Annotated in this window: 96 protein-coding genes and 2 pseudogenes (2 of these 98 cut by a window edge); 46 read left to right on the top strand and 52 right to left on the bottom strand. The window is 70.2% G+C overall.

All coding sequences use genetic code 11. The features are described from left to right. The 9 genes from OG507_RS36070 to OG507_RS36030 all read right to left on the bottom strand — a co-directional run. Nucleotides 1-3,381: the 5' portion of a ThuA domain-containing protein gene (locus OG507_RS36070; protein WP_327371296.1), read on the bottom strand. 354 nt of this gene lie to the left of the window's left edge; 3,381 of the gene's 3,735 nt are visible here — the first part of the coding sequence; its start codon is at nt 3,379-3,381; the stop codon falls past the left edge of the window. Nucleotides 3,382-3,725: 344 nt separating this feature from the next. Beyond that, nucleotides 3,726-4,730 carry a sugar phosphate isomerase/epimerase family protein gene (locus OG507_RS36065; protein ID WP_327371295.1) on the bottom strand — a complete coding sequence of 335 codons (1,005 nt, stop codon included), beginning with the start codon at nt 4,728-4,730 and terminating at the stop codon, nt 3,726-3,728. Between the two features lie 12 nt (nt 4,731-4,742). Next, on the bottom strand, nt 4,743-5,984 hold the full coding sequence (locus tag OG507_RS36060; RefSeq protein ID WP_327371294.1) for a Gfo/Idh/MocA family protein: 1,242 nt from the start codon (nt 5,982-5,984) through the stop codon (nt 4,743-4,745). 68 nt (nt 5,985-6,052) lie between these two features. Next, complete coding sequence (locus OG507_RS36055; protein ID WP_327371293.1) at nt 6,053-7,090, bottom strand: substrate-binding domain-containing protein; 1,038 nt, start codon at nt 7,088-7,090, stop codon at nt 6,053-6,055. Between the two features lie 100 nt (nt 7,091-7,190). After that, on the bottom strand, nt 7,191-8,240 hold the full coding sequence (locus OG507_RS36050) for an ABC transporter permease (RefSeq protein WP_327371292.1): 1,050 nt from the start codon (nt 8,238-8,240) through the stop codon (nt 7,191-7,193). Further along, a complete protein-coding gene (locus tag OG507_RS36045) occupies nt 8,237-9,763 on the bottom strand; it encodes a sugar ABC transporter ATP-binding protein (protein WP_327371291.1) in 1,527 nt (508 codons plus the stop codon). The genes OG507_RS36050 and OG507_RS36045 overlap by 4 nt, the downstream gene beginning before the upstream one ends. Nucleotides 9,764-9,882: 119 nt before the next feature. After that, nucleotides 9,883-11,064 carry an ROK family transcriptional regulator gene (locus tag OG507_RS36040; RefSeq protein ID WP_327371290.1) on the bottom strand — a complete coding sequence of 394 codons (1,182 nt, stop codon included), beginning with the start codon at nt 11,062-11,064 and terminating at the stop codon, nt 9,883-9,885. Nucleotides 11,065-11,284: 220 nt separating this feature from the next. Next, nucleotides 11,285-11,962, bottom strand: a complete 678-nt coding sequence (locus OG507_RS36035; RefSeq protein WP_327371289.1) for a GntR family transcriptional regulator — start codon at nt 11,960-11,962, stop codon at nt 11,285-11,287. A 64-nt stretch (nt 11,963-12,026) separates the two neighbouring features. Further along, nucleotides 12,027-12,977, bottom strand: coding sequence for a beta-ketoacyl-ACP synthase III (locus tag OG507_RS36030; protein ID WP_327371288.1), 951 nt, complete (start codon nt 12,975-12,977; stop codon nt 12,027-12,029). 155 nt (nt 12,978-13,132) lie between these two features. On the opposite strand from OG507_RS36030, the pseudogene OG507_RS36025 reads away from it, so the two are divergent. Together OG507_RS36025 and fdhD are read left to right on the top strand one after the other, a co-directional pair. Further along, nucleotides 13,133-13,288, top strand: a pseudogene (locus OG507_RS36025) (2Fe-2S iron-sulfur cluster-binding protein); the annotation flags it as partial. Nucleotides 13,289-13,298: 10 nt separating this feature from the next. After that, complete coding sequence (gene fdhD, locus OG507_RS36020) at nt 13,299-14,147, top strand: formate dehydrogenase accessory sulfurtransferase FdhD (protein ID WP_327371287.1); 849 nt, start codon at nt 13,299-13,301, stop codon at nt 14,145-14,147. A gap of 61 nt (nt 14,148-14,208) precedes the next feature. On the opposite strand, the gene OG507_RS36015 is transcribed toward fdhD, so the two are convergent. Next, nucleotides 14,209-15,237, bottom strand: coding sequence for a bile acid:sodium symporter family protein (locus tag OG507_RS36015; RefSeq protein WP_327371286.1), 1,029 nt, complete (start codon nt 15,235-15,237; stop codon nt 14,209-14,211). A 118-nt stretch (nt 15,238-15,355) separates the two neighbouring features. Here OG507_RS36015 and OG507_RS36010 point away from each other — a divergent pair, with 118 nt between their 5' ends. Together OG507_RS36010 and OG507_RS36005 are read left to right on the top strand one after the other, a co-directional pair. Beyond that, the gene (locus OG507_RS36010; protein ID WP_327371285.1) at nt 15,356-16,258 is read left to right on the top strand and encodes a LysR substrate-binding domain-containing protein; all 903 of its coding nucleotides are present in this window, start codon (nt 15,356-15,358) and stop codon (nt 16,256-16,258) included. Between the two features lie 323 nt (nt 16,259-16,581). After that, complete coding sequence (locus OG507_RS36005; RefSeq protein WP_327372218.1) at nt 16,582-18,381, top strand: AMP-dependent synthetase/ligase; 1,800 nt, start codon at nt 16,582-16,584, stop codon at nt 18,379-18,381. A gap of 60 nt (nt 18,382-18,441) precedes the next feature. Here OG507_RS36005 and OG507_RS36000 read toward each other — a convergent pair whose 3' ends face one another. Then, nucleotides 18,442-18,726 carry a hypothetical protein gene (locus OG507_RS36000; protein ID WP_327371284.1) on the bottom strand — a complete coding sequence of 95 codons (285 nt, stop codon included), beginning with the start codon at nt 18,724-18,726 and terminating at the stop codon, nt 18,442-18,444. 232 nt (nt 18,727-18,958) lie between these two features. Here OG507_RS36000 and OG507_RS35995 point away from each other — a divergent pair, with 232 nt between their 5' ends. Both OG507_RS35995 and OG507_RS35990 read left to right on the top strand, forming a co-directional pair. Continuing rightward, the gene (locus OG507_RS35995) at nt 18,959-19,795 is read left to right on the top strand and encodes an aldo/keto reductase (RefSeq protein ID WP_327371283.1); all 837 of its coding nucleotides are present in this window, start codon (nt 18,959-18,961) and stop codon (nt 19,793-19,795) included. 87 nt (nt 19,796-19,882) lie between these two features. After that, nucleotides 19,883-20,365, top strand: coding sequence for an RICIN domain-containing protein (locus tag OG507_RS35990; RefSeq protein ID WP_327371282.1), 483 nt, complete (start codon nt 19,883-19,885; stop codon nt 20,363-20,365). Nucleotides 20,366-20,746: 381 nt separating this feature from the next. On the opposite strand, the gene OG507_RS35985 is transcribed toward OG507_RS35990, so the two are convergent. The 3 genes from OG507_RS35985 to OG507_RS35975 all read right to left on the bottom strand — a co-directional run bounded on the left by OG507_RS35985 (nt 20,747) and on the right by OG507_RS35975 (nt 23,732). After that, complete coding sequence (locus OG507_RS35985) at nt 20,747-21,361, bottom strand: hypothetical protein (RefSeq protein WP_327371281.1); 615 nt, start codon at nt 21,359-21,361, stop codon at nt 20,747-20,749. Between the two features lie 464 nt (nt 21,362-21,825). Next, on the bottom strand, nt 21,826-22,743 hold the full coding sequence (locus OG507_RS35980; protein WP_327371280.1) for a class I SAM-dependent methyltransferase: 918 nt from the start codon (nt 22,741-22,743) through the stop codon (nt 21,826-21,828). A gap of 20 nt (nt 22,744-22,763) precedes the next feature. After that, nucleotides 22,764-23,732, bottom strand: a complete 969-nt coding sequence (locus tag OG507_RS35975; RefSeq protein ID WP_327371279.1) for an AraC family transcriptional regulator — start codon at nt 23,730-23,732, stop codon at nt 22,764-22,766. An 81-nt stretch (nt 23,733-23,813) separates the two neighbouring features. Here OG507_RS35975 and OG507_RS35970 point away from each other — a divergent pair, with 81 nt between their 5' ends. After that, the gene (locus OG507_RS35970) at nt 23,814-24,674 is read left to right on the top strand and encodes an NmrA family transcriptional regulator (protein ID WP_327371278.1); all 861 of its coding nucleotides are present in this window, start codon (nt 23,814-23,816) and stop codon (nt 24,672-24,674) included. A gap of 39 nt (nt 24,675-24,713) precedes the next feature. On the opposite strand, the gene OG507_RS35965 is transcribed toward OG507_RS35970, so the two are convergent. Together OG507_RS35965 and OG507_RS35960 are read right to left on the bottom strand one after the other, a co-directional pair. Next, complete coding sequence (locus tag OG507_RS35965; protein WP_327372217.1) at nt 24,714-25,457, bottom strand: class I SAM-dependent methyltransferase; 744 nt, start codon at nt 25,455-25,457, stop codon at nt 24,714-24,716. Nucleotides 25,458-25,650: 193 nt separating this feature from the next. Further along, nucleotides 25,651-25,956, bottom strand: coding sequence for a 4a-hydroxytetrahydrobiopterin dehydratase (locus OG507_RS35960; protein WP_327371277.1), 306 nt, complete (start codon nt 25,954-25,956; stop codon nt 25,651-25,653). A 63-nt stretch (nt 25,957-26,019) separates the two neighbouring features. On the opposite strand from OG507_RS35960, the gene OG507_RS35955 reads away from it, so the two are divergent. Then, nucleotides 26,020-26,883, top strand: a complete 864-nt coding sequence (locus OG507_RS35955; RefSeq protein WP_327371276.1) for a helix-turn-helix domain-containing protein — start codon at nt 26,020-26,022, stop codon at nt 26,881-26,883. Here the strand turns inward: OG507_RS35955 and OG507_RS35950 are convergent. From OG507_RS35950 to OG507_RS35920, 7 genes are all read right to left on the bottom strand, one after another. After that, entirely contained in the window at nt 26,873-27,571 is a 699-nt protein-coding gene (locus OG507_RS35950; protein WP_442811128.1) for a YoaK family protein, read from the bottom strand. The two genes, OG507_RS35955 and OG507_RS35950, sit on opposite strands and share 11 nt — an antisense overlap. A gap of 185 nt (nt 27,572-27,756) precedes the next feature. Further along, on the bottom strand, nt 27,757-30,060 hold the full coding sequence (gene secD, locus OG507_RS35945; RefSeq protein WP_327371274.1) for a protein translocase subunit SecD: 2,304 nt from the start codon (nt 30,058-30,060) through the stop codon (nt 27,757-27,759). 77 nt (nt 30,061-30,137) lie between these two features. After that, nucleotides 30,138-30,662, bottom strand: a complete 525-nt coding sequence (locus tag OG507_RS35940) for a hypothetical protein (protein ID WP_327371273.1) — start codon at nt 30,660-30,662, stop codon at nt 30,138-30,140. Continuing rightward, nucleotides 30,659-31,468: a rod shape-determining protein MreC gene (locus OG507_RS35935; protein ID WP_327371272.1), complete on the bottom strand. Its 810-nt coding sequence runs from the start codon at nt 31,466-31,468 to the stop codon at nt 30,659-30,661. The genes OG507_RS35940 and OG507_RS35935 overlap by 4 nt, the downstream gene beginning before the upstream one ends. Before the next feature lie 224 nt (nt 31,469-31,692). Further along, nucleotides 31,693-33,810, bottom strand: a complete 2,118-nt coding sequence (gene ligA / locus OG507_RS35930; RefSeq protein WP_327372216.1) for an NAD-dependent DNA ligase LigA — start codon at nt 33,808-33,810, stop codon at nt 31,693-31,695. Nucleotides 33,811-33,857: 47 nt separating this feature from the next. Next, the gene (locus OG507_RS35925; RefSeq protein WP_327371271.1) at nt 33,858-35,960 is read right to left on the bottom strand and encodes a phage holin family protein; all 2,103 of its coding nucleotides are present in this window, start codon (nt 35,958-35,960) and stop codon (nt 33,858-33,860) included. A 101-nt stretch (nt 35,961-36,061) separates the two neighbouring features. After that, on the bottom strand, nt 36,062-36,484 hold the full coding sequence (locus tag OG507_RS35920) for a hypothetical protein (RefSeq protein WP_327371270.1): 423 nt from the start codon (nt 36,482-36,484) through the stop codon (nt 36,062-36,064). A gap of 332 nt (nt 36,485-36,816) precedes the next feature. On the opposite strand from OG507_RS35920, the gene OG507_RS35915 reads away from it, so the two are divergent. Both OG507_RS35915 and OG507_RS35910 read left to right on the top strand, forming a co-directional pair. After that, nucleotides 36,817-37,599, top strand: a complete 783-nt coding sequence (locus OG507_RS35915; protein ID WP_327371269.1) for an MBL fold metallo-hydrolase — start codon at nt 36,817-36,819, stop codon at nt 37,597-37,599. Beyond that, the gene (locus tag OG507_RS35910; RefSeq protein ID WP_327371268.1) at nt 37,596-38,216 is read left to right on the top strand and encodes a DedA family protein; all 621 of its coding nucleotides are present in this window, start codon (nt 37,596-37,598) and stop codon (nt 38,214-38,216) included. The genes OG507_RS35915 and OG507_RS35910 overlap by 4 nt, the downstream gene beginning before the upstream one ends. Nucleotides 38,217-38,258: 42 nt before the next feature. On the opposite strand, the gene OG507_RS35905 is transcribed toward OG507_RS35910, so the two are convergent. The 3 genes from OG507_RS35905 to OG507_RS35895 form a co-directional block, all read right to left on the bottom strand. After that, nucleotides 38,259-39,323, bottom strand: coding sequence for an MBL fold metallo-hydrolase (locus OG507_RS35905; RefSeq protein ID WP_327371266.1), 1,065 nt, complete (start codon nt 39,321-39,323; stop codon nt 38,259-38,261). A gap of 89 nt (nt 39,324-39,412) precedes the next feature. After that, nucleotides 39,413-40,681, bottom strand: coding sequence for a pyridoxal phosphate-dependent aminotransferase (locus tag OG507_RS35900; RefSeq protein ID WP_327371265.1), 1,269 nt, complete (start codon nt 40,679-40,681; stop codon nt 39,413-39,415). Nucleotides 40,682-40,764: 83 nt separating this feature from the next. Then, nucleotides 40,765-41,220 (bottom strand): SMP-30/gluconolactonase/LRE family protein, encoded by a 456-nt coding sequence (locus OG507_RS35895; RefSeq protein WP_327371264.1) that lies wholly within the window; start codon nt 41,218-41,220, stop codon nt 40,765-40,767. 206 nt (nt 41,221-41,426) lie between these two features. On the opposite strand from OG507_RS35895, the gene OG507_RS35890 reads away from it, so the two are divergent. Together OG507_RS35890 and OG507_RS35885 are read left to right on the top strand one after the other, a co-directional pair. Continuing rightward, nucleotides 41,427-42,239 carry a class I SAM-dependent methyltransferase gene (locus OG507_RS35890; protein ID WP_327371263.1) on the top strand — a complete coding sequence of 271 codons (813 nt, stop codon included), beginning with the start codon at nt 41,427-41,429 and terminating at the stop codon, nt 42,237-42,239. 21 nt (nt 42,240-42,260) lie between these two features. After that, entirely contained in the window at nt 42,261-42,614 is a 354-nt protein-coding gene (locus OG507_RS35885) for a VOC family protein (protein ID WP_327371262.1), read from the top strand. Nucleotides 42,615-42,657: 43 nt separating this feature from the next. Here OG507_RS35885 and OG507_RS35880 read toward each other — a convergent pair whose 3' ends face one another. Next, entirely contained in the window at nt 42,658-44,628 is a 1,971-nt protein-coding gene (locus OG507_RS35880) for a DUF5107 domain-containing protein (protein ID WP_327371261.1), read from the bottom strand. 239 nt (nt 44,629-44,867) lie between these two features. Here OG507_RS35880 and OG507_RS35875 point away from each other — a divergent pair, with 239 nt between their 5' ends. Beyond that, on the top strand, nt 44,868-45,221 hold the full coding sequence (locus OG507_RS35875) for a DUF6204 family protein (RefSeq protein WP_327371260.1): 354 nt from the start codon (nt 44,868-44,870) through the stop codon (nt 45,219-45,221). A 323-nt stretch (nt 45,222-45,544) separates the two neighbouring features. Here OG507_RS35875 and OG507_RS35870 read toward each other — a convergent pair whose 3' ends face one another. Together OG507_RS35870 and OG507_RS35865 are read right to left on the bottom strand one after the other, a co-directional pair. Next, complete coding sequence (locus OG507_RS35870) at nt 45,545-46,378, bottom strand: IS3 family transposase (protein ID WP_327371259.1); 834 nt, start codon at nt 46,376-46,378, stop codon at nt 45,545-45,547. A gap of 73 nt (nt 46,379-46,451) precedes the next feature. Then, nucleotides 46,452-46,739, bottom strand: a complete 288-nt coding sequence (locus OG507_RS35865; RefSeq protein WP_327370828.1) for a transposase — start codon at nt 46,737-46,739, stop codon at nt 46,452-46,454. On the opposite strand from OG507_RS35865, the gene OG507_RS35860 reads away from it, so the two are divergent. Continuing rightward, the gene (locus OG507_RS35860; RefSeq protein WP_327371258.1) at nt 46,738-46,977 is read left to right on the top strand and encodes a beta-propeller fold lactonase family protein; all 240 of its coding nucleotides are present in this window, start codon (nt 46,738-46,740) and stop codon (nt 46,975-46,977) included. The two genes, OG507_RS35865 and OG507_RS35860, sit on opposite strands and share 2 nt — an antisense overlap. Before the next feature lies 1 nt (nt 46,978). Continuing rightward, complete coding sequence (locus OG507_RS35855; RefSeq protein ID WP_327372215.1) at nt 46,979-47,128, top strand: hypothetical protein; 150 nt, start codon at nt 46,979-46,981, stop codon at nt 47,126-47,128. A gap of 49 nt (nt 47,129-47,177) precedes the next feature. On the opposite strand, the pseudogene OG507_RS35850 reads toward OG507_RS35855, so the two are convergent. Further along, a pseudogene (locus OG507_RS35850) lies at nt 47,178-47,986 on the bottom strand (universal stress protein). Nucleotides 47,987-48,703: 717 nt separating this feature from the next. Between OG507_RS35850 and OG507_RS35845 the strand changes: the two are divergent. The 3 genes from OG507_RS35845 (at nt 48,704) to OG507_RS35835 (ending at nt 51,269) form a co-directional block, all read left to right on the top strand. Further along, nucleotides 48,704-49,210, top strand: coding sequence for a peptidase inhibitor family I36 protein (locus OG507_RS35845; protein WP_327371257.1), 507 nt, complete (start codon nt 48,704-48,706; stop codon nt 49,208-49,210). A gap of 45 nt (nt 49,211-49,255) precedes the next feature. Next, entirely contained in the window at nt 49,256-50,188 is a 933-nt protein-coding gene (locus tag OG507_RS35840; protein WP_327371256.1) for a hypothetical protein, read from the top strand. 76 nt (nt 50,189-50,264) lie between these two features. After that, the gene (locus tag OG507_RS35835) at nt 50,265-51,269 is read left to right on the top strand and encodes an ArsR/SmtB family transcription factor (RefSeq protein ID WP_327371255.1); all 1,005 of its coding nucleotides are present in this window, start codon (nt 50,265-50,267) and stop codon (nt 51,267-51,269) included. 289 nt (nt 51,270-51,558) lie between these two features. Here OG507_RS35835 and OG507_RS35830 read toward each other — a convergent pair whose 3' ends face one another. After that, a complete protein-coding gene (locus OG507_RS35830) occupies nt 51,559-52,290 on the bottom strand; it encodes a MerR family transcriptional regulator (RefSeq protein WP_327371254.1) in 732 nt (243 codons plus the stop codon). A gap of 54 nt (nt 52,291-52,344) precedes the next feature. Between OG507_RS35830 and OG507_RS35825 the strand changes: the two genes are divergently transcribed. From OG507_RS35825 to kdpA (OG507_RS35790), 8 genes are all read left to right on the top strand, one after another. Further along, nucleotides 52,345-52,632, top strand: a complete 288-nt coding sequence (locus OG507_RS35825) for a hypothetical protein (RefSeq protein WP_327371253.1) — start codon at nt 52,345-52,347, stop codon at nt 52,630-52,632. 295 nt (nt 52,633-52,927) lie between these two features. Next, nucleotides 52,928-53,464, top strand: coding sequence for a universal stress protein (locus tag OG507_RS35820; protein ID WP_327371252.1), 537 nt, complete (start codon nt 52,928-52,930; stop codon nt 53,462-53,464). Between the two features lie 310 nt (nt 53,465-53,774). Beyond that, complete coding sequence (locus tag OG507_RS35815) at nt 53,775-54,191, top strand: SAV_915 family protein (protein WP_327371251.1); 417 nt, start codon at nt 53,775-53,777, stop codon at nt 54,189-54,191. Nucleotides 54,192-54,200: 9 nt separating this feature from the next. Then, on the top strand, nt 54,201-55,601 hold the full coding sequence (lysA, locus tag OG507_RS35810) for a diaminopimelate decarboxylase (protein WP_327371250.1): 1,401 nt from the start codon (nt 54,201-54,203) through the stop codon (nt 55,599-55,601). 132 nt (nt 55,602-55,733) lie between these two features. Then, complete coding sequence (gene kdpF, locus OG507_RS35805; RefSeq protein ID WP_327371249.1) at nt 55,734-55,823, top strand: K(+)-transporting ATPase subunit F; 90 nt, start codon at nt 55,734-55,736, stop codon at nt 55,821-55,823. Next, a complete protein-coding gene (gene kdpB / locus OG507_RS35800; RefSeq protein WP_442811072.1) occupies nt 55,823-57,997 on the top strand; it encodes a potassium-transporting ATPase subunit KdpB in 2,175 nt (724 codons plus the stop codon). The genes kdpF (OG507_RS35805) and kdpB (OG507_RS35800) overlap by 1 nt, the downstream gene beginning before the upstream one ends. Nucleotides 57,998-57,999: 2 nt before the next feature. After that, nucleotides 58,000-58,860 (top strand): potassium-transporting ATPase subunit C, encoded by an 861-nt coding sequence (locus OG507_RS35795; RefSeq protein ID WP_327371248.1) that lies wholly within the window; start codon nt 58,000-58,002, stop codon nt 58,858-58,860. A gap of 2 nt (nt 58,861-58,862) precedes the next feature. Beyond that, on the top strand, nt 58,863-60,512 hold the full coding sequence (gene kdpA, locus OG507_RS35790) for a potassium-transporting ATPase subunit KdpA (RefSeq protein ID WP_327371247.1): 1,650 nt from the start codon (nt 58,863-58,865) through the stop codon (nt 60,510-60,512). 231 nt (nt 60,513-60,743) lie between these two features. Here kdpA (OG507_RS35790) and OG507_RS35785 read toward each other — a convergent pair whose 3' ends face one another. The 7 genes from OG507_RS35785 to OG507_RS35755 all read right to left on the bottom strand — a co-directional run bounded on the left by OG507_RS35785 (nt 60,744) and on the right by OG507_RS35755 (nt 69,069). Further along, entirely contained in the window at nt 60,744-63,290 is a 2,547-nt protein-coding gene (locus OG507_RS35785) for a sensor histidine kinase KdpD (protein WP_327371246.1), read from the bottom strand. An 81-nt stretch (nt 63,291-63,371) separates the two neighbouring features. Further along, nucleotides 63,372-64,055 (bottom strand): response regulator, encoded by a 684-nt coding sequence (locus OG507_RS35780; RefSeq protein ID WP_327371245.1) that lies wholly within the window; start codon nt 64,053-64,055, stop codon nt 63,372-63,374. 124 nt (nt 64,056-64,179) lie between these two features. Further along, nucleotides 64,180-64,848, bottom strand: coding sequence for a potassium-transporting ATPase subunit C (locus OG507_RS35775; RefSeq protein WP_327371243.1), 669 nt, complete (start codon nt 64,846-64,848; stop codon nt 64,180-64,182). A 15-nt stretch (nt 64,849-64,863) separates the two neighbouring features. Continuing rightward, the gene (gene kdpB / locus OG507_RS35770; RefSeq protein ID WP_327370312.1) at nt 64,864-66,996 is read right to left on the bottom strand and encodes a potassium-transporting ATPase subunit KdpB; all 2,133 of its coding nucleotides are present in this window, start codon (nt 66,994-66,996) and stop codon (nt 64,864-64,866) included. Further along, nucleotides 66,993-68,657: a potassium-transporting ATPase subunit KdpA gene (kdpA, locus tag OG507_RS35765; RefSeq protein ID WP_327372156.1), complete on the bottom strand. Its 1,665-nt coding sequence runs from the start codon at nt 68,655-68,657 to the stop codon at nt 66,993-66,995. Before kdpA (OG507_RS35765) ends, kdpB (OG507_RS35770) begins: the two co-directional genes overlap by 4 nt. A gap of 7 nt (nt 68,658-68,664) precedes the next feature. Then, a complete protein-coding gene (gene kdpF, locus OG507_RS35760; protein ID WP_037823947.1) occupies nt 68,665-68,754 on the bottom strand; it encodes a K(+)-transporting ATPase subunit F in 90 nt (29 codons plus the stop codon). A 168-nt stretch (nt 68,755-68,922) separates the two neighbouring features. Further along, a complete protein-coding gene (locus OG507_RS35755; RefSeq protein WP_327371242.1) occupies nt 68,923-69,069 on the bottom strand; it encodes a hypothetical protein in 147 nt (48 codons plus the stop codon). Nucleotides 69,070-69,124: 55 nt separating this feature from the next. On the opposite strand from OG507_RS35755, the gene OG507_RS35750 reads away from it, so the two are divergent. Beyond that, a complete protein-coding gene (locus OG507_RS35750; RefSeq protein WP_327371241.1) occupies nt 69,125-69,682 on the top strand; it encodes a hypothetical protein in 558 nt (185 codons plus the stop codon). A gap of 21 nt (nt 69,683-69,703) precedes the next feature. Here OG507_RS35750 and OG507_RS35745 read toward each other — a convergent pair whose 3' ends face one another. Continuing rightward, a complete protein-coding gene (locus OG507_RS35745) occupies nt 69,704-72,247 on the bottom strand; it encodes a sensor histidine kinase (RefSeq protein ID WP_327371240.1) in 2,544 nt (847 codons plus the stop codon). A 236-nt stretch (nt 72,248-72,483) separates the two neighbouring features. Between OG507_RS35745 and OG507_RS35740 the strand changes: the two genes are divergently transcribed. From OG507_RS35740 to OG507_RS35730, 3 genes are all read left to right on the top strand, one after another. After that, nucleotides 72,484-74,058 (top strand): Na+/H+ antiporter, encoded by a 1,575-nt coding sequence (locus OG507_RS35740; RefSeq protein ID WP_327371239.1) that lies wholly within the window; start codon nt 72,484-72,486, stop codon nt 74,056-74,058. A 391-nt stretch (nt 74,059-74,449) separates the two neighbouring features. Next, nucleotides 74,450-76,603, top strand: a complete 2,154-nt coding sequence (gene kdpB, locus OG507_RS35735) for a potassium-transporting ATPase subunit KdpB (protein ID WP_327371238.1) — start codon at nt 74,450-74,452, stop codon at nt 76,601-76,603. 260 nt (nt 76,604-76,863) lie between these two features. Beyond that, complete coding sequence (locus OG507_RS35730) at nt 76,864-78,819, top strand: amino acid transporter (RefSeq protein WP_327371237.1); 1,956 nt, start codon at nt 76,864-76,866, stop codon at nt 78,817-78,819. 60 nt (nt 78,820-78,879) lie between these two features. Here OG507_RS35730 and asnB read toward each other — a convergent pair whose 3' ends face one another. After that, nucleotides 78,880-80,727: an asparagine synthase (glutamine-hydrolyzing) gene (gene asnB, locus OG507_RS35725; RefSeq protein ID WP_327371236.1), complete on the bottom strand. Its 1,848-nt coding sequence runs from the start codon at nt 80,725-80,727 to the stop codon at nt 78,880-78,882. 522 nt (nt 80,728-81,249) lie between these two features. Between asnB and OG507_RS35720 the strand changes: the two genes are divergently transcribed. Continuing rightward, nucleotides 81,250-81,975 (top strand): carbon-nitrogen hydrolase family protein, encoded by a 726-nt coding sequence (locus tag OG507_RS35720; RefSeq protein ID WP_327371235.1) that lies wholly within the window; start codon nt 81,250-81,252, stop codon nt 81,973-81,975. Here OG507_RS35720 and OG507_RS35715 read toward each other — a convergent pair. The 6 genes from OG507_RS35715 to OG507_RS35690 form a co-directional block, all read right to left on the bottom strand. After that, complete coding sequence (locus OG507_RS35715) at nt 81,972-82,535, bottom strand: GNAT family N-acetyltransferase (RefSeq protein WP_327371234.1); 564 nt, start codon at nt 82,533-82,535, stop codon at nt 81,972-81,974. The genes OG507_RS35720 and OG507_RS35715 overlap by 4 nt on opposite strands. 30 nt (nt 82,536-82,565) lie before the next feature. Continuing rightward, nucleotides 82,566-84,317 (bottom strand): CocE/NonD family hydrolase, encoded by a 1,752-nt coding sequence (locus OG507_RS35710; RefSeq protein WP_327372213.1) that lies wholly within the window; start codon nt 84,315-84,317, stop codon nt 82,566-82,568. A 217-nt stretch (nt 84,318-84,534) separates the two neighbouring features. Further along, nucleotides 84,535-85,479, bottom strand: a complete 945-nt coding sequence (locus OG507_RS35705; protein ID WP_327371233.1) for a S66 peptidase family protein — start codon at nt 85,477-85,479, stop codon at nt 84,535-84,537. Then, entirely contained in the window at nt 85,476-87,464 is a 1,989-nt protein-coding gene (locus OG507_RS35700) for a prolyl oligopeptidase family serine peptidase (RefSeq protein WP_327371232.1), read from the bottom strand. The genes OG507_RS35705 and OG507_RS35700 overlap by 4 nt, the downstream gene beginning before the upstream one ends. A gap of 23 nt (nt 87,465-87,487) precedes the next feature. Then, complete coding sequence (locus OG507_RS35695; protein WP_327371231.1) at nt 87,488-88,831, bottom strand: M20/M25/M40 family metallo-hydrolase; 1,344 nt, start codon at nt 88,829-88,831, stop codon at nt 87,488-87,490. Further along, nucleotides 88,824-89,657, bottom strand: a complete 834-nt coding sequence (locus tag OG507_RS35690) for a M55 family metallopeptidase (RefSeq protein ID WP_327371230.1) — start codon at nt 89,655-89,657, stop codon at nt 88,824-88,826. The genes OG507_RS35695 and OG507_RS35690 overlap by 8 nt, the downstream gene beginning before the upstream one ends. A 217-nt stretch (nt 89,658-89,874) precedes the next feature. On the opposite strand from OG507_RS35690, the gene OG507_RS35685 reads away from it, so the two are divergent. From OG507_RS35685 to OG507_RS35675, 3 genes are read left to right on the top strand one after another with little or no spacing between them, the layout of a single operon-like run. Further along, nucleotides 89,875-90,819: an ABC transporter ATP-binding protein gene (locus OG507_RS35685; RefSeq protein WP_327371229.1), complete on the top strand. Its 945-nt coding sequence runs from the start codon at nt 89,875-89,877 to the stop codon at nt 90,817-90,819. Beyond that, nucleotides 90,816-91,790, top strand: coding sequence for an ABC transporter permease subunit (locus tag OG507_RS35680; protein ID WP_327371228.1), 975 nt, complete (start codon nt 90,816-90,818; stop codon nt 91,788-91,790). The genes OG507_RS35685 and OG507_RS35680 overlap by 4 nt, the downstream gene beginning before the upstream one ends. 55 nt (nt 91,791-91,845) lie before the next feature. Further along, a complete protein-coding gene (locus OG507_RS35675) occupies nt 91,846-92,241 on the top strand; it encodes a GntR family transcriptional regulator (RefSeq protein WP_327371227.1) in 396 nt (131 codons plus the stop codon). 52 nt (nt 92,242-92,293) lie between these two features. Here OG507_RS35675 and OG507_RS35670 read toward each other — a convergent pair whose 3' ends face one another. After that, entirely contained in the window at nt 92,294-93,295 is a 1,002-nt protein-coding gene (locus OG507_RS35670) for an aldo/keto reductase (protein WP_327371226.1), read from the bottom strand. A gap of 120 nt (nt 93,296-93,415) precedes the next feature. On the opposite strand from OG507_RS35670, the gene OG507_RS35665 reads away from it, so the two are divergent. After that, the gene (locus OG507_RS35665) at nt 93,416-94,306 is read left to right on the top strand and encodes a LysR family transcriptional regulator (protein ID WP_327371225.1); all 891 of its coding nucleotides are present in this window, start codon (nt 93,416-93,418) and stop codon (nt 94,304-94,306) included. Between the two features lie 19 nt (nt 94,307-94,325). Here the strand turns inward: OG507_RS35665 and OG507_RS35660 are convergent, their stop codons facing one another. The 4 genes from OG507_RS35660 to OG507_RS35645 form a co-directional block, all read right to left on the bottom strand. Continuing rightward, nucleotides 94,326-95,057: a class I SAM-dependent methyltransferase gene (locus tag OG507_RS35660; RefSeq protein WP_327371224.1), complete on the bottom strand. Its 732-nt coding sequence runs from the start codon at nt 95,055-95,057 to the stop codon at nt 94,326-94,328. A 111-nt stretch (nt 95,058-95,168) separates the two neighbouring features. Continuing rightward, a complete protein-coding gene (locus OG507_RS35655) occupies nt 95,169-97,631 on the bottom strand; it encodes an ATP-binding SpoIIE family protein phosphatase (RefSeq protein WP_327371223.1) in 2,463 nt (820 codons plus the stop codon). Between the two features lie 178 nt (nt 97,632-97,809). Further along, a complete protein-coding gene (locus tag OG507_RS35650) occupies nt 97,810-100,284 on the bottom strand; it encodes an MFS transporter (protein ID WP_327371222.1) in 2,475 nt (824 codons plus the stop codon). Between the two features lie 187 nt (nt 100,285-100,471). Continuing rightward, entirely contained in the window at nt 100,472-100,915 is a 444-nt protein-coding gene (locus tag OG507_RS35645; RefSeq protein WP_327371221.1) for an SRPBCC family protein, read from the bottom strand. 149 nt (nt 100,916-101,064) lie between these two features. Here OG507_RS35645 and OG507_RS35640 point away from each other — a divergent pair, with 149 nt between their 5' ends. The 3 genes from OG507_RS35640 to OG507_RS35630 all read left to right on the top strand — a co-directional run bounded on the left by OG507_RS35640 (nt 101,065) and on the right by OG507_RS35630 (nt 104,500). Next, the gene (locus tag OG507_RS35640; protein ID WP_327371220.1) at nt 101,065-102,105 is read left to right on the top strand and encodes an Rv2578c family radical SAM protein; all 1,041 of its coding nucleotides are present in this window, start codon (nt 101,065-101,067) and stop codon (nt 102,103-102,105) included. A 158-nt stretch (nt 102,106-102,263) separates the two neighbouring features. Beyond that, nucleotides 102,264-103,871 (top strand): alpha/beta hydrolase, encoded by a 1,608-nt coding sequence (locus OG507_RS35635; protein ID WP_327371219.1) that lies wholly within the window; start codon nt 102,264-102,266, stop codon nt 103,869-103,871. A 65-nt stretch (nt 103,872-103,936) separates the two neighbouring features. Next, a complete protein-coding gene (locus OG507_RS35630; RefSeq protein WP_327371218.1) occupies nt 103,937-104,500 on the top strand; it encodes a GNAT family N-acetyltransferase in 564 nt (187 codons plus the stop codon). Here the strand turns inward: OG507_RS35630 and OG507_RS35625 are convergent. Beyond that, nucleotides 104,478-105,050 (bottom strand): adenylosuccinate lyase, encoded by a 573-nt coding sequence (locus OG507_RS35625; RefSeq protein ID WP_327371217.1) that lies wholly within the window; start codon nt 105,048-105,050, stop codon nt 104,478-104,480. The two genes, OG507_RS35630 and OG507_RS35625, sit on opposite strands and share 23 nt — an antisense overlap. A 344-nt stretch (nt 105,051-105,394) precedes the next feature. Here OG507_RS35625 and OG507_RS35620 point away from each other — a divergent pair, with 344 nt between their 5' ends. From OG507_RS35620 to OG507_RS35585, 8 genes are all read left to right on the top strand, one after another. Next, on the top strand, nt 105,395-107,176 hold the full coding sequence (locus OG507_RS35620; protein ID WP_327371216.1) for a 3-hydroxyacyl-CoA dehydrogenase family protein: 1,782 nt from the start codon (nt 105,395-105,397) through the stop codon (nt 107,174-107,176). A gap of 293 nt (nt 107,177-107,469) precedes the next feature. After that, entirely contained in the window at nt 107,470-108,291 is an 822-nt protein-coding gene (locus OG507_RS35615) for a TetR family transcriptional regulator (protein WP_327371215.1), read from the top strand. 111 nt (nt 108,292-108,402) lie between these two features. Beyond that, nucleotides 108,403-109,200, top strand: a complete 798-nt coding sequence (locus tag OG507_RS35610) for a GNAT family N-acetyltransferase (RefSeq protein ID WP_327371214.1) — start codon at nt 108,403-108,405, stop codon at nt 109,198-109,200. A 354-nt stretch (nt 109,201-109,554) separates the two neighbouring features. Then, nucleotides 109,555-110,892 carry a crotonyl-CoA carboxylase/reductase gene (gene ccrA, locus OG507_RS35605; protein ID WP_327371213.1) on the top strand — a complete coding sequence of 446 codons (1,338 nt, stop codon included), beginning with the start codon at nt 109,555-109,557 and terminating at the stop codon, nt 110,890-110,892. Nucleotide 110,893: 1 nt separating this feature from the next. Continuing rightward, the gene (locus OG507_RS35600) at nt 110,894-112,906 is read left to right on the top strand and encodes a protein meaA (protein WP_327371212.1); all 2,013 of its coding nucleotides are present in this window, start codon (nt 110,894-110,896) and stop codon (nt 112,904-112,906) included. Beyond that, nucleotides 112,903-113,877 carry an HpcH/HpaI aldolase/citrate lyase family protein gene (locus OG507_RS35595; RefSeq protein WP_327371211.1) on the top strand — a complete coding sequence of 325 codons (975 nt, stop codon included), beginning with the start codon at nt 112,903-112,905 and terminating at the stop codon, nt 113,875-113,877. Before OG507_RS35600 ends, OG507_RS35595 begins: the two co-directional genes overlap by 4 nt. Before the next feature lie 2 nt (nt 113,878-113,879). Then, the gene (locus tag OG507_RS35590; RefSeq protein WP_327371210.1) at nt 113,880-114,407 is read left to right on the top strand and encodes a MaoC family dehydratase; all 528 of its coding nucleotides are present in this window, start codon (nt 113,880-113,882) and stop codon (nt 114,405-114,407) included. 2 nt (nt 114,408-114,409) lie between these two features. Next, nucleotides 114,410-115,343: the 5' portion of an acyl-CoA dehydrogenase family protein gene (locus OG507_RS35585; RefSeq protein WP_327371209.1), read on the top strand. Its footprint extends 272 nt past the window's final position; the window shows 934 of its 1,206 coding nt (coding positions 1-934); its start codon is at nt 114,410-114,412; its stop codon lies beyond the right edge, outside the window.

Genomic DNA, 115,343 nt, shown 5'->3' with positions numbered 1-115,343 from the left:
GAAGACACCGGAGTTGTCGTCGCCCTGCATCTTCCAGTCGAGCTTGAGCGAGTACGAGCCGAGTTCCTTGGCCTGGTAGGTGAGCAGACCCATGCCGCCCTCGGAGCGCAGTTCACCGTCGACGACGTTGAACTTTCCGGGACCGGCCTGCTTCCAGCCTTCGAGCGTCTCGCCGTTGAAGATCGACCGGTAGCCGGTGGCGGGCTTGCAGTCGGCCTTCACCTGTCCGGCCGCGTACCGCATGCCGCCGAGGAGGAGCTGACGGAAGTCCGGTTCGGCGTACGACTGCTTGGTGTGGCCGAGGCCGGTGTAGAAGGAGCGGCCGCCCTGGTAGGTCTGGCACCAGGTGATCGGGTGGTCGCCCTTCATGGTGCCGCCGGTGTAGGTGGTCTCGTCGAGCGTGGCGAGCACCTTGACCCGATCGCGCGGGTTGGTGCGGTAGTTGTACAGCTCGTCGGTCCGCACCCAGGCGTCGTCGAGGTGCGCGGTCGCCGGGTGCTTGTGGTCCTCGACGCGGACGGTGACGGGCTGGATGGCGGGGTGTCCGGCGAAGTACGCGCCGACGAGTCCGCCGTAGAACGGCCAGTCGTACTCGGTGTCCGCCGCCGCGTGGATGCCCAGGTAGCCTCCGCCGGTGGTCACATAGTTCTCGAACGCCTTCTGCTGGTCTGCGTTGAGCACATCACCGGTCGTCGAGAGGAAGACGACGGCGTCGTACCGTGCCAGGTTGCTGGTCGTGAACTGGCCGGCCTCCTCCGTCGCGTCGACGGTGATGTTGCTGCCCGTGCCGAGTTCCTTCAGTGCGGCGATGCCCTCGGGAATCGCGTCGTGGCGGAAGCCGGCCGTCTTCGAGAAGACGAGGACCCGCTTGGCGGTCCGGTCGGGGGCACTGTTGGAGAGCTCGAAGTCGTCGACGTCGTACAGTGCTCCGTCACCTCCCTTGAAGACGAGGAAGAGTTCGGTGGCCTTCTTGGGAACGCCGCGCAGCGGTACGTCGATGTCCTGGAAGGTCTCCCAGCTGCCGGTCACCGGTACGGGTGCGGAGCCGAGGATCTTCCCGGTGACCGATCCGGACCGTACTTCGAGGAAGCCGCCCGCTCCGCCGGAGGAGATCCGGGCGGTGAGCTTGGTGGTTCCGTCGAGGATGTACGGCTTGAATGAGATCCAGTCGTCGTTGTTGATGTCGCCGACCGTCTTCCCGCCGTGGGCGGCCGCCTTGTCGTACGTCTGGATGCCGGACGACGAGGTGAAGTGCTCGGCCTGACGGTGGCGGGGCTGGAGCTGCGACTGGTCGTGGCCGGACAGTGCGGCCTGGCCGCCGCCTCCGTTGTCGGTGTAGGAGGCGTCGATGACCCCGAAGATGTTGGCATTCGGGTCGTGGCCGCCGTCCACGTCGGTCTTGATGGTGCCGGAGCAGCCGTTGACGGTGGTGATCGGGTGTCCGTGGCTGTCGTGGCCGAGCACGAAGCGGACCTCGACCTTGGCGCAGTCGATCGCGCCGTCCTCGGGATCGGTGACGGTCACCTTGAACGGGATTTCGTCGCCGAAGCTGAACATCCGGCCGTCACCGGGGAGTTCCAGGTTCACCTTGGGTGCGGTGTTGCCCACGGTCACGTGGACGCTCGCCGAACCGGTGCGCCCGGTGGGGTCCTTGGCGGTGACGGTGGCGGTGTAGGTGCCGTTCTTCTTGTACGTGTACGTGGGGTTCGCGGCGGTCGACGTACCGCCGTCGCCGAAGTCCCAGGCGTAGGTGAGCGCGTCGCCGTCGCCGTCCGTGGTGCCCGCGGAGGAGAACTGCACCTTCAGCGGTGCGGTGCCGGATGTCTTGTTGACGGTGGCCTCGGCGATGGGTGAGCGTCCGCCGGTGGCGTTCTCGATGCGGTAGAGCGCGGAGTTCTCGTCCCCGCCGAACCAGGAGAGGCCGTAGTCCAGGACGTAAAGCGCGCCGTCGGGGCCGAAGGCCATGTCCATCACCTGGGTCCCGGACCACGGGATGTCGTTGATGGACTGGACGGTGCCGTTGCCGTCCTGCTCGATGCGCTTGATCCAGCGCCGGCCGAACTCTCCGGCGAAGAAGTCCCCGTCGTACGCCTCGGGGAACTTGACCGGCGAGTCGAGGTCTGCGTCGTAGTGGTAGACCGGGCCGCCCATCGGCGACTCGGAACCGGAACCGAACTCGGGCACGGATCCGCCGTCGTACGGAATCCACGCGGGCTGTGCCGCGGGCAGGTCGACCAGGCCGGTGTTGTGCGGCGAGGTGTTCTTCGGGGCGGCACAGTCGAAGGCGGCGCCGGAGGTCTTCGTCGCGAAGTCGTAGTCGACGAAGGGGTCGTTGTTCCCGGTGCAGAACGGCCAGCCGAAGTTGCCGGCCTCGGTCACCCGGGCGAACTCGACCTGTCCGCCGGGGCCGCGCGTCGGGTCGGCCGCGCCAGCGTCGGGGCCGTAGTCACCGACGTATGCGATGCCGGTGGCCTTGTCGACGCTGAAGCGGAACGGGTTGCGGAAGCCCATCGCGTAGATCTCGGGGCGGGTCTTGTCCGTCCCCGGCGCGAAGAGGTTGCCGTCCGGGATGGTGTACGAGCCGTCGTCGGCGACCTTGATCCGCAGGATCTTGCCGCGCAGGTCGTTGGTGTTGCCCGAGGTGCGCCGGGCGTCGAACGCCGGGTTGCGGTCGGGGCGTTCGTCGATCGGCGTGTAGCCGTCGGAGGCGAAGGGGTTGGAGTCGTCACCGGTCGACAGGTACAGGTTGCCCTGGGCGTCGAAGTCGATGTCGCCGCCGACGTGGCAGCAGATGCCGCGCGACGTCTTGACGTCGAGGACCTTCTTCTCGCTCGCCAGATCGAGGGTGCCGTCCTCCTTGAGGACGAAGCGGGACAGCCGGTTCACTCCGTCGAACTTGGCGAAGTCGGCCGCGGTCCCGGTCTCGGGGGCGTCGCCCGCGGGGGTGTCCAGCGGGGGTGCGTAGTAGAGGTAGATCGCCCGGTTCTCACTGAACTGCGGGTCGATGCCTACACCCTGGAGGCCTTCCTCGTCGTGCGAGTAGACGGGGAGGACGCCGGAGATCCTGGTGTTGCCCGCGCTGTCGGTGATCCGCAGCTCGCCGCTGCGCGAGGTGTGCAGCACGCTGCGGTCGGGGAGCACGGCCAGCGACATGGGCTCGCCGGTCTCTGCCGCTCCCTTGGCGAGGGTGACCTGCTGGAAGTCCTCGGCCGCCGCGTCGGTGGCGGCCGGCGAGGACGGTCCCGCCGCGGCCGCTCCGGGCGAGGCGCCCAGGGCGAGGGTGGCCGCGGCGAGCAGGCCGCCGGTGAGCAGTGCGAGGGATTTGCGGACGCGGAGCTGCGTTCGGCTCCTGTTTCCGCTCCTGCTTCTGGTTCTGTGCACGAGTGTCCTCCGGAAGTGCCGGTTGTACGGGCGGGTGCTGCCGTGCCGTTCTGCGCGGGGACTGCCGCGCGGGTCCTCCGGGGCCTGTGGGGCACCAGTGACCCGGGTTGTGCCGTGTACACGATTTGGACGGTAGACCTGTTCGTCCGGGACGGAAAGCCCTTACGCAGCAGCCTTGTTGAACTTTTTCCTGCGTCAGGACAAAGCGGAGGAAGGGCATGGCTGAGCGCGGGGTGGCGGCGGAATTCCCGCCGCCACTCCTTCCCGAGCCGGGGCTCAGCCGGTTGGGGCCCCTCCGGCGGTCGAAGAGCGGGGAGCCGGGGGCGGCGCCCCCGGCGGGAACCTCAGTCCCCACCCCCGAACGCCGCGTCGAACGAGGCGGACGGCGGCTCGAAGTCGTACCGCTTCAGCGTGGCAAGCGCTTCCGGCGCGCCCGCCAGCCGGTCCATCCCCGCGTCCTCCCACTCGACGGAGATCGGCCCCTCGTACGCGATGGAGCGGAGCATCCGGAAGACGTCCTCCCACGGCACATCACCGTGCCCGCCGGAGACGAAGTCCCAGCCGCGCCGGGGGTCGCCCCACGGGAGGTGCGAGCCGAGCCGGCCGTTGCGTCCGTCGAGGCGTTTGCGCGCCTCCTTGCAGTCGACGTGGTAGATCCGGTCCCGGAAGTCGTACAGGAAGTTGACCGGGTCGAGGTCCTGCCAGACGAAGTGGCTGGGGTCGAAGTTCAGCCCGAACGCGGCCCGGTGGCCCACGGCCTCCAGGGCGCGGTGCGTGGTCCAGTAGTCGTACGCGATCTCGCTGGGGTGCACCTCGTGGGCGAAGCGCACGCCCTCCGCGTCGAAGACGTCCAGGATCGGGTTCCAGCGCTCGGCGAAGTCCTCGTACCCCCGCTCGATCATGTGCGGCGGGACCGGCGGGAACATCGCGACCAGGTGCCAGATCGAGGAGCCGGTGAAGCCGATGACGGTACGCACCCCGAAGGCGGCGGCCGCACGGGCGGTGTTCTTGATCTCCTCGGCGGCCCGGCGGCGTACGCCTTCGGGTTCGCCGTCGCCCCAGATCCGCGCGGGCAGAATTCCCTGGTGGCGTTCGTCGATCGGGTTGTCGCAGACGGCCTGGCCGACGAGGTGGTTGGAGATCGCCCAGCACTTCAGTCCGTACTTGTCGAGCAGCTGCCGCCGCCCGTCCAGATAGCCGGGGTCGCTCAGCGCCTTGTCGACCTCGAAGTGGTCGCCCCAGCAGGCGAGTTCGAGTCCGTCGTAGCCGAAGTCCCGGGCGTGCCGGCAGACCTCCTCCAGCGGCAGGTCGGCCCACTGGCCGGTGAAGAGTGTGAAGGGACGGGGCATGCGCAGGACCTCCTAGAGAACTACGGGGGTGTGTACGGAGTTCTTCTCGGCGCTCTCCTCCACCGCTGCGAGCACCCGCTGCACCTGCAGCCCGTCGGCGAACGACGGTACGGGGGCGGCCCCTTCGGCGATCGCCCGCACCACGTCACGGGCCTGGTGGATGAAGGTGTGCTCGTAGCCGAGGGCGTGGCCCGGCGGCCACCACGCCTCCAGGTAGGGGTGCTGGGGTTCGGTGACGAGGATGCGCCGGAACCCTGCCGTGGTGGCGGGTTCGGTGTGGTCGTGGAAGGACAGCTCGTTGAGCCGTTCCAGATCGAAGGCGAGCGAGCCGCGCTCCCCGTTGATCTCCAGGCGCAGCGCGTTCTTCCGTCCGGCCGCCATCCGGGTCGCCTCGAACGAGGCCAGCGCCCCGGACGCGAGCCGGCCGGTGAACAGGGCCGCGTCGTCGACGGTCACCGCTCCTCGCGCGCCCGAGTCCGCGGTGCCGGAGAGCCCGGCCGACGGTCCGGAGAGCAGTGGCCGCTGCCTCACGAACGTCTCGCTGACCGCCGACACCCCGACCAGCAGTTCCCCCGCCAGGTACTGGGCCAGGTCGACGATGTGCGCCCCTAGGTCGCCGAGCGCTCCCGACCCGGCGCGTTCCCGCTTCAGCCGCCAGGTGAGCGGTGATTCGGGGTCGACGAGCCAGTCCTGGAGGTAGGTGGCGCGGACGTGCCGCAGGGTGCCGATCCGCCCGGCGGCGATCAGCTGCCGGGCGTAGGCGATCGCGGGCACCTTGCGGTAGTTGAAGCCCACCATCGCGACCTGGCCGCGGGCCGCCGCCCGCTCCGCGGCCTCGGTCATGGCCTCGGCCTCGGCGACCGTGTTGGCGAGCGGCTTCTCGCACAGCACGTGCTTGCCCGCCTCCAGGGCGGCGATGGCGATCTCGGCATGGCTGTCGCCGGGGGTGCAGATGTCGACGAGCTGCACATCGTCCCGGGCGATGAGGGCCCGCCAGTCGGTCTCCGCCGCCGCCCAGCCGTGGCGGGCCGCCGCCGCTTCGACCGCTGCCCGGTCGCGTCCGCAGATCGCGGCGAGAGCCGGTTTCATCGGCAGCTCGAAGACGTGTCCGGCGGTGCGCCACCCCTGCGAGTGGGCGGCGCCCATGAACGCGTATCCGACCATGCCGACTCCGAGCGTCGGCGCGCTCGTCGTCGGCCGGTGCGTCGGCGGCGGCGCTGCGGCCTCCTGATCCGTCTCTTCCCTACGGGCCATCCGGGCTTCCTCCTCGTCGGTCGTTCGATGGGTGCGGCAGGAGGGTCAGCACCCTCCTGCGGGGCGGATCAGCTGAAGCCCGTCGGCAGGTACTGGTCGACGTTCTCCTTGGTGACGACGGCGGAGTAGAGCGTGAGGCTGGTCGGGATCTCCAGTTCGGAGAGGCCTGTGATGCCCTTGCCCTGGCCGAGCGCGCGCGCCAGGTCGATGGCGGACGCGGCCATCGTCGGCGGGTAGAGAACGGTGGCCTTCAGCACGCTGTTGTCGGCCTTGATGGCGTCCATCGCGGACTTGGCCCCGGCGCCGCCGACCATCAGGAACTCGTCGCGACCCGCCTGCTGGATGGCGCGCAGCGCGCCCACGCCCTGGTCGTCGTCGTGGTTCCACAGGGCGTCGATCTGCTTCTGCGCCTGAAGGAGCTGGGCCATCTTGGCCTGGCCCGACTCGACGGTGAACTCGGCGGCCTGACGGGCCACCAGCTTGATGTTGGGGTAGTTCTCCAGCGCGTCGGCGAAGCCCTGGCTGCGCTGCTTGGTGAGCTCCAGGTTGTCGATGCCGGCCAGCTCGACGACCTTGGCGCCCGACTTGCCCTTGAGCTGTTCGCCGATGTACGTACCGGCGTTGAGGCCCATGCCGTAGTTGTCGCCGCCGACCCAGCAGCGGTAGGCCTGCGGGGAGGCGAAGATCCGGTCCAGGTTGACGACGGGGATGCCCGCCTTCATCGCCTCCAGGCCCACCTGGGTGAGCGCCTTGCCGTCGGCCGGGAGGATGACGAGGACGTCGACCTTCTTGTTGATGAGGGTCTTGACCTGGCCGATCTGGGCGGCGGTGTCGTTGGAGCCCTCGGTGATCTCCAGGGTCACCTCGGAGTACTTCGCCGCCTGCGACTTGGCGTTCTCGTTGATGGCGTTGAGCCAGCCGTGGTCGGCCTGCGGGCCCGCGAAGCCGATGGTGACGGGCTTGCCGGGCTTGTCGTCGGCGGCGGGTTGGTTGGTCGGCTCGGTCTGCGACTTCTTGGGTTCGTTGCTGGTGCAGGCGGTGAGGAGAGCGCCCGCGGAGACGGCTGCGGTGCCGAAGAGAAGTCGTCTGCGGCTGGTTTCTGGCATGGCTGTCAAACCCTTCATCCGGTGCGTGACATGTCACATGTGGCGAACGGGGCGGTGGGTGGGTTGGAGATGCTGAGCTGCCGGCAGTGCGCCCGCCGGCTCAGGTCTCCCCGTGCGCCGATGTGCGGCGCTGGACCAGGACGGCGGCGACGATGATCGCGCCCTTGGCGATCTGCTGGACATCGCTCTGCAGATTGTTGAGCGCGAAGATGTTGGTGATGGTGGTGAAGACGAGGACGCCGAGTACGGAGCCGACGATGGTGCCGCGTCCGCCGCTGAGCAGGGTGCCGCCGATGATCGCGGCGGCGATGGCGTCGAGCTCGTACAGATCGCCGTTGGTGTTCTGTCCAGAACCGGACAGGATGATCAGCATGAAGGCGGCGATGCCGCAGCACAGCCCGGAGAGCAGATAGAGGTAGAGCCGCTGCCGTCGTACGTCGATGCCCGCCAGCCTGGCCGCTTCCGCGTTGCCGCCGACCGCGACCGTACGCCGGCCGAAGGTCGTACGGTTCAGCACCAGCCAGCCGATGACGGTCACCGCGGCGAACATCATGACCAGCGGCGGGATGCCGAGGACGTAGGCGTCGGGCAGCCCCAGATCGAGGACCGACTTGACGGTGACGATCTGGGTCTTGCCGTCGGTGATCTGCAGGGCGAGCCCACGGGCCGAGGCGAGCATGGCCAGCGTCGCGATGAACGGCACCATCCGCCCGTACGCGATGAGCAGCCCGTTCACCAGCCCGGCACCGAGTCCGACGATCACGGCGGTGAACAGAATGCCCGCGAAGCCGTACTCCTGGGTGGCGAGCGTGGTCGCCCAGACGGAGGCGAGCGCGACCATCGCACCGACCGACAGGTCGATGCCGCCGCTGGTGATGACGAAGGTCATCCCGACGGTGACGACACCGATGACGGACGACTGGGTCAGGATCAGCTGGACGTTCCCGGTGTCCAGGAAGGCGTCGGGCTCGGTGAATCCGCCGACGGCGATCAGTACGGCGAGAACGCCGAGGAGCGAGAGGTTACGGACGTCCGCCCGCAGGCCGAGGGTGCGCGCGGGTCCTTCCTTCTTACGGGGTCCGGCGGCCGGGGCGGGGGCGGCTCCCTTGTCCGGCCCGCCCTGCTGCGCCGAGGAGACGGGCTGCGTCATGACGTCGGGCTCCCTTCCATCACTAGATCGAGTACGCGGTGCTCATCGAGCTCCCGGGCGTCCGCCGTGTGCACGACGCGGCCCTCGCGGAGCACCAGCACCCGGTCGGCGAGGCCCAGCACTTCGGGGACCTCGCTGGAGACGAGCAGTACGGCGAGGCCTTCGTCGGCCAGCCGGCGGATCACGGCGTAGAGCTCGGCGCGGGCGCCGACGTCGACACCGCGGGTCGGTTCGTCGAGGAGCAGCACCCGGCAGCCGCGCAACAGCCAGCGGGCCAGGACGGCCTTCTGCTGGTTGCCGCCGGAGAGCGTACGGACGGGGGCGTCCGGGTTGTCGGGGCGCAGGGAGAGTTCGCGGGTGGCGGCGCGGGCCGCCCGGCGTTCGGCCCCGCGGTCCATCCAGCCCGCCCGGGAGAACCGGGACATCGTGGAGACGGAGACATTGCGGGTGACGGATTCCAGCATCAGCAGGGCCTGTGCCTTGCGTTCCTCGGGGGCGAGGCCGATACCGGCGGCGACGGCCGCCCGGACGCTGCCGGGCCTGAGCTGTCTGCCGGCCACGGTGACCCGACCCGCGCTCGGCCTGCGGGCCCCGTAGACGGTCTCCAGGATCTCGGAGCGCCCCGAGCCCACGAGTCCGGCCAGGCCGACGATCTCGCCGGGCCGCAGCTCCAGGTCGACCGGGTCGAACTCGCCCTTCCTGGCCAGCCCTTCGACCTTCAGCACCGGCTCCGCCCCTGCCGTCACCGCGCTGTCCGCGGTGCGCGGCGGGAAGACGTACTCGACGTTGCGGCCGGTCATCATGGCGACGATGTCCCGTGTGGGGGTGGATTTCGCGGGCAGCCCCACGGCGACGGCCCGGCCGTCCTTGAGCACGGTCACCCGGTCGCCGATCCGGCGGATCTCCTCCAGGCGGTGCGAGATGTAGACGACGGCGACCCCGTCGGCGGTGAGGGCGGCGACGATGCGGAAGAGGTTGTCGACCTCGTCGGGGTCGAGTGCGGCGGACGGCTCGTCCATCACGATGAGCCGTACGTCGTGGGAGAGCGCCCGCGCCATGGAGACGATCTGCTGCTGGGCGGCGGAGAGTTCACCGACCGCCCTCGCCGGGTCGATCTCCGGGTGGCCGAGGCGCTTCAGCAGTGCGGCGGAGGCCGTGCGGCCCTCGCGGGTGCGGACGACGAAGCGGGCGGTGGTGGGTTCATGGCCGAGGAAGACGTTCTCGGCGACCGACAGTCCCTCCACCAGGTCGAGTTCCTGGTAGATCGTGGCGATGCCGAGGCGCATCGCCGCGATCGGCGACTTTAGCGCGGCTGGTTCGCCGCGCCAGGTGATCTCGCCTTCGTCGGGCTGGTGGGCCCCGGCGAGCACCTTGATGAGGGTGGATTTGCCGGCGCCGTTCTGCCCGAGGAGACAGTGGACTTCGCCGGCCTGGACCTCCAGGTCCACGCCGGCGAGGGCGCGCACTCCGGGGAACGATTTGGTGATGCCGGACATGGTGAGCAGGGGTGGTTCTGGTGCCATGACAAATCCCCTCGGCGGGTGCGGCCGGTGAGCGGACAGGGCTGTGCCAGGTGCGGTGGTGCCGGGCTGTGCCAGGTGCGGTGGTGCCGGGCTGTGCCGATGTGCTGCCGGCCCGAGGATCAGGCCGGTGAGAACAGGTGGTCGCTGATGAGCCGGGCGGCGCCGATGACTCCGGCGGTCGGTCCCAGCTCACCGAGAACGATGGGGAGATTGCCGGTGGCCAGCGGCAGTGACTGCCGGTAGACCTGGGTCCGGACGCTGGCGAGGAGCGTGTGGCCGAGGCCGGTCACACCGCCGCCGATCACCACCAGTCCGGGGTTGAAGAAGCTGACGAGTCCCGCGATGACCTGGCCGACCCGGTTGCCGCCTTCGCGGATCAGGTCGAGCGAGGTGGCGTCACCGGCGGCCGCGGCGGCGGCCACATCGGCGGCGGTGAGCCTTCCGGCCGCCTCCAGCCGGGCGGCGAGTTCGCCCGACTGTCCGGCGCGTGCCGCGCCCTCGGCGTCGCGGGCGAGCGCCGCGCCGCTGAAGTGTGCTTCCAGGCAGCCCCGGTTGCCGCAGGCGCAGGCACGCCCTTCGGGCTCGACCTGGATGTGCCCGATGTCGCCCGCGCTGCCCGTCGTACCGCGGTAGACGCCGCCGCCGACGACGATGCCGCAGCCGATGCCCGTACCGATCTTGATGCAGAGGAAGTCGCCCACGGAGCGTGCGACGCCCGCGTGCTGCTCCCCCATCGCCATCAGGTTCACATCGTTGTCGACCATGACGGGGCAGCCCAGTTCCTGGCTGAGCGCCTCGCGGACCGGGAAGCCGTCCCAGCCGGGCATGATCGGCGGTGCGACCGGTACGCCTTCGGGGAAGCGGACCGGACCGGGAACGCCGATGCCCGCGCCGTCGAATCCTTCGGCGAGCCCGGAGGCCCGGAGCTTGGCCGCCATGGACAGCACCTGCTCGAAGACGGCGACGGGCCCTTCGCGTACGTCCATGGGGTGGTTGAGGTGGCCCAGGACCTCCAACTCGGCGTTGGTGACGGCCACATCGACGGATGTGGCACCGATGTCGACGCCGAGGAAGCGCAGTTGCGGGGCGAGCCGGATGTTGTGCGAGCGACGTCCACCGCGGGATGCGGCGAGTCCGTCGGCCACGACGAGTCCGGTCTCCAGCAGTCTGTCGACCTCGACGGCGAGCTTGGAACGGGAGAGATCGACCTGATCCCCCAGCTGTGCCCGTGAGTTGGGCCCGCCGTCGCGCAACAGCCGGAGCAGTCGCGCCTGATGCGCATTCGCGGGTCGTGCCGTCATACGTCTCACGCGCCCCTCCCCGCCACATCGGCCTGTCCGTCGGGCTTTCGAGGGGAACGTAGCAGCGGTTGCCGGGAGTGGGAAGAAGTTGCGCAGGAATCCACTACAACTTTCTCCACACCCAGGACAAAGGCGAGGGACTCCGGTCCAAAAAACCGTCCCCCATCGCCGAACGGGCCGACTGCGGCCCGTTCGGCGATGGGGGACGGCTCCGGCTTCTTCAGCCCTCTTCGCGCTGGTGGTACGTCTTGCGCGTGTGTTCCGTGTGCGCCCGCATGATCTCCGTGGCCCGCGGCTCGTCGCGCGAGGAGATCGCCTCGATGAGCGAGCGGTGCTCGATCCAGGACTGGGTGCCGCGCTGGCGGGCCACCGGGGTGTAGTACCAGCGGACCCGGCGGTCCACCTGGCCGGCGAGTTCGGACAGGACGACATTGCCCGCCAGCTCCATGACCTTGGCATGGAAGGCCGCGTTGGTGGCGACCGCCAGGTCCACGTCGTCGTCGGCGACGGCCTGCTCACCCTTGGCGCAGAGCTCCTCCAGGGCGGCGATGCCCGCGGCGGAGGAATTGGCCGCGGCCAGCCGGGCGGCCTCGGCCTCCAGGAGGGTGCGGACCGAGAGCAGCTGATCCGCCTCGTCCTCCGTGGGCTCATGGACGAAAGCACCCTGGGCGGGCCGGAGATCGACCCAGCCCTCGGTGTTCAGCCGCTGCAACGCCTCGCGCACCGGCTGCCTGGACACCCCGAGGTGTCCGGCCAGTTCGCTCTCGATCAGGTGCTGGCCGGGACGGAGCGCACGTGTCGTGATGAGTTCGAGCAGCGCCTCGTACACACGCTCGCGCAGCGGACCGGGCCGTTCCAACTTCGGCACAGCCCCTTGCGGCAGTCCTGTGGACAACATCTCGGTCCCCCTCCGGCCGACGAACTACTGCTTATCGTCTACAGTCTACCGAGCACAACGCCCCTCAGGGACAGCGGATCACCTGACCCGCGTACGAGAGATTCCCGCCGAAGCCGAACAGCAGCACCGGCGCGCCGCTGCGGACCTCGCCGCGCTCCACCAGCTTGGACAGGGCCATCGGGATGGAGGCCGCGGATGTGTTGCCGGAATCCACGACGTCCCGGGCGATGACTGCGTTGACCGCGCCGATCTTCCTGGCGACCGGTTCGATGATCCGCAGATTGGCCTGATGCAGGACCACCGCGGCCAGATCCTCGGGGGTGACACCGGCCTTCTCGCACACCTTGCGGGCGATGGGCGGCAGCTGGGTGGTGGCCCAGCGGTACACGGACTGCCCTTCCTGCGCGAAACGCGGGGGCGTCCCCTCGATCCGTACCGCGTTCCCCATCTCCGGCACCGAGCCCCACAGGACAGGTCCGATCCCGGGTGGGTCACCGCCGTCCGGGTCCGCGACGACGACCGCCGCACCGGCTCCGTCACCGACCAGTACGCAGGTGGTGCGGTCGGTCCAGTCCGCGATGTCCGCCATCTTGTCCGCGCCGATGACCAGGACCCGCTCGGCCGCGCCCGCCCGGATCGCGTGGTCGGCGGTGGCGAGGGCGTGGGTGAAGCCGGAGCAGACCACATTGATGTCCATCACCGCGGGCGAGCCCATGCCGAGCCGGGCGGCGACCCGCGCCGACATGCTCGGCGAACGGTCGATCGCGGTGGAGGTGGCGACGAGAACCAGATCGATCTCGGCCGACCGCAGCCCCGCCATGGCGAGCGCCTTGGCCGCCGCGTGCGCGGCCAGCTCGTCCACCGGCTCGTCGGGGCCTCCGATGTGGCGGGTCCTGATGCCGACGCGGCTGGTGATCCACTCGTCACTGGTGTCGACCATGGCGGCCAGATCGTCGTTGGTGAGCACCTTGGCGGGCTGATAGTGGCCGAGCGCCACGACACGTGAGCCGGTCATGTACGGATCCCCTCGCTACATATGGCAGGAACCATCCAGTCTTGGTCGCTACCGACCGGTACAGGGGCACGTGATCCCACAGGAATAGCGCCCGGCCGTTGGAGGCTTGACCACAGCCTTGACCGCCCCAAAAGCATACTGTAGACAATATCCTGTCGACTTACTGCGCACAATGCGGCGTGGACCGCAACGTCACAGTCCACGTGCAGGACAATGCAATCGTCGAGGTCACCTCTCCGCACGACAATCCGGTGACCCACGGCAATCTCTGCAACAAGGGCCGGTTCGGCTTCCAACACGTACAGAATCGGGTTAACCGCTATGGGACGGGTCACCGAGCGTCGCCGCACCATCCGCATCCGGGACGGGGCCGTCTCCACGCGCCCCGACACGCTCGTCGCCGAGGAGCCCCTGGAGATCCGGCTGAACGGCAAGCCGCTCGCCATCACGATGCGTACGCCGGGCGACGACTTCGCGCTGGCGGCGGGCTTCCTCGTCAGCGAGGGCGTGATCGGCGACGGCTCCGAGGTGCAGTCGATCGTGTACTGCGCCGGGGCCACGGCGGACGGCGTCAACACGTACAACGTGGTGGATGTGAAGCTCGCCCCCGGTGTCGTTGTCCCCGACATCACGCTCGAACGCAATGTGTACACCACGTCGTCCTGCGGGCTGTGCGGCAAGGCGAGCCTCGACGCGGTGCGCACCACCACGCGGCATCCGATCGCCGACACTCCCCCGGTCCGAGTCGAGCCCGCCCTGCTCGCCGCCCTCCCCGACCGGCTGCGCGCCGCGCAGCGGGTCTTCGACCGGACCGGAGGTCTGCACGCGGCGGCGCTGTTCTCCGAGTCGGGCGAGCTGCTCGACATCCGGGAGGACGTCGGCCGGCACAACGCGGTCGACAAACTGGTCGGCCGGGCCCTGACCGATCACCGGCTGCCGCTGTCCCGGGCGATTCTGCTGGTGTCGGGGCGGGCCTCGTTCGAGCTGGCCCAGAAGGCGGTGATGGCCGGGATCCCGATGCTCGCGGCGGTCTCGGCGCCGTCGTCACTCGCCGTCGACCTGGCGGCCGAGACCGGACTGACCCTGGTCGGCTTTCTGCGGGGTCCGTCCATGAACGTGTACGCGGGTGAGCACCGCCTCGCCCTGGAGGCGACGGTCGGCCAGGGCTGAGGCGCCTGCCCACCCGTCTGCACGGGTCACGAAGCCGGCCTCTCCCGCCCCCTGCACGGCCTCAGCTCACCGTGACGGGCTCCCGTGACACCGTGCTGTTCTCCCGGTTCCCCTCCCGCGGATCGCGCGAGCGGCGCTTGGCGATCACCGCGCACACCATCAGCTGCATCTGGTGGAAGAGCATCAGCGGCAGCACGGCGAGGGAGGCATGCGCCCCGAACAGGACGCTCGCCATCGGCAGCCCGGAGGCCAGGCTCTTCTTCGAGCCGGCGAACTGGATGGCGATCCGGTCCTCCCGGTCGAACCCGAGCCGCCTCGCCCCGTACCAGCTCAGCATGAGCATCAGCGCGAGCAGCACCGCTTCGGCGGCGAGCAGCGCCCCGAGCCTGACCGGGGTGACCTGGTGCCAGATGCCCGCGACCATGCCCTCGCTGAACGCCGTGTAGACGACGAGCAGGATCGAGCCGCGGTCGACGTAGCCGAGGACCTTCTTGTGGCGGGCGATGAAGCCGCCGATCCAGCGGCGCAGCAGTTGCCCGGCGACGAACGGCAGCAGCAGCTGGCCCCCGATCCTGAGCAGCGCGTCCGCCGAGAGGCCGCCGCCGCTGTCGCCCAGCAGCGCGGCGGCGAGCAGCGGAGTGAGGAAGATCCCGGCGATCGAGGAGAACGAGCCCGCGCAGATCGCCGCGGGCACATTGCCGCGGGCGATGGAGGTGAAGGCGATCGACGACTGGATCGTCGAGGGGACGAGGCAGAGGAAGAGGAAGCCGCTGTAGAGCTGCGGCGTCAGGACGTAGGGCACCAGCCCCTCGCCCGCGAGACCGAGCAGCGGGAACGCCACGAAGGTGCAGACCAGGACGGTCAGGTGGAGCCGCCAGTGCTTGAGGCCTTCGAGTGCCTCGGCGGTGGAGAGCCGGACGCCGTACAGGAAGAAGAGAAGGGCGACCGCTCCGGTCGAGGCGCCGCCCGCCACCTCGGCGGCGGCCCCCGACGCGGGCAGTACGGCCGCCAGCACGACCGTACCGATCAGCGCCAGGATGTACGGGTCGATCGGAAGCCAGGACGGCAGCTTCGGAGTGCGGCGGCTCATGTGCTCCACATGTTCTCTTGGTTCTGATCGTGCCCTCTCCATGCTGCTCTTGATCACCGCGATCGGGAACCCGGTATACCGCTCTCACTGTCATCACGGTTCGCGATAGCGTGGAACCATGTACGACCCCGCGCAGCTGCGTACGTTTCTCGCCGTCGCCCAGACCCTGAGCTTCACCCGGGCGGCCCGTCGGCTGGGGCTGCGGCAGTCCACGGTGAGCCAGCATGTGCGGCGCCTGGAGGATGCGACGGGGCGGCAGTTGTTCACCCGGGACACGCACCGGGTCGATCTCACCGTGGACGGTGAGGCGATGCTCGGTTTCGCCCGGACGATTCTTGAGGCGCACGAGCGGGCCGCGACGTTCTTCACCGGCACCCGGCTGCGCGGGCGGCTGCGGTTCGGGGCCTCCGAGGACTTCGTGCTGACCCGGCTGCCGGAGATCCTGGAGACGTTCCGCCGCGACCACCCCGAGGTCGAGCTGGAGCTGACGGTGGAGCTCTCCGGGACGCTGCACCAGCGGCTGGCCGCGGGTCGGCTGGACCTGGTGCTCGCCAAGCGGCGCGCCGGTGACACGCACGGGGAGCTGGTCTGGCAGGACGCGCTGACCTGGATCGGGGCACCGCAGCTGCGGATCGCCCCGGACCGTCCGGTTCCGCTGATCCTCTTTCCGCCGCCGGGCATCACCCGGGCCCGCGCCCTGGAGGTTCTGGAGGAGCACGGCCGGTCCTGGCGGGTCGCCTGTACGAGCACCAGCCTCAGCGGGCTGGTCGCGGCGGCCCATGCGGGCCTGGGCGTGATGGCTCACAGCCGTGGGCTGATCCCGCCGGGGCTGGCGCCCGTGCCGGCCAGGGCCGGCCTGCCGGAGCTGGGCGAGGTGGATTTCGTACTGCTGCACGGCCGCCGCCGGGACGGGGCGCAGGAGGCTGCGCAGGCCCTGGCGGCGGCGATCCTGGCGGGCGGCGACCGGCTGATCCGCGGGGGCGGCGCGATCGGTTCGATCGGCGGCCGGGAGGGCGCATGACCGTACTCCCCGACGGGGAGAAGAAGGGAGGACACCCGCACAGGGAGAGCCGCTCCGAGGGCCGATGCCCCCGCGCCCGTCCGGAACGGGCGTGACAGCGGCGTACAGATTCGGTGGAGATTCCGGCGCGGGCCTCTTACTCCGTGGTCCCAGCCGCGCCCGAGCCTTGCCCATCTGGCCGGATTTCGGCGGCTGACCTGTGCATATGCCACCTTGTCCGCCGTTGCGCGGCCCTCCCGCCCCGCCGCCCGGTGGGGTAGCGTCACGGCGCTGTGCGGAGCGCCACAAGGAGCAAGTCATTGCGCGAGTTCACTGTCCCGCCCATGGCGGCCGCGCCCTTCGTGGGCGGACTGGCCGATGTGGTGTTCGACTACGCCGAGGAAGATCCGCACCGGGTCGCGCTCGGCCGAAAAGACGCGGGCGGACACTGGCAGGACGTCACCGCGGCGACCTTCCGCGACGAGGTGCTGGCGCTCGCCAAGGGGCTGATCGCGCACGGCGTCAGATTCAGCGACCGGGTGGCCGTGATGTCGCGTACGCGCTACGAGTGGACACTCTTCGACTTCGCGCTGTGGACCGTCGGCGCCCAGTCCGTGCCGATCTACCCGACGTCCTCGGCCGAGCAGGTCTTCTGGATGCTGCACGACGCCGAGGTGTCCGCCGTCGTCGTCGAGCACGAGGACCATGCGATGACGGTCGCGTCGGTGATCGACCGGCTGCCGCAGCTCAAGCGGCTCTGGCAGCTGGACGCCGACGCGGTGACCGAGCTCGTCGACGCCGGGACCCATGTCGAGGACGAGGTGGTGCACCGCCACCGGCGCGCGGTGACGCCCGAGTCGGTGGCGACCATCATCTACACCTCGGGAACGACGGGACGGCCCAAGGGCTGTGTGATCACGCACGCCAACTTCATGTTCGAGACGGACACGATGGCAGCGCGCTGGGAGTCGGTCTTCCACTCCAAGCCGGGCGACGAGGCGGCGACTCTGCTCTTCCTGCCGCTGGCGCATGTCTTCGGGCGGATGGTCGAGGTCGCTGCGGTCCGCGGCCGGGTGAAGCTGGGTCACCAGCCGGAGCTGTCGGCGAAGGCCCTGATGCCGGACCTGGTGTCGTTCCGGCCGACGTTCATCCTCGCGGTGCCGTACATCTTCGAGAAGGTCTTCAACGGCGCCCGGCGCAAGGCCGAGGCGGAGGGCCGGGTCGGGCCGTTCGACAAGGCCGTGGACATCGCGGTGAAGTACGCCGAAGCGACGGAGGCGCGGGCGTTCGGGACCGGTCCCGGGCCGTCCGCCGGGCTGCGGATGCAGCACCAGTTCTTCGAGAAGGTCGTGTACAAGAAGGTGCGCGAGGCGATGGGCGGCCGGATCCGCCACGCCATGTCCGGCGGTTCGGGGATGGAGCGGCAGCTCGGGCTGTTCTTCGAGGGCGCGGGCGTCACGGTGTACGAGGGGTACGGGCTGACCGAGTCGACCGCGGCGGCCACCGCCAACCCGCCCGAGCGCACCCGGTACGGCACCGTCGGGCAGCCGATCCCCGGCACCACCGTGCACATCGCCGAGGACGGCGAGGTGTGGGTGCACGGCGGCAATGTCTTCTCGGGCTATCTCGGCGATCCCAAGGCCACCGAGGCGGTGCTGCGCGAGGGCTGGCTGGCCACCGGGGATCTGGGGGCGCTCGACGAGGACGGCTATCTGACGATCACCGGGCGGAAGAAGGAGATCCTGGTGACGTCGAGCGGCAAGAGCGTGTCGCCGGCCGGTCTGGAGGAACGGGTGCGGGCGCATCCGCTGGTCGCGCAGTGCATCGTGGTCGGCAACGACCGTCCGTACATCGCGGCGCTGGTCACGGTCGACCAGGAGTCGATGGACCACTGGCTCGCCATGCAGGGGCGGCCGCCGATGAGGCCGGGGGATCTGGTGCGGGATCCGGACCTGGAGATGGAGGTCCGGCGGGCGGTGGTGGCCGCCAACACAGCCGTGTCGCAGGCCGAGTCGATCCGTACGTTCCGGATTCTGGCCCATCCGTTCAGCGAGGAGCACGGCCTGCTCACGCCGTCGCTGAAGCTGAAGCGCAAGGCGATCGAGACTGCGTACGCGGCGGAGGTCGACGCGCTGTACCGCTGAGCCGGACCCGTGCCCCGGCAATACGGCACGCGCGTCGGGTGATCGGGATCCTCAGGGCGCTCAGTGGATGCCGGCGACGATCCGGTCCGGGGCACCGCCCGCGCCGGACCGGATCCCGGTGGCGACGACGAAATCCGCCAACGGACCTGTGTCCGCCGGGCACTCGGGCTGCTGAGAGGTGGCGCAGGGATACAGCCGGCTGCCGAAGGGCGCCGCCGGGCTGCCGGGATCGCCGTCCGCCGTGGTGGCGGACGCCTTCGGGAGGTGGGAGAGCAGCGGCAGAAGCAGACAGCTGAGACCGGCGAGGACGGCCACGAGACGGCGTGGGGGGCGGTCGGCGTACACGTGAGCTCCGTTCCTGGACGGCGTTAGGAAAGATTCCTAACCATCACTGCATAGGATGCCCCTGGAGGCCGCTCTGTCAATGCTTCGCGCGGGCCCAAATATCGGAACCGGTACGTGAGTTCGCCGGATCCCGGGCAGCACGGGCGCGAACACCGGGCCGGCGGGGAATGGATGGCCCTGTCTGATCGTTGACCTTGAGAACCCCAACCGACGACGTAAGGATCGACCGCTCGTGAGCAAGGTCCCCTCCATCACCCTCAACAATGGCGTCGAGATGCCGCAGCTCGGTTTCGGTGTCTGGCAGGTGCCGGACGACGAGGCCGCGAAGGCGGTCGCGACAGCCATCGAGTCCGGGTACCGGAGCATCGACACCGCCGCGATCTACGGGAACGAGCAGGGCACGGGCAAGGCCGTCGCCGCCTCCGGTGTCGCCCGCGAGGAGCTCTTCGTCACCACGAAGCTGTGGAACGGCGACCAGGGCTACGACTCCGCCCTGCGCGCCTTCGACGCCTCGCTCGACAAGCTGGGCCTGGACTATGTCGATCTGTATCTGATCCACTGGCCGGTACCGGCCAAGGACGCGTACACCGACACGTACAGGGCCTTCGAGAAGATCTACTCCGAAGGCCGTGCGAAGGCCATCGGAGTCTCGAACTTCCTGCCCGAGCACCTGGAGCGGCTGCTCGGCGAGACCTCCGTGGTCCCGGTGATCAACCAGATCGAGCTCCACCCGCAGCTCCAGCAGTCCGAGTCGCGCGCCTTCCACGCCAAGCACGGCATCGCGACCGAGGCCTGGTCGCCGCTCGGCCAGGGCAAGGGCCTCCTGGAGGTCCCGACGGTCGTCGCGATCGCCCGGAAGCACGGCCGCACACCGGCCCAGGTGGTGCTCCGCTGGCACATCCAGACCGGCAATGTGGTGATCCCGAAGTCCGTGACGCCGTCCCGGATCTCGGAGAACCTCGATGTGTTCGGCTTCGAGCTGGACGCCGACGACCTGGCCGCGTTCGCCGCGCTGGACGAGGGCAAGCGTCTGGGCCCCAACCCGGGCGAGTTCAACGTCGGCGCCTGAGCCGCGCCTGCACAGCTCCGAAGCACACAGTCCGCCGCCCGGCCGCCGCGCCGGGCGGCGGTCTGCTCCCCAGGAAGGGACCGGAACATGAGCGGGGACACCGCGCCCGTCGTCGCGGCGGGTCGCTACCGGCTGCGCAATGTGGGCAGCGGGCTGCTACTGGAGGTGTACGGCTCCGCCAAGGGGGGCGGCGCCCCGGTGCAGCAGGGTGAGGAGAGCGGTTCGGCGGCCCAGCACTGGCAGCTCTCACCCGTGCACGAAGGTGCTGCGCTGTACCACCTGGTCAATGTCCACAGCGGCAAGCGGCTGGACGTCGCCAACGCCTCCACGGAGAACGGCGCCGTGATCCAGCAGTGGCGGGCCAACAACTTCGGCGCCCAGGAATGGCTGATCGAGCAGCATCTGGAGGCACCAGGGGTGGTGACCCTGGTCAGCTTCATCAGCGGGCTCGTCCTCGAAGTGGCGGACGGCAGCAAGGAGGCCGGTGCCCGGGTCCAGCAATGGGAGGACACCGACTCTCCCGGCCAGTGGTGGCGGTTGGAGCTGGTGTCCGACACCCATACGGGCTAAGAGGGACCGGCACTCGGGGTCCGGTCCCTCCATGGCTGTTCGGTCTGGTCCGATCTCGGGCCCGGCGGGCGGAGGGGGCACCTGGCCCCGGAGCCGGCCGGGCTCCCGGCGGCCGGGACGTGGGCGGCGTCTGCCGCGCCGGCGCCACGTTCTGCCGCTCCGGCCGCCGGGTCCTGCCAAGGGCTCGAAGGCCGCATACGGCGCGGCTGCTCCGGCCGCGCTGGCAGTGCCTCGCCGTCCGGCTCTAGTATGGCGAGGCAGAGGTAACCAGACCTGAACCCCGGCCCGATTCCGGCGGGCCGGGGTTCTGTGTCAGGCGGGTGAATCGATCACCGGCCTTTGTTGTGATGCTCCCTTACCGGCCGTCGTGACGGCCCTCGGTCACCGGTCGCCGTAGCCGCCGCCGTAGCCGCCGCCACCGCCGCCGCCGAAGTCGCCGCCGCCGTAGCCGCCACCGAAGCCACCGTGGTGGCGCTCGATGACGCGGAAGCTGCCCACGACACCGTTCCAGACCTTCACGCCACCCCGGACACGGCCCGGGTAGACGCCGTCGCTGGAGCTCCAGGGACCGACGGTGGCCAGCGGGGCACCGTTGTCGCAGGTCGCGCCCTTGAACAGCTCGACGGTCCGGTGGCTGTCGTTGCGGATGTTGAGGCTCTTGGAACCGAGCCCGCTGACCACGGTGACGCAGCCGCCCTCGTCGTCCGCGCTGTAGGTGCGCTCGTTGATGTGGATGCGACCCTTGTAGTAGTGGCCGCCGCCGCCCTTGCCGCCGCCACCACCCCGGCCCTCGTTGCCCTTGCCCTCGTTGCCCTTGCCCTGGTCGCCCCCGGACTCGCCGCCGTTGAGCGCCGACACGGGGGCAGCAGCCTGCTGGACGACCGGGGCAGCTTGGGCCGGCTCCGTGGAGGCGGCCGAGGCGTACGTGATACCGGTGGCAGCCAGAGCCGCAGCAGCCGCGAGAGCGGCGGTAACGACAGTGGAACGCGTAACCATGTCACTTCTCCTGTCTCAGAGTGGCCGACTGAGCAGCCGACCCGAGATTGAACGTACTTACGGTCCCGATAGCTGTCATATCGGACACGTGGCGGGGCCGGCCCCGGGACGCCGATCGGGGTACACCAGACACTCGAATGCCATTTACCGATAATCTGACAAACTTCCAATCACCCTTATTTATGGGCGAATTGATCCGGCATTAGCCTGTACGGGCGACTTGCTGATGCTCGGTCACCCCTTGCGGCAGCGTGTCTTCGTTGACACGGGCCGGTTCGGAGTCGTAGGACGCCGCCCTGAGTGCCCGTCATCCGTGACCTCACCTGCCCTGACCTGCAGAAACGCGCCGATGCAGCAGATCGCGGAGCACCGGCGGGATTGCAGAGCGCCCCCTGGCCGCGGAATGAGCGCTCATTCCGCGGCCAGGGGGCGCCGGTGGGTCGGGACGGGACGGGCCGGTACGGTCAGCCCCGTCGGGCCAGGTGCACCGTGCGGACCATCAGCAGGAAGACATCGGGGCGACGGCGGAGGCCCGCCGGGTCCTCGGGGTCGAGCAGCCGGTCCAGTACCGCGATGTCCTCGGGTGTGAGAGCCTCCGTCAGCATCTCGCGCCGACGGGCGAACTCGGCGATGACATGGTCACGGGCCGGTTCGGAGAGCGGTGCCGGAAGGTCGAGCAGGAAACTGCGGGTACCCTGCGGGTGCAGGCCCACCGCGGCGAACAGGGCGCTCCAGTCCTCGATCTCCCGCTTGGCGTCCGGCAGCGCCGCCCGCATGTCCTCGAACCACTCCGCCGTGATCGCGTCGAGCCTGGCCTCCAGGCCGGGCCGCCCCATGCCGATGTCGCGCGGGAGCTGACGGGGCGGCAGCCCGCCCTCGACCAGGGCGACGGTCCCACCGGGGCGCAGCAGCGCGGCGAACCCGGCGAGCACGGCACGCTGGTCCCCCATGTGATGCAGGGCGTTGCCCACCCAGATCAGATCCGCCTCTCCGAGCTCGGCGAGGCCCTCGGGGATGTCGGCCCGGTGGGTGCGGACCCGGTCACCGAGACCGAGCCGCTGCGCGCGGGCCCGGGTGCGTTCCAAAAGCGCCGGGGTGCCGTCGACGGCGACGATTTCCGCCTCGGGAAACACCTCGGCGAGCAGACAGGCGATCACGCCGGGTCCGCTGCCGATGTCGAGGACCCTGCGCACCTTCGGGGCCGTGGGCAGACCGGCGATCCAGCGGGCCGCCTCCTCGTACTGCGAGCGGCTGAGTTCGGCGTTCCGCTCCAGCAGCGGGCCCATGACGTCCCAGTCGAAGTCGATGTCGTCGTGCTGGTGCTGGTGCCGGCGCGGCTGCGCGGTGTTGTGGTGGTGACCGTGGTCGGTGTGCTGACTCATGGGGACAGCCTCACCACGCATCAGCTTCCTGGCGAGATTTCTTGCCGGTCCGGCAAGCCGCCGCTCCGGTACTCCTGGGGGCTGACACCCCGTACGCGCTTGAAGGCGGTGCTGAACGCGAAGGGCCGGCTGTACCCGACCTTCCGTGCCACCGCTTCGACCGTGGCGCCCGTCTCCCGCAGCAGATCGGCGGCGACGGCGAGGCGCCGGCCCGTCAGATACGCCATCGGCGGCTCCCCCACCAACTCCGTGAAACGTCGGGCGAACCCTGCCCTGGAGACCCCGGTCCGCGCGGCCAGACCCGCGACAGTCCAGGGGTGGGCCGGGTCGCGTTGCAGCAGCCGCAGGGCCTGCCCGACGACAGGGTCGCCCATGGCCCGGTACCAGGCGGGGGCCTCGGCCCCGGGCCGGGCGAACCAGGTCCGCAGCACGGCGATCAGCAGCAGATCGAGGAGCCGGTCGAGCACCACGCTCTGGCCGGGCTCGTCCTTGGAGACCTCCTCGCCCAGCAGCGTCAGCAGGGGGCTGCCCCGCCCGTCGGAGGGCAGGTGGAGCAGCGGGGGAAGGGCGTTGAGCAGCCGCCTGCTGATCTCGCCGTCCAGCAGATAGGTGCCGATGAGCATGGTCACCGCGCCACCGGGGGCGTTGCCCCAGGTACGCACTCCCAGGCGCATGGACTCGGAGAGCGGCTCGCCGCGCAGGGTGGTGCAGGTACCGCCGGGCCCGATCACGGCGTGCGGCACGGTGCCTGGGGTGTCGGCGACGGTGTACGGTTCCGGGCCGCGCGCGATGGCGATGTCGCCGGGCCGCAGCAGCACGGGGTCCATGCCCGCGGCCGGGACGGTCCAGGCTTCCCCGTCGGTCACCGACATCAGGCAGAGCGGCGCCCGGTCCTCGATCCGTACGGACCACGGCGGCTCCATCACCATCCGCAGCAGGAAGGCGCCCTTGGCCCTCGGCCCGTCCAGGAGTCCGGCGAGTGCGTCCATGACAGGCAGCGTAGACGTACGCGTATGGAGCTGAGCGGCTCGGGGATGTCGTGGGCGGCACGGCCGGACGAGCCTGGAGTCATGACACGGAACACGGAGAACATGCGGCGGGAAACGGTGTTGGTGACGGGCGGTACGGGCAAGACGGGCCGCCGGGTGGTGGAGCGGCTGGCCGCTCGTGGGGTGCCGGTGCGGGCCGGATCGCGCGGTGGTGAGGTCCGTTTCGACTGGACGGACGAGTCGGGCTGGGCACCGACGCTGCGGGGTGTGGATGCGTCCTATGTGACGTACTACCCGGATCTGGCGGCGCCCGGTGCGCCGGAGGCGATGGCGGCCTTCGGGCGGATCGCGGTGGAGAGCGGGGTGCGGCGGCTGGTGCTGCTGTCCGGGCGGGGCGAGCCGCAGGCCGTGGTGGCGGAGGAGAGCCTGCGCAGGTCGGCGGCGGGGGTGGAGTTCACCGTCGTACGGTCGGCGTTCTTCGCGCAGAACTTCAGCGAGGGGGCGATGCTTGACGGGGTGTTGGGCGGCCAGGTGGTGTTCCCGGCGGGCGGGACCGCGGAGCCGTTCGTCGACGCCGACGATCTCGCGGATGTGGTGGTGGCCGCGCTCACCGAGGACGGTCACGCGGGTGCGGTGCACGAGCTGACCGGGCCGCGGCTGCTGACGTTCGACGAGGCGGCGTCGGAGATCGCAGGGGCCACGGGGCGCGCGGTGCAGTATCTGCCGGTGTCCGGACCGGAGTACGCGCGGATGCTGGAGCGGTACGGCGTGCCGGGGCCCGAAGCGGGATTCCTGGCCGGTCTGTTCACGACGCTGCTCGACGGGCACAACGCAACGGTGACCGAGGGAGTGAAGCGGGTCCTGGGCCGCGATCCGAAGGACTTCGGGGCGTTCGCCCGCGCGGCGGCATGGGCGGGTGCCTGGGTGAACCAGGAAGGCTAGGCGGGTTCGGGGGGCTCGGTGGGCGGCTGGGGCTGCGGCTCAGGCTCTCGCGCGCAGAGCCAGCAGGCGGTACCGCGGATCCGCTCGCGGCCGGTCGGGGTCGGGCAGCGCCGTCAGTACGGTCGCGAGCCGCTCGGCCGCCTCCCCCGGCAGATGCAGGCGTGAGGCGTAGTAGCCCTCGCGCACGTTGTGTGCCGCACTCAGTGGGCTCCGGCCCTGGCCATGGCCCCGGAAGTGGGCCTCCCCCACCACGTCGAGGCCGGCCTCGACGGCGTACCTGACGATCCGGTCCGCGGGATCCGACGGATCGGCGTGGAGATAGGGGGCGAACGCCTCGTCGATGTCGCTGCCCACGTCATGGGCCGCGTCCTTGTCGACGGTGGTGACGAACACACCGCCGGGCCGCAGCACCCGCGCCGCCTCGGACACCACAGCCCGTACGTCGCCCTCCTCGCGCAGCAGATGCAGCAGCCAGATCGCGGCCGCCGCGTCCACCGCCGCGTCGGGCAGCGGCAGCCGGCGTGCGTCGGCGAGCGCCACCGCCCCGATCCGCTGCCGTGCGACCCGCGCCATGCCGTACGAGACATCGGTGCCGAACACTCCGAGTCCGGGGCGGGCGAGGGCCATGCGCTCGGTGACCAGTCCCGTACCGCAGCCGATGTCCAGCAGGGTGCGTGCGGGCGACGGGACCAGCCCCAGCACGGCAGCGGCCGCGGCCTCGGCCCTGGGCACACCGCCGCGCGTGGTGTCGTAGGCGGCCGCCTCGGTGTCGTAGTTCAGCACCCGGCCGACTGTAGGACACACCGCCCGAATGGTCACCAGCGTATTGCCGGTACGCAGCCGGGCCCGCAACTTGCGCTCATGGACCTGGAGTTGTGCCATCGGCGTGTGACGATGGCTCGCCGCGCATCCACGGTTCGGCGCCGCGATGTGACGGGGCAGCGCGCATCGGCGGCGCGTCCGCGCGCCCGTGCCGCTACCTGACGCCGTGCCCGGGGGCGATCGCCACCACCCGTGCGGCGAGGTTCAGATCGTTCTCGGTGACCACATCACCCGCGTCGTGGGTGTTCACGGACAGGGTGACGGTGTTGTACCCGAGGGTCAGATCGGAGTGGTGGTTCAGCTCGTCCTGGATCTGGGCGACGTGCACGGTCAGCCCGACGGCGGCGAAGTGCGTGTGGAGCCGGTAGGTGCAGGTGATCCGGTCCCCCTCAAGCGACCAGCCGGGCAGATCACCCAGACGGTCCTCGATCTCCTTCTGCGACAATGGTGCGGCGGGCATGCTGCGACTCCCTCACGAGCGATCGGTGCCGTTCGGCGGTGCCGGTGACGTTACGGTCTTGGTATGACAACTGTCGCGCTTGACACGGGGATAGGGCCGCTGCTGCGCAGCTGGCGGGAGCAGCGTCGGATCAGTCAGCTGGAGCTGGCGCTCCGCGCCGATTCCTCGGCCCGGCACATCTCCTTCATCGAGACGGGCCGCTCCCGCCCCAGCGAGGACATGGTCCTGCGGCTGGCCGAGCACCTCGACATCCCGGTCAGGGAACGCAACGCCCTGCTGGTGGTGGCCGGTTACGCGCCCCGCTACGCACAGACCGCGCTCGACGACCCGGCCTTGGGCGCGCTGCGCGAGGGGATGGAACGGCTGCTCCAGGGATACGACCCGTATCCGGCGCTCGTCGTCGACGGCGTGTACAACGTGGTGGCGGCCAATCGGGGCATCGGGATGCTGATGGAGGGTGTGGCCGGGCATCTGCTCGTGCCGCCGCTGAACGCCATGCGGCTCACCCTGCATCCGGAGGGCCTGGCCCCGCGCATCCGTAATCTCCGCGAATGGCGGGCCGATCTGCTGGCGCAGATGGAGCGTCAGATCGCCCTGGCCCGGTCGGCGGAGCTGCGTGAGCTGTACGAGGAGGTCGCGGGCTATCGCGCACCGGAGGGTACGGACGGGGCCGAGGATGCCAAGACGGTAAAATACGGCAAAAGCGGCACGAGCGCTGACGGGGAGAGCGCGGGAGCCGGCCCCGCGTCAGCCCTGCCCTTCGCGTTGCCCCTGCACATCGAGCACGGCGGGCGGGTGCTGTCGTTCTTCTCCTCCATCGCGACGTTCAACACCCCCATGGATGTGACGGTGGCCGAGCTGGCCATCGAGACGTTCCTGCCCGCCGACCGGGCCACCGCCGACCATCTGCGCTCCCTCACTTACTGACGATCGGGCGGACCCAGGGGGCGTCGGCGCGCGCCAGGACAAGCGCGGCCGTGGTCACGGCTGCCAGGATCACCACGACGAGCAGCAGGGGAAGTCTCGGGTGCCCGTGCAGCGCGGCCGCGGCTCCGACGAACGCGCCGGCCATCATGGCGGCGGCCGAGAGCACCCGTCGCCCGGCCTTGCTGCCGCCCCCACCGGCGAACCGGCTGTCGGAGAGGACGCCGGTGATGGTCAGGGTCAGCACGGTGGTGGTGAGGTCGGGGACGGCGAGCGCCCGGGAGACGGCGTTCTGCACGCCGAGGCCGAGTCCGAGCAGTGCGATGAGCGCGAAGCGGACTGCGCCGACGAACGGATGGCCCGACAGCAGAGTGACGATCAGCGCGGCCAGGACGCAGGCCGTCTCGACGAGGAGCGCGTACAACAGCATCCGGCCGCGATGCGTCAGGGCACGGTGCACGATCATGCCGCCGAACAACGCGCCCACCGCGAACGCTGCCAGTGCGACGAGCGAGGCGGCGAACGAGAATCCGGGGGCTCCGGCGATCGAGAAGCCGGAGAAGACCACGTTGCCGGTCATGTTGGCGACGAAGACGTGGCCGAGTTCCAGATAGCTGACGGCGTCGACCAGTCCGGTGACGACGGTCAGGGCGAGCATCAGGGGCGGCAGCGGTCCATGCCGGTCGTTCATGTCCGGCACGACGGTGGACCATGCCTCACGCAGCACGACGACGGGCACGGGCACGCTCCGATCACGGGTGGGTGCTCGGAATTGTGCCGCCCCGGGCGCACGGAACACCACGACCGACGCACATCGCCCCCACCTGGAAGGAGTCCCGGGTTCCGGGGGCGGGGGCGACATGCGTTCCGCAGCGGCTATACGCGTGCCCCGTTGTCCAGCGGATCCCGGCGCGCCGGCCTCGTACCGGAGCGGCGTCCGGGTGCCCGCTTCCGGGCAGGTGGCGGGGCCTTGCTGCTGCGCTCCAGGACGAGCGCGGCCGGCACGGCGGTCAGCACGGAGGAGTACGTGCCGACGCAGATGCCGATCAGCAGGGCGAGCGCGAAGTCCGCGAGGGAGTCGCCGCCCAGCACGGCGAGTGCGGCCAGGATGAACAGGGCGCCCATTCCGGTGTTGACCGTTCTGGGGACGGTCTGGAGCACCGCCCAGTCGGCGACCGTGGCAAGGGGAACGCGACGGGCCTTCGCCCAGAGTTCCCTCACCCGGTCGAAGACGACGACCGAGTCGTTGACGGAGTATCCGATGACGGTGAGGAGAGCGGCCAGGAAGATGCCGTCGACGGTGCGGCCGAGCCAGGCGAAGGCGCCGACCAGGATGATGACGTCGTGTACCAGTGCCGCGACCGAGGCCACGGCGAACGTCCAGCGGAACCGGACCGCCAGATACGCCAGCTGTACGAGGACGGCGATACCGAGCGCGATCAGGGCGTTGCGCCGGAGTTCGTCACCGAGGCTGGGGCCGATGAGTTCGTCGCGGACCTTGGTGGTGGTGCCGCCCTCCTCGGCTAGGGCCGTGCGCAGGGCGTGTTCGCCGTCGTTGTCGAGTTTTCCGGTGCGTACGGAGAGGTCGCCCGAGCCCGCCGTGGTGACCTCGGCGTCGTCGAAACCCGCGTCGGCCAGGACGGTGCGGGCGCGCTCGACGTCTACGGGACGGCTGGTCGCGTACTCGACGAGGCGGCCGCCGGTGAACTCGACGCCCAGGTTGACGCCGCGTACGACGATGCCGAGGACGGCCACGGCGATCAGTGCGGTGGAGAACAGCAGCCAGCGGCGCGGGGAGCGCATCGGTCGGGGGTCGCGTCGGGTCAGCCAGGTGCGTACCCGGCCGGGGGTGGCGATGCCGTTGATGCCCCGGTAGTCGCTGACGAATCGTGAGCGTGCGGCGATCTCGGTGAGTGCGCGGGCGATGACGAGTGCGGAGAACATCGAGGCGAGCACACCGATGGCCAGTGTGATGCCGAAGCCCTTCACCGGTCCGGAGCCGAGGAGGAACAGCAGGCCCGCGGCGATCAGCGTCGTGACGTTGGAGTCCGCGACGGCGCTCCAGGCGTTACGGAATCCGGCGGTCAGCGAGGAGCGCAGGGTCCGTCCCGGATGCTGTGCGTGTTCTTCCCTGGCCCGTTCGAAGACCAGCACATTGGCGTCGACCGCCATCCCGATGGCCAGGACGAATCCCGCGAGGCCGGGAAGGGTGAGGGTGACGCCGAGGGCGACGAGGGCCGCGTAGGAGATCACGCCGTAGGCGGCGAGTGCGACGGCGGCCAGTGCGCCGAAGAGCCGGTAGACGACGGTGATGAAGAGCGCGGTGGCCGCGGCGCCGATGAGGGCGGCCCGGGCGCTGGCGTCGATGGCCGCGGCGCCGAGCGTCGGGCCGACGGTGCGCTGTTCGACGATCTCGACGGGGAGCGGCAGGGCGCCGCCCTGGATGAGCAGGGCCAGCTCGCGGGCCTCGTCGGCACCGAAGGAGCCGGTGATCCGGGTGGAGCCGGACGGCAGGCCTGCGTTGCAGCCGACCGAGGGATCGACCTGGGGCGAGGAGATGATCTGCTGGTCGAGGACGATGGCGACACGGCGCCGCTCGTCCTGGACCGGGTGGCAGGCGGCCTCACCGGTGAGCCGGGTCCAGTCCCTGCCCGCTTCCTTGTGGAAGTCGAGGGCGACGGTCCAGCCGGCGCCCTGCTGGGCGTCGAACGTGGCGGTGGCGTCCTTGACGCCCGCGCCGGAGATCCGGGCCGGGCCGAGTTCGAGGGAGCGGCCCTGCCCGTCGGGGAGCGTCGGCCCGTCGCCCGCCTTGCCGTTGTCCCCTGCGGCGGGGCCCTGGACCGCGTGGAAGGTGAGTTGCGCGGTCCTGCCGATGACTTCGGCGGCCTTGCGCGGGTCTTGGACGTCAGGGAGTTCGACGATGATCCGGTCCTCGCCGGAGCGGGTCAGGGTGGGTTCGGTGACGCCGAGGGAGTCGATGCGCCGACGGAGCACCTCAAGGGTGCGGTCGGTGCTCTCCCGGTCCGCTTTCGCGGTGTCGGAGTCCTTGGCCTGGAGCACCATTCTGGTGCCGCCCTGAAGGTCGAGGCCGAGTCTGGGTGACATGGTCAGCGTGATGAGCACGGACACGAGCAGGACGGCCGCAGCCAGAACCGCTCGCACCGTGGTGGCGCGAGTCATGGGTTTCCTCCGAGGGGGCGCCGGGCGCCCTCACCTCGGCGAGGACGGGACGGCGGGTCTGTGGGACGTGGCCGGTGTCAGCACCGGCGGCCGGTGGACGGCCGTCCCTGGAGGCCCGCGTAGACGGGGAGCGCGCCGCGAAAGCAGCCGAAGGCACGAGGGGGCGCGGCGGGGGCCGGCGGAGGTGCCGGGTGCGGTACCCGGACGCCGGGCGCGCCGGGCAACAGGAACTCGGGCCCGTGCGGCGGAAGATGGTGTGTGCTGCGGGCATGGTCGGTGCCGGCCCTGGGCTGCGGTGCGGCCGTCGGCACCACCCGGTGCCGGTCGGCCGCCGTGGCCGAGCGGGCGCGCCGGGTGTCGTGGACGGTGCCCGCGCGGACGCTCCGGTCGGTGTGCGGCGTGGGCTGATGGGCGCCGGGCGAGTACGCGACGGATGGCGGCACGCCGGAGAACGACCGCGCGGGCGACACGAACCCGACGGCCACGGGGGCGCCACCGACGACGGTGAGTACGGCAAGCAGGAGGGCGGCGAAGACTTGGCGGACCGCCTCAGCGGCGCCGCGGCCCGCGGAGCCGTCGCGCGGCCCCGGGAGGGGGGTCACCCCGTTCGGCCGGGCAGGGCCGGTGCCGCGCCGGTGTGGCGGAGCACGGAGGTGAGGATCAGCCCTGCGCCGCGTACGACCGTGGTTGTCGGGTCGTCGGCGAGACGTACCGGAACGCCGAGGCCGGCCGCGATCCGGTCGGTGATGTCGGGGCGGATGGCGCCGCCGCCCGCGAGCAACGGGCCTCTGCGCAGGGCCCCCAGGACGGCGCCGTGCCGGTCCTGTTTCCACATCTCGTCCACCATGTCCAGGACGGCGCGGGCCACGGCGGTGGGCGGTTCGCAGGGGTCGAGGTCGCTCAGGCCCGTCTCGGTCTGGCGGGCGTCGCGGACCAGTCCGTCGACGAGGAGGGTCGCCTCCGTAAGCTCGGCGCCGATGTCGACGACGAGCAGCGGGCCGCCGTCCCACGGTCCCGCGTACACGGCGGCGGCCCTCGCGCTGTCGAGGGCGATGACGCTCGACGGGCCCAGTGCGGCGATCAGTTCCCTTGCCGCGGCGCGGTGTTCGGCGCCGGTGAGGACGGGATGGCTGAGGACGATCACGGCATCGGTGCGGTCCGTGCCCAGCGCCCTGTCGGCGATACGGCCGAGCATCCGGCCGCAGGACTCGGGGTCGACGATGCGTCCCCGCCGGACCGGGCGGCCGTGTCCGGTCCCGGCGCCGAAGGTGTCGGCGAGGACGCCGTGCCCGGGCATCCAGGCGCGGGTCCGGGAGCTGCCGAGGTCGAGGGCGAGGCCGCGGGTGGCGCCCCGGTACTCCTGGCGGACGGACCGGCCGATTCGCGGTCCGTCGTACGGCGAACGCATCGCCCCTCCCCCCGGCCTGCCGACGCAGCCGTTCGCCCACCCATGAACCCGCTGATAGCGAGGCATGGCCGATCCCTCACTATGCAATAGGGAGGCAAAGAAAGCCACTCCCCGACATAATCCAAGGAGTCGGGTCCTGTCCGGGTTCCATCCGGGGCCTGCGAGGTCTGCCGGGTCTGCGGGGCCTGCGAGGTCTGCCGGGTCTGCGGGGTCTTCGCTGGGCGTCACACCTCCGACGGCAGGAAACCCCCGATCAGTTCGGCGAACTCGTCCGGTGCGGCGATCCGCACGCCGAGGCCCTCGGCCTTGGTGCGCTTGGATCCGGCCTTCTCCCCGGCGACGAGGAGCGTGGTGCGCTTGGAGACGCTGGACGAGGACTTCCCGCCGGCTCTCTCAATCAGCTCGTTCATCTGATTCCGGGAGAGCTTCTCCAGTACGCCGGTCATGGCGCCGGTGACCACCACGGTCATCCCGTCCAGCGGCAGCCCGGCGACGGCCCCCTCCCCATCCGCCGCGGCGGCGGTCTCGTCCGGCCCTTCCTCGCCCGGCTCGGGCGGCGGCGTCGCGCCCGGCTCCGTCATGTTGACCCCGGCGGCCACCAGCTTCTCGATCAGCGGGGCCAACTCCACCAGCTCCGCGACGACGCCCGCCGCCTTCTCCTTGCCGATGCCGTCGACCCGCTGGAGCTCCTCGGCGTCGGCGGCCCTGATCCGGTCCATGTCCGCGAAGTACCGGGCGATCCGCCGTGACATGGAGCGCCCGGTGCCGCGGACCCCCAGCGCGCAGAAGACCCGGGAGAGCGGCTGGGTCCGTGCCGCCCCGATGGCGGCCAGGAGGTTGTCGGTGCTGGTCTCGCCCATCCGCTCCAGGCCGAGCAACTGCTCGCGGTCGAGGCTGAAGAGGTCGGCGAAGTCGGCCACCAGGCCGGCGTCGACTAGCTGGACCACACGGGTCGCGCCGAGGCCCTCGATGTCGAGCTGGTCGCGTCCCGCCGCGTAGGAGATGGAGGCGACGAGGCGGCAGTCGCGGCCACGGACACAGCGCCAGCGCTGCTCGCTGGTGTCGATCTCGGAGCCGCACTGCGGGCATGCCTCGGGGAAGACGATGGGCTGCTCGTCGCCGGTCCGCAGATGGGCGACGGGCGCCTCGATCCGGGGGATGATGTCACCCGCCTTGTAGACCATCACGCGGTCGCCCAGGCGCAGATCGCGGCGGGTGATGTCGGCCGGGTTGTGCAGCGTGGCGTAGCTGACGGTCGAGCCGTCGATCTCGACCGGTTCCAGCACGGCACGCGGGGCGATGATGCCGGTCCTGCCCACGTTCCACTCGACGCCGAGGAGTCGGGTGACCTTCTCGACGGCCGGGAGCTTGTACGCGATGGCCCAGCGGGGCGCCCTGGTTCCGGAACCGGCCTCGCGCTGGTCGGCCGCGAGATCGGCCTTGATCACGATGCCGTCGATACCGAACGGCAACGAGGCGCGCAGGGCCGCGACTTCCTCGACCCGGGCCTGCACCTCCTCGACGGTGGTGACCGTGCACGGTGCCACAGTTGTGTCCGCCGCGGTGTGCACGCCGAGCCGGGCGACGTACTCCAGGACCTCGCTGTGCGGGAGTTCGGTCAGGGTGTCGGCCTGCTCTCCGGACTCGGGCAGCGGCAGGGCACCGTAGGCGAAGAACGTCATCTCCACCGTGTACGCCCGGTCCTTGGCGCGGAGTGTGCCCGCCGCGCCGTTCCTCGGGTTGGCGAAGGGGGCGCCGCCGTGCTCGGTGCGCACGGTGTTGGCCTGCTCGAACTGCTCGTTCGTCATGAGGATCTCGCCGCGCATCTCGATCGTCACCGGCTCGGCGAGCTGCTCGGGCAGGCCCGCCACGGTGCCGATCGCATGCGAGACGTCCTCGCCCGCGGTGCCGTCGCCGCGGGTGATCAGCTGCTCCAGACGGCCCGTGCGGTAGCGGGCGGCGACCGCCAGGCCGTCGAGCTTCGGCTCCACGCTCCAGGCGGCGACGGGCCTGCTTATCCTGCGCTCCAGCGACGCCGTCCAGGTGGCGAACTGCTCGGCCGAGAAGACGTTGTCCAGGGACAGCATCGGCACCGTGTGCGGCACGTCCCCGCTCGCGGCGCCGCCCGCCACCTTGCCGGTCGGGGACGCCGCCAGCACCTCCTGCGGGTGCTCCTGCTCGTATGCGGCGATCCCCCGCACCAGCCTGTCGTACGCATCGTCGTCGAGCGTGCTCTCGCCCGTGGCGTAGTACGCGGCGGCGGCCTGCGACGCCTCTTCGACCGCGGCGGCGTAGGCGGTGGTATCGGCGAGCACAACAGCTGAGTTCGTCATGGCCACCATCTTGCCGTCCACCACTGACAACGCCCCTCACCAGGGACGACGCCCTCTCAGCCGGCCGCCTGAACCGTTCCGCCCGCCTCGTCGGCGCCACCCGCCGCGCCCGGCTGTGCCAGCGGGATCTGCGGCCCCGAGCACTCCCGCAGCCAGCGCCGCAGCACCCTGTGCAGCCGCTCGGCCCCCACCAGCTCCGCGCCCTCGGCCACCGGCGCCGACAGATCCGCCGGCCACAGCAGGAACGGCCGGGACTGCTCTCCGCCCAGACCGCCGTGCGAGCCGATCTGTTCCTCGAAGGCGTGCACGCACCCCGTGGCCCGGTCGTGCATCGAGTTGACCATGATGTCGGCGACGTGCGGGAAGGTGTCGGTGCGGCGCACCGCGGCGGCCGCACCCGGACCGAAGGGTGCCAGCGGCCCTTCCCCGTCCTTCAGTTGCGACACCGGGACCTCCGCGCCGTCGCGCCCCAGCACCACCGACCCGTGCCGCTCGCTGCGGACCAGCAGGAAGCCGATGCCGGGGTGGTTGGCGAGGGTGCCGAGCAGTGCGGGACGGCTCCGGTCGAGCTGTTCGCGCGAGGCGCGTCCCGCGATGTCGGGGAAGGAGATCAGACCGAGGTTGCCGGAGGCGAGGACGACCGGGTCGGACGGCTTGGTGAGGTGTTCCGCATCGCCCTCCTCGACCGGGCGGCGGTGCAGGGCGATCCGTACCGCGTCACGCGCCTCCGAGGCGCTGCGGGTGCGCTGCGCCCGACGGGGTACGGGCAGCCCGCAGCCCGCCCGCACCAGATTCTTGAGCGTCAGCCCGTACGCCCCCGCGAAGGTTTCTCCGGGGCTCTGCCCGTGGTCGGAGAGCAGCACGACCCGGTAGGTGCGCGGGGTGTGTTCGGCGACCTTGACGATCAGGGCGAGCGAGCGGTCCAGGCGCGCGAGCACCTTCTCCGCGTCGCGGCTGTTCGGCCCGGAGTGGTGCGCCACCTCGTCGTACGCGACCAGATCGGCGTAGACGGCGGTGCGTCCTGCGAACATGTCCCCGATGACTGCGGCGACCACCACATCGCGTTCGACGACGGTCGCGAAGGCCCGGATGAAGGGGTAGAGCCCGCCGCGCTTGATCCGGGGCGTGTCCTTCCGTATCCGCGCCCGGGTCGACTGCCCGATCTCCCGGCAGACCTCGGCGACGAACGACAGCGCGGTACGCACCGCGTTGGCCGGGTCGGAGAAGTAGGCGAAGTACCCGGCGCGGGAACGGCGGCCCTTGCCGAGCCGGGCCGCCATGGACAGGACGAGCGCCAGCTGGTCGGCGCCGCCGCTGAAGAGGTTGCCGCGGCTGGCACCGTCGAGCGTGAGCAGCCCGCCGTCATGGGTGCGCGCGATGGCCCGGCGCTGGAGTTCTATGGCGCTCGCGGGGCGGCTGGAGACCATCACGTCGCCGGTCTCCTTCTCGTACCAGCGGAAGGCGGGGACGTCGTGGTTGCTGCCGTGCAGGATGCCGAGCTGACTGGCGCCGGTCTGGCTGGACCAGTCGGTGCGCCACGGGGTCAGCCGGTGGCCCTTCTTGTCCGCGAGCCAGTGCGCGACGGTCGGCATCAGGCCGGATTCGGCGGCCCGCGCGAGCACGTCGTGGCCGACGCCGTCGAGCTGGATGAAGACGGTGCCCGGCGGTCCGCTGCGCCCGCTGTCCGTACCGCTGCGCCGGCGGCGGCGGTCGGCGAGCCGTGAGAGCCGGCGCCGGTAGGCGTTGTCGTCGCGGACGGCGAGCGCGGTGGAGGTCGCGGAGGCCACGGCGGACATCACGGCCGCGACGACGACCGCGGTCTCCGGGTTCGCGGCGCCGCGACCGTCCGGGATGAGCCGCAGGGCGAGCAGCAGCAGCGAGCCGTTCAGGAAGAAGACGAGCACGCCGAGGACGAGTGCGGGCACGATGAGCAGCGCCCGTACCAGGACCGGCCAGACCAGTGCGGAGAGCAGGCCGAACGCTCCGGCGCCCCAGGCCGCGGTGAACGCGATCTTGGTGATGCTGTCGCCGTCGTCCGACTGGAGCTGGAAGTCCGGCAGAATCCCGGCGAGCGCCAGCATGGTGAGCGTGGAGACCGCCCACACCACGATCACTCGTATCAGGGCGCTGCCGGCTGTTCGCCATCGCCCGTCACCCACGCCGCCCCACCTCACGTCCGGACCCCGCCGATCCTGGCCCTGTCCCCAGCTTTTCACAGTGCGGCCACGGGCCGTCGGCGGCGGCGGACAGCAGGCCCGGGTCAGCAGCCGTCGTATCCGGCGGTCGGCATGGAGAGCCTGCGGTGCACACTCGCCTTCGTACGGGCGGTGTACGGCGGCTCGTCCAGACCTGCGATCTCCAGCCGTACGCCGCGCCGCTCGCACTCCGCGGCGAACTCCGGCACCGAGGTGAGGGCCCGCGCCAGCACCCGGTCGTTGGCGGCGACGAAGAGTTCGACATCGCCGCTCTCGACATCCGTCCACAGGGCGTGGTGGTCGGGGCGCAGTCCGTAGAAGCGCAGTTGGCGGGTGACGACGTATCCCTTGTCGGCGGCCCAGCGGGCGCATATGTCGTGCTGGCTGCGGGTGTCGACAAGGAACGGATCGCTGTCGAGTTCTTCGAGCGGTGTGAGACTGGCGATGGCCGCCACGCGTACGTCCCCTGTGCCCCCTGCGTCCCCCATGGCCGTTCCCCCCGTACTAGACGTACGGCGACCCTACCCCTCCGGCTCCCGCACAAAAAGGCGCATGTCGGGAGGGGAGGAGTGCGGACGGGGGCGCACGCGGGGGCGACAGCGAGGATCAGTCCTCGGTCTACGTCATGACGTGCTTGATGCGGGTGTGTCCGGGCCGCCGGTGATCCAGGCGGCGGGGGCGCTGGGCCTCACCGGCTGAGAGCGGCCGCGAAAGACAACGGGCTGAAGGAGCCGGGTCACCCGGTCCGGTCACGGCACTAGGCTCGATGCCAGGGCCGGAAACAAGGAACCCGGGAACGAGGAGAGCGAGGAGGCGTCGCGTGCCGGTGGAGGTCACCTGGTGGGGTCATGCCACCTGCACGATCGAGGACTCCGGGGTCCGGGTGCTGACCGATCCGCTCTTCGTACGGCGCTTCGCGCATCTGCGCCGTCGTCGCGGCGAGCTGCCGGGCCCCGAGGCCGCGGTCGCCGACGTCGTGCTCGTCTCGCATCTGCACTCCGACCATCTGCATCTGCCGTCGCTGGCCCGGCTCGCCCCCGGCAGCCGGCTGGTCGTGCCGACGGGTGCGGTGCGCTCCGTGCCGGGGCTGAGGGTGCTGCGCTCGGTGCGCGGGCTGCGGATCACCGAGGTGGCTCCGGGCGAGGAGGTACGGGCCGGCGAGGTGCGGGTACGGGCCGTGCCCGCACTGCACGACGGCAGGCGCCTGCCCATGGGCCCGCACCGCTCCCCCGCGCTCGGCTACGTGGTCGAAGGCGAGGCGCGGACGTATTTCGCGGGCGATACGGGGCTCTTCGACGACATGGCCCGGTCCGTCGGTCCGGTCGATGTGGCACTGCTGCCGGTGGGTGGCTGGGGTCCGTATCTGGGCCACAGCCATCTGGACGCGGGCCGGGCCGCGCAGGCGCTGGCCCGGCTGGCGCCGCGGTCGGCCGTGCCGGTGCACTACGGCACGTACTGGCCGATCGGAATGGACGGGGTAAGGCCGCACGAGTTCCACGCACCGGGTGACGAGTTCGTCCGCAAGGCCGCGCTGCTGGCGCCCGAGGTGGCCGTGCACCGGCTGTCCCACGGTGAACATGTGCGGCCGGAGGCCGCCAGGTGATCCACGAGGTCGTGAGGCAGCTGCCTCCGGAGTCGACACAGCAGGCGGTCGGCTATCCGTCCCTGTTCCTGCTGGTGGCGCTGGGCGCACTGGTGCCGGTGGTACCCACGGGCGCGCTGGTGAGTTCGGCCGCGGTGGTGGCGCTGCATCAGTCGTCGCCGTTCTCGCTGCTGATCGTCTTCGGGGTGGCGTCGGCCGCGGCGTTCCTCGGTGACATATGTCTGTACTGGCTCGGTCAGCGCGGGGTGCGGTCGAAGAACGGTTCGAGGTGGCTGCGGGCGATCAGCGACCGGGCCGCTCCGGAGCGGCTGGCACAGGCGCAGCAGAAGCTGGACGAGCACGGTGCGGTGGTGCTCGTGCTGTCGAGGCTGGTGCCCGCGGGACGGATTCCGGTGATGCTGGCCTGTCTGCTGGGCCGGATGCCGCTGCGCAGGTTCGCCCGTGGGGACGTGCCGGCCTGTCTGGCCTGGGCGGCCACGTACCAGCTGATCGGCATTCTGGGCGGTTCGCTGTTTCCCGAGCCGTGGCAGGGGGTGGTGGCAGCGGTCGGCCTGACGCTGCTGATCAGCGGGGCGCCCGCGGTGTGGCGCAGGATGCGGGCACGGTTCAGCGACTGATTGGTGCGGGCGCGGTTCAGTCGCTGATCGTATGTGGGCGGTTCAGCCACTGATCGTGCGCGGTGCCGGTTCGAGCAGGCGGGAGCCGCCGATCGGCAGGTCCCAGAGCCGCTCGCGCGGGTGTCCTGCCCGCTGCCAGGCGGTACGCAGCCGGGTCAGCGGTTCGAGCACGGGCTCCGCCGAGAGCAGGAAGGTGGCCCAGTGCATCGGCGCCATCGCGCGGGCGCCGAGGTCCTCGTACGCCTGCACGGCCTCCTCCGGATCCGTGTGCACATCACCGAGCCACCAGCGCGGTTCGTACGCCCCGATCGGCAGCAGGGTCAGATCGATGCCGGGGTACCGGCGGCCGATCTCGCCGAACCAGTGCCCGTACCCGGAGTCCCCCGCGAAGTGGATCCGCTGCCCGTCGCGGCCCCCGGTGCCGATGATCCAGCCTCCCCACAGGGAGTGGCAGGTGTCGGTGAGGGTGCGCTTGGACCAGTGATGGGCGGGCACGAAGTCGAAGCGGACGCCGTGCAGCCGGGCCGATTCCCACCAGTCGAGTTCGGTGACACACGTGAAGCGGCGACGGCGGCACCAGCGCCCGAGCCCGGCGGGGACGAACAGCGGGGTGTCCCTGGGCAGTCTGCGCAGGGTGGGGGCGTCGAGGTGGTCGTAGTGGTTGTGGCTGATGACCACGGCGTCCACGGGCGGCAGGTCCTCCCAGCGGACGCCGACGGGCGTGATCCTGGGCGGGACACCGAGGATGCGCCGGGACCAGACGGGGTCGGTGAGGACGGTCAGCCCGCCGGTGCGCACGATCCAGCTGGCGTGCCCGGCCCAGGTCACGGATGTGGTGCCCGCGGGGGTGGCGGGCAGGGGTCCGGGGGCGTACGGGAGCCGGTGGATGCCGCGCACTCCCTCCGCGTTGGGCCGCAGGGCGCGCTCACGGGCCAGCCGGGACATGCCCATGACACCAGGGAGCGGCGCGGTGAGCCGGTCGGCGAAGGTCTTGGGCCAGGCCCGGATCTCGCCCAGCGGACGCGGTTCGACGACCTTGCCGCGAGCGATGTGGCGCGGGTGCGGTTGGGCGGTCCCGGCGAGGGAGCGCTCGGTCCGTTCCGTCATCGAGAGACTCCCGTCTCGGAATTCACCATCGGGGCGGCCGTCCCAGGCCGTCGTCACAGATCGTGATCGGCGGCCGTTGTCACGGGCCGTCATCGGAGTTCGTCGAGGGCCGCTCCAAAAATGCTCAGGGCTTGAGCCACATGCGGCAATTCCAGGGGCTCCACAGCGGTGAGGGACTGCATCTGCTGTTCCGCGGTCGACCCGAGCAGCGCCCCGGTGCCCAGCCGTACGCGCAGCGCCCCCAGTTCGTCGCCGAACCGGTGGCCGCCCGGTGTCGGTGCACCGAGACGTTCCGTCAGGTACTCCTCCAGTTCCAGGGAGTCCGTGACACCGCGTTTCGCGAGCCGGGACCTGAGCGGCCCGAGGTCGGCGTAGAGGTGGCGGCCGGCCTGCGGGGGCCTGGCCAGCGCGCCCGACGCGAGGACCGCGCGATGGGCCGCCCCTGCGACCTTCGCCTGGAGGGCTGCGGCGCTGCGGACCCGGTCCGTGACGGCGTCCGGTTCGCGCAGCGCGTGGGCGGCGGCCATGGCGACGGGCCCCGCGACGTGCGCGCCGAGTGCGGTGAGGATGTCGAGCGTACGGGCGTGGCGCACCGCCGCCCGCCCGGTGTCCGGGAAGCGGGCGACCGCGACCGGCCAGGCGGACGGGGTCAGCGCACCGGCGAGATCGCAGACGACCGTGACGTCGTCGGGGCACATTTCGGCCGGGCTGAGCAGGACCGTGTCGTGCGGCCGGTGCAGGGTGTCGCGCCAGGTCTCGTCGCTGACGATGTGCAGCCCTTCGGCGACCGCGGCCTCGCACGCCTCGCGCACGAGTTCCGGCGGGGCGACGGTGGCGGTCGGGTCGTCGACCACGGAGATCAGCAGCAGCCGGGGCCTGCCTCCCTCGGCGCGCACTCTGCGTACGGTCTCCAGCAGCGCGTACGGATCGGGCACGCCGCCGCACTCGGCCGGGGTCGGCACATGGTAGGCGGGCCTGCCCAGCAGCCGGGCCTGCGGAATCCAGGTGGCCGTGCAGGGGCGCGGCATGAGTACGTCGCCGCCGTGCGCGGCGATCAGGGCGAGCAGCAGCGGGGAGGCGCCCGGTGCGGCGGCGATGTGTTCCGGGCCGCCGTGCAGTCCGCGCCGCTCCCAGTAGGCGGTCGCGGCCTCGCGCAGGTCGTCGCCGCCGCCGGTCGGCTCGGGTTCGCCGCGGCCGGCCGCGGCGGCGAGCACCTCGGCCAGTTCGGGCAGGACGGGCAGACCGGGATCGGGGGCGGGTGGCGCGTACCGTACAGGGCCGCGGTCCTCCCGTACGGAACGCGCACCGCCCCCGCCCCGCTGCTTGCGCCCCGCCCGTCCGGTGTGTTGCCGCGCCATCCGGGCCTCCTTCGCCGCCGCCCCGTCGCCCCGCCGCCCTGTGCCGTCGTCCCGCAGTCGGGTCCTTTTACGCTCAGGGCCCTTTATCGCTCAGGGCCCTTTATACGAGGGTTCGACCGGCCGCGCCCGCCCAGCGGAGCCGTCGAGGACCCCGCATCCGGCGTCGGGGAGGCCCAGCCGCCCGCGAACGCCGTCCGGGGCACCCCGTGCCCCGCGCGGGCCGAGGTGATGCAGAGGCCGCTCAGGTCCGTACCGCCGAAGGCGCAGGCCGTCGGCGCTGTACCGGAAGTCCGGCAGTCCGGTCCAGGGTGCCGTCGGCCGTGCAGCGGCGCAGCGCGGCGCCGTCCCGTGGGCGTGTCGATGAGGTACATCAGCCGCCCGTCCGGACCCCACCCGATGCCGTTGGCGCAGGCCTCGACGGGCAGCACCGGGGTGACCGCGCCATCGGGGGCGACGCGGGCGAGGCTGCCGCGCAGATTGACCACGAGTCCGCCACCGGCACGCGGCTTGGCGGCTTTGATGTGCTCTTCGGTGGCCATCACCGTACGGCGGCCGCTCGCCGGGTCGCACGAACACAGCGTGATCGGGCGCCACTTGTCACGACAACGCCGAGGTCAACGCCCACTGTCCATATAGCAAGATATATATCTCATTATTCGGCATCCGCGCGTACGGTGACCGTACCGATCGGCCCGATCGGCCCGATCAGCCCGGTCACCCGATCAGCGAGAAAGGATCCACGGCCATGCCGAAGGAGACCGCCGTCTACACCCACGGCCACCACGAGTCGGTGCTGCGCTCGCACCGCTGGCGTACCGCCGCCAACTCCGCGGCGTATCTGCTCCACGAACTCCGCCCCGGCATGGATGTGTTGGACGTCGGCTGCGGACCGGGCACCATCACCGCGGATCTGGCCGCGCTGGTCGCCCCCGGCCGGGTGACCGCCGTGGACACCACCGAGGAGATCCTGGCGCAGGCGGCCGAGGTCGCGGCCGAACGCGGCCTGGACAGCGTCGAGTTCGCCACCGCCGATGTACATGCCCTGGACTTCCCCGACGACTCCTTCGACGTCGTCCATGCCCATCAGGTGCTGCAGCATGTGGGCGATCCGGTGCAGGCGCTGCGCGAGATGCGGCGCGTCTGCCGCCCCGGCGGCGTCATAGCGGCCCGCGACAGCGACTACGCGGCGATGACCTGGTATCCCGAAGTGCCGGGCATGGACGCCTGGCAGGAGCTGTACGGACGGGTCGCCCGCGCAAACGGCGGCGAGCCGGACGCGGGCCGCCGGCTGCTCTCCTGGGCCCTCCGGGCGGGATTCACCGACATCACCCCGACCGCCGGCAACTGGTGCTTCGCGACCCCGGAGAGCCGCGCCTGGTGGAGCGGGCTGTGGGCCGACCGCACCGTCGGCTCGGTGTACGCGAAGCTGGCCGTGGACGGCGGCCATGCGAGCACCGAGGAGCTGGCCGCGATCGCCGCGGCCTGGCACGAGTGGGGCGCGCGGGACGACGCCTGGTTCATGGTCCCGCACGGCGAGGTGCTCTGCCGGGTCCGATAGTCGCCAACTACCCTTGTCCGCATGGACATTCTGGGAACCACTCTGCGCATCTGCGTCGACGACCTGGAGGCCGCGGTGGCCTTCTACGAGGACCTCACGGCCAGTTCCGCGCTGCGCTTCGAGCGCGGTGGGGTCTCTGCCGCCGCGATCGGCTGCTTTCTGCTGATGAGCGGCCCCGAGTCGGAGTTGGAGATCCTGCGCAAGGTGACGGCGACGATCGCGGTCAAGGACGTCGACGAAGCCCATGCCTCCCTCACCCGCGTCGGCGCGCGCATCCTCGCGGGCCCGGTGCCGACGCCGGTGGGCCGCAATCTGATCGCGGTGCATCCGGACGGCTCGGTCTTCGAGTACGTCGACCGGAATCCGGCCGTCTGACCCGCGCCGCTGGAGGCGGGCGCGGGTCGGACGAAGAGTTCCGTCAGGTCCTGGGGCGCATCCGGTAGTTGTACCGGTCCGGCAGCGGCTCCGAGGTGAGCTCGGCCCACACCTCGTCCAGGATCTCCGCACCCTCGCGCAGATCCGCGACCTCGAATCCCTCGTCGAAGACGGCCCGGGCAGCGGCGCGGTCGCCCTCGGCGATCAGCAGCCGCGCCTCCAGCAGGCGGAAGCGGCCGCGCTGCCGGAGGGCCGGACGCAGCCCGGCCCACACCGTCCGGGCGGCTTCGGGGCGCTCCGCCGTCAGCAACGCCTCCATCGCCTCGCGGCCGAGCGCCGCCGTGGCGGCCGTCCAGGCCTCGCCGTCGTCGCGGCGTTCCGCGCACAGATCGTCGAACGCCTCGGTGTAGAGGTCGGCGGCCCGGTCCCGCTGGCCGCCCTCCTCGGCGGCGACGGCGAGGCAGCGCAGCAGGGGCCAGCGGGAAGGGGCGATCGCCAGTCCGCGTTCCCAGCTGCGGACCGCCTGGGCGCGGTCGCCGCCGTGCCACTGGGCGACGCCGAGGTGGTATTCGGTGAGGGGGTCGGCGGAGGCCGTCTCCAGCATGTCCCGCCAGTGCGGGGAGACGAGGGAAGGGCCTGGCGGGGCCACCCGGCGCGGTTCGGGGAAGGTGCCCTGGTCCAGCAACTCCAGCCAGGGTTCCTGCTGTTCACCGAGGGTCGAGTCGGCGAACGGCGTGCCGGGGAGCTTGTACTTGCCGCGCCGGACTTCAAGGGCACCCCAGCCGGAGCCGGTGGCGAGCGACTCGCCGGGCTCGGTGTCGGCGCAGGGCCGCCAGGCGGCGTACGCGGCGTCGACATCGGCACGCGGCAGCACTTCGGCGAGCCGCCGCTCGGTCTCGGCGCGGGCCGCCGCCCAGTCGGCGCCGTGCACGGCACCGGCGTCCGCGGACAGCGGTCCGTACGACTCCAGCCAGCTGAACTCCCCACCCGGTTCCAGGGGGATGTGTTCCAGCTGGGTGCGGGCGAGTCCGGCCTGGATCTCGGCGTAACCGACGGTGCCGGGCTCGGTGAGCCACTCCTGCCAGCGCCGCCCGCCGGGGCCGCTGCCCCAGAGGAACAGCTTGCGGCCCCGCAGCAGATCGGTGGACGTCTGGACGAGTCCGTGGCCGTCCTCGTCGAGGGAGGCGATCCAGCGGCGGGCGCCGTCGGGCACCTCGTAGAAGTAGTCGGCGGGGAAGTCGCCGCGCAGTGGGTACGTGCGGTCGACGGAGCCGGCTTCGGGGACCGAAACCCGGGTCAGGGTGCGCTCGTAACCAAAGCGCCATGCCTCGTCGGCGGGGGCGAGGACGCGGGTGCGTTCGCCCTCGGGTACGGCGATGTTGGACCACCAGTAGACAGGTGCGGTGTGCTCGTGCGGATTGCGTATCCGTACGCCGACGTGCAGGAAGTCGGACTCCTCGGGCAGCCAGAGGTCCACCTGGAACGGCAGGTCGCGCAGCCGCTCCCACTCCCAGAGCCGGACCATTTCCCCGCCGTCGGGTGCGGGCACCCGGGCGGCGTGGACCGGGGCGCAGGACAGTGTGGTGTGTCCCGTGGCACCGATGTTCCACTCGATGCCACCGGAGAACCAGGCGCCGTTGAGCGCGAAGTCGGCGGGCTGCAGGACGGGGTTGGTGTAGAGGAGTTCGCGGCCGGTCGGCTTGTGGTGCAGGGAGTGGATGCGGCCGCCGAGCCCGGGCAGGACGGTGGCCCGCAGCCGGTCGTTCTCGATGATGACCGCGTCCAGTGCGGTGGGAGTGCGTTCGCGCCCGTAGCCGTCGAGGATGCGCACGGGGAGCACGGTCGCCAGCGGTTCGTAGCCGATCTGGCGTGCCATGTCACGTGGCAGTGCGGCCCGGTCGCGGTCGTCGACGACATGCATCTCGTCGAGGGGTCGCAGTGCGGGCAACGGGTTCTCCGGTCCCAGTGGTGCGGCGGACAGATTCAGTACGGCACGTCGTACGGTCGTGGCCAAGGCAACCTCGCTCCCTCGCGCGGGCCGCCGCAGGTCCGGGCGCCCCCGATGACCATGGAACACGCTGGACAGCGGCCCGGCCAGGGGCGCCGCCGTCAGGCTTCGGCAAAGGACCGAAAGACCACTGCGCGGCCGTCGCGGGTCCGGGCGCGCCGCATTTAATTCGGGTGCGCCCCGCCCTCACCTCCGTAACCTTGGCCCCCGACGGTTCACGAGCACCATGCGGAACGGGAAACACGATGAGTACGCAGCACACCTACCGAGTGATCGTGCGCGGCACCTGGGACGGCCTGACGGACGAGGCACGCTCCCGGCTCCTGTCCGAGGTGGACGAGCACGGTCTGAGTGCGATGCAGTTCACCGAGAAGGGCTCGCTGACGTACGACCGTGTGCTGAAGCACTTCAGCTTCCGGTTCGTGGTCGTCTCGGACGCCGAGGACGGCGAGGAGATGGCATCCGCGATCGCCGAGGACCGGGCCGAGACGCTGCTGAATGAGCAGGGGTACGGCCATGGCGAACTGCGGTCCACGGCGACGGACCTGGACACCATGAAGATCAACTACAAGGGGCGGCGGGCGCCAGGGGCGGCGTGACGGCTGGCCGATGACTGCTACAGAAGCGCTGACCAGGTATTTCACTACTTTCAGCTCTGTCACGGGCTTACCGGTTTGCACGTCGGATCGTCCCGCGAAAGCCCCCTGGCAGAGCTGAAAGTCCCTGAAAAGTCCCTGGCTCAGCCCGCTTCCGGGTACCGCAATCCAGGTGGAAACAACGGCTTCGCAGCCCTCTGGGCACCTCCGGCAGCACTGGCCCTCGCGACGCAGGGACCGCCTGTCACCTGAAGTCTCGCCACTCCACAGGAGCACGAGTGTCGAGATCCGGGTGAAGTTCCACCCTGATCGTGGACAGCGGTTGCTTACGCTGCGGGGGTGAAGTCTTGTTGCAGCCTGGCTCGGGTTTCGAGTGGGGTGAGGTACCCGAACTCGGGGTGTTTGCGGAGCCTGGTGCGGTCGTACTCGACCTCGATGAAGCGGAAGACATCGGCGCGGGCCGCTTCGCGGCTCTCCCAGACCGTGGTGCCGATCTCCGCTTTCAGCAGTCCGAAAAAGCTCTCGGCTGCGGCATTATCATAACATATACCGGTTCGCCCCATGCTCTGCCTCAGGTTCAACTTCCTTATTTCACGGCGGAATTCGCTGCCCGTGTACTCGCTGCCGCGATCGGTGTGCATGATGCAGTCAGGCTGCAGGCCGCCGAGGGCCGCAGCCATCCGCAGTGCGTCGGTGACCAGCCCGGCGCGGTGATGGCCGGCCATCGCGTACCCGATCACCTCGCGTGTCGCCAGGTCGATGACCGTCGCCAGATACCACCAGCCCTCGATCGTCGGCAGGTACGTGATGTCCCCGACAAGCTTCGTGCCGGGTACGGCCGCGGTGAAGTCGCGGCCGATCAGGTCCGGGGCCGGGGCGGCCCTGGTGTCCTGCTTCGTCAGATGGCGGCGCTTGCGGCGGGTGACGCCACGGATGTCACGCTCGCGCATGATCCGCCCGACCTTCTTCCGGCTGATCGCACGGCCCCCTCGCCGCAGCGCGGCGTGGACGCGCGGGGCACCGTACGCGCCGCGCGAAGCGGCGTTAATCTCCCTATCTCCTCCGCGAGTTCGTCCTCCACACGCCGACGCCCGGCGACCGCCGGCCGAGCGGCGAGCCAGGAGCAGCAGGTGGAGCGGCTCACGCCCGCGACCCGGCACAGCAGACTGACGCTGTAGCCGCCGGGGTTGTCCTCGGCGGCCTTCTCCGCGTCGATGAAGCGGCACAATTGGCCTACTTCATCGTGTCCTTCGCGAAGAAGGCCAGACCTTTTTTCAAGATCTCGATCGTCTGCTGCTGTTCCCGGTTCTCCCGCCGCAGCCGCCGCAGTTCTTCCTTCTCGTCGCTGGTCAGAGCACCCTCGGGGCCCTGGCCCCGGTCGGCCTTGGCCTGCTTGACCCAGCCACGCAGACTCTCGGGGCTCACTCCGAGGTCCCGGGCGACCTCGGTAACGGTCTTGCCGGAGGCCAGCGCCAGCTCCACGGCATCGCGCTTGAACTCGGCGGTATACCGCTTGCTCATGCTGCTCTTGCTACTCACTACCTGGACTGCTTCCTCCGGGACCCATCCGTCCCAGTATCAGTCTGTCCAGATCAACGGTGGAACTTCACCGTCGGCGCCGGTCGTCTCGCACGACGGCAGCCATTTGTGGGCGGTGGTGCGTGGCACCGACACCATCGCCGTCCCGGCCCTCGACGCGGTCGGCGAGCAGGCGGACCTGATCGCATCGGTGCCGTGCGGGGGGTCGGGGGCCGCGTGAGCTGGTCCTGCACCCGTCGGGCACGCGCCTGTACGCGGCGAATGAGCGCTCGGGCGACGTCACATGGCTGGACGTCGACTCCGCAACGGGCATCCCTCACCGCGCAGGTTCTCTGTCGGTCTCGGCGGCATCCAACGTTGTCCTCGTCTGACGGTGGGGAACTCGCGCGACGGGCATGCCTCACCGCTCCGTGGGTCCGGTCATGCCGTGCCGCGGACGACAGTGACGGGGCAGTGGGCGTGGTGCAGCAGTGCCTGGCTCACCGAACCCAAGAGCAGGCCGGCAAAACCGCCGCGCCCTCTGGCTCCGACGACCATGAGCTGGGCGGTCCGGCTCGCCTCGATCAATGTCTCGCGGGTTTCGCCGCTCAGCACTTCGTGTCTGACCGTGACGTCCGGATAGTTCTCCGTGCGGCCGGCGAGTGCCTGCGCCAGCAGACGCTCCGCGCTCTCGGGGCCCGTACCGGCCGGCGCGTAGTCCGGCAGCCACGCGTGTACGGCCACGATCTCGGCCCCGCGCAGCGCCGCCTCGGCGAAGGCGAATTCGACCGTTTTTCACCAACAGAGGAGCCGTCGACAGCCAGCACGATCGGCCCGGCGCCAGCCCGTTCCTCGCGGACCACCATCACTGGACACTGGCTGTGGGCGGCCAGGGACGCCGCCGTTGATCCCAGCAGCATGCCGATAGAGCCACCCATACCCCGGGGGCCGACGACCACAAGGTCCGCGGCTCGCGACTCAGCCTCCAGCACCGCCACCGCGTCACCGGTCACCACGGCCTCGGTGACCTCCACCTCAGGCGCCACGCTCCGAGCACGCTGCGCCGCGTCGTTCACCAGGCGATTGAGCGGCGACGGGTCCAGCGGCGCATACATGGGCCTGACCGGCCAACTGAAGGCGTGCACCACGCGCAGCTCCGCACGACGCCGCTGGGCTTCCCGGGCGGCCGCTTCCACCGCGGCAAGACTCGACGACGAGCCATCCACTCCTACGACGACGAGGTTGCCCACCGCTCCTCCATTGCTTGCTTCAGCTTCCAAGCTTCACTCCATTGATGCGTTGCTGCCATCCGGGCAGGGCGATGGCCTCGTCCCTTTGCCGTCGCCGAGTTCCGCGTTGTCGCCGGACCTGCTGTCGGCTCCGATGAGCAGGGTGTTCTGCGCGTCGCCCGGGGTTTCCTGCCGACGGTGGTGGCTGAGCTCCTTGCCGTCGAAGGTGTTGACGTTGCCGGACAGCCGCAGACAGAGCGGTTTCCCTGTGCCTCAGTCTCGGGTCTCAAATTTCACCTGCGCAGGTGACGGTTGGACGGCCGTCACGAAGGCAGCGAACTCGTGCGGCTCGGCGCTCGCCCAAGACCTGGTCGGCGGCGGTCGCGTCACCTTGCGAGCGCGTCCAGGAGCCGATCGCCAGTTCCTCGCTCGCGGTGAACAGGTAGCTCGCTCGGCGGGCCACATCGTCGTCGAGAAGGTGGTGGAGCGGGTGAGTCCGCGCGAGAGTGACAGCCGTGAGCGGATGATCCTCAGTGCTACAGCCCCGCCACCAGCATGTATACCCACTGAAAGCGGAATCCAGCAATAGGGCCTGTCGGGCGAACTCAGTGCTCCCGAACGGCCTTTGGGCTGCGGATTTTGACGCCCGTCAAACAGCATGGCGCACCGGTTGTCGGCATGGGCACTATGCGTTCGCGAAAGTCAGACGGAATGTGGGACAAGCGAAGGGGAACGCACATGTCCAAGACCATCTCGCAGGTGCAGCTTCGGCGCCTGAGAACCTTGCTGATCGCCGTCATCTCGGTGTTCGCCGTGATGCTGGCCGTACCGGCCGCGGACGCCGCGGACAAGGACAAATCGGCCAACGGCCGCCCGTCCGTCAGTGCGGCCACCCCCGCCGGCGTAGGGATCCTGGCCGCCCCCGCCGGCTGTACCGCCGGCAACCTGTGTTTCTGGGTGAACGACAACTGGAACGACGGGCCCGGCAGGCTCGATGGCAACAACCCCGACTGGGGCGTGTACAGCCACTCGACGTGCGGCTCGGGCACATGGGAGGACTGCGCCTCGTCCCTGTACAACAACGGCAACAACTGCACCGCACACGTGTACTACCTGGAGAACTACCAGACTCCTAAACTGAGCATCTCTCGACAGTCCGGGTACAACTCCCTGTCGGCCGTCCCGCTGGGCTACGGAGTCTCCGGGAACTGGAACGACAACATACGTTCCAACAACTGGTGCTAGCTGGTCAGACAGCGAATCTACTCATCAGGGGACGGTGGACTCTTCATGCTGGCGCGATACGAAACCCTGACGCGGCCCGCGATCGTCGCCGCCCTGCTGCTCGGCCTCGCCGGCTGCGCCTTCGCGCAGCCGGCCGGTCGAGGCGACGAACCCGCGGACAACAAGCCGGCGCTCGGCGCGGCCGCTGTCGCACTGCTCACCAAGGACGACCCCTACTACGCGGATCAGCAGATTCTCCAGGCGGCAGAGCTCAAGCTCAGCGACAGGTGCATGAAGCAGCAGGGCTTCCGCGATCCGGCGGTCGATGAACCGGCACAGATCGATCGCGACGAGGATTGGCGCCCTGATCTTCAGCAGCGGCGCATCCGCGGTTACCGGCTGGGCGAGGCCGACGACAAGTCGGCGTCGGAGAGGAGTGCCGATGCCTATCTGCGGACGCTCCCGGCCCGGCAGCGGGATCGATTCCACTGGGCGCTGGCCGGAGGGCCGACCGACCGGGCTCCCCTCACGCTCAGCAGCGGCCAGACGTTCACCTTTCCCACCGCCGGCTGCATAGCCGAGAGCCGAGGACGGCTCTACGGCTCGCCGACCACGGCCGCTCGCATCGAATTCATCCCGCAAGGTCACTACGTGGGCCTGTATTTCAAAGCCATTGAGGACACCCGTTACCGCCGCGCCATCGAGACCTGGGGTGGCTGCATGCGCGGCCGCGGCTATCCCTTCGCCACGCAGGCACAGGCGCGTGCACAGGCCGCGGCCGCCCATAAATCCAGCAGGCAAACGGCTGCCGCGAAGCAGGAAATCGCCATCGCGGTAGCGGACGCGCAATGCGTCGGCACTGCCGGGCTCACCCGGACCGTCCAGGGACTCCTGCGCGGCTACGCCAGGGAGCTGCCGGCCGCCCAGGCGAAGGAACTGGAGGAGCTGGCTGCCATGCGCACCGACGCTGTCCAGCGGGCGGAGAATCTGGTCAACTGAGGTGCCGGCATGAAGCCGGCTCGGTGCGCATCCGTTTAAGCACACCGTTGGGCGCGGACCGCCTTGGGGGGACCAATTGCTCCGCATCCACTTCACCGACGCCGACCTCGCCAGAGTCACGGTCGCGACCAGGCCTGATCCTCTGTGGGAGATCACGGGCAGTCTCCATCGCCTGCAGACCCGCAACGGGCGCTGGGCCTACGCCGACTGGCTTCGAGACTTCGGCCCCCGCATCCACGAGGCCGGTTTGTCCCGGGCGTTGCGCACCGTGCTGCTGCCGCTGTTCGCACGAGCAGCGTACTTCCCGGACTTTCTCACTCCTGCGGCAGGTGCGGCCGGGCTGACGCCAGGTCTCAAGGCCATCCTGGACGCGCCCGCCAAGCACGTCGAAGGCGAGCTCGACCTGCTGATCCGGACGGTGATCACCACACCGCCCGGGCTGCGCCGGTTCGCGGAGCACGACCAGCGAGAGGACCTGGTCAAGCTGCTGCGCGACTACTACAACGCTGTGATAGAGCCACACAGCGACCGGATCCTTGCAGGCGTCACGACGGAACGGCTGGTGCGCAGCCGTGCACTGCTGTCCGGGGGCGTCACCGGGCTGTTGGACAGCCTGACGCCCAGGATGCGCTGGCGGCCGCCGGTCCTGGAGGTGGATTACCCGGCTGGGGACCGCCACTTCCATCTCGACGGCCGTGGCCTGACCCTCGTGCCCTCCTACTTTTGCTGGAACTATCCGGTCGCCCTGGCAGATCCCGCGCTTCCCCCAGTGTTGATCTACCCGTTGAACCACGAGGCGATCGCGACAACCAGCCGACACTGTGAGGACAATCCTCCTCTGGCGGTCTTGATCGGCAGCACCCGTGCCGTGTTGTTACGCGCCGTGGCGAACGGCGCCTCCACCGGTGAGCTCGCGCGGCTCGCTGGGATTTCCCCGGCGACCGTCACCTTTCATACCCGGGCGCTCCGGGACGCGAAGCTCATCAGCAGCCAACGGCACAGCAGCATCGTTCTGCACGTCCTGACGCCGCTAGGGGCTGCCCTGCTCAGCGGGACGGTGCCGAGCGCGGAGGTGTCGTAGTCGTCCGTCTGCGTGGTCTCGGCCGAGCCTCGCGAGTCATGCAGCGACTGCGCCACCAATCGGCCGTCCAGTGGCCGGGGTAGTGCCTCCGCGCGCAGCTGACCACGGCCGGCCGGCAAGCTCGGGAGCGGCAGTGCTACGGGCCGGCTCCGAAGCACTCCGTGACCTCGGGTGTCGAGCAATCCCGCGTCCACGCCGCACAGGTCGAAGATCAAGCGGCCCTGTAGTTCGCGGCGCGCGCTGACTGCTTTCCACGCGCAGCCGGGGCGGTATGTCCGTACACGTCGAGTCACGCGTCCAGTTGTGCGCGAATGAGCGTGTCGAGTCGCTGCCATGCCGGGGACGACGCGTTGACCGTGCCCTGGATGAGTGCGGGGACCTCGGAGGCCGCATCCAGCCCGGGCAGCTCGTCCGGTCCGTAGCGTTCCCGGGTCGCCCCGACGATCCGGCGGGCGAGGTCGTCGATGCGGGGATCGTTCGCGTCGAGGTCGCGCGCGTGGTCGTAGTCGAGGAAGAGCTGCCGTAGCGCCGGGTCGGCGAGGATCTCGGCTTGGTCGTGAAACAACGTGATCGCACGGTCCGGGTGAGTGGCGAACACGAGGATCCACAGATCACGTTGCAGATCCACCCATCGAGGCGTGAATCCCCAGCGGGCCAGGTGCTCCAGATGGGCACCGACCTCGGTGGGCAGCGGTGCCAGATGCCCGGCGGCAAGCCGGCGCAGACGGCCTTGCGTTGCCCGCAGGCCACGGATGCGGGCGGTGAGCTCGTCGTCGATCTCGCGCAACGCCTGCTGGAACTCCTCGTCGGTCGCTGATCTCAGTTCCCGGATACGGGCCAGGGGAACGCCGGCTTCGGCGAGCGTCCGGATCTTGATCAGGGCGATGGCGTCGCCCGCGCCGTACCGCCGGTAGCCGGACGCATCGCGATCGGGCTCGGGGAGCAGCCCCTTGTCGTGATAGACGCGAATGGTCTTGATCGACACTCCGACGTACCCGGCCAGCTGTCCGATGGTGATCACCCGTCCATCGTCCCACTTGACCTTTCCCTTGGGTCAGGGTTGCAGCATGGCCTCATGGCGAACACGAACATCGACCGGGAAACCCTGCGCGAGCTGGCCGACGAGGGAAACGAGGCCGCTTTGGACCGGCTGGCCGACCTCGCCGACACCGCCGACGACCTCAAGGAACTGAGCGAACTCTTGGACGAGGGGTCCGTGCGCGCCGGGTTCCTGCTCACTCGACGCGCAGCCGCGAGCGGCGACCTGCGCGAGCTGCAACGGATCTCCGACGCCGGCTACGACGAGGCCGGGATCGAGCTGGACCGGCTGCTGAAGGCAGCGGCCGACGGGCGTCGGGATTGAGGATCCGACCGACCGCTCCTGATGACCGGCTTCGCCGCGGTGATGTCCGTCGCCGTGGGGCAGGACCCGGCGCCGGGCGACCGGCCTGATCGGCGCCACTCCCGGCGTGGGCGCCGGCGCACAGCGGTCCGCCTGCGTCGTCGTGTGACGGCCGGCCGTGAGAGGCGTCAGCAGGGCGTAATGAATCCTCCACCGGACATCAGGTACGCGCCAATAGAGCGGTCCGCTGTCACCTCCGGACCGTTCCATGGGACTCGTCTGTCTGTATGGACGTACGGCGAGGGGTGATCGAGCGATGAGCGATGCCGAGGGGCGGCGCATCGTTGCCGGGGTGAGTGGTTCGCTGGGCAGCCTGGTGGCTCTGCACCGGGCCGCGAGCGAGGCCCGGCGTCACGGCGCCGAACTGCTGGCCGTACTCGCCTGGGAACCACCTGGTGGTGAACTCGCCCACCGGAGCTCGGTGTTCCCGCCGCAGGTGGACGCCTTCCGGCGGGAGGCGGGCGAGCGACTGCTCACCGCTCTGCGCACGGCCTTCGGCGACGCCGGGCCCGGGGTTCCGTTCCAGGGCCTGGTCGCCCGTGGCACGCCGGGCTACGCACTGGTCGAGATCGCCGACCGAGCCGACGACCTCCTGGTGGTCGGCGCGGGATGCCGTGGCAGGGTGCACCGCACTCTGTTCCCGTCGGTCGCCCGGTACTGCGTGGCCCACGCCGCTTGCCCGGTCCTGGCTGTACCGCCCTCGCCCCTGCAGAACGAACTCACCTCCGTGCACCGCAGAGTCCGCTGGCGACTGCCGCTCGATACCAGGGAGTTGACGGACGGCAGGCCATAGGGATCGGGGCGCGCCGGTCCGGGCAGCGAAGGTCAGTGATGTACGCCGGGGTCAGGGCTCCGCTATGCGTGTCGACGTGACTGCGGGCGAAAACAGCGCGTCCATGGATCCCCTGCGGGTTCGGCCCGAAGATCCTGACGCCGCGCTGACCAGGAAGGCAGTGCCCGTCAGCGTCGCGTTACGGGGTGGGGGCTCGGCATCAAGCATCCGTCAGCGTCGGGGCTCATCTCCGGTAGCCAGGCATAGCTTCAGTGGAGCGCCCGGCCGGTCCGACCGGGCGGCGCCAGTCGCCTTCACGAGGAGCAGCACCATGTCTCCAGTCGAGTTTCCCGAGGACCCCGAGCCTTCTGAACGTTTCCCGGCCGGACTTCTCCACGTCCCTGTCCGGTCGGGGCCCTCTGGTTGTACGACCCGGTTCTTCCGCACCCCCCTGGGAGGCCGCACGGCCGTCGGATTCACCTCGGCGGCGAAGCTCACCGCCACTCTGGGCGCTGACCAGGCCTGCATCAGGCTCTCCGAACCCGCGCTGCGCGCTCTCGCAGCTCCCCTGGGTGTGACCGCCCTCACCGTCGATCCGCAGTTCTCCGCCCCCGCGACAACCGATTCGGTCTCCAGGGACAGCGAACACACGCGCTCCTCGCGTGAATGGCATCCCCAGCACGTCGGTGCCCTGCGCGTGACCGGCGCCGCTGCCGTCGTCGCGTGTCTGAACCTGCTGATCGGCTGAGGAGACGCCATGTCAGTGTCCGTTCCGTCATCCCTTGCGTCCACGATTCCGGCGTCGCTCCCGGCCTGCCCACTCCCGGATCCCCAAGCCCTGTCCCCGATCCGCGGCAACGCCGACGGCCTGTCCGTCTGGCCCCGCTCCACCCGCCCCGAGGCCCACGGGGACGTCTCCGTCGGCGGGGTCCCCCTCACCGAGGCGGCCGACCGATTCGGTACCCCCGTCTACGTACTGGACGAACAGGAGGTCCGCGAGCGCTGCCGTACGTACCGCACGGCGTTCCCCGAAGCCGACATCGTCTACGCCGCCAAGGCCTTCCTGTGCCGTGCGCTCGCGCACTGGGTCCAAGAAGAGGGCCTGGGCCTGGACGTCTGCTCCGCGGGGGAACTGGCGCTCGCCGTCACCACCGGCTTCCCGCCCGAGAACATCGTGATGCACGGCAATGCCAAGAGCCCCGAGGACCTGCGCACCGCCATTCGGCTCGGTGTCGGACGTATCGTCGTTGACAGCACGTCCGAGATCGCCCGCCTCGCCGCGATCACCCCCGCCGGCACCCGCCAGAAGGTCATGGTGCGGGTGGTCCCCGGCATCGCCGCCGGCGGGCACGCCAAGATCCGCACCGGCACCGACGACCAGAAGTTCGGCCTGTCGATCACGGACGGATCCGCGCAGCACGCGGTCAACCGGATACTCGAGCAGCCGCACCTGGAACTCGTCGGCCTGCACTGCCACATCGGCTCGCAGATCGCCACGGTCAAGCCGTACGTCGTCGCCGTGCGGCGCGTGGTCGGCCTGATGGCCCGGATCAGGGACCAGCACGGCATCGCCCTCCCCCAGCTGAACATCGGCGGTGGCCACGCCATCGCCTACCGGCCCGGCGAGGAGAGCATGAACGTGGCCGTGCTGGCCGGGCGGGTCCGTGCCGAGCTGGAGGACGGCTGCGCCCGCGCCGGGCTTCCCGTGCCCCGGCTCACCCTGGAGCCCGGCCGCGCGGTCGTCGGACCGGCCGGTGTCGCCGTTTACCATGTGCTCGCCGTCAAGCGCACCGGCGAGCACACCTTCGTCGCCGTCGACGGCGGCATGAGCGACAACCCCCGCCCCGCGCTGTACGGCGTGCGGTACGCGCCCCGCCTCATCGGCCGCCTCTCGTCGGCGCCGCCCCGCCTCGTCACCGTCGTGGGCCGGCACTGCGAAGCCGGCGACGTCCTCGCCGACGACGTGGCACTCCCGGGTGACATACGGCCCGGCGACCTCCTTGCCGTTCCGGCGGCCGGGGCCTATCACCTCTCCATGGCCTCCGGTTACAACATGGTCGGCCGACCGCCCGTCGTCGCGGTGTCCGACGGCACCGCACGCGTGCTCGTACGCCGCGAATCGCTGGACGACATGAGCCGCAGGGACGTCGGCCTGTAGAGCCGGATCCCCTCTCCCGGCCTCCGTCGTGGCTCCCTCCCGGCGGAGGCCGCTCGGTGCACACCACAGGTGACCCCGAACACACCGATTACCCCCTATTCGCATATCCCCATGTGTGAGGACGAGGTCTCGATGACCATCGAAAACACGGTCGGCCTGGTCGTGGCCGTCGCCCTGCTCGCCTATCTGATCATTGCCCTGATCCAGCCGGAGAAGTTCTGATGTCCGCCCCCGCCGCGGTCGAACCCGCCCCCGTCCACGACGCGCCGCCTCCGCAGGAAGAACGGCCGCGCAGGGTCGGTGCCGGAATGCTCGATCCCCAGCAGCTGTGGCTCGCGCTCCCCCAGGCGCTCCGCAAGCTGAATCCAGTGACCCTGTTCCGCAATCCGGTCATGTTCGTCACCGAGGTCGGTGCCGCACTCACCACCGGCACAGCGGTCGTCCACCCCAGTCTCTTCGGCTGGCTGATCACCGTCTGGCTGTGGTTGACGGTGGTCTTCGCCAACCTCGCCGAGGCCGTGGCCGAGAGCCGCGGCAAGGCGCAGGCCGACGCTCTGCGCAAGACCCGGCAACAGACCACCGCATGGCGGCTCGTGGGCTGGGAGTCCGGCGCGGCGGAGGACTCGTACGTCGAAGAGGCCGTCGCCGCCTCCGAGCTCAGGCGTGGCGACATCGTGTCCGTACCGGCCGGGGACCTGATTCCCGGTGACGGCGACGTGATCATGGGCGCCGCGAGCGTCGACGAGTCAGCCATGACCGGCGAATCCGCGCCGGTCATCCGCGAGTCCGGAGGCGATCGCAGCGCTGTCACAGGCGGCACCCGGGTGCTCTCCGACCACCTGGTCGTACGGATCACGCAAGAGCCCGGAGAGAGCTTCCTGGACCGGATGATCGCCCTGGTCGAGGGCGCCAACCGGCAGAGGACCCCCAACGAGCTGGCGCTCAACCTGCTGCTGGTCATGCTGACCTCCGTATTCCTGGTAGCGGTCGTGACTCTGCAGCCGATGGCGATCTTCTCCAAGGGCGCGATGGCCGCCGCGCACGACACCGCGGCGCTGACCGCGGACGGTGTCACCGGCATCGTGCTGGTCTCGCTCCTGGTCTGTCTGATTCCGACGACCATCGGCGCGCTGCTCTCGGCGATCGGCATCGCGGGCATGGACCGGCTGGTGCAGAGGAACGTGCTGGCCATGTCCGGACGGGCAGTCGAGGCCGCGGGCGACGTCAACACACTGCTGCTCGACAAGACCGGCACGATCACCTTCGGCAACCGGCGGGCGAGCGCGTTCCTGCCGGTCGGGGCGGTCTCCATGGAGCGGCTGGCGAAGGCCTCGCTCCTCTCCAGCCTGGCCGACGAGACGCCCGAAGGCCGGTCGATCGTCGAGTACACCCACACCGAGCACGCCTCGGCAGTCGAGGACACCCGTTCCGCGGACGGCGCCGAGTGGGTGCCGTTCACCGCCGCCACCCGTATGTCCGGCGTCGACCTCCCCAGTGGTCAGCGGCTGCGTAAGGGCGCCGCGGCGTCGGTCGCGGCATGGGTGCGCGAGCAGGGCGGCAAGGTGCCGATCGCGCTGGACGCCACCGTGGATCACGTCTCCGCGTCCGGCGGTACGCCGCTGGTCGTGGCGGAGGTCAGGAGTGACGGCACGGCCGAGGTACTCGGCGTCGTCCACCTCAAGGACGTCGTCAAGCCCGGCCTGCGCCAACGCTTCGACGAGCTGCGCCGCATGGGCATCCGTACGGTGATGGTCACCGGCGACAACCCGGTGACCGCCAAGGCGATCGCCGAGGAGGCGGGTGTCGACGACTTCCTGGCCGAGGCGACCCCCGAGGACAAGCTGGAGCTGATCAGGCGCGAGCAGGCCGGCGGCCATCTCATCGCCATGACGGGCGACGGTACGAACGACGCCCCGGCACTCGCGCAGGCGGACGTCGGCGTGGCGATGAACACCGGTACGTCGGCCGCCAAGGAGGCCGGCAACATGGTCGACCTCGACTCCGACCCCACGAAGATCATCGAGATCGTCGAGATCGGCAAGCAACTCCTCATCACGCGGGGCGCGTTGACGACGTTTTCGATTGCCAACGACATCGCCAAGTACTTCGCGATCCTGCCCGCGATGTTCGCGGCGGTGTACCCGGGGCTCGACCGGCTAAACATCATGAACCTGCACTCGCCGCTGTCCGCGATCCTCTCGGCGGTCATCTTCAACGCGGTGGTCATCGTGGCGCTGATCCCGCTCGCCCTGCGCGGCGTGCGCTACCGGCCTTCCTCCGCCTCCACCCTGCTCACCCGCAACCTGTGGATCTACGGACTCGGCGGCGTGATCGCCCCGTTCCTGGCCATCAAGTTCATCGACTTCACCCTCGTCCAGTTCATCCCGGGGATCTGACCATGACACTCATCCCACACTGGCTCGCCCAGCACATCGCAGCGTTGCGGGTGGTCCTCGTGCTGACTCTGCTGACCGGCCTGGCCTATCCGCTGGCCATGGTGGCGGCAGCCCAGGTCCCGGGCCTCGGTGGCACGTCGGAGGTGACCGGCGCGGACGGCAGACCGGCCGGCTCCTCGCTGATCGGCCAGACGTTCATCGACGCCAAGGGCGACCCCGTCAAGAAGTACTTCCAGTCCCGGCCATCCAACGCCGGTACGGGATACGACGCCACGGCGTCCGGCGCCGGAAACCAGGGCCCCGAGTCCGTCGTCGACACCAAGGACAAGCCGAGCCTGCTCACCCTGGTGTGCGGGCGCAGCAAGGCGGTCGGCGACCTCGAAGGCGTCGACGGCTCGCGCCCGTACTGCACGGACGACGGCGTGGGTGCGGTCCTCGGCGTCTTCTACGACGGCGGTACGAGCGGACGTGCCACCCAGGCCGTCAGCCTCAACCAGGCCTGCCCGGCGAAGCCGTTCCTCACCTCCTACAAGGGAGTTCGCGTCACATGCGCGAAGCCCGGCGCGGACTACAGCCATGCTGTGACCGTCCCCGTACGCGGCGACGCCCCGGCGAATCCTGTCGTCCCCGCCGACGCGGTCACCGCGAGCGGCAGCGGCCTCGACCCCCACATCAGCCCGGCATACGCGGAGCTCCAGGCACCGCGGATCGCTCGTGAGCGCGCAACGAGCGCGGCCGACGTACACAAGATGATCGAGAAGTACACCACCGGCCGCGCACTCGGCGTGCTCGGCGAGCGCGCCGTCAATGTCGTCGAGCTCAACATCGCCCTCGACCGTACCTATCCGAAGCAGGGAGCCTGATCATGGCGGCCTGGATCCAGGCATCGCTCGTCCTCGCCGTGGTCGTGGGGCTGCACGTCCCGCTCGGCGACTACATGGCCCGCGTCCTCGACGGCGGGAAGCACTGGCGGGGAGAGAAGACTCTCTACCGCGTCTGCGGAATCGACCCGGACAAGGAGCAGACCTGGCGGCACTACCTCACCGCCCTGCTCGCCTTCTCCGTCATGAGCATCGCGGCGCTCTTCGCCCTCTTCACCCTTCAGGGAAAGCTGCCCTGGTCGACGGGGCACGAGGGCATGCCGTGGCGGCTCGCGCTGCACACCGCGGTCTCCTTCACCACCAACACCAGCTGGCAGAACTACGCGGGTGAGTCGACCACCGGGCATCTCGCCGTCATGGCGGGCCTGGGCGTACAGGCGTTTGCATCGGCGGCGGTCGGCATATGCGTGGCTCTCGCCCTGGTCCGGGGTCTGGTCCGGCGGTCCACGGACGACCTCGGCAACTTCTGGGTCGACCTGCTTCGCACGATTTTCCGGATCCTGGTCCCGATGGCGGTCGTCGGCGGTCTGATGCTGATGGCCGGGGGCGTCATCCAGAGCCTCGGTGCCGGACACACCGTCACCACGGTCGCGGGCGGCAAGCAGACGATTCTCGACGGACCGGTCGGCTCCTGGGAGCCGATCAAGCTGTTCACCGGCGACGGCGGCGGCGTCTTCAACGCCAACAGCGCCCACCCCTTCGAGAACCCGAGCGCCTGGACCAATGCCTTCGAGATCGTGCTCATGCTGCTCATCCCGACAGCCTGCATCCGCATGTTCGGCCGGATGATCGGCAGTCCGAAGCAGAGCTGGACCCTGCTCACCGTCGTCGGAATCCTCTTCGGCCTGCTCCTCGCCGCAGGCACGCTCGCGCAGAGCGTCCACACCGGCACGGTCACCCAGGCGGTCGGCGGACAGTACGAAGGCACCGAGACCCGCTTCGGCATCCCCGGCTCGACACTGTTCGGCGTGGGGGCCACGGGCTCCGCGGACGGCGCGGCCAACTCCTCGTACGACAGCTTCTCCAGCCTCGGTGGCGGGGTGCTGCTGTCCGCGATGATGCTCGGCGAGATCGCCCCCGGCGGCACCGGCAGTGGGCTCTACGGCCTGATCATGGTGGTTTTGGTGGCCGTGTTCATCGGCGGTCTGATGGTCGGCCGCACGCCCGAATACCTGCGCAAGCGGATCGGTTTCGGGGAGATGCGGTGGGTGGTCGTGTACGCGCTGATCGCGCCCACGGTGATCCTCGCCTGCACGGGTATCGCGCTCGCCTTCGGCGACGGCCGGACCTCGATGGGCAACCCGGGGGCGCACGGCCTGACCGAGCTCATCTACGCATACACCAGCAACACCAACAGCAACGGCAGCGCGATGGCGGGATTCAACGGTGCCACCGACTTCCACAACCTGCTGATGGTGTTCGCGATGCTGGCCGGCCGCTACCTCCCGATGGCATGCGTCCTGGCCCTGGCCGGACGCCTCGCCAAGCAACAGCCCGGCGTCGTCACTGCCGGCACGCTGCGCGCGCAGGGCGTCAACTTCGTTGTCCTGGCCACCGCCGCGGCCGTCATCCTGGCGCTGCTCAACTTCCTTCCGGCGCTCTCCCTCGGCACCATCGCCGACGGACTGCTGTAGGCGCCCGAGTGCCGGCTGATCCTGTGATCGCTCACAGGATCAGCCGGCTGCGATCAGGACACACGATCGCCTCGGGCCGGCCGCAACGGAACTCTCGAACGCAGTTCGCGGCGGGCCGGACCGTACGCCGTGGGGGGGAACGGGACGCGCCGAGGCTTCGAGCTCTGCCGGGGAATCCCCATGCCGGGTCTGCCACGGCCGTGCGGCTCGCACGGCCGGACCCACGGCAGGCTAGGAGGTCGCACCCGCCGGAAGGTCGGGGCGGACCGACTGGAGGCCGGATGCGGCCGGGACGGTGAGGACCATGGTGAGTCCGCCACCAGGGGTGTCCTCGGCGTTCAATGTGCCGCGCATCGCCTCGGCGAAGCCGCGGGCGACCGCGAGGCCGAGGCCGACGCCCGCCCCGCGCGGGGCGTCGCCGTAACGCTGGAAGGGCGCGAAGATACGTTCCTTGGCCTCGTCCGGGACACCCGGGCCGCGGTCGACCACCCGCACCTCCACCCGGTCGGCGATGGCGCTGGCTGACACCAGGACCCGCTCGTCGCCCGGGCTGTATTTCACCGCGTTCTCGACGAGGTTGGCGACCGACCGCTCCAGCAGGCCGGGGTCGACGGCGACCATCGGCAGACTCTCCGGGATCTCCAGGTCCACGCTGCCCTCGGGAACCCCACCGAGCGCCATCGGCACCACCTCGTCGAGGTCGATCTCGCGGATCAGCGGGGTGACCGTGCCGGTCTGGAGGCGGGACATGTCCAGGAGATTGCCCACCAGGTGGTCCAGCCGGTCGGCGCCCTCCTCAATGCCCTCCAGCAACTCCGCCTGGTCCTCCTCGGACCAGGCCACGTCGTCGGAGCGCAGCGAGGACACGGCGGCCTTGATCCCGGCGAGCGGGGTACGCAGGTCATGGCTGACCGCGGCCAGCAGCGCCGTGCGGATGCGGTTGCCCTCGGCCAGCCCACGAGACTGGTCGGCCTCGGACTTCAGCCGCTGGCGATCCAGTACCACAGCGGCCTGGGCGGCGAACGCGGCCAGGACCCGCCGGTCCTCGGCCGGCAGCACCCGCCCCGACAGGGCGAGCGCCATGTGGTCGCCGACCGGCATGTCCACGTCTGCGTCCTCCGGTCGCTCGGCACGCGGGCGCGGGCCCACACTGCCGGCGCAGGTCCACGGGTCGACGTCGCTCTCCCGCTCCAACAGCGCCACCGACTCCATCCCGAAGGTCTCGCGGACCCGCTCCAGCAGTGCGTCCAGGCTCGTTTCCCCGCGCAGCACGCTGCCTGCCAGGAAGGACAGGATCTCCGACTCGGCCCGCAGCCGCGCCGCTTGATGCGTGCGCCGGGCCGCGAGGTCCACCACGGAAGCCACCGAGACGGCAACGCCGACGAAGATCGCGATGGCGACGATGTTCTTGGGGTCGGCGATCGTCAGGGTGTGGACGGGTGGGGTGAAGAACCAGTTCAGCAGCAGGGAGCCCACCACTGCCGAGGCCAGCGCCGGGTAGAGCCCGCCCAGCAGGGCCGCGGCCACCGTCAGCGTCAGGAACAGCAGCATGTCGTTGGCCAGGCCGACTTCAGGCGTGACCCCGGTGAGCAGCAGAGTCAGGAGGGCCGGGCCGGCCGCCCCGACCAGCCAGCCCCATATGACCCGGGGGCGGCCCAGGCGCGCGCTCCGGGCCACGGGCAGCCCGCGCCCCTTGCCCACCTCGTCGTGGGTGATGAGGTGAACGTCGAGGTCGGGCCCCGACTCCCGGGCGACCGTCGCGCCGACGCCCGGCCCGTAGACGTACTGCCATCCCTTGCGTCGGGACACCCCGAGGGCGATCTGTGTGGCGTTGACGCCGCGGGCGAAGTCCAGGAGCGCCGTCGGTACGTCGTCCCCGATGACGTGGTGGAAGGTGCCGCCCAGTTCCTCCACGAGGGTGCGCTGGACGGCGAGTTCCTTGGGCGAGGCGTGGGTCAGTCCGTCACTGCGGCCGATGTAGACGGCCAGCACCTCGCCGCCCGCGCCCTTCTCCGCCAGCCGCACGGCACGGCGGATCAGCGTGCGGCCCTCGGGACCGCCGGTGAGGCCGACGACGATCCGCTCACGAGAGCCCCAGATCTTCGAGACCCGGTGCTCGCTGCGGTACTCGGTCAGGTATTCATCGGCCCGGTCGGCCACCCACAGCAGCGCCAGCTCGCGCAGGGCGGTCAGATTGCCCGGGCGGAAGTAGTTGGACAGGGCCGCGTCGACCTTGTCGGGCTTGTAGATATTGCCGTGCGCCATGCGGCGGCGCAGGGCAGGAGGTGACATGTCGACCAGCTCGATCTGCTCGGCCCGTCGTACGATCTCGTCCGGTACGGTCTCCTGCTGCCGGATGCCGGTGATGGACTCGACGACGTCACCGAGCGATTCCAGGTGCTGAATGTTGACCGTCGAGACCACGTCGATCCCGGCGGCCAGCAGTTCCTCGACGTCCTGCCAGCGCTTGGTGTTGCGGGAGCCGGGAATGTTCGTGTGGGGCAGCTCGTCGACGAGGGCCACCTGGGGGTGCCGGGAGAGCACCGCGTCCACGTCCATCTCGGTGAAGACGGTGCTCCGGTATTCCAGCTCCTTGCGGGGGATCTGCTCCAGGCCGTGCAGCATCACCTCGGTGCGCGGACGGTTGTGGTGCTCCACGAAGGCGACCACACAGTCCGTACCCCGCTCGACGCGGCGGTGCGCCTCGGAGAGCATCGCGTACGTCTTGCCGACGCCTGGTGCCGCACCGAGGTATATACGAAGTTTGCCGCGTGCCATCTTCTCGTCTCTTCGTCTCTTCGTCTCTTCGCCTCTGCGGGCGGAGGCTGGGGGTGCTGGGGGCGGTCTCGAAAGCCTGATTCAGCTCTCGAAGCGGTATCCCATGCCGGGCTCGGTGATGAGGTGGCGCGGGTGGGCCGGGTTCGCCTCGAGTTTGCGGCGCAGTTGGGCCATGTAGACGCGGAGATAGTTGGTCTTGTCGCTCCGGGAGGTGCCCCATACCTCCTGGAGCAGGTGTTTCTGCGTGATGAGACGACCGGGGTTGGTGACCAGGATCTCCAGCAGATGCCATTCGGTCGGGGTGAGGTGTACGTCGTGTCCGCCTCGGGTGGTCTTCTTGGCCAGCAGGTCGATGGTGAAGTCGTCCGTCGCGATGAGAAAGGTTTCGGGAGCCGGCGGCGCGGTCTCCGTGCGGCGGACGGCGGCCCGCAACCGGGCCAGCAGTTCGTCCATGGTGAACGGCTTGGTGATGTAGTCGTCGGCGCCCGCGTCGAGTGCGGCGACCTTCTCGTCGGAGGCCCGCCGGGCGGACAGCACCAGGATCGGTACGCGGGTCCAGCCGCGCAGCGTCTTGATGACGTCTACTCCATCCATGTCCGGCAGGCCCAGGTCGAGCAGAACCGCATCAGGCCGGCGCGCGGCGGCGAGGCGCAGGCCGGTGGCACCGTCGGGCGCCGGGTCCACTCCGTACTGGCGGGCCTGCAGGTTGATCACGAGGGCCCGGACGAGCTGAGGATCGTCCTCCACCACCAGTACCCGGGTCATCGGCGTGTGCCTTTCCTGTTGTACGGCAGGCCGACGCCAGCGGAACCGGCCTCACGGTTGCGGGAGTCGACGCGACGGGGGTGTCGCCCCGTCCGCCAACTCCCGCATGGTGCGCATAAGGCCATCAGCTCCTCGCCACGAGGTCCTTGAGCGCGATGTTGAGTTCGAGGACGTTGACCGTCGGCTGGCCGATGAAGCCGAGGGTGCGGCCGTCGGTGTGCTCGTCGACCAGCTTCTGCACCTGGGCGACGGACAGGTTGTTCTTCTCGGCGATGCGGTGCACCTGGATGTCGGCGTACTCGGGAGAGATGGCCGGGTCCAGGCCGGAGCCGGAGGAGGTCACCGCGTCGGCGGGGACGTCGGACGGCCTGACCGTGTAGCCGTTCACCGAGTTGTCCTTGATGACGGCCTTCTTCGCCGCGGTCACCCAGTCGATCAGGTCCTTGTTGTCGCCGGAGCGGTTGGTCGCGCCGGACAGGATCAGCTTGTACTGGGTGTTGACGCTGTTGGCGCCGAGCCCGTTGGAGGGGCGCGGCTGGAACCACTTGAGGTCCGGGGCCGCGGTCTCCTCGCCCTTCTTCAGCGGCAGGTCGTAGCGCTGGCCGATGAGGGTGGAGCCGACGACCTTGCCGTTCGCGGTGATCTCGGAGCCGTTGGCCTTGTCGGGGAAGATGCCCTGGGCGACGCCGGTGACGGCGAGCGGGTAGAGCACCCCGCAGACCACGGTCAGGACGAGCAGGGCGCGCAGACCGGCCCAGAGCAGCCGGGCGGTGTTTCCTGCGGAGTTGTTCATGGAGGTCATGGCAGGTCAGCCGATTCCGGGGATGAGGGAGATGATCAGGTCGATGATCTTGATGCCGATGAACGGGGCGATCAGCCCGCCGAGACCGTAGATCCCGAGGTTGCGCCGGAGCATCGAGTCGGCGCTGCTGGGCCGGTAGCGCACGCCCTTCAGGGCGAGCGGGACCAGCGCGATGATGATCAGCGCGTTGAAGATGACCGCGGACAGGATCGCGGACTCGGGTGAGGACAGCTGCATGATGTTCAGCTTGTCCAGGCCCGGGTAGACCACCGCGAACATCGCGGGGATGATCGCGAAGTACTTCGCGACGTCGTTGGCGATCGAGAACGTCGTCAACGCACCGCGCGTGATCAGGAGCTGCTTGCCGATCTCGACGATCTCGATCAGCTTGGTCGGGTTGGAGTCCAGGTCCACCATGTTCCCGGCCTCCTTGGCGGCCGAGGTACCGGTGTTCATCGCCACACCGACATCCGCCTGCGCCAGCGCGGGTGCGTCGTTGGTGCCGTCGCCGGTCATCGCGACGAGCTTGCCGCCCGCCTGCTCACGCTTGATGAGGGCCATCTTGTCCTCGGGCGTCGCCTCGGCCAGGAAGTCGTCGACCCCGGCCTCCTGCGCGATCGCCTTGGCCGTCAACGGGTTGTCACCCGTGATCATGACGGTCTTGATGCCCATGCGGCGCAGCTCGTCGAACCGCTCCCGCATGCCCTCCTTGACGACGTCCTTGAGGTGAATGACACCCAGGACCCGGGCGCCCTTCGCGTCCTCGACGGCGACGAGCAGCGGGGTTCCCCCGGCTTCGGAGATCCGGTTGGCAAGGGTATCGGCGTCCTCGGACACCTCTCCGCCCTGCTCCTGGACCCAGGCGATGACCGAACCGGCAGCACCCTTGCGGATCTTGCGCCCGTCGACGTCCACACCGGACATACGGGTCTGGGCGGTGAAGGAGATCCACTCTGCGCCGGACAGCTCGCCCTGGTGGCGTTCGCGCAGCCCGTACCTCTCCTTGGCCAGCACGACGATGGAGCGGCCCTCGGGCGTCTCGTCGGCCAACGAGGACAGTTGAGCGGCGTCGGCCACCTCGGCCTCGGTGGTGCCGGTGACCGGCACGAACTCGGAGGCCTGGCGGTTGCCGAGGGTGATGGTTCCGGTCTTGTCGAGGAGCAGGGTCGACACATCGCCTGCGGCCTCGACGGCACGCCCCGACATGGCGAGGACGTTGCGCTGGACGAGGCGGTCCATGCCCGCGATGCCGATCGCGGAGAGCAGCGCACCGATCGTCGTCGGAATCAGACAGACCAGCAGTGCGGTCAGCACGATCATCGACTGCCGCTGGCCCGCGTAGATCGCGAACGGCTGCAGAGTGACCACGGCGAGGAGGAAGACGATGGTGAGGGACGCGAGAAGGATGTTCAGCGCGATCTCGTTGGGCGTCTTCTGCCGGGCCGCGCCCTCGACCAGGGCGATCATCCGGTCGATGAAGGTCTCACCCGGCTTCGTCGTGATCTTGATGACGACCCGGTCGGAGAGCACCTTCGTACCTCCGGTGACCGCACTGCGGTCACCGCCCGACTCCCGGATGACCGGCGCCGACTCACCCGTGATGGCCGACTCGTCGACGGAGGCGACACCCTCGACGACGTCACCGTCTCCGGGGATGATGTCGCCCGCCTCACAGACGACCAGGTCACCGATGCGCAGCTCGGTGCCGGGCACCTGTTCCTCGGTCCTGCCGTCCTTGGACAGCCGGCGCGCGACCGTGTGGGTCTTGGCCTTGCGCAGTGTGTCGGCCTGCGCCTTGCCGCGGCCTTCGGCGACCGCCTCCGCCAGGTTCGCGAAGATCGTGGTCAGCCACAGCCAGAGCGCGATCGCCCAGCCGAACCAGTCGCCCGGGTTCAGACACGCCAGTACGGTCGTGAAGACCGAACCGATCAGCACCACGAACATCACGGGCGACTTGACCATCATCCGCGGATCGAGCTTGCGGACTGCGTCGGGGAAGGACTTGATCAGCTGCTTGGGGTCGAACAGGCCCCCGCCGACACGTCCTTCGCTCTGGTGACCCGTGGGCGCGTCCTGGTGCGGTGCCCGGGTGGGGGTGACAGTGGACATCGAGTCCTCTTGCTTCGTACGAGTGGTCATGACGCCAGCCCTTCGGCCAGCGGCCCCAGCGCCAGGGCCGGGAAGTAGGTCAGACCGGTGATGATCAGGATCGTGCCGACCAGCAGCCCGCTGAACAGCGGCTTGTGCGTGCCCAGGGTCCCCGCGGTCGCCGGGACGGGCTTCTGCCCGGCCAGCGAGCCGGCCAGCGCCAGGACGAACACGATCGGCAGGAACCGGCCCAGCAGCATCGCAAGACCGATCGTCGTGTTGAACCACTGCGTGTCCGCGTTCAGCCCCGCGAACGCCGAACCGTTGTTGTTCGCACCCGACGTATACGCATACAGAATCTCGGAGAAACCATGCGCACCGGAGTTGGTCATCGAGTTGGCCGGGGTGGGCAGGGCCATCGCCGCAGCGGTGAAGCACAGCACCAGCGCCGGGGTGACCAGGATGTAACAGGCCGCGAGCTTGATCTCCCGCGTGCCGATCTTCTTCCCCAGATACTCCGGCGTACGCCCGACCATCAGACCCGCCAGGAACACCGCGATCACCGCCATGATCAGCATGCCGTACAGACCCGAACCGACACCACCGGGCGCGATCTCGCCCAGCTGCATGCCCAGCATCGTGATCCCGCCGCCAAGACCCGTGAACGAGGAATGGAACGAGTTCACCGCACCGGTCGACGTCAGCGTCGTCGCCACCGCGAAGATCGACGAACCACCGACCCCGAACCGCGTCTCCTTCCCCTCCATCGCCCCGCCCGCGATATCGAACGCCGGACCGTGATGCGCGAACTCCGTCCACATCATCAACGCCGTGAAACCCAGCCAGATGACACCCATCGCCGCCAGGATCGCGTAACCCTGCTTCAGCGAACCGACCATCCGGCCGAAAGTCCGCGTCAACGCGAACGGAATGACCAGAATCAGGAAAATCTCCAGAAGATTGGAGAGCCCCCCGGGATTCTCGAACGGATGAGCCGAGTTGGCGTTGAAGTAACCGCCACCGTTCGTGCCCAGCTCCTTGATCGCCTCCTGCGAGGCGACCGCCCCGCCGTTCCACTCCTGCGAACCACCCAAGAACTGCCCGACACCATGAATACCGGAGAAGTTCTGGATCGCACCGCACGCGACCAGGACCACCGCCGCGACCACCGAGACCGGCAACAGGATCCGCACGGTGCCACGCACCAGATCGGACCAGAAATTGCCCAGCTCACCCGTACGGGAACGGGCGAAACCACGCACCAGCGCCACCGCGACCGCGATACCGACCGACGCCGAGACGAAGTTCTGCACCGCCAGACCACCGGTCTGCACGACATGGCCCATCGCCTGCTCGCCGTAATACGACTGCCAGTTCGTGTTGGCCACGAACGACGCCGCCGTGTTGAACGCCTGATCCGGATCGATCGACGCAAAACCCAGCGACCCGGGCAGACCGCCCTGCAGACGCTGCAGCAGATAAAGGAAAAGGACACTCACCGCGGAGAACGCGAGCACCCCACGCAGATACGCGGGCCAGCGCATCTCCGTATTCGGATCGGCACCGATGGCCTTGTATATCCACTTCTCGACCCGCAGATGCTTCTTCGAGGAGTAGACGGCGGCCATGTAGTCACCAAGCGGACGGTATGCCAGACCCAACGCCACAACGAGCGCGAGCAACTGGAGCACACCAGCGAGGACAGGGCTCATATCGGGCTCAGAACCTCTCCGGATACAGAAGGGCGAGGACGAGATAGCCCAGCAGGGCAACGGCCACGATCAGACCGACAACGTTCTCGGCAGTCACAGCTTCGCCACCCCCTTGGCAACGACAGCCACCAACGCGAACACCGCGATCGTGATGACGACGAAGGCCACATCGGCCATCGTGAGCTCCTGAATGAGGTACGGAATCGAACGGACGGTTAGAGGAAAGCGTCTCCATGGCCGGAATCGGTCGCCGTTGACACCTCCTTTACGGCAGCTCGTACGCCTTTGACAGAACTCTTACGGACAACTGATCCATCTGCCGCTGCCACAGCCGGTCGGGCTCCACCGCGGGGATCGGCACGGTCACGCGGGTTCCGGGCTCGGGGGCGTCAAGGAGGGGCAGGATGCCCATCAGAGCCGCGTCAAGGTACAGGGCCCGGCTCCCCCGGGGCTCTACCGTCGGCGCCATGGGACGCCGCAGCGCCGCGCGACACGACGCGGGCCACAGTCACGAAGAACCCCCCGCGGAGGTGACGTACGACCGCCGCTGGGCAAGGGACCTGCGCAGCGCGATCCGTTGCTCGGCCGCGCTCCTCGGCCTTCTGCTGCTGGTCGACTGGGGGGCCGACAGTCTCACGACCGTACGCGGCACGCTGTGGGCCGGGCTCGCCGTCCTCCTGTTCGTGGTCCTCTACCCCGCCCGGGTCACCGCGGGCGAGGGCTGGCTGGCCTCACGCGGTCTCCTGCGGGAGCGGCGGGTGCGCACCGACGTGTTGGTGTCCGTGCGCTGCCTGGACGGCGTCTCCCAACGGCTCCGCCTGCGGGACGCTTTCGGCGGACGCGTCGAGATCAACCCCGAGGTCCTCGTGAACAACCCCGATCTGTGGCACCGCCTCAACGAGGACGCCCGCAGATCCGACGCCAGCGGATCCCTGACCTGCGGGGCGACCGCGCTGCGCCAGATCTCGAAGCGCATCGACCGCGAGACGGCCTCGACCGTGTTCAAAGTGTCCGACCTGGACTGAGCCCGACACAGCCGGGTGGTCTCATACGCCCTGTCTTGCGCTCTGCGTACCGCGGGGGTGCTCCGCCCGCTCGGCGAAGGGCAGGGACAACACCATGGTCAGGCCCCCGCCGGGCGTGTCCTCCGGAGTGAGGGTGCCGTCCATCGCCTCGGTCAGGCCCCGGGAGAGGGCCAGGCCCAGGCCGAGTCCGGTGGTGTTGTCGGTGTCGCCGAAGCGCTGGAAGGGTTCGAAGAGGCGGTCGCGGTCGGTCGGCGGGAGGCCGGGGCCGCGGTCGACGACGCGCAGTTCGGCGCGGCCTGCGTGAATGCTGGCGGTCAGCAGCACCTTGTGCCCGGCCGGGCTGTGGCGGGCGGCGTTGCCCGCGAGGTTGGCGACCACCCGCTCCAGCAGGGGCGGATCGGCCAGCACGGCCGGAACCTCCTCCAGGTCCCCCACCTCGACCTCAGGGGTGTCCGCCAGCGCCGCCGGCAGGACCTCTTCGAACGTGGTGGCGCGCAGGTTCAGGGTGAGCGCCCCTGCCTGCAGCCGGCTGAGGTCGAGCAGGTTCTCCACCAGGCGGTTCAGCTTGGCCATCGACTCGTCGGCGGTGGCGAGGAGCTCGCCCCGGTCCTCGTCGGAGAACTCCACGTCACGGCTGCGCAGAGAGGAGACGGCTGCCCAGCCGGCGGCGAGCGGGGTGCGCAGATCGTGGCCGACCGCCCGCAGCAGCGCCGTGCGCATCCGGTCGGCAGCCTTGACCGGTTCGACCTCGGCGGCGGCCTCGGCGAGCCGGGCCCGTTCGACGGCAGCGCCCACGTGCGCCGCGAAGGCGACCAGGACGCGCCGTTCGGAGGACGGGAGAGGGCGGCCGCGCAGCACCAGGAAGGCGCCGGATCCCGCGGGTACGGCCGTCACGTCGTCCCCTGCGGGCGGCTCGTCCACCAGCTCCGCCGAGTCCATGCCGAAGGTCTCGCGGATACGCTCCACCAGTGCCGGGATCGTCGCGCCGCCGCGCACAATGGTGCCCGCGAGGGACGACATGGTCTCCGCCTCGGCGGTGGCCCGCGCCGAGCGCCGCGACAGACGCAGTGAACGGTCGACGACAGCGGCCACTATGGCGGCCACCACCGCGAAGACCGCGAGGGCCAGCAGCGCATTCGGATCGTTCAGCGTGAATTGCCCGATGGGCGGGATGAACCAGTAGTTGAGCAGCAGGGACGCCGTCACCGACGCGATCACCGCCGACGCGACCCCGCCTATGCAGGCCACCCCCACCACGGTGAGCAGGAAGAGCAGTGCCTCGCTGGTGAGGTTGAGCCTGCCCCGGGCTGCGTCCAGATCCAACAGGAAGGTGAGCGCCACCGGCAGCAGGAGACCGGCGACCGGGCCCGCGATCCGGCGCACGGTCGGCAGAGTACGTCGGCGCGAGGGCAGCAGCGTGCCGCCCCCGGCGCGTTCGTGCGTGACCGTGTGGATGTCGATGTCGCCGGAGAGTTCGACGACCGTCTCGCCGGTGCCGCGTCCGGTGACGAAGCGTTCGAGGCGGCCCCGGCGGCTGGTGCCGAGCACGAGCTGGGTGGCGTTCTCGGCACGCGCGAACTCCACCAGGGCGGTGGCGACGTCGTCGCCGACCACGGAGTGGTAGCTGCCGCCGAGGTCCTCGACCAGCCTCCGCTGCCGGACCAGGGAAGCGTGCGAGGCGCCCGCGGCGAGCCCGTCGCTGCGCGTGACGTGGACGGCGAGCAGGTCACCGCCGGCCGACCGGTCGGCGATACGGGCGGCCCGCCGGATGAGGGTGTCGCCCTCGGGGCCGCCGGTCAGCGCGACCACGACGCGCTCCCGAATCTCCCAGACCCCACCGATGCCGTGCTCAAAGCGGTACGACTGAAGCGCCTCGTCGGCGCGGTCGGCCACCCACAGCAGGGCAAGCTGACGCAGCGCAGTGAGATTGCCGGGTCGGAAGTAGTTGGCGAGCGCCGCGTCGACCTTCGCGGGCGCATAGATGTTGCCGTGCGCCATCCGGCGACGCAGCCCTTCGGGCGGCATGTCCACCAACTCGATCTGATGGGCTCTGCGGACGACCTCATCGGGCACCGTCTCGTGCTGCGGCACCCCGGTGATCTTCTCGACGACGTCGTTGAGGGATTCGAGATGCTGGATGTTGAGCGCGCTGATGACATCGATCCCCGCCGCGAGCAGCTCCTCCACGTCCTGCCAGCGCTTTGGGTTGCGGCCGCCGCCGGGGACGTTGCTGTGGGCGATCTCGTCGACGATCGCGACCTGCGGACGGCGCGCGAGGACCGCGCCGAGGTCCATCTCCGTGAACTCACCGCCGCGGTAGGTTCGCGAGGCCCGCTCGACGACTTCCAGGCCGTCCAGCATCGCCTCCGTACCGGGGCGCCCGTGGCATTCGACGAACCCCACGACGACATCGGCGCCGCGCGCCGCCCTGCGCCGCGCCTCGTCGAGCATGCGGTATGTCTTGCCCACCCCCGGGGCGGCCCCGAGGTAGACCTTCAGGCGCCCGGGGCGTACATCACCGCCGCCGGTCCGTACGTCAGTCATGTTGGCCCGTACGTCACTCATCGCAGCCGACGCGCTCCGCTCACTGGCGTTCAACTCCCCGGAGGGAAGGGTTCCTTCCTTCTACGGAAGCGCTTGTGCGAGCCGCTCGGCGCACCCTTTGACACAACCTTGACGCGGGTCACCCGGACGTTGACAGCACTTTGACAATCCCTGGACCGATAGGGTGAAAGCGGTGTGCCGGGAAGTCTGGTCGGCAGGGAGCCACAAGGTCTCCTTCTCATGGCCAAGGGGACGGCATGCGCAGCGTAGGGACGGTTCTGGCTCTCGTGGTACTCGCCACCGTGGTGGCAACCTTCGCACGCCGCTGGCGGATCCCCGCTCCCTCTCTCCTTGTGGTCGCCGGCCTCGCCGTCGCCCTGCTGCCCGGCACTCCCGAAATACAGATCAGTCCGGAGATCATCGGGCTCGTCGTGCTGCCACCACTGCTGTACGCGAGTGCCGAGGAACTGCCCTGGCGCGAGCTGCGCGCGGTGTGGAAGCCGGTCGGGGTGCTGTCGATCGGTCTGGTGCTGGCCTCAGCGGCAGCGGTCGGCGCGGTGGCGTCCCTCGTCACCCCGCTGTCGTGGCCCATGGCGCTGGTGCTGGGCGCGGTGCTGGCCAGTACGGATCCGGTGGCCGTCACCGCGCTGGGCAGGCGCCTGGCGCTGCCGCCCAAGGTGCAGGTACTGGTCCAGGCCGAGAGCCTGTTCAACGACGCGACGTCACTGGTCCTGTTCCGGGTCGCGGTGAGCGTCGCCGTCGCATCGGCGGCGGTCGGCTGGGGTGCGGCAGCAGGAGAGTTCGCGCTGCTGGCCGGCGGCGGCATGGTCACCGGAGCGGCCGTTGCGGGGGTGGTGGCCATGATCCGCAGGCGTACGGAGGACCCGGTCCTGGAGACGGTGACTTCCCTCGTCACCCCGTACGCGGCCTACGTTCTGGCCGAGGCGGCGCACGCGTCGGGTGTCACCTCCGTGGTGGTGGCCGGTGTCGTCCTGGGCGGCCGGGGCAACCGGCTCACCAACGCCCGCATACGGCTCCAGCTGCACGCCGTCTACGGCACCGTCGTCTTCCTGCTGGAGAGCGTCGTCTTCAGCCTCATCGGCCTGGCCCTGCCGTCCCAAGTACGCGCGCTCTCCGACGGCGACCGGGCGTGGCCGCTGTACGCGCTCGCCGTTGCCGCCACGCTGATCGCCATGCGCATGCTGTGGCTGGCGCCACTGTCGGCGGTGGTGCAGCGCAGGGGCGGCATCCAGCGCATGAACTGGCGAGTGCCGGTGGTGCTGACCTGGGCCGGCACCCGGGGTGTCGTACCGCTGGCCGCCGCCCTGTCCATCCCGGTGACCACAAAGGCGGGGGTCACGCTCTCGGAACGGCCCCTCGTCCTCGTTCTCACCACTTCGGTCGTGGTCGCCACCCTCGTCGTTCAGGGCTTCTCCCTCTCCTCGGTCGTCCGCCGCTCCGGCATCGCCCTGGAACCCGACCACACGGAGCGGGAGGAGGCCGAGGCCCGCTGCAGCCTGGCGACGGCGGGGCTGAGCCGCCTGGAGGAGATCTCGGACCTGGAAGCCGTCCCGGACGTCGTCCTGGACCGCCTCCGCCGCGGCCTGACGGCCCGGCTCGATCACGCCCGCGACCGGCTCGCGCAGGAAAACGGCGGCGGGACCCCCACGGAGTCCGCCGAACTCACCTTCCGCCAGTTGCGCCGCGACCTGATCGACGTGGAGGGGGCCGAGCTCCAGCGCCTCTACGACGAGCACCGCATAAGCGACACGACCCGCCGCCGGCTGCAACGCTCACTGGACCTGGAGGAGGCGCGCCTCGCGGACGCCTAGTGGGAATGCGAGCGCACATCCGCTTCCGAGGCCCGGAAGGGCGACGCCCTGGGCTGCCCGGCCCGCGACTCCCTGATGCCCTCTCAGCCAATCTTGACGATGCTCTTATGCGGCCGCCCGAAGAGCCGTAAGAGAGGCGCAAATACCACGCTGAACGGCGCAGTTCGGGCATCCGGCCGGGCTAGATTTCCCCTCGGCCGCCGGAGAGGCACGCGGACGTCAGTGGCATGGCGGCTCTCCTCCGGGGAGCACCCATGGGGTGCTCCCATGCCCGTGACCAGCACTGCGGTGCCGGGGGCGGCCGGCCACCACTCGCTCTGTCAGCCCAACCGGTCGCCGACGCGCCGCCCTGCGCGTGGGCGCGGTTCCCCACCGAGGCACGAAGGTCCCCATGTTTCCCGCCGCTCCCCAGCAGGCCCCGCCGTCCCGTTCTCAGCGCACTCCCCAGCCCGGGTCGCAGGGGGGTCTTGGACGCCGCGCACCGAGCGGGCTGTTCGAGCCCGCCCAGCTCGCGCGGTCCTTTCCCGAGGCGCTGCGCAAACTGCACCCGCGGGTCCTCGTCAAGAACCCGGTGCTGTTCGTCGTCTCCGTCGGAGCCGTCCTGACCACGCTCTCCGCGGCCCTCCACCCAGCCGTCTTCACCTGGGTGATCAGCGCCTGGCTCTGGCTGACGGTGGTCTTCGCGAACCTCGCGGAGGCCGTCGCCGAGGGCCGCGGCAAGGCGCAGGCCGAGTCGCTGCGCAAGGCCCGCACCGACACCGTCGCGCTGCGCCTGCGCCACTGGAGCTACAGCACCGATGTGCGGCACGCCGAGACGGAGGCGGTGGCCGCCACCGACCTCAGGCCGCTCGACGTAGTCCTGGTCGAGGCGGGCGAGCTGATCCCCGCCGACGGCGACGTCATCGAAGGCGTCGCGGCGGTCGACGAATCCGCCGTCACCGGCGAGTCGGCGCCCGTCATAAGGGAGTCCGGCGGCGACCGCAGCGGCGTCACCGGCGGCACGACGGTGCTGTCGGACCGGATCGTGGTCCGCGTCAGCGCCCGCCCCGGTCACTCCTTCCTGGATCGCATGATCGCGCTCGTCGAAGGCGCCTCCCGCCAGAAGACCCCGAACGAGATAGCGCTGAACATCCTGCTGGCCGCGCTGACCATCGTCTTCATCCTGGTCGTCGTCACACTCCAGCCGATGGCCGACCACGCCGGCGCCGCCCAGTCCACCACCGTGCTGGTCGCCCTCCTGGTCACCCTCATCCCCACGACGATCGGCGCGCTGCTGTCCGCGATCGGTATCGCGGGCATGGACCGTCTCGTTCAGCGCAACGTCCTCGCCATGTCGGGCCGCGCGGTCGAGGCCGCCGGCGACATCAACACCCTGCTCCTGGACAAGACCGGCACCATCACCCTCGGCAACCGCGAGGCGGCCGCCTTCGTCCCGCTGCCCGGCATCGCCGAGGCCCAACTCGCCGACGCCGCACAGCTGTCGTCCCTGGCCGACGAGACACCCGAGGGCCGCTCCGTCGTCGTACTGGCGAAGACCCGGTACGGGCTGCGCGCCCCCGCCGAAGGCGAGCTGAGCCACGCGCGATGGGTGAAGTTCACCGCCCAGACCCGAATGAGCGGCGTCGACCTGTGCTGGGACAACGGCGCGGTGTGCGCCATCCGCAAGGGCGCCGCCCAACAGGTCGTCGAATGGGTGGAGATGTACGGCGGCCAAGTCCCGCCCGAGGCTCGTCGGTTCGCCGACTCTGTGGCGACCTCCGGCGGCACTCCCCTGCTGGTGGCCGTGCACGACTGGGACGGCCCGCGCGTGCTGGGCCTGATCCACCTCAAGGACGTCGTCAAGGACGGCATCCGCGAACGCTTCGCCGAACTGCGCCGCATGGGCATCCGCACAGTGATGATCACGGGCGACAACCCGCTCACCGCCCGCGCCATCGCCGAAGAGGCGGGCGTGGACGATTACCTGGCCGAGGCGACCCCCGAGGACAAGCTCGCACTGATCAAGCGGGAGCAGGAGGCCGGCAAGCTCGTCGCGATGACCGGTGACGGCACGAACGACGCACCGGCCTTGGCGCAGGCGGACGTGGGTGTCGCGATGAACACGGGGACGTCGGCCGCCAAGGAGGCCGGCAACATGGTCGACCTCGACTCCGACCCGACCAAGCTCATCGAGATCGTGGAGGTCGGCAAGCAACTCCTCATCACCCGGGGCGCGCTGACGACGTTCTCCATCACGAATGACGTCGCGAAGTACTTCGCGATCATCCCGGCGATGTTCGCGGCGGTCTATCCCGGCCTGGAGTCGCTCAACGTCATGGGTCTGCACAGCCCGAAGTCCGCGATCGCCTCGGCGATCATCTTCAACGCGCTCATCATCGTCGCCCTGATCCCCCTCGCACTGCGGGGCGTTCGCTACACGCCGTCGTCCGCACACGACCTGCTGCGCCGCAACCTCATGCTGTACGGACTCGGCGGGCTCGTCCTCCCCTTCGCCGGCATCAAACTGATCGATCTGCTCATCTCAGGCGTGCCGGGGCTGGGCTGAGGCACGTACTCGTCAGCGAGCGGCTCCTCATCGACCAGTCGCGCATCGGCGCTGACGCGGCCCGGATCCGGACCAGTTGGAGCGACGGCCGGGGCCTCGCCGCCTCCGGTCACGGCTGGGAGCGGCAAGGACGAACGGAGACGTTCCTCTCAGCGTGCGCGCCACTCTGGGCCTGTGGATCACTGTTTGCATACGCTGGCCCCGCCGTCCGCGAGATGGCCGGATCCGCACGCCGCGCAGCACGTCAGGGGAGCCCGCAGATGGCCACCACCGAACACGCCCGTACCAGCCGATTGCAGGCATGGATGCTGGAAGGGCTGTCCGACATGGGCAAGGGCAGCCGGCAGAAGCCACATGCCCCGCCGTCGCAGCCTGTGCACAAGGGGCAGCGATGGTGGCGGGTGATGTGCCTGACCGGTGTCGACTACTTCTCCACCCTGGGCTACCAGCCCGGTATCGCCGCCCTGGCCGCCGGGCTGCTGTCGCCTGTCGCCACTGTCGTGCTCGTGATCGTCACTTTGGCGGGCGCGCTGCCGGTCTACCGGCGGGTGGCCGAGGAGAGCCCGCGCGGCGAGGGCTCGATCGCGATGCTGGAGCGGCTGCTGTCGTTCTGGAAGGGCAAGCTGTTCGTCCTGACGCTGCTCGGCTTCGCTGCCACCGACTTCCTGATCACCATCACGCTGTCGGCGGCGGACGCCTCCACCCACCTGGTGGAGAACCCGCACCTGACCGATGCGCTGTACGACAAGCAGATGCTGATCACACTCATTCTCGTGGCGCTGCTGGGCGCGGTGTTCCTCAAGGGCTTCCTGGAGGCGATCGGCGTCGCGGTCGTGCTGGTGGGGATCTACCTGGCGCTCAACGTCGTGGTCACGGTGGCGGGGCTCTGGCACGTGATCACGGAAGGGCACGTGATCACCGACTGGTCGACGGCCCTGACCGCCGAGCACGGAAACGTTTTCGCCATGATCGGAGTGTCTCTGCTGGTCTTCCCGAAGCTCGCGCTCGGCCTGTCCGGCTTCGAGACCGGCGTGGCGGTCATGCCGCACGTCGAAGGCGACCCCGAGGACACCGAGGAGAAGCCCACCGGCCGTATCCGGGGCACGAAGAAGCTGCTGACCACCGCTGCGGTGATCATGAGCGTGTTCCTTATCGCCACGAGCTTCATCACCACCGTGCTCATCCCGGAGAAGGAGTTCGAGTCGGGCGGCCAGGCCAACGGCCGCGCACTGGCATATCTGGCACACGAGTACCTCGGAAACATCTTCGGCACGGTCTACGACGTCTCCACCATCGCCATCCTGTGGTTCGCCGGCGCCTCCGCCATGGCCGGTCTGCTCAACCTGATGCCGCGCTACCTGCCCCGGTACGGCATGGCCCCGCACTGGGCGCGCGCCGTGCGCCCGATGGTGATCGTGTTCACCCTGGTGGCATTCCTGGTCACATGGATCTTCGACGCCGACGTCGACGCCCAGGGTGGCGCCTACGCCACCGGCGTCCTCGTGCTGATCAGCTCCGCCGCCATCGCCGTCACCATCGCCGCGCGCAAGGCGGGCCAGCGCAACTGGACCATCGCCTTCGCCGTCATCTCGGCGATCTTCCTCTACACCACCGTCGTGAACGTCATCGAGCGCCCCGACGGCGTGAAGATCGGTGCCTGCTTCATCGCCGGGATCATCCTCGTCTCACTGCTTTCACGACTCGCCCGCGCCTTCGAACTCCGGGTCACCAGCGTGACCATGGACGGCATGGCAGAGCGCTTCGTGCGGGATGTCGCCAGCCGCAGGATCCGGTTCATCGCCAATGAGCCCGACAACCGCGACATCGCCGAGTACCGCCACAAGATCGAGCAGATCCGTCAGGACAACGACGTCCCGACCCCGGAGGACTTCGTCTTCGTCGAGGTCACCGTCCTCGACCCCTCGGAGTTCGAAGCGGGCCTGAACGTACGCGGCGAAGTCCTGCACGGCCGCTACCGCGTCCTGACCCTGGAGAGCTCCTCCGTCCCCAACGCCCTCGCCGCCCTGCTCCTTCACGTCCGCGACACCACCGGCTGCACCCCGCACATCTACTTCGAGTGGACCGAGGGCAACCCCTTCACCAACTTCCTCCGCTTCTTCCTCTTCGGCCAGGGCGAGGTCGCCCCCGTCACCCGCGAAGTCCTGCGCGAGGCCGAACCGAATCGAACCCGCCGGCCGCGTGTCCACGTCGGCTGAGCCGGACGAGGCACGGACTCGGCAAAGGAGCCGAGCAGGGCTTGTTCGGTGGGAGCCCGCTCAGCCGAGGTCCACCTCCGGTTCGTACATGTCGAGCCACATCGCGAGGTCCAGGGTGCGTTCCAGACCGCGGCGGGAGGCCGAGGTGATCCGGGGGACGTCGTGGTCGGCCACCCGTTGCAGCCGGGCACGGTCGATGAGGTCGAAGACCCGGTGGTCCGGGCGCGCGAGCAGGTCGTGGGCGTACCCCTGGAGGGCGACGGCGTACTTCGGGTCCTGGGTCGACGGATAGGGGGTCTTGGTCCGCTCGTACACGGACCGGGGAAGCAGGTCCGCGGTGGCCTCGCGCAGCAGGCTCTTCTCCCTGCCGTCGAAGGACTTCAGGGCCCAGGGGGCGTTGTAGACGTACTCGACGAGCCGGTGGTCGCAGAACGGCACCCGGACCTCCAGGCCGACGGCCATGCTCGCGCGGTCCTTTCGGTCGAGCAGGATGCGCACGAACCGGGTCAGGTGGAGGTGGCAGATCCTGCGCATGCGGTACTCGAAATCGCTCTCGCCGGTGAGCCGTTCGATGCCGGCGACGGCGGATTCGTAGCTGTCGCGGATGTATCCCTCCAGGCCGAGGGCCTGGTTCACGTCGTCGCGGAGCATGCCCGCGTCCTCGCCGAAGCGCTCGGCGAACCGCACCAGCCAGGGGAAGGTGTCGGCGCTGCGGGCCTCCTCGTCGAAGAACTGGAGGTAGCCGCCGAAGACCTCGTCGGCCGACTCGCCGGACAGCGCGACGGTCGAGTGTTCGCGGATGGCCCGGAAGAGCAGATAGAGCGAGGCGTCCATGTCGCCGAGGCCCATGGGGATGTCCCGGGCCCGGATCATCCGGGCGCGCACCTCGGGGTCGGCGAGGGCGTCCGGGTCGAGCACGATGTCGCGGTGGAGGGTGCCCGCGCGGTCGGCCACGTCGTGCACGAACGGCGTGTCGGGGGTGGTGCGCAGTGCGTCGGCGACGAAGTGCTCGGTACGTCCGACGAAGTCGACGGCGAAGGTGCGGACCTTCTCGCCGCTCCGGGCGAGCTGCCGGGCGGCGAGCAGGGTGACCGCGGACGAGTCGAGACCGCCGGAGAGCAGGACGCAGCGGGGTACGTCGGAGACCAGTTGACGGGACACGATGTCGTCGAGCAGTGACCGTACGCGGGCGATCGAGGCGTCCCGGTCGTCGGTGTGCGGGCGGGTCTCCAGCCGCCAGTAGACGTGCCGGCGCAGACCCCCGCGGTCCACGGTGACGACCGTGCCGGGCTCCACCTCGTACATGCCGTCCCACACGGCGTGGCCGGGGCTCTTGACCAGGGCGAACAGTTCCCGGAGCCCGTCGAGGGCGACCCGGGGCCGGGCCACCGGATTGGCGAAGATCGCCTTGGGCTCCGAGCCGAAGAGCACTCCGTCGGGCGTCGGCCAGTAGTAGAGGGGCTTGACCCCCATCCGGTCGCGGATCATGACGAGCTTGTCGTGGCGGCTGTCCCAGAGAGCGAAGGCGTACATGCCGTTGAGCCGTTCGGCGACCGACTCGCCCCACTCCAGATAGCCGTGCAGCACGACCTCGGTGTCCGAGTCGGTGACGAAGCGGTGCCCGCGGGCGGTCAGCTCGGTACGGAGTTCGGTGAAGTTGTACGCCTCACCGGAGTAGACGAGGGCGACGTCCCCCTCGGGCGTCTTGACGCTCATGGGCTGGCGCCCGCCGGGCAGGTCGATGACCGCGAGCCGGCGGTGTCCGAGCCCCGCGTGCGGGGCGATCCAGGTCCCCCGGTCGTCGGGCCCCCGGCAGGCCATGGTCTCCGTCATCGCGTCCAGCGTCGTGACCGCCTCGGTTGCCCACAGATCACTGTCGAAGGAGACCCAGCCGACGATGCCACACATACGCGTCCTCCAGATCGGGTCCCGGCCGGAGAAGTGGTCGTACGCACGGTGCCGTCCTGTGGGCGGGGCGCCGAGGTCGAGGGCCCGGCAGAACCAGTTGTATTTTGCAGCTATATAACGAGCCTGTGCCTGCGATTGCGTACGGTCAACACGGGCGTTACATAGACGCAGGTCGCCCCTCGTGATTTCAGCCGCCGCTTTCCCTTTCCTATACGCACTGCAGCGCCCCGCAACCCGTACGGGAGCGGCCCGCGGGCCGGGAAGACGGGCCGAATCAGCCACCGGCAAAGACTTGCCCAACCCTGGGTGGGCCACTGGGGTGCACTCGACGCTTCAGCGGACACCCCGATACCCCACATCGGGCAGCTGCGCCCGCCGCTCCCCCTGCGAGAGGCCGCCCACACGGGCTGCTGTGAGCATGCGGTCGATAAGCTGGTCGTCGCCTTGTTCGCGTCGGTGACCTGCGGTGTCTCCCGGGCTGCCCCCGGAACACCCGGCCGACCGGTTGATCCGGAGTAGCCCGTGACCGCACCGCTCACCGTCGCCGTCGCTGTCGCCCAGCCCGACTGTGTACATCTCGATGTCGCCGCCAACGCCGTCATCCACGCGGAGGCGATCGGCCGGTCCGGGGCGCGGCTGGTCGTCTTTCCGGAACTGTCGCTCACGGGATACGACCTGGCCGCCCCGGCCGTGTCCCCCGGCGACCCCCGCCTCGGTCCCGTCGTCACTGCGTGCCGCGAGGCGAGGGCGACGGCGCTGGTCGGGGCGCCGGTGGGTGATGCGGACGGGCGTGAGTACATCGCCACCCTGGCCGTCACGGGCGAGGGCGCGAGCGTCGTCTACCGCAAGATGTGGCTGCACGGCGAGGAGGTGAACCGCTTCACCCCGGGAGAGAAGCCCGAGGTCCTGGTGGTCGACGGCCTGCGGCTCGGGCTCGCGGTCTGTTACGACGCCGCCGTTCCCGAGCATGCCGCCGCCACCGCCGCGCTGGGCATCGACGTGTATGCGGCGAGCACGCTGTACGGCCCGGGGCCCGGGCAGGCCGCCCGGCGCGACGGGCACATGGGCAGGGTGGCGCGCGACCACGGCGTGTGGGCGGTGCTGGCCACCTCGGCGGGTCCGAGCGGGGTGTACGCCCTCACGTCGGGCGGATCCGGCTTCTGGGCGCCGGACGGAACCCCGGCCCTGCAGGCCGGACAGGAGCCCGGCGCCGTGGTGTCCACGGCCCTGGGCGCGGACAGGTCCTAGCGGAGCATCTCGGCCGTGATCGCCCACCGCTCGTGGTCGCGCCAGGCTCCGTCGATGAAGAGGAAGTCCGGCGAGAGCCCTTCGAGGCGGAATCCGGCCCGTTTGACGAGGGCGAGCGAACCCTCGTTGGCGGGCTGGATGTTGGCTTCCAGGCGGTGCAGGCCGAGCGGCCCGAACGCGTACCGCAGGACCAGGCCCAGCCCCTCGCTCATCAGGCCGCGCCCCGTCGCATGGGCGAAGGCCCCGTATCCGAGCGCCCCGCACCGGAACCCGCCGCGGACGATGTTGTTGATGTTGATGAACCCCGCGATCCGGTCACCGGCCGCGCCCTCACCGCTGCCGCTCCCGCGTTCGCAGACCAGGAAGCCCGTCTTCGTGGGGTCCTCGATCAGCCGGCCCGCGTAGGCGGCGTACGCGGGGGCGTCCTCGGGCGGGAAGAGCCAGGGGCGGTGGATGCCCCTGCTCTCCCTCGCCCGGGTGGTGAACTCTTCGGCATCCGTCTGGGCGTAGGGGCGGATCGCCGTGCGCCGTCCCTCGGCCAGACAGTCGGTTTCAGACATCCGGCCAGCCTAGGCGGTGTCCTCGGCGCCTCACTCCACCCGGCCGCCGACCACCGGCAGCTCCAGCACACCGGTGTCCCCGGGGGCGCTGACCACTGTGACCGGCTTGATGCCGCGATTGCCGAGGTAGGCGCTGTCGCTCGCCGCGATCGCGAATTCGAGCCGGTGCCCCGCCTCGTACCGGTGCACGATGCCCGGCAGCTGCACGGTGAACGAACGGGTGACGTCGGGCACGCGCACCGGGGAGACGAGCCGGTTCACCAGGGTCCGGGTGCCGTCCGGCGCCACGTCGTACACCTTGGCGAACAGGACGAGCTTGTCTGCGGCGTCCCCGCTGTTCTGTACGCGCTCCGTCTTCGGCGAGACGACCTTCAGCGTGGCCTTCGGCGCGCCGACGACATCGACGGCGGCGGTCAGCGGGGCGCTCGTCCAGCCGAGATAGGTGCCCTTGGTGTCGTACGGCGCGGGGTCGGGCAGTCCGATGAGTCCGGCGAGCGAGCTCTCCGAATGGCTCGTCGGTACGAGCCAGTTGGCGTACTGACGGCTGCCCCGGGTGACCTCGGAACGGTTGTCGACGAGCTTGCCGTCGCCGGAGAGGTACATCTTCTGACTGAGGGCGGGCACGGCGGCCGCGGTGCCGTAGCCGCTCTTCCAGTCGCGGTAGTAGGCGAACTCGGGCCCGGTGTCGGTGTTCTGCCTGTGCTGGAGGTAGCGGTCGAACCAGGCGAGGACGCGCTGTCCGACGTAGCTCGTCTCCAGATCGCCCTGGCTCAGGTCGAGTTCACCGGGCGCCTGTCCGCCGCTGTGCCCCCAGGCCTGCCAGATCATCTTGGCCGTGGTGCCCTGCGCCTTGAGGGTCCTGTACGTGGCGGTGGCCTCGTTCAGGTTGAACAGGGTGTCGGCCTGGCCCTGTACGAGCAGGGTGGGTGCCTTGACCCCGCCGAGGTAATCGACGGGTGATACGCCGCGTGCGTAGTCGAGCATCGCGGCGGTCCTGTCCGCGGGATAGCGGCCGGAGTTGAGCAGCCGGATGGTGTCGCAGGCCCGCGGTGCGAAGTGCAGACAGGTGAGGCTGCCGAACCGGGACGGGTCGAGGCTCGCGCCGAGGAGCGTCTGCCCCTCCCCCAGCAGGTAGAAGCCGTTGGTCCACTGCCACTTGAAGACACCGGCGGTGTCGGACGAAACACTTTTTCGCGTACCGGTGTTGTTGGGGGCGAGCGCGTAGGCCAGGTCGTTCCAGGTGATCAGCGGTACGAGGGCGTCGACGCGGTGGTCGACGGCCGCGGTGGCCATCTGGATGGCACCGCCGTACGAGCCGCCGATCATGCCGACCCTGGGGTCGCCCTTGCCGTCCTTGGTGACGAAGTCGGCCTTCGTGCCGTCATCGGCGGCGCGCGTCCCGGCGAGGAAGTCGACGAGTCCGGCGGCCGCCCTGCCGTCGATGGCCGGGTCGTCGAGTGTGATGAGACAGCCGGACTTGCCGAAGCCGAGGCCGGAGTAGACGAGGCCGACATAGCCGAGGGAGGCGAAGGCCTTGCCGATGGCATCGGTCGAGCCGTCCGATTTGCTGCCGCCGAAGCCGTTGGTGGCGAGGACGGCGGGGACGGGGTGCTGCGCGTCGGCCCCGGCGGGACGGTACAGGTCGGCGTCGACGGTGCAGGACCGGCCGCCCGCCTGAACGGTGAACTCCAGTGGGGTGACGGTGTACGGGGCGGTCCCGGCGGCGGTCGCGCTCGCCGCACCGGTGAGGACCAGCGGTGCGGCGAGCGCGGCTCCGGCCATGTACACGAGCGGCTTCCGGGAGAGTGTCCGGTACGCGGACCGAGGGCGGCAGCGGGAGCGGGAAACGGCACGCGACACGAAGACCTCCACACCGAGGGCGTCTTACCGACCAGTAAGTACTGGACCGCGCTCATGCTGTGACACGCGTCATGGCGATGTCAACGCTCGGGGCCGCGTTTCCTGAGGGTTGCTCAACTTCTCCGTGATCCAGGGCCGTTCAGACCAGTGCGGGCACCTCGACGGTGAGCGTGGCGGGGCCGCCGTCGGCCGGTGCGTCCAGCGCGGCGGGCACCCCGAGCGGAATCGTGAGCGCCGTCGGCCCGTGCCCGAAGCCCAGCTCCTCGACGACGGGTACGCCGAGCGGGCCGAGCCGGTCGGCGAGGACCGCCCGCACCTTCTCGTACGGACCGCAGCCCGCCCAGGAGCCGCAGGCCACCCCCGCCACCCCGTCGAGCGCCCCGGCCCTCAGCAACTGGGTGAGGATGCGGTCGATGCTGTACGGATCCTCGGTGGTGTCCTCGATCACCAGCAGCCCGCCCCGGGCGGACGCCCGGGCGTGCGGGGTGCCGATGTCGGCGGCGAGCAGGCTCACACAGCCGCCGTAGGTGATACCGCGCGCACGGCCGGGAACCAGCACCCGCGCTGTGGGAAGACCCAGGGTGCGTACCGACTCGGGCTCGAACAGGGTGGCCCGCAGGGACTCCTGGGTGTCCGGGTCCTTGAGGAAGGTCTCGGTGCCGGCCATGGGTCCGTGCAGGGTGGCGAGCCCCATGCGCTGGGCGAACGCCTCGTGGAGCACGGTGATGTCGCTGTAGCCGATGAACACCTTGGGCCCGGCCGCGCGCATCGCCGCCCAGTCGACCAGGTCGACCATGCGGTGCACGCCGTAGCCGCCGCGCGCGCAGATCACGGCGTCGACGGACGGATCGCACCAGGCCTCCTGGAGGTCCCGGGCCCGCGCCTCGTCCGTACCGGCGAGATAGTCCAACTCCGGGTGCACGTCCCGCACATGGGGCATTTCGACGGGGTCGAGACCCCAGCCGCGCAGTACGTCCAGGCCCGCGTCCAGGCGGTCGGCGGGCACCGGCCCGCTCGGTGACACGACGGCGATCCTGGCACCGGGGCGCAGCCGGGCGGGGCGGGTCAGGGGGGCGAGGGTCACTTCTTCAGCTCCAGCAGCGGTACGTCGGGGCGGTCGATGCCGAACGTCTGGCCGTACAGGGAGAGTTCGGCCTCCAGTGCGCGGATCATGGTGTCGGCGCGCCGGAACCCGTGCCCCTCCCCCTCGAAGGCGATATACGCGTGCGGGATGCCGCGCCCTTCGACCTCGGCCAGGAACCGCTCGCACTGCACGGGCGGGCAGATCGGGTCGTCGAGCCCCTGGAGCAGGAGGAAGGGGGTGGTCAGCCGGTCGGTGCGGGTGACCGGCGAGCGCTCCTCGTAGCGGGCCGGGACCTCGGCGAGCGGGCCCACCAGGGACTCCAGGTACTGCGACTCGAAGTCATGGGTCTCGTCCGTGCCCCAGCCGGTCAGATCGAGGATGGGGTAGATGATCGTGCCGCAGGCGTAGACATCCGTGCCGGTCAGTGAGGCCGCGGTGGTCCAGCCGCCGGCGCTGCCGCCCCGGATGGCGAGCCGCCGGGCGTCGGCCGTTCCCTCGGCGGCCAGCGCCTCGGCGACGGCCGCGCAGTCCTCGACGTCGACGACGCCCCACTGTTCACGCAGCCGGTTGCGGTAGGCCCTGCCGTAGCCGGTGGAGCCGCCGTAGTTGACCTCGGCGACGCCGATGCCGCGCGAGGTGAAGTAGGCGATCTCCAGGTCGAGCACGAGTGCGGCATGGCCGGTGGGGCCACCGTGTGCCCAGACCACATAGGGCGGCAGTTCGCCGTCGGGGCCGGTCCGGTCGGGGCTGCGCGGCGGGTAGATGTGGGCGTGGATCTCCCGGCCGTCGGGCCCGGTGAAGGTGCGGTCCTCGGGCTGCGGGTAATAGGCGGGGTCAACGGCGTCCTCGTGCGGTGTGCCGATGATCCGGGTGCGGCCGGTCGCGGTGTCCAGCTCGACGACCTCGTAGGAGGTGTACGGGCTCGCGGCGATGCCGATGACCCGGCTGCCGTCCACGGCGAGCGACCCGGCCCATTCGGTCCAGGGCCCGGCGATGTCGACGAGTTCGCCGGTCTGCGGGTCGAGGATGCCGAGCGTGGTGGTGCCCCGGCCGTGGACGGTGGCGATCAGGCCGTTCTCCAGCGGCCGGAACCAGCTGAGGCCGAACTTCCACAGCGGTCCGGCGAACTCCTGCTCCCGGGGGCAGAGTGCGACCCTGCCCCGGTGCGGGTCGGCGCGGTACAGATTCCACCAACCACTGCGGTCACTGGCGAAAATGAGCTGTCCGTCGGCGCCCCATTCGATCTGCGGCACCGATTCCTCGGGGCCGCCGCCGAAGCTCCAGGTGTGGTGGAACGTGCCGTCCTCGGCGACGTCCGCGAGCATCACCTCGGTACCGTCCCACGGCATCCGCGGATGGTCCCAGGCGATCCAGGCCACCCGCCGCCCGTCGGGCGAGAGCTTCGGTCCGGTGACGAAGCGGTGACTGTCGTCGGTGAGTTCGCGTACCGCCGACCGGTCGTCGGCGGCCGAGCCGTCCAGGGGCACTGCGGCGATCACCCGGCGCAGTTCGGTGGGCGACTCGCCGGTGAACTCCTCCAGGACGCACCACACTTCGCCGTGCTCGCCCCGGCCGAGGTGGAGCTGCGGGTCGACCCAGCGCAGTCCGCCGCCGACGGCCGAGACCGGGGTGAGCGGCCGGGGTTCGCCGGGCCCGTCGGGGGCGTAGGCATACAGCCGCTGGTCGGCGAAGTCGACGAAGACGATCAGCGGGCCGCCCTCGGCCCGTGCGGCCCCGGCCCAGGGCTGTCCGCCGTACTCGATGACCCGGCTCCGTACGTTCCAGGGAGCGGGCAGCACACTGCTGCTCGTCCCGTCCGCCCGACGGCGGATCAGGGCGCGGCGGCCCGCCTCGGCGGGGCGCGGCTCCGTCCACCACACCTCGTCGCCGACCACGCCGACGTACTCGGGACGGCCGTCGTGCGAGGCGGCCAGCCGCGCGTCGATCGGCGACGGCCATGTTCCGTGGGCCCCTGTGGACACCATGATCGATTTCCCCCCGTTCCGGGTCAGGCCGTGCGCAGATAGTGATCGAGGACGCGGACGCCGAAGTGCAGTGACTCGACGGGGACGCGTTCGTCGACGCCGTGGAACAGCGCCTGGTAGTCGAAGCCGACGGGCAGCTTCAGTGGTGAGAAGCCGTAGCCGGTGATGCCGAGCCGGGAGAACTGCTTGGCGTCCGTGCCGCCCGACATGCAGTAAGGCACGACATGGCCGTCCGGGTCGAAGCGTTCGACGGCGGCGCGCAGTTTCGCGAAGGTCGGCGAGTCGACCGGGGCCTGCAGCGGGACCTCGCGGTGGTGGAACTCCCAGTCGACATCGGGTCCGGTCAGCCGGTCCAGGGTGGCGGTGAACTCGTCCTCGCCGCCGGGGACCATCCGGCCGTCGATATAGGCGGTGGCGTGGCCCGGGATCACATTGACCTTGTACCCGGCCTCCAGCATGGTCGGGTTGGAGCTGTTGCGGACCGTCGGCTCGACCAGAGCGGCGGCCGGTCCGAGCTTGCTGAGAAGTCCGTCCACGTCGAAGCCGGGGGCGTCGAGGTCGGGGCGGATGCCGTGCAGTGCGGCGATCTCGGTGAGCGCGGCGCGCACGGTCGGGGTGAGCCGGACCGGCCATTCGTGCCCGCCGATCCGGGCGACGGCCGCGGCGAGTGCGCTGACCGCGTTGGCCCTGTTGACCTTGGAGCCGTGTCCCGCCTTGCCGTGCGCGGTGAGTTTCAGCCAGGCGGTGCCGCGTTCACCGGCGGCGATCGGGTAGAGCTGCATGTCCGGTCCGGCGTGGAAGGTGAAGGCGCCGGATTCGCTGATGCCTTCCGTACACCCTTCGAAGAGTTCGGCGTGCCGGTCGGCGAGGAAGCCGGAGCCGTCCTCGGCGCTGGCCTCCTCGTCGGCGGTGTACGCGATCACGATGTCGCGGCGGGGCCGGACGCCCGTCCGCGCCCAGGCCCGGACGACGGACAGGACCATCGCGTCCATGTTCTTCATGTCGACGGCGCCGCGCCCCCAGACGACACCGTCGCGGACCTCCCCGGAGAAGGGGTGCACGGTCCAGTCGCCGGCCTCGGCCGGGACGACGTCGAGGTGGCCGTGTACGAGCAGGGCGTCGGCGGACGGGTCGGTGCCCTCGATCCGGGCCACCACATTGGTGCGCCCCGGGGTGCGCTCCAGCAGGACGGGTTCCAGTCCGGCGTCGGCGAGCCGCTCGGCGACGTACTCGGCGGCCGGGCGTTCCCGGCAGTCGCCGCCGCCGCGGTTGGTGGTGTCGATCCGGATCAGTTCGGAGGTGAACGTCACCGATTCGTCGAGCGCCCGCACATCGACGCTCTCCCGGGTTTCGGTCGCCTCAGCCATACTGTTCCTCCACGGCGGACGACACGATCGTCGTCACTGCCTTGAACGTGCGGATACCTTCGTACATCGTCGCGCTGGTGTAGGCGACGCGTCGCTCGCCGCTGGGCACCACGCCGGGGACGACGGTGGCCGCCGCGGCCAGATGCTCGGCGTCGAACTCCAGCTCGATGGTGAAGGGGCCGCCCTCCACCGGTGTGTGCCGCACGGCGAGCGCGGTCGCTTCCTTGGCGGCCGCGCGGATGTCGGCGGCGGTACGGGCCGGGGTGCGACACACCGCCGCGTACCGGGACACATGGTCCTTCACGGCGACCTTGCGGGCCCCGGGGGCGTACCCGTCCGCGTCCACGCAGGTCAGGTCGTCGCCGGTGACGAGGACGACGGGAATGCCGTACTCGGCCACGACATGGGCGTTGAGGAGGCCCTCACTGGCCCGGGCGCCGTTCAGCCAGACGCCGGTGATGGAGTTGGCGAGGTAGGTGTGCGCGAGCACCCCCTCCGTACCGGCTCCCGTGTGGTAGCCGACGAAGGCGATGGCATCGACGTCGCCGTGCTGGACGCCTTCCACCATGGAGAGGGACTTGTGCCTGCCGGTGAGCATCTGGACGCGGTCGTCCAGCTGTTCCAGCAGGAGGTTGCGCATGGACCAGTGGGCCTCGTTGATGAGCACCTCGTCGGCGCCGCCGTCGTAGAAGCCGAGCGCCGCCGCGTTCACGTCGGAGGTGAACATGGAACGGCACCGCTCCCACTGGGGGGTGCCGGGCAGCACATCGGCCGGCCAGGTCACGCCGGTGGCGCCTTCCATGTCCGCGCTGATCAGGATCTTCATGCGGGCTCACGCTACGCGCCGAAGAACCGCCAGGCCAGAGCCATCTGAACGTTCAATGGTCCAGTCCTCCGAAGGTAGTGCGCCCTGCACCCCGAACAGCCGCATTCCGGGCACCTCTCGGCCGGTCGGCGCGCGGTCCGTTCCACCTCGCCTTGACAGCCCTTCTCCGCCCGGACCATGATTCCATTAATTGACTAATGGAATTGAGGCGAAGTGCATGGCAGATGCATTCACTCCGGAGGGCGCATCCGGCGCATGGGCGCTGGAGGCCCGGGGCCTCGGTAGGCGCTACCGTCGCGGCTGGGCGCTGCGCGACTGCTCGTTCCGGCTGCCGGCCGGGCGGATCTGCGGTCTCGTCGGCCCCAACGGGGCGGGGAAGAGCACCCTGTTGGGGCTCGCGACCCGTCAGGTGCAGCCGACGGAGGGTGAACTCCGCGTCTTCGGCGTGCCGGTGGACGATCCCGCGGTGATGCCGAGATTCGCGTTCCTCGGACAGGACAAACCGCTGTTCAAACACTTCACCGTGGCGGAGACGCTGCGGATGGGCAGCGAGCTGAATCCCGGCTGGGACATGGCCTCGGCGGAGCGGATCGTACGGTCGGGCCAGGTGCCGATGCATGCCCGCGTCGGCACGCTCTCCGGCGGTCAGCGCACCCGCGTCGCGTTCGCGCTCGCCTTCGGCAAGCGGCCGGACCTGCTGCTGCTCGACGAGCCGATGGCCGACCTCGACCCGCTGGCCCGCCACGACATGGGCGCCCTGCTGATGTCGGAGGCGGTGGAGCGCGGCACCACAGTGCTGATGTCCTCGCATCTGCTGTCCGAGCTGGAGGACATGTGCGACTACCTGCTGGTGCTCGCCGACGGCAGGATCCGGATGGCGGGTGACGCGGACGCGCTCGTCCCGGCCCACGCGCTGGTGACCGGACTCGCCTCCGACGGGAACCCGGCCGACGCTCTGGCCCCCCACACGGTGATCGAAGTCCGCGTCCATGGCAGGCAGTTCAACGCGCTGGTGCGGCCGAACGGCCCGCTGCCGCAGGACTGGGTGGTCGCCGAACCAAGCCTGGAGGAAGTGCTGCTGGCGCACCTCCGCTCGCCGGACGCACCCCCGTTGTTCACACCCGGTGCCCGTATCGAGGCCGAAGGGATCCACACCTCATGAGCACCACCCTGACCCAGCCGCCCCGGACCGCACGGACGCCGGGACCGCGTCGGCTGCGCGGGCTGTCCTGGCTCGTCGTGCGTCAGCACCGGGCCGCACTGCTCACCCTGCTCTCCGCGACGGTCCTCGGCGCGGCCTGGATCGCGTACCAGCGCGGCCGGATGGGCCAAACGCTCGAAGCCGCGGGCTGGCCGGACAAGGAGCTGACACAGCCGACGATCGGCTCGACGACGCTCACTCTCACCCTCACCGCCCTGAGCGCTCTGCCCGTGATCCTCGCCGTCTTCCTCGGCGCCCCGCTGATCGCGGGCGATCAGGAGCACGGCACCGCGCAGCTGGTCACCACCCAGTCCGTGTCCCGCCGCCGCTGGCTGGCGGCGAAGCTCGCCTGGTGCTACGCGGCCGCGGTCGTGGCCGGCGTGGTGCTCTCGGCGTTCCTCACCTGGTGGTGGAAGCCCTACCGTTCGGTGTTCCCCGACCTGTGGCCGGAGGGGCCGGTCTTCGACAACACCGGTCCGGTACTGCCCGCGCTGTGCCTCTTCCTGACCGCCGCGGGCATCACCATCGGCATGCTGCTGCGCCGGGTCCTCGCGTCCATGCTGGTCACGTTCGTCTTCGCCGTGATCGTCGAGGTCCTCTGGGGCCAGCTGCGCGTACATCTCGCGCCGTCACGCATGTTCGCCTACCCGCTCGACGGCGACATGCCCGCCCGGCTGAACGGCTCGTACGAACTGGACAGCTGGATCGGCTCCGCCGACGGCCGGCTCTACGGCTGGGGGTTCTGCACCGAGCCCACCGAGGCGGCATCCGACGCCTGCATCAAGGAGCACGGCATCGTCAACAATGTCGTCGAATACCTCGGTTTCGACCAGATGCCGGCCATGCAGTGGACGGGGGCGGGCGTCCTGCTCGCGGCCACCGCCGTGCTCACCGCGTTCACCCTGTGGCGGGTCTCCCGGCGCCCCCTTTAGGACACGCCCACGCGGTTACGTATCGTTTCGGCAGTCCAACAGGAGGTGACAGGCGGTGGTCGTATTCCGCATCGACAGACGCAGCGGAGTGGCAACGTATCTCCAGATCGTGCGGCAGGTCGAACAGGCGCTGCGGATGGGAGCCCTGGAGAAGGGCGACCGGCTGCCCACGGCCGCGCAGGTCGCGGCGGAGACCAAGGTCAACCCGAACACGACCCTCAAGGCGTACCGCGAGCTGGAGCGCGCGGGCCTGGCCGAGGTCCGGCAGGGAGCGGGCACCTTCATCACCCGCTCCCTCGCCCCGGCACAAGAGGGCCCCGACTCCCCACTGCGCGCCTCGCTGGCCCAGTGGCTGGACGAGGCCCGGTCCCAGGGGCTCAGCGGACAGGAGGTCACCGCCCTCTTCCGGTCGGCCTACGCGGCCGTGTATCCGTCCGGGACGGACGTCTGACACGCGCTTTCCCGGGGAGCGGGAAACCTGCCTCAACTCCGCGCCGAACAGCTCAGCGGGGGTTCGTGCCCTTGAGGATCTCCTCGATCCGGGCCAGTTCCTCGTCGGCGAACTCCAGGTTCCGGACCGCCTCGACGCTGTTCTCCAGCTGGGCAACGCTGCTCGCGCCGACCACGGCGGAGGTGATCCGGCCGCCCCGCAGCACCCATGCGAGCGCCAGCTGCGCGAGGGACTGCCCGCGTGCGGAAGCCACCTCGTCCAGTGCCCGCAGCCGCTCCACCAGCTCCGGGGTGACCGAATCGGCCGTCAGGAAGGGGCTGTTGCCCGCCGCGCGCGAGCCCTCCGGGATGCCGCGCAGATAGCGGTCGGAGAGGATGCCCTGCTCCAGCGGCGAGTAGGCGATCGATCCGGTGCCCAGCTCGTCCAGCGCCGTGAGCAGCCCGTCCTCGACCCAGCGGTCCAGCATCGAGTAGCGCGGCTGGTGGATGAGGAGCGGGGTGCCCAGTTCCCTGAGGATCCGCGCGGCCTCCCGGGTCTGCTCCGGGGAGTAGTTGGAGATGCCGGCGTAGAGCGCCTTGCCCTGCCGCACCGCCGAGTCGAGCGCGCCCATCGTCTCTTCGAGCGGGGTGTCGGGGTCGGGGCGGTGCGAGTAGAAGATGTCGACGTAGTCGAGCCCGAGCCGGGTGAGGCTCTGGTCGAGCGACGAGAGCAGGTACTTCCTGGACCCCCACTCGCCGTACGGGCCGTCCCACATCAGATAGCCCGCCTTGGTGGAGATGACCAGCTCGTCCCTCAGCCGGGCGAAGTCCGTCCGCAGCGCGCGTCCCATCGCGGTCTCGGCGGCACCGGGCGGCGGTCCGTAGTTGTTGGCGAGGTCGAAGTGGGTGATGCCGAGGTCGAAGGCCCGGCGCAGGATCTGCCCCTGGGTCTCCGGCGTCCTGTCCCCGCCGAAGTTGTGCCACAGGCCGAGGGAGAGCGCGGGAAGCAGCAGTCCGCTGCGTCCGGTGCGCCGGTAGGGCATGACTTGGTAGCGGTCGGCGGACGGGAGGTACATGCGGGCTCCACAAAAGAAGGCAGAGGGGCAGGTGCGGTGCGCAGGGTCCAGGTTCGCCGATGACGATCCAGCAGTCCAACAGAAGATTCTGCTGGGATTCAGCGCTTATATTTCTCAATCATGGAGTTGCGTCAGCTGGAACATTTCGTCGCCGTCGCCGAGGAGGCGCACTTCACCCGTGCCGCCGAGCGCCTCGCCGTGTCGCAGTCGGGTCTCTCCGCCTCCGTACGGGCCCTGGAGCAGGAACTCAGGACCCCGCTCTTCAGCCGCACGACACGCAGTGTGCGGCTGACCGAGGCGGGGCGTGCTCTGCTGGTCGAGGCCGAGCGCACGCTGGCGGGGGCACGGGCGGCGAGGGACGCGGTCGACGCGGTACGGGGGCTGCTGCGCGGCACCCTGTCGGTGGGGGTGGAGCAGTGTGTGCCCGGGGTGCGCCTGCCGCGTCTGCTGGCGGCCTTTCACCGCAGGCATCCGCTCATGGAGATCCGGCTCCGTCAGGAGGGCACCACGAGCCTGGTGGACGGGGTGGCCGGCGGGCGGCTCGACGTCGCCTTCGCCGCGACCGTCAGCTCCGTCGAGTGGCGCGGCGAGCTGGTCCCGCTGGCGCGTGAGCCCATGGTCGTCCTCTGTGCCCCGGACCACCGGTTCGCGTCGGCGGACGGCGTGGCGTGGGAGGAGCTGCCCGGTGAGTCCTTCATCGACTTCCATCCGGACTGGGGGCCGCGGCGGGCGGCGGACGGGGCGTTCGCCGAGGCACGGGTGCGGCGCACGGTGGGCCTGGAGGTGAATGATGTGCACAGCCTGCTGGAGCTGGTGCACGAGGGGCTGGGGATCGCGCTCGTGCCGCACCACTTCTCCCGTAAACCCGAGGCCCGGGGGCTGGTGGCGATCGAGCTCGCGGGGCCCCGGCAGCCGTCCTACGAGAGCGTCGTGGTGCTCCCGGCGCCCCGGGCCATGAGCCCGGGCGCGCGGGAACTGATGGCGCTGCTCCGGAGTGAGGACGCCGTGTGAGGACAGGCGCTCGCGGCCGTCAGCCGGCCGCGGGGGCCGCGCCCAGCACGAACCAGCGCGCGGGCAGGTCGATACGGGTTCCGTCGGGCAGGTACTCGGTCTGGGCCAGGGCGGTGTCACCGCCGGCCAAGGTGGTCAGACCGGCCGCCCGCAGCAGCTCGGGCACCTCCTCCTCCGTGGCGCTCGCCGGTTTCAGTCCATGGTCGAAGACCCGGCGCAGTTTCGCGGGCGGTCCCTCCGGCCCCTGCGCCGCGTGCTGGAGGACCGTCTTGGAGGCAGGGGTCAGCTCGGCCACGAACGCCCGGCCCCGCTCCCCCACCAGCGTCGCGACAGCCGCGGCGACGGCGGGCCTGGCCTCGGCCTCGCTCTGGTGGATCACCGCCCGCATATAGACATTGGTGTCACCGATCCGCTCGTGAAGGGCCGCCACGCCCTCCTCGTCGACCAGGTCGAGCTGGATGAACTCGGCGACGCCTTCGGGGTCCGCGCGGCGGGCGTGCGCGATCGCCGCGTGCGAGAGATCCACCCCGATCGCACGGGCGAAGCGGGTGGCGAGATAGCGGGTCTGGGTGCCGTTCCCGCAGCCCAGGTCCACGACGGGCAGCGAGGCGTCGGCGTACGGCAGGAGCAGTTCGCTGTGGGGTACGGAGCTGAGTGAGGGGTCGGCGTCCCAGATCGCCTCACCGGGCGCGTCCGAGGTGGCGGACCAGAACCCCTCCCACGCCTCGCGGTAACGCGGCGACACGTCCATACGCACTCCCGAGTCCGTTCGTCCTGAGGCAGGTTGCTCAGGTACGGACTATCGTTCCGGAGCGGCCGGGGCAAGAGCGCGCACAGCATCCACCGCTCATGACACCCTCCTTCACCAGGTGTGCGAGCGGGGGCGCGGGATACGGCTGAGCGCCTGCTCGAACCAGACGGTCTTGCCGTGTGCCGTGGTGCTGGTGCCCCATTCGCGGGCGAGGCTGCTCACGACCAGCAGCCCGCGGCCGTGCTCGTCGTGGGCGGCGGCGTCGAGCAGTGCGGCCGGGGCGGGTTCGTCGTCGCTGACCTCGCACAGCAGGGCGCCGGTGCGGACCAGACGCAGCCCGATGTGATGGGTGCGGCCGTGCTTCACGGCGTTGGTGACGAGCTCGCTGACCATCAGCTCGGCGGCCTCCACCGCGTCCGGCAGATCCCAGTCGAGGAGCTTGCCGCGCACCAGACGCCGTGACCGGGCCACTTCCCGCGGGTCCAGGGCCAGTTGCCACTCGGCGACGTCTCCGTCCGGGATGCCGTTCAGCCGGGCCATCAGCAGCGCCACGTCGTCCTTGCGGCCGCCGCTCGGGTTCAGGGCGCGGATGATCGTGTCGCAGGCGTCGTCCATCGAGGCGGCGGGGTGGGCCGCGGAGGCACACAGTGCGGCGAGTCCCGCGCCGATGTCCTGGCCGCGCACCTCGACGAGGCCGTCGGTGCACAGGACGAGACGGTCGCCCGGCCGTACCCGTACGGTCGCGGTCTCGAAGGCGACACCGCCGACGCCGATGGGAGCGCCGGTGGGCAGGGCGAGGAGTTCGGCGCGGCCGTCCTCGGCGCGGACCAGCACCGGCGGGATGTGCCCGGCGTTGGCGATCTGCACCTCGGAGCGGATCGGGTCGTAGACGGCGTAGAGGCAGGTCGCCAGATACTGCTCGCCGAGGCGCTGCGCCAGGTCGTCGAGGTTGCGAAGCAGTTGGGCCGGTGGCATCTCCATGGTGGCCATGGTCAGCACGGCGGTGCGCAACTGGCCCATCATCGCGGCCGAGTTGAGGCCGTGGCCCATGACGTCGCCGACGACGAGCGCGGTGCGGGAGCCGGGGAGTTTCACCGAGTCGAACCAGTCGCCGCCGACCCTTCCGAGCCGGGCACCGGGCAGATAGCGGGTGGCGATGTCGCAGCCGGCCATCCGTGGTTCGACCTGGGGCAGCATGCTGTCCTGGAGGGTCTCCGCCACGTTCTCCTGGTAGGTGTACATGCGGGCGTTGTCGAGTACGAGCCCCGCGCGGGCGGCGAGTTCGGCGCCCGTGGTGCGGTCCATGTCGTCGAAGGGCTCGCGGCCGGGGCGGCGCATCAGGACCATGAAGCCGAGGACCACGTCACGGGCCTTGAGCGGCGCGATCAGCAGGGATCGACGGGTGATCAGCGGGCGCAGGTCACGCTTCTCGAACTCGTCCGAGATCCGGTTGCTCAGCTCCTCGCTGGCGTACGGGATGAGGACGGGCTCGCCGGTGACCATGCACTGGAAGAACGGGGTGTGTTCGGGGAAGGCGATGGATTCGCCGACCGGGACGGTGTCGTCCCAGCGGCCGGGTTCGTCGTTGTGTTCGACCCAGACCCGGTGCCAGATGGTGGTGACGTCGGGCGGCCCGTCCGGGAAGCCCTCGCCGGCCAGGACCGCGGCGCGCAGATGCGTACCCGCGAAGTCGGTGAAGCGGGGTACGGCGGCGCTGGTGACCTCGCGGATGGTGCGTTCCAGGTCGAGGGAGGTGCCGATGCGGCCGCTGACCTCGTTGAGGAATTCCAGCCGCTCGCGGACCGCCGCGTATTCGAGGTCGAGTTCGGGGCGGGGGACGGCGAGGGGTGCGGGCGGTCCGTCGCCGTCGCCCGGCGGGCTCCCGGCCGGACGGCGTGTGTTCCGTCGCGGCACTCCCCAGTCGGGGGTGACCGGGACCTGGTCGAGGTGGCTGAACTCCAGGACGGGGTATCCGAGTTCGAGGACCTGGGAGACGATCCTGGTCGCCTCGTGGACGCTCATGCTGGGCAGGATCTCGGGCAGCCGGCCCGCCAGCTCCTGATAGCCGGGAAAGTCGGTGTGCAGCGCGAAGCCGGGGGCGATCGTCTCGGTGTCCCGTCCCTCGCCCCGGTCGCCGTCGCGCAGCTGGGCGGCATCGGCGGCGAGCACCAGCAGCCGCTCCGAACCCGGTCCGACCAGTGGATAGGCCCACCACAGGACATCGATCCGGCCGCGCCCGGCCTCGTCGACCCTGGCCCGGCCCGCAGCCGGGTAGGCGACCGTCCCGCTGAGTGAGCTGTCGAGCTCGGGGCCGAACTCCTCATGGGCCCTGTCGCCCGCGAGTCCGCCGTCTCCGAGTCCGCCGTCCTTCCCCAACGCCCCGTACACCGGCAGGAGTTCACCGGCCGGGCAGCCGAGTGCCTCCTGTCTGGTGACGCCGAAGAGCCGTCTCGCGCCGGTCGACCAGTGCGAGACGAGCCCGTCCGCGTCGACCACCACCACGGCCAGCGGCACGCGGCCGGCCGCGGCGTCGCGCGGCTGCGGTGTCCTCTGCGGCGGCACACCGAGATCCATGGGCGGAAGGCTCCTTCCCCACCGCGACTCTCTGCGGTACGTGACTCCACGGTACGGCTCCGCGTCCGGCGCCCGCCGGTCATCGGCACAATCGCCCCCGGGGGTGGTGCGCCCGGCGCACCCGGACGCGCGCGGAACGGCCCGGTCTGGGTGCCCGGCCGGCCGGCCCCCGGAACGATCAGTCCTCGTGCCCCAGTTGGAGGTCGCGTTCGGTCCGGCCGCCGCCCGCGACCTGGAGGACGGTGGCCACCGGCGGATACCCGGCCGCGATCACCGTGTACTCACCGGTGGACAGGTCCACGAACCGGAATGCGCCGTCGGGCCCGGTGGTGAGCGTGTCGACGACATTGCCCGCCGCGTCCAGCAGCGTGACCCGTGCGTCCTCGACGGGCCGGCCGCCGCTCGCCCGTACGACACCGCGCAGCACCGCTCCACCGGCGAGCTCGATGTCCTGCCGGGTCTCCCTGGCCGCCTGCACGCTCACCGGCAGCGCGGCGGGCCTGAAGGCGGGGGCGCTGGCCGCGAGGGTGTACTCGCCGGCCACCAACTCCGAGATCACATAGCCGCCCTCGCGGCCGCTGCGGGTGGACGCGACCACCTCGCCGCGGACATCGGTGAGGGTGACGGCGGCGTCGCGCACCGGGATGCCGTCGGCGGTGACGACGGTCCCGGCGAGGCGCCCCGCGCCGCCGAGCACCACATCGAGCTCGACGGACCTCTCGCCCACGGTGACGCTGACGGCCTGCGGCTGATGGCCGCCGGCCGCGGCGATGAGGACGTACGAGCCCGCGCCGGGCACGCTCAGCGCGTACCGCCCGTCGTCCCCGCTCGCGCCCCGTCCGACCTGCTGCCCCTGGACGTCGATGAGGGTGAGGGCGGCGCGCGGCACCTTCGTACCGTCGGGGTGCTGGACGCTGCCGCACACCGGCACACCCGACAGGTACACGGGCGGCGGCGGAGCGGCGGAAGCGGTGGTGCGGGCGGCGGGGATCGCTGAGGACTCGGCGGCAATTTCGGGGCTGTGGTGGGACACCAGCGGTTTCTCCTTGAGGAAGAAGGCGAAGAACAGGCCGAGCACGAGCACCGGCACGAGGTAGAGGAAGATCCGCGGCATCGCGTCCGCGTACGCCTGGATGTAACTGTCGCGCAGCGCGGGCTCCATGGCATGGACCAGCTGCGGGGTGATCGACTCGGGGTCGGGGAGGTCGGCACCGGCCGGCAGGCGGACGGCGAGCGCGTCCGCGAGACGGCCCGCGAAGAGGGTCCCGAAGACGGCGGCGCCGACGCTGCCGCCGATCTGCCGGAAGTAGTTGTTGGCACTGGTGGCGGCGCCGAGGTCGGCGGGCTCCACGGAGTTCTGCACGGCGAGCACCAGCACCGGCATGACCAGGCCGATCCCGATGCCGAGCACGGCCTGCGCGATGCCGTACTCGATGCGCGGGGTGTCGGTTTCGAGGCGGGAGAGCAGCCACATGCCGACCACCGAGACCGCGCCGCCGGCGATGGGGTAGACCCGGTAGCGGCCGGTACGGGAGATCAGCTGGCCGGAGACGACGGACGCGCCGACGATGCCGCCCATCATCGGCAGCATCAGCAGTCCGGACTCGGTGGCCGTGGCGCCGTCGACCATCTGCAGGAACGTCGGCAGATAGCTGGCGGCGCCGAACAGCGCGACCCCGACGACCGCGCCGACGAGCGCGGTGACATTGAAGATCGAGTCACGGAACAGCCGCAGCGGAATGATCGGTTCGGCTGCCCGGTGCTCGACGACGAGGAACAGCAGTGCCGTTCCTGCGGCCCCGGCGGCGAGCCCCAGGATGGTGCGCGAGCCCCAGGCGTACTCCGTACCGCCCCAGCTGGTCAGCAGCACCAGGCAGGTGGAGGCGGCCGCGAGCAGCAGCGCGCCGAGGATGTCGAGGCGGGGCCGGACGGTGGGCCTGGGGAGTTTCAGTACGACGGTGATGACGGCGAGGGTGATCAGGCCGAAGGGGACGTTGATGTAGAAGCACCAGCGCCAGGAGGCATGGTCGGTGAAGAAGCCGCCGAGCAGCGGGCCCGCGACGGACGCGAGTCCGAAGGCGGCGCCGATGAGCCCCATGAACCGGCCGCGTTCCCGGGGCGGTACGACGTCCGCGATGATCGCCTGGACCCCGATCATGAGTCCGCCGCCGCCGATGCCCTGGACGGCGCGGAAGGCGATCAGCTCGTCCATGGTGCGGGACCAGCCGGCCAGCGCGGAGCCGACGACGAAGACGACGATCGCGAACTGGAAGACGCCCTTGCGGCCGAAGAGGTCGCCGAGCTTTCCGTAGATCGGCAGTCCGATGGTGGAGGCGAGGAGGTACGCGGTGACGGCCCAGGACATCTTCTCCAGGCCGTGCAGCTCACCGACGATCTTCGGGAGCGCGGTGGCGACGATCATCTGGTCGAGCGCCGCGAGCAGCAGTGTGAGCATCAGCCCGAGGAAGACCAGCCGGATGTGGCGGGGGCTGGTCTCCGGTACGGCGAAGGGCGCACCGGCCACGGCTTCTTCCGCCTTGCCCGGCGTCTGGGCGACAGGAGGCGGCGAGGGCGCACCGGCGGGTGGCGCGGCCGCCGTGGCGGCCCCCGCACCGCCCGGCTCGTCCTCCAACAGAGTGATCCCACCCACCACGTGCCGCTCCCCTCATCGCGTCTGCGCCGCCCATTTCTCGCATTGCGCGACAAGGGAGGGCAAACGCGACGGGGGGCGCTGACGGCGCACTCAGGGGGCTTAATCCCCGGTGGGAGCCACTACGGCGCACAACCGACGGGCCGAGAAAACCACCCGAACCGGTGAGGCCGGTCAAGAGGGCGTGGAGCTACTTCTCGACCTCGGTGGCGAGGTTCTGGAGCAGCTCGTCATAGATCCGCCCAAGTCCCTTGGGCGCAAAGGTCTTCTCGAAGAATCCGCCGATGCCGCCGGCGCCGTTCCAGACGGTGGAGACAACCGCCTTCGACTTCCCCTCGCCGGCCGGGGTGACGGTCCAGGTGGTGACCATCGAGGAGTTGCGGTCCTTCTCGACGAGCCGGCCGTCGGTGGGCTCGGTGACCTCCAGCAGACAGTCGCGCACCCGCTTGCTGGTCGCCTGGAGCTTCCAGTGGACGAGGGTGCCCTCGCCGTCACCGCCCTCGCGCACCTCGTACTCGCTGAACTGCCCGGGCAGCAGCTTGCCCCGGGTCTCCCTGTAGTCGGCCAGCGCGTCGAACACCGTCTCCGCGTCCGCCGCGATGACTCGCTCTGTCGTGGCCTCGACCTGCGCCATGGCTGTTCCTCCAGCACTCGGTTGTTCGGGGGCGTGCTGAGCCAACCACCTCCGGGACGCCGCTCAAAATCCGGGCCGGGACGAAGGGGAGAAAACGATCATGGGAACAAGTGTTCTATTCTCGGTCCAGTGCTACCGAGGAGGCGTCCATGCGCTGGGACAATCTGGTCGAGAACACCCGGGAAGCCGGGACCGGCGCGCTCTTCGCCGCGGACGCGGTGACCACGCGCACCTTTGACACCCCCGAATTCCGGGGGATCACCTTCCACGAGATCCGGGCCCGCTCGATCCTGAACCGGGTGCCAGGCGCATCGCGGATGCCGTTCGAATGGACCGTCAATCCGTACCGGGGCTGTACGCATGCGTGCGTCTACTGCTTCGCCCGCAAGACCCACAGCTATCTGGACCTCGACACCGGAATCGGCTTCGACTCACAGATCGTCGTCAAGATCAACGCCCCGGAGCTGCTGCGCGGCCAGCTCGCGTCCAGCCGCTGGCACGGCGCGCACATCGCGATGGGGACCAATGTCGACTGCTACCAGCGCGCCGAGGGCCGCTACCGGCTGATGCCCGGCATCATCTCGGCCCTGCGCGATCACGCGAACCCGTTCTCGATCCTGACCAAGGGGACGCTGATCCTGCGCGATCTGGAACTGCTGCGCCAGGCCTCCGAGGTCACCGACGTCGGCATCTCCGTCTCGGTCGGCTTCGTCGACGACGGGCTGTGGCGCACGGTGGAGCCCGGTACCCCCTCCCCCGAGCGCCGCCTGGACGCCGTACGCACCCTGAGCGAGCACGGCATCGACTGCGGCGTGCTGATGGCGCCCGTCATCCCGTTCCTCGGCGACCACCCGGACCAGTTGCGCGCCACGGTCCGGGCGATCGCGGCCGCCGGGGCGACCTCGGTGACCCCGCTCGTCCTCCATCTGCGGCCCGGCGCCCGGGAGTGGTACATGCAGTGGCTCGGGCGGCACCACCCCCATCTGGTGCGGCGGTACGAGCGGCTGTACGCCGAGGGCGCCTATGCACCCAAGTGGTACCAGCGGCGCATCACGCGGTACGTCCACGAGCTGGCGACCGAGTTCGGCATCGGCCCCTCGCACCGCGGCCCGGCCCGCCGCCTCCCCGTGCGCCACGAGCAGCCGTCACCGCTCGACGACCCCGGACCCACCCAGCTGACCCTGCTCTGACCCGGCCCGTCCGATCGCGGGCGGACCCGCCGGACAAGCACCGAACAGGCAAATGGGTCAACTCTCGTCAGAACATGTCCTTCCGGGCGTGAATGTGGGGAGCATGCGGCGGGGGCTGCGTCACGCGCAGCCGCGTTTCCCCCACCACGGGAGGCCATATGACGAAACGTCCAGGAATTCTGTTCGCCGTCGGGGCGACGGTCGCCGGTCTGGTGACCGCCGCCCCGACCCCGGCGACCGCCGAGAGCGGTGCGTCGCAGCGCGCCGCCACCCAGCTCAAGTGGACCGACTGCGGCACCAAGACCTACCCGGGGCTGCAGTGCTCATCGGTCAGCACACCGCTCGACCATGACGATCCGTCAGGCCGCCGGATCACCCTCGCCCTGTCCCGGATCCCGCACACCGCGAAGACCTTCCAGGGTCCCCTGCTCGTCAACCCGGGCGGCCCCGGGGGCAGCGGTCTCTCGATGGCCGGCTTCGTGGCGTCCTCACTGCCGAAGTCGGTCGCCGCGCAGTACGACGTGATCGGCTTCGACCCGCGTGGCGTCGGGAAGAGCCAGCCGGCGCTGGACTGCGTACCGAAGTACTTCGATCCGCTGCGCCCCGACTCGGTGCCGGAGTCGCCCGGCGTCGAGGAGGCCAACCGGAACAGGGCCCGCGCCTTCGCCGAGGCGTGCGGGGAGAAGTACCCGGATCTGCTGCCGTACATCGACACGATCAGCGCCGCCAAGGACCTCGAAGTGATCCGGCAGGCGACCGGCTCCGGGCAGCTCAACTACTTCGGGTACTCGTACGGGACGTACCTCGGTGCGGTGTACGCCAAGCTGTTCCCGCAGCGGGTGCGGCGGCTGGTGCTCGACTCGAACGTCGACCCGGACGGCATCTGGTACGAGGACAACATCGCCCAGAACTACGCGTTCGACGCCCGCCACAAGGCGTTCGCCGCCTGGGTCGCGAAGCACGACACCACGTACGGACTCGGCGGCGACCCCGCGGAGGTCGAGCGTGCCTGGTACGCGATGCGTGCCGCCGTCAAGGCGAACCCCGCGGGCGGGAAGGTCGGGGCGAGCGAGCTGGAGGACACGTTCCTGCCCGGCGGCTACTACAACGGCTACTGGCCCCATCTGGCCGATGCGTTCGCCGCGTACGTGCACGACAAGGACCAGGACGCGCTGGTGAAGGCGTACAAGAAGTTCGGCGCGGTCGACGCGGCGGACGACAACGGCTACTCGGTCTACACGGCCGTGCAGTGCCGCGACACCGCGTGGCCCCGGCCGTGGAACGTCTGGCGCACCGACAGCTGGAACGTACGGGCCAAGGCGCCCTTCTTCACCTGGAACAACACCTGGTACAACGCCCCGTGCGCCGACTGGCCGGTGGAGCCGCTGAACCCGATGCGGGTCTCCAACAACAACCTGCCGCCGGTGCTGCTCTTCCAGGCCACCGAGGACGCGGCCACTCCGTACGAGGGCGGCATCACGCTGCACCGCATGCTGCGCGGTTCGCGCCTGGTCGTCGAGGAGGGCGGTGGCAATCACGGCATCACGCTGAGCGGCAACGACTGCCTGGACACGTACCTGGCGGACTATCTCGCCAAGGGCACCGTCCCGCGCGGCACGGGCAACCGGGCCGCCCCGGACGCGGTCTGCGCCAAGTCCCCCGACCCGCAGCCGCTGACCGGCCGGGCGGCGGAGAGGTCGGCCAGGGGAACGGACCTCGGCACCAGGGGCGGCACGCTGCACGGCCTGCTCGGCTTCCGCGGCTGACCGACCACGCCCCCGGGCCGAAATCACTTGCGGGCCATCCTGGCGCATGCGCCAGGATGGCCCGTATGACGACAGGGACCGCGCCCGCCCACACCCCCGATGTGCTCATCCGGGACATGACCGTCGATGACTGCGAGGCCGTCGCGAGAGTCCGTGTGCGCGGCTGGCAGTCCGCGTACGCGGGGCTGATGCCGCAGTCGTATCTGGACACCATGGACATCGCCGAGGACGCGCAACGGCGCCGCGGATTCTTCGCCGAGGGCAACACGGTCGTGAACGCGGTGGCCGAACGGGCGGGCCTCGGTGTGATCGGCTGGGCCTGCTACGGCCCGTACCGTGAGAACGGCAGACGGCTCGCGCGGGGCGAGCTGTACGCGATCTATGTGCTGCCCGAACAGATCGGGACCGGGGCCGGCCGCGCCCTGATGACCCGGATGCTCGACCGCGCCGCCGCGGACGGCTTCCCGGAGCTGGCGCTCTGGGTGCTGAAGGAGAACGCCCCGGCCCGCCGCTTCTACGAGCGCGCTGGCTTCGTCCCCGACGGAGCCGAGGAACCCTTCGAGGTGGACGGCGTGCTCGTGCCCGAGATGCGGTACGTGCGCACCCTCAGTCCCCCGGCAGCCGGCTGAGCGCGTCCCGTGCCGCGCCGCCCAGTCTCGGGTGCGGCAGCGCCGCCTCCAGGACCGGGCGGGCCTGCGCGTCGCCGAGCTGTCCGAGCCCCTCCACGCAGGCGAGCGCCACCCGCCAGTGCGGATCGTCCGGAGCCAGCAGCCGCCGCAGGGTGGTCATCAGCGCCGGTACGGACTCCGGGGCCCTGAGCGCGGTGAGCAGCCGCACCGGGTGCAGGGCGTACGCGGTGCGCAGGGTGTTGGTGGCCAGCGCTGCGGCGGCGCGGGACGTGCGGGGGTCACCGAGGCGCGCCAGCGCGTGGGCGGCGGAGACACAGCGCTCCGGGTCGCGGTGATTGAGCAGCAGGACCAGCACCTCGAAGGCCCGCCGGTCGCCGCCGCAGCCGAGCCGGAAGGCGGCGATCTCCCGCGCCCAGAGCGGACGTTCGCGTTCCACGAGGACCCGGGCCAGTTCCTCGTCGTCGTCGGTGGCGAGCAGCCTGCGGTACGCCGCCGACTCCCCAGCCTCGTCCGCCAGCCGGTCCGTCAGCGACCGGAGCTCCTCGTCCATGACCGTCAGCGTATCGGCGATGACGGTGTGTGTGAGCCGGACCACAGCAACTCGGGGCTGGCGCGCTCGTTACCCACCGGTTAAGCTCATGTGAGCGGGACACACTCCCCGCAGGCTCCGATGGCCTGGTGACGCAGCCATCCGGAGTGCTTGTCGGTTCGGCAGCTTTGCGAGACGTGACTCCGGGACAGAGTCCGTCGCCCCTTCCCGGTCCGGGCGTGATCGTCGCGCCCCGGCCCTTGAGCACCACGACATGCAATTCCCGTACGCGCTGCGCCGGTTCACTTCTTCCTCGGCGCGTGCCGTGCCTCCTCACAGTCGTCACTCATCCCTGGAGTCCCGTGATGGACACCCCGCTCACCACCATCGCCGTCGTCGGTCTCGGCACCATGGGCACCGGCATCTCCGAAGTCCTGGCCCGTGCCGGGCACGAGGTCATCGGCATCGACATCGACGACGCGGCCGCCCGTCAGGCCGTCGCCGCCCTCGAAGCCGCAACCGCCCGCGCCGTGCGGCGCGAGCGGATCACGCAGGAGGAGCGGGGCGACGTCCTCGCCCGGTTCCGCACCTTCGGTGACCTCCGGGCCGCCGCGGAGGCGGAGCTGGTCATCGAGGTCGTGCCCGAGTCGTACGAGATCAAGCAGCAGCTCTTCCGGGAGCTGGACGCGATCGTCTCGCCGACCGCGATCCTGGCGACCGGCACCAACGCGCTGTCGGTCACCCGGCTCGCTGCCGAATCGCAGCACCCCGAGCGCGTGCTCGGTCTGCACTTCTTCAACCCGGCGCCCGTGATGAAGCTGGTCGAGGTGGTCTCCTCGGTGCTGACCGCCCCGCCTGCCGTCGAGGCGGTCACCGAACTGGCCCGCAGCCTGGGCAAGGAGCCGGTCGCGGTCGGCGACCGGCCGGGCTTCGTCGCCGACGGGCTGCTGTTCGGCTACCTCAACCAGGCCGCCGCGATGTACGAGGCGAACTACGCCTCCCGTGAGGACGTCGACGCGGCCATGAAGCTGGGCTGCGGCCTGCCGATGGGCCCGCTCGCCCTCCTCGACCTGATCGGGATCGACACCGCTCGCACCGTCCTGGAGGCGATGTACTCCGCGTCGCACGACCGGCTGCACGCCCCGGCCCCCATCCTCAGGCAGCTCAGCGAGGCCGGGCTGACCGGCCGCAAGTCGGGCCGCGGCTTCTACACGTACGAGGGGTCCGGCAGCCAGACCGTGGTGCCGGACGCTCTGACCCCGCGGGAGGACGCGGGGGCGGTCACCGGGCGCACGGTGCGGTCGGTGGGTGTCGCGGGCTCGGGGACGATGGCGTCCGGGATCGCCGAGGTCTTCGCGAAGGCCGGCTACGACGTGGTGCTCGCCGCCCGCAGTCAGGAGAAGGCGGACACGGCGAAGGGCCGGATCGCGGGGTCGCTGGAGCGTTCCGTCTCCAAGGGGCGGCTGACGGCCGAGGCGCGGGACGAGATCCTGGCCCGGATAACCGCCGCCGGTTCGCTGGACGCTTTCGCCGATGTCGATCTCGCGGTGGAGGCGGTCGCCGAGGACCTGGCGGTCAAGCAGCAGTTGTTCGGGACGATGGACAAGGTCTGCAAGCCGGGCGCGGTGCTCGCCACCACCACCTCCTCGCTGCCCGTCGTGGCGATCGCACGGGCCACCTCGCGCCCGCAGGACGTCATCGGGATGCACTTCTTCAACCCGGCGCCCGCGATGAAGCTGGTCGAGGTCGTCCGTACGGTGCTTACCGCCGACGACGTCCACGCCACCGTCCGCGAGGTGTGCGTCAGGGTCCGCAAGCACCCGGTGGACTGCGGGGACCGGGCCGGATTCATCGTCAACGCGCTGCTGTTCCCGTACCTCAACAACGCGATCAAGATGGTCGAGGAGCACTACGCGAGCCTGGACGACATCGACGCCGCGATGAAGCTGGGCGGCGGCTACCCGATGGGCCCGTTCGAGCTCCTCGACGTCGTCGGTCTCGATGTCTCGCTCGCCATCGAGAAGGTGCTGCACAACGAGTTCCGTGACCCGGGCCTGGCCCCGGCGCCGCTGCTGGAGCATCTGGTGGCCGCCGGATGCCTCGGCCGCAAGACGGGGCGCGGCTTTCGCGAATATGCCCGGCGCTGAGAGGGTCCGGCAGTGGGCAGCGCGGGTGCAGGAGCGGGGCTGGGGTGCGTGCATCGCAAGGCGGAGGATTGAGGCAGATGGGGTCTCCCCTGCTCGAGCGCAGCCGAGAGCTCGGGGAAGGAGCCATGGTGATTGACGACAACGCCGCGAGGCGCGTGCCCCAGCCCCGCGACGCCGCGAAGTCCGCTGCCGGACCCTCTGACCCGGGAGCCGGTTGGGGCGGGCTGCTCGATCCCTCGGGCGGCCCGCCCCCGCAGGCACATTCCCCTGCACGGATGCAGTACGTTCACACCATGTCCCAGCCCGCCAGGTCCCCCCGTGTCTCCGTCGCGCCCGACACCCAGGAGAGTGCCGCAGGCACCCGCGCCGCCGCCCAGCGGCTCAAGATGCGCCGCGAACTGGCCGCCGCGGCCATGGAACTCTTCGCCACGAAGGGGTACGAGGCGACGACGGTCGACGAGATCGCGGGCGCCGCGGGAGTCGCCCGGCGGACCTTCTTCCGGCACTTCCGCTCCAAGGAAGAGGCGATCTTCCCGGACCACGACGACACCCTCGTCAGGGCCGAGGCCGTCCTCAACGCCGCCCCCGCGCACGAGCACCCCCTCGACACCGTGTGCCGCGGCATCAAGGAAGTCATGAAGATGTACGCGGCCAAGCCCGCCGTCTCCGTGGCCCGCTACAAGCTGACCCGTGAGGTCCCCACCCTGCGCGAGGCCGAGATCGCCTCGGTGGCCCGCTACGAGCGGCTGTTCACGCGCTATCTGCTGGGCCACTTCGACGAGCGCGACCACCAGGTCGGCAATGACGACCCGCTGCTCGCGGAGGTCGCGGCATCCGCCGTCGTCACTGCGCACAACCATGTGCTGCGCCGCTGGCTGCGGGCGGGCGGCGAGGGCGATGTGGAGGCGCAGCTCGACCACGCCTTCGCGATCGTCCGCGACACGTTCGGGACCGGCATCGGGGCGGGCCGGATCGCCGGCACCGAACCGGTGGCGGCGAGGCAGCCGGCCGCGTCCGTGACATCACAGGGCGAGGTGCTGGTCGCGGTGGCGCGGACGGACGCACCGCTCGAAGAAGTGATGCGCACGATCCAGCAGGCGCTGAAGAACCACTGAGGCCGAATGGGGGCGCGCCGACGGGTTTCGCCCGGCCGTCCCCGTCCTCATGCGCGGCCGCGGGTCAAAAACTCGGTTGCCGCGCCCGTACCCCGGTGCTGTGGTGTGCGCATGAATCATGATCACGACACACTTCTGGCCCTTTTCGACCGCGAGATGCGCGAGCACGCCCGCCCCGACGGCCCCGGCGTCCGGGTCGAGCACACCACCGATGTGGTACGGCAGGTCGGTGCGGCCGACGACTGGAACGGTGTCGTCTGGTCGGCGCCGGACCTGGATTCCGTACGGGCGGACGCGGCGATCGCGGCACAGGTGGCGTTCTACACGGCGCTCGGGCACGAGGAGTTCGAGTGGAAGCTGTACGCGCACGACCGGCCTGCCGATCTGGCGGAGCGGCTGCTGGCGGCCGGTTTCGAGGCGGAGGAGCAGGAGACGCTGCTCGTCGCAGCGGTGGCGGACCTCTCGACGGCGGTGGAACTCCCCGAGGGCGTCCGGCTGCGTACCGTGCGTCACGCGGACGATGTGGAGCTGATGGCCCGCGCCCATGAGCAGGCGTTCGGCTCGGACCCGTCGCAACTGCGGCATCAGGTGCTGACCAGACTGGCCGAGGACCCGGACGGCTTCGTCGGCGTCCTCGCCATGGTGGGCGACGAACCGGTGAGCTCGGCCAGGATGGAGCTGTACCCGGGCACGGGCTTCGCAGGGCTCTGGGGCGGCGGAACGGTCGAGGCATGGCGCGGAAAGGGCGTCTACCGGGCCCTGGTCGCCTTCCGGGCCCGGATCGCGGCGGAGCGCGGCTACGACTACGTTCAGGTCGACGCCTCCGCCCAGAGCGCCCCGATCCTGCAGCGCCTCGGCTTCCTGGCCCTGAGCACCACGACCCCGTACGTGTACCGGCCCTCGCGCTGACCGGGCGGCCCCCGGGACAGATCCAGGCGAAACACCCCTCATGTTGCTCATGCGTGCCCGGCGGGTGACAAGTGAGAGAAATTGTTGGCACCCAGTGCCTTGCCAGGTGTCACGGAGTGCCATACGTTGAAGTTGTCCGGGCGGCCGGCGTGCTGAGACCTCACGTACGCCGGCTGTCCCCGCAAGCAATTGCCTGCGCGCCCGGACGCCTGCGTCACAGGCAAACCCTTCTGCTCCACAGAGCAAGCCGAAGCTTTACCAGCCGAACCGACGGCAGCACCTCCACATCGCACCGCACCCCCGTTGGCAGGGACCCTCTGGCGTCCCTCGACGCCGCTTCACCGGAGGCACACCGTGAAGGAAATCCTGGACGCGATCCAATCGCAGGACAGTACGGCCGCGGATTTCGCGGCCCTGTCCATCCCTGAGTCGTACCGCGCGGTGACCGTGCACAAGGACGAGACGGAGATGTTCGCCGGGCTCGACACCCGTGACAAGGACCCCCGCAAGTCGCTGCATCTCGACGAGGTTCCGGTGCCCGAACTCGGCCCCGGCGAGGCACTGGTCGCCGTCATGGCCAGCTCGGTGAACTACAACTCCGTCTGGACCTCGATCTTCGAGCCGCTGGCGACCTTCGGCTTCCTGGAGCGCTACGGAAAGCTCAGCGAGCTCGCCAGGCGCCACGACCTCCCGTACCACGTCATCGGCTCCGACCTCGCGGGCGTCGTCCTGCGCACCGGCCCCGGCGTCAACGCCTGGCACCCCGGCGACGAGGTCGTCGCGCACTGCCTCTCGGTCGAACTGGAGTCCTCGGACGGCCACAACGACACGATGCTCGACCCCGAGCAGCGCATCTGGGGCTTCGAGACCAACTTCGGCGGCCTGGCGCAGATAGCGCTCGTCAAGTCCAACCAGCTGATGCCGAAGCCGCAGCACCTCAGCTGGGAGGAGGCCGCGGCCCCGGGCCTGGTCAACTCCACCGCGTACCGCCAGCTCGTCTCGCGCAACGGCGCGGGCATGAAGCAGGGCGACAACGTGCTGATCTGGGGCGCCAGCGGCGGGCTCGGTTCATACGCCACACAGTTCGCCCTGGCCGGTGGCGCCAACCCGATCTGTGTGGTCTCCAGCGAGCAGAAGGCGGACATCTGCCGGAGGATGGGCGCCGAGGCGATCATCGACCGCAACGCCGAGGGCTACAAGTTCTGGAAGGACGAGCACAACCAGGACCCGCGCGAGTGGAAGCGGTTCGGCAAGCGCATCCGTGAGCTGACCGGCGGCGAGGACGTGGACATCGTCTTCGAGCACCCGGGCCGCGAGACGTTCGGCGCCTCGGTCTACGTGACCCGCAAGGGCGGCACGATCGTCACCTGCGCCTCCACGTCCGGCTACAACCACGAGTACGACAACCGCTACCTGTGGATGTCGCTGAAGAAGATCGTGGGCTCGCACTTCGCCAACTACCGCGAGGCGTGGGAGGCCAACCGGCTGGTCGCCAAGGGCAAGATCCACCCGACGCTGTCGAAGGTGTACTCCCTGGAGGAGACCGGCCAGGCCGCGTACGACGTCCACCGCAACCTCCACCAGGGCAAGGTCGGCGTGCTGGCGCTCGCCCCTCGTGAGGGCCTGGGCGTGCGCAACCAGGAGTTGCGCGAGCAGCACATCGATGCCATCAACCGTTTCAGGAACGTCTGATATGAGCGGACGTCAGAAGGACCGCCCGTGGCTCATGCGGACGTACGCCGGCCATTCGACCGCCGAGGCGTCCAACGAGCTCTACCGGCGCAACCTGGCCAAGGGCCAGACGGGTCTGTCGGTCGCCTTCGACCTGCCGACGCAGACGGGTTACGACCCCGATCACATCCTCGCCCGCGGCGAGGTCGGCCGGGTCGGCGTGCCCGTGTCGCACCTCGGTGACATGCGCAGGCTGTTCCAGGACATCCCCCTGGAGCAGATGAACACCTCGATGACGATCAACGCCACCGCGATGTGGCTGCTGGCGCTCTACCAGGTGGTCGCCGAGGAACAGGGCGCCGATCCGACGAAGCTCCAGGGCACGACGCAGAACGACATCGTCAAGGAGTACCTGTCCCGCGGGACGCATGTCTTCCCGCCCGGTCCCTCGCTGCGGCTGACCACCGACATGATCACGTACACGGTCAACCACATCCCGAAGTGGAACCCGATCAACATCTGCAGCTACCACCTGCAGGAGGCGGGGGCCACTCCGGTCCAGGAGATCGCGTACGCCATGTCGACGGCCATCGCGGTCCTGGACGCCGTGCGCGACTCGGGCCAGGTGCCCGAGGAGAAGTTCGGCGATGTGGTCGCCCGTATCTCCTTCTTCGTGAACGCGGGCGTCCGCTTCATCGAGGAGATGTGCAAGATGCGCGCCTTCGGCCGTATCTGGGACCGGGTCACCCGTGAGCGGTACGGCATCACCGACGCCAAGCAGCGCCGCTTCCGCTACGGCGTCCAGGTCAACTCCCTCGGGCTCACCGAGGCGCAGCCGGAGAACAACGTCCAGCGCATCGTCCTGGAGATGCTGGCCGTCACCCTCTCCAAGGACGCCCGAGCCCGCGCCGTCCAGCTGCCGGCCTGGAACGAGGCCCTGGGGCTCCCCCGTCCCTGGGACCAGCAGTGGTCGCTCCGTATCCAGCAGGTGCTCGCGCACGAGAGCGATCTGCTGGAGTACGAGGACATCTTCGCCGGATCGCATGTCATCGAGGCCAAGGTGGACGAGCTGGTCACCGAGTCGCTCGCCGAGATGGACCGGATCCAGCAGATGGGCGGCGCCATGGCAGCCGTCGAGTCCGGCTATCTGAAGTCCGAGCTGGTCTCCTCGCACGCCGCCCGCCGGGCCCGGATCGAGGGCGGCGAGGAGAAGATCGTCGGCGTCAACATCTACGGGACGACGGAACCGAACCCGCTCACCGCGGACCTCGACGGGGCGATCATGACGGTCGACCCCGCCAACGAGGCCAGGGTCGTCGCGGCGCTCCACGAGTGGCGCGACAACCGCGACGAGGCCCGCGCCACCGAGGCGCTGGCGGCGCTGAAGAAGGCCGCCGCGGGCACCGAGAACATGATGGAAGCGACAGTGGAGTGCGCCCGCGCCGGTGTCACCACCGGCGAGTGGTCCTGGGCGCTGCGCGATGTCTTCGGCGAGTTCCGGGCGCCGACCGGAGTCTCGTCCGCCCCGGTCGCGGTGACCGCGGAGGCCGGTACGCCGCTCGCTTTGGTCCGCGAGAAGGTCGCCCGCACCGCGGCCGACCTGGGCACCGGGCGGCTGCGGCTGCTGGTCGGCAAGCCGGGCCTGGACGGGCACTCCAACGGCGCCGAGCAGATCGCCGTACGCGCCCGTGACGCCGGTTTCGAGGTCGTCTACCAGGGGATCAGGCTGACCCCCGAACAGATCGTCTCGGCCGCGCTCGCCGAGGACGTGCACTGCGTCGGACTGTCGATCCTGTCCGGCTCGCACGCCGAGCTGGTGCCGGACGTGCTGCACCGGCTGCGCGAGGCCGACGCCAACGACATACCCGTCATCGCGGGCGGGATCATTCCGCCCGCCGATGCCGCGGCCCTGATCGGGGCCGGTGTCGCCGCCGTGTTCACCCCTAAGGATTTCGGTATCACGGAGATCATCGGCCGTATCGTCGACGAGATCCGGAAAGCGAACAAGCTCGACCCTCTGGAGGTCCCCGCATGACCACGCCCACGCCCGCCGTGAACCGTCTGCGTCCGCGCCGCTCCTGTCTGGCCGTGCCGGGCTCGAACCCGCGGTTCCTGGAGAAGGCCCAGGGCCTCCCGGCCGACCAGGTCTTCCTGGACCTGGAGGACGCCTGCGCGCCGCTCGCCAAGGAGGGCGCCCGGCACCACATCGTCGACGCGCTGAACAACGGCGACTGGACGGGCAAGACCCGGGTCGTGCGGGTCAACGACTGGACGACCCACTGGACGTACCGCGATGTCATCACGGTCGTCGAGGGCGCCGGCCAGAACCTCGACTGCATCATGCTGCCCAAGGTCCAGGACGCCCAGCAGGTCGTCGCCCTCGATCTGCTGCTCACCCAGATCGAGAAGACGATGGGCTTCGAGGTCGGGAAGATCGGCATCGAGGCGCAGATCGAGAACGCCAAGGGCCTGGTGAACATCGACGACATCGCCGCCGCCTCGCCCCGCCTGGAGACCCTGATCTTCGGCCCGGCCGACTTCATGGCGTCGATCAACATGAAGACCCTGGTCGTCGGTCAGCAGCCGCCCGGGTACGGAGCCGACGCGTACCACTACATCCTGATGCGCATTCTGATGGCGGCCCGTACGTACGACCTCCAGGCGATCGACGGTCCCTTCCTGCAGATCCGTGACGTGGACGCGTACCGCGAGGTCGCGGGCCGTGCGGCGGCGCTGGGCTTCGACGGCAAGTGGGTGCTGCACCCCGGTCAGGTCGACGCGGCCAACGAGGTGTTCTCGCCCTCGCAGGAGGACTACGACCACGCCGAGCTGATCCTCGACGCATACGAATGGTGCACCTCGGAGGAGGGCGGCAAGAAGGGTTCGGCGATGCTCGGCGACGAGATGATCGACGAGGCGAGCCGCAAGATGGCGCTCGTCATCGCGGGCAAGGGCCGCGCGGCCGGTATGCAGCGCACCTCCAAGTTCGAAGCGCCGGAGGCCTGATCATGCAGTTCGGACGCACGTACGAGGAGTTCGAGGTCGGTGCGATCTACAAGCACTGGCCCGGAAAGACGGTCACCGAATACGACGACCACCTCTTCTGTCTGCTGACCATGAATCATCACCCGCTGCACATGGACAGCAACTACGCGGAGAAGACGACCGACTTCGGAAAGAACGTCGTCGTCGGCAATTACATCTACTCCCTGCTGCTCGGCATGTCGGTTCCGGATGTCTCCGGAAAGGCGATCGCCAACCTTGAGGTCGAGTCGCTGAAGCATGTCGCGCCGACCTTCCACGGCGACACGATCTACGGCGAGACGACCGTTCTCGACAAGACTCCGTCGAAGTCCAGGAGCGACCGCGGAATCGTTTACGTGGAGACCAGGGGGTACAAGCAGGACGGCACGCTGGTCTGCGTGTTCCGTCGCAAGGTGATGGTCCCCACCGAGACGTACATCAAGGAGCGCGGCGGCGAGCAGCCCGGCCGCCCCGAGCTGAACCAGCCTTCGCAGAAGAACGTGGAGAAGTAGCCATGACGCGACTCGCCCAGACCGCCGGTCTCAACGATGTCCAGCGGGAGATTCTCTCCACGGTCCGGGATTTCGTCGACAAGGAGATCATTCCGGTCGCGACCCAGCTGGAGCACCGTGACGAGTACCCGGCACAGATCGTCGAGGGGCTCAAGGAACTCGGCCTGTTCGGGCTGATGATTCCCGAGGAGTACGGGGGTCTGGGTGAGTCGCTGCTCACATACGCGCTGTGCGTGGAGGAAATCGCGCGCGGCTGGATGAGCGTGTCGGGAATCATCAATACGCACTTCATCGTGGCGTACATGCTCAAGCAGCACGGCACCCAGGAGCAGAAGGACACCTTCCTGCCCCGGATGGCGCTGGGCGAGGTCCGGGGCGCGTTCTCGATGTCCGAGCCGGCGCTGGGCTCCGACGTCGCGGCGATCACCTCCAAGGGCATCAGGGACGGCGAGGAGTACGTCCTGAACGGCCAGAAGATGTGGCTGACGAACGGTGGCACGTCCACGCTCGTCGCCGTGCTCTGCAAGAGTGACGAAGGCCACCCCGAGGGAACGCCCCCGCACAAGTCGATGACGACCTTCCTGGTGGAGAAGGAGCCGGGCTTCGGCGAGGTCCGGCCGGGGCTCACCATTCCCGGGAAGATCGACAAGATGGGTTACAAGGGCGTCGACACGACGGAACTCATCATGGACGGACTGCGCATTCCGGCCAATCGTGTACTCGGCGGCACCACGGGCCGAGGGTTTTACCAAATGATGGACGGCGTCGAGGTCGGCCGGGTGAATGTGGCCGCGCGTGGCTGCGGCGTCGCACAGCGTGCATTCGAGTTGGGCGTTTCCTATGCCCAGCAGCGCCAGACCTTCGGAAAGCCGATCGCCCAGCACCAGGCGATCCAGTTCAAGCTGGCCGAAATGGCCACCAAGGTGGAAGCCGCCC

This window comes from Streptomyces sp. NBC_01217 (assembly GCF_035994185.1).
Taxonomy (GTDB): Bacteria; Actinomycetota; Actinomycetes; order Streptomycetales; family Streptomycetaceae; genus Streptomyces.
The sequence above is the reverse complement of the archived record's forward strand: the minus strand, read 5'-3'. Positions and strand labels throughout refer to the sequence as shown.

Excerpts from the sequence above, each read along its gene's own strand:
- OG507_RS35595 (WP_327371211.1), top strand. The coding sequence starts at position 112,903 with ATGACCACGCCCACGCCCGCCGTGAACCGTCTGCGTCCGCGCCGCTCC.
- OG507_RS35685 (WP_327371229.1), top strand. The coding sequence starts at position 89,875 with ATGGCAGATGCATTCACTCCGGAGGGCGCATCCGGCGCATGGGCGCTG.
- OG507_RS35795 (WP_327371248.1), top strand. The coding sequence starts at position 58,000 with ATGACACTCATCCCACACTGGCTCGCCCAGCACATCGCAGCGTTGCGG.
- OG507_RS35920 (WP_327371270.1), bottom strand. The coding sequence starts at position 36,484 with ATGGGGGACGCAGGGGGCACAGGGGACGTACGCGTGGCGGCCATCGCC.
- OG507_RS35825 (WP_327371253.1), top strand. The coding sequence starts at position 52,345 with ATGGCGAACACGAACATCGACCGGGAAACCCTGCGCGAGCTGGCCGAC.
- OG507_RS35745 (WP_327371240.1), bottom strand. The coding sequence starts at position 72,247 with ATGAGTGACGTACGGGCCAACATGACTGACGTACGGACCGGCGGCGGT.
- OG507_RS35980 (WP_327371280.1), bottom strand. The coding sequence starts at position 22,743 with ATGAGTCAGCACACCGACCACGGTCACCACCACAACACCGCGCAGCCG.
- OG507_RS35695 (WP_327371231.1), bottom strand. The coding sequence starts at position 88,831 with ATGGCTGAGGCGACCGAAACCCGGGAGAGCGTCGATGTGCGGGCGCTC.
- lysA (WP_327371250.1), top strand. The coding sequence starts at position 54,201 with ATGTCAGTGTCCGTTCCGTCATCCCTTGCGTCCACGATTCCGGCGTCG.
- OG507_RS35950 (WP_442811128.1), bottom strand. The coding sequence starts at position 27,571 with ATGAACGACCGGCATGGACCGCTGCCGCCCCTGATGCTCGCCCTGACC.
- OG507_RS35900 (WP_327371265.1), bottom strand. The coding sequence starts at position 40,681 with ATGGCGCGGCAACACACCGGACGGGCGGGGCGCAAGCAGCGGGGCGGG.
- fdhD (WP_327371287.1), top strand. The coding sequence starts at position 13,299 with ATGGGACGGGTCACCGAGCGTCGCCGCACCATCCGCATCCGGGACGGG.
- OG507_RS36055 (WP_327371293.1), bottom strand. The coding sequence starts at position 7,090 with ATGCCAGAAACCAGCCGCAGACGACTTCTCTTCGGCACCGCAGCCGTC.
- OG507_RS36005 (WP_327372218.1), top strand. The coding sequence starts at position 16,582 with ATGGCGGCCGCGCCCTTCGTGGGCGGACTGGCCGATGTGGTGTTCGAC.
- OG507_RS36040 (WP_327371290.1), bottom strand. The coding sequence starts at position 11,064 with ATGACGGCACGACCCGCGAATGCGCATCAGGCGCGACTGCTCCGGCTG.
- OG507_RS36060 (WP_327371294.1), bottom strand. The coding sequence starts at position 5,984 with ATGGCCCGTAGGGAAGAGACGGATCAGGAGGCCGCAGCGCCGCCGCCG.
- kdpB (WP_327371238.1), top strand. The coding sequence starts at position 74,450 with ATGTTTCCCGCCGCTCCCCAGCAGGCCCCGCCGTCCCGTTCTCAGCGC.
- OG507_RS35680 (WP_327371228.1), top strand. The coding sequence starts at position 90,816 with ATGAGCACCACCCTGACCCAGCCGCCCCGGACCGCACGGACGCCGGGA.
- OG507_RS35620 (WP_327371216.1), top strand. The coding sequence starts at position 105,395 with ATGGACACCCCGCTCACCACCATCGCCGTCGTCGGTCTCGGCACCATG.
- OG507_RS36045 (WP_327371291.1), bottom strand. The coding sequence starts at position 9,763 with ATGGCACCAGAACCACCCCTGCTCACCATGTCCGGCATCACCAAATCG.
- OG507_RS35750 (WP_327371241.1), top strand. The coding sequence starts at position 69,125 with ATGGGACGCCGCAGCGCCGCGCGACACGACGCGGGCCACAGTCACGAA.
- OG507_RS36010 (WP_327371285.1), top strand. The coding sequence starts at position 15,356 with ATGTACGACCCCGCGCAGCTGCGTACGTTTCTCGCCGTCGCCCAGACC.
- ligA (WP_327372216.1), bottom strand. The coding sequence starts at position 33,810 with ATGGTGGCCATGACGAACTCAGCTGTTGTGCTCGCCGATACCACCGCC.
- OG507_RS35865 (WP_327370828.1), bottom strand. The coding sequence starts at position 46,739 with ATGAGCAAGCGGTATACCGCCGAGTTCAAGCGCGATGCCGTGGAGCTG.
- kdpB (WP_442811072.1), top strand. The coding sequence starts at position 55,823 with ATGTCCGCCCCCGCCGCGGTCGAACCCGCCCCCGTCCACGACGCGCCG.
- OG507_RS35730 (WP_327371237.1), top strand. The coding sequence starts at position 76,864 with ATGGCCACCACCGAACACGCCCGTACCAGCCGATTGCAGGCATGGATG.
- OG507_RS35955 (WP_327371276.1), top strand. The coding sequence starts at position 26,020 with ATGACAACTGTCGCGCTTGACACGGGGATAGGGCCGCTGCTGCGCAGC.
- OG507_RS35700 (WP_327371232.1), bottom strand. The coding sequence starts at position 87,464 with ATGGTGTCCACAGGGGCCCACGGAACATGGCCGTCGCCGATCGACGCG.
- OG507_RS35820 (WP_327371252.1), top strand. The coding sequence starts at position 52,928 with ATGAGCGATGCCGAGGGGCGGCGCATCGTTGCCGGGGTGAGTGGTTCG.
- OG507_RS35845 (WP_327371257.1), top strand. The coding sequence starts at position 48,704 with ATGTCCAAGACCATCTCGCAGGTGCAGCTTCGGCGCCTGAGAACCTTG.
- OG507_RS35860 (WP_327371258.1), top strand. The coding sequence starts at position 46,738 with ATGCTGCTCTTGCTACTCACTACCTGGACTGCTTCCTCCGGGACCCAT.
- OG507_RS35890 (WP_327371263.1), top strand. The coding sequence starts at position 41,427 with ATGCCGAAGGAGACCGCCGTCTACACCCACGGCCACCACGAGTCGGTG.
- OG507_RS35665 (WP_327371225.1), top strand. The coding sequence starts at position 93,416 with ATGGAGTTGCGTCAGCTGGAACATTTCGTCGCCGTCGCCGAGGAGGCG.
- OG507_RS36030 (WP_327371288.1), bottom strand. The coding sequence starts at position 12,977 with ATGACCGGCTCACGTGTCGTGGCGCTCGGCCACTATCAGCCCGCCAAG.
- OG507_RS35655 (WP_327371223.1), bottom strand. The coding sequence starts at position 97,631 with ATGGATCTCGGTGTGCCGCCGCAGAGGACACCGCAGCCGCGCGACGCC.
- OG507_RS35715 (WP_327371234.1), bottom strand. The coding sequence starts at position 82,535 with ATGTCTGAAACCGACTGTCTGGCCGAGGGACGGCGCACGGCGATCCGC.
- kdpA (WP_327371247.1), top strand. The coding sequence starts at position 58,863 with ATGGCGGCCTGGATCCAGGCATCGCTCGTCCTCGCCGTGGTCGTGGGG.
- OG507_RS35780 (WP_327371245.1), bottom strand. The coding sequence starts at position 64,055 with ATGACCCGGGTACTGGTGGTGGAGGACGATCCTCAGCTCGTCCGGGCC.
- OG507_RS35990 (WP_327371282.1), top strand. The coding sequence starts at position 19,883 with ATGAGCGGGGACACCGCGCCCGTCGTCGCGGCGGGTCGCTACCGGCTG.
- OG507_RS35670 (WP_327371226.1), bottom strand. The coding sequence starts at position 93,295 with ATGTACCTCCCGTCCGCCGACCGCTACCAAGTCATGCCCTACCGGCGC.
- OG507_RS35840 (WP_327371256.1), top strand. The coding sequence starts at position 49,256 with ATGCTGGCGCGATACGAAACCCTGACGCGGCCCGCGATCGTCGCCGCC.
- OG507_RS35875 (WP_327371260.1), top strand. The coding sequence starts at position 44,868 with ATGAGTACGCAGCACACCTACCGAGTGATCGTGCGCGGCACCTGGGAC.
- OG507_RS35660 (WP_327371224.1), bottom strand. The coding sequence starts at position 95,057 with ATGGACGTGTCGCCGCGTTACCGCGAGGCGTGGGAGGGGTTCTGGTCC.
- OG507_RS35970 (WP_327371278.1), top strand. The coding sequence starts at position 23,814 with ATGACACGGAACACGGAGAACATGCGGCGGGAAACGGTGTTGGTGACG.
- OG507_RS35895 (WP_327371264.1), bottom strand. The coding sequence starts at position 41,220 with ATGGCCACCGAAGAGCACATCAAAGCCGCCAAGCCGCGTGCCGGTGGC.
- OG507_RS35740 (WP_327371239.1), top strand. The coding sequence starts at position 72,484 with ATGCGCAGCGTAGGGACGGTTCTGGCTCTCGTGGTACTCGCCACCGTG.
- kdpA (WP_327372156.1), bottom strand. The coding sequence starts at position 68,657 with ATGAGCCCTGTCCTCGCTGGTGTGCTCCAGTTGCTCGCGCTCGTTGTG.
- OG507_RS36015 (WP_327371286.1), bottom strand. The coding sequence starts at position 15,237 with ATGAGCCGCCGCACTCCGAAGCTGCCGTCCTGGCTTCCGATCGACCCG.
- OG507_RS36065 (WP_327371295.1), bottom strand. The coding sequence starts at position 4,730 with ATGCCCCGTCCCTTCACACTCTTCACCGGCCAGTGGGCCGACCTGCCG.
- asnB (WP_327371236.1), bottom strand. The coding sequence starts at position 80,727 with ATGTGTGGCATCGTCGGCTGGGTCTCCTTCGACAGTGATCTGTGGGCA.
- OG507_RS35985 (WP_327371281.1), bottom strand. The coding sequence starts at position 21,361 with ATGGTTACGCGTTCCACTGTCGTTACCGCCGCTCTCGCGGCTGCTGCG.
- OG507_RS35975 (WP_327371279.1), bottom strand. The coding sequence starts at position 23,732 with ATGGACGCACTCGCCGGACTCCTGGACGGGCCGAGGGCCAAGGGCGCC.
- OG507_RS35635 (WP_327371219.1), top strand. The coding sequence starts at position 102,264 with ATGACGAAACGTCCAGGAATTCTGTTCGCCGTCGGGGCGACGGTCGCC.
- OG507_RS35630 (WP_327371218.1), top strand. The coding sequence starts at position 103,937 with ATGACGACAGGGACCGCGCCCGCCCACACCCCCGATGTGCTCATCCGG.
- OG507_RS35610 (WP_327371214.1), top strand. The coding sequence starts at position 108,403 with ATGAATCATGATCACGACACACTTCTGGCCCTTTTCGACCGCGAGATG.
- OG507_RS35935 (WP_327371272.1), bottom strand. The coding sequence starts at position 31,468 with ATGCGTTCGCCGTACGACGGACCGCGAATCGGCCGGTCCGTCCGCCAG.
- OG507_RS35775 (WP_327371243.1), bottom strand. The coding sequence starts at position 64,848 with ATGAACAACTCCGCAGGAAACACCGCCCGGCTGCTCTGGGCCGGTCTG.
- OG507_RS36050 (WP_327371292.1), bottom strand. The coding sequence starts at position 8,240 with ATGACGCAGCCCGTCTCCTCGGCGCAGCAGGGCGGGCCGGACAAGGGA.
- OG507_RS35755 (WP_327371242.1), bottom strand. The coding sequence starts at position 69,069 with ATGGGCATCCTGCCCCTCCTTGACGCCCCCGAGCCCGGAACCCGCGTG.
- OG507_RS36035 (WP_327371289.1), bottom strand. The coding sequence starts at position 11,962 with ATGTTGTCCACAGGACTGCCGCAAGGGGCTGTGCCGAAGTTGGAACGG.
- OG507_RS35905 (WP_327371266.1), bottom strand. The coding sequence starts at position 39,323 with ATGACGGAACGGACCGAGCGCTCCCTCGCCGGGACCGCCCAACCGCAC.
- OG507_RS35885 (WP_327371262.1), top strand. The coding sequence starts at position 42,261 with ATGGACATTCTGGGAACCACTCTGCGCATCTGCGTCGACGACCTGGAG.
- OG507_RS35690 (WP_327371230.1), bottom strand. The coding sequence starts at position 89,657 with ATGAAGATCCTGATCAGCGCGGACATGGAAGGCGCCACCGGCGTGACC.
- OG507_RS35590 (WP_327371210.1), top strand. The coding sequence starts at position 113,880 with ATGCAGTTCGGACGCACGTACGAGGAGTTCGAGGTCGGTGCGATCTAC.
- kdpF (WP_327371249.1), top strand. The coding sequence starts at position 55,734 with ATGACCATCGAAAACACGGTCGGCCTGGTCGTGGCCGTCGCCCTGCTC.
- kdpB (WP_327370312.1), bottom strand. The coding sequence starts at position 66,996 with ATGACCACTCGTACGAAGCAAGAGGACTCGATGTCCACTGTCACCCCC.
- OG507_RS35960 (WP_327371277.1), bottom strand. The coding sequence starts at position 25,956 with ATGCCCGCCGCACCATTGTCGCAGAAGGAGATCGAGGACCGTCTGGGT.
- OG507_RS35640 (WP_327371220.1), top strand. The coding sequence starts at position 101,065 with ATGCGCTGGGACAATCTGGTCGAGAACACCCGGGAAGCCGGGACCGGC.
- OG507_RS35625 (WP_327371217.1), bottom strand. The coding sequence starts at position 105,050 with ATGGACGAGGAGCTCCGGTCGCTGACGGACCGGCTGGCGGACGAGGCT.
- OG507_RS35815 (WP_327371251.1), top strand. The coding sequence starts at position 53,775 with ATGTCTCCAGTCGAGTTTCCCGAGGACCCCGAGCCTTCTGAACGTTTC.
- OG507_RS35645 (WP_327371221.1), bottom strand. The coding sequence starts at position 100,915 with ATGGCGCAGGTCGAGGCCACGACAGAGCGAGTCATCGCGGCGGACGCG.
- OG507_RS35615 (WP_327371215.1), top strand. The coding sequence starts at position 107,470 with ATGTCCCAGCCCGCCAGGTCCCCCCGTGTCTCCGTCGCGCCCGACACC.
- secD (WP_327371274.1), bottom strand. The coding sequence starts at position 30,060 with ATGACTCGCGCCACCACGGTGCGAGCGGTTCTGGCTGCGGCCGTCCTG.
- OG507_RS35600 (WP_327371212.1), top strand. The coding sequence starts at position 110,894 with ATGAGCGGACGTCAGAAGGACCGCCCGTGGCTCATGCGGACGTACGCC.
- OG507_RS35710 (WP_327372213.1), bottom strand. The coding sequence starts at position 84,317 with ATGGCCGGAGCCGCGCTCGCCGCACCGCTGGTCCTCACCGGTGCGGCG.
- OG507_RS35785 (WP_327371246.1), bottom strand. The coding sequence starts at position 63,290 with ATGGCACGCGGCAAACTTCGTATATACCTCGGTGCGGCACCAGGCGTC.